The following is an 88197-nucleotide window of genomic DNA, read 5'->3' on the forward strand; positions in this document are numbered from 1 at the left end:
GTTCTCGGACCGTTACCTCGACCTCGATGTCGCCGAGTTCGTCGGGCTCTCCGACCGAGAAGTTGACGACACCCTCGTAGGCCGCCTGCTTTTTCAACGCGAAGGAGAACCCCTCCTCGTGGACGCCATCGTGGAACACCCGTCGGGCGGTATCGAGGATTTCCTGTTCGTGGAGGACGTCCGAGAAGGGATCGAGCGTATGGGTCTCGGCGACGAGCGTTCCGTCGACGAACTCGAAATCCGCCTCCGGAAAGACGTTTTCGACCGCGTCGGTGACCCGATCGGTCACCTCGGTGTCGCGGACGGGCGCTTCGATCCGGACGTCGATGCTATAGATCATTGTCATATCCTCCCGGAGGGGTCCTCCGTCTCCTCGCGTTCCTCGTTCGTGGCCGTCTCCTCGACGCCGAGCAAGTCCCTGATACGATCGCGAAATGCCTCAAGCGAGCCGGTGTTTTCGATCTCGACGTCGGCAGCCTCGATCAGTTCGCCCATGCCGAGATCCAGTTCTCGCTCGTCGCGTTCGCGAAGCGCCTCGATCGACTCGTCGGTGGCGTCGCGACCCCGCCCGGCCAGCCGCTCGGCGCGAACGTCGAAGGGGGCGCGGATCGCCACGAGGGTGAAGTCATTGCCGAACGCTTCGCGAAACCGGTCGAGTTCGACTCGCGATCGGAGCCCGTCGATCACCACCGTGTCGACGTCGGTATCTGACTCGGATACGGCCTCCGTAACGCGAGGAATGGTCCGTTCTGCGATCGCGTCTGCCCCCTCCTCCTCGCGAAGAGCCTCCGCGATTCGGCCGTGGTCCTTGGCCGGATCGAGCCCCCGTTTTCGACACTCCTCACGGATCACGTCGCCCATCACTACGACGGGGATCCCTTCCTCTCTTGCGACCGTCGCCGCCTCCCCTTTTCCGCTGCCGGGAAGCCCGACGGTGCCGATAACGCGCATCGTAGATCCGTCCGCCGCGCCGGACATTAAGGCCTGCGGAGCGACCCCGACCGGATGTTCCATTATCGTCCCCACGTCTCGTGTTCCGGGAGTAGTCCCAGTATCACCACGAGTAGCGCCGATCCCATCACCATCATCACGGCGGAGTAATACAGAAGTGATCCGGCCGTCGCCGGAGCGTGACCGGCGAGTTCACGGAATACGTCCACCTCGAGCGTGACGACGAGCAGCGCACCAACCAAATCGAATACCAGATCGAGGATGGCGTCTCTGGGCCCATACTGAACCAGAACCGGTTCGATACCGTATCGTTTGCCCACGATCCGTGCGAGCAGTTCGATTAACTCCCAGAACACGCCCGCGAGCATGACGTAGCCGATCGTGAGAGGGATGGCCGCAATACGAACGTCTCCAAACGCCGCGAGGAACCCGGCATACGCCAGTGCTGCGACGAGCGCCGCCGAAACCGTATGCGTGAGGTGATCCCACCACCACACCGAATCGTAGGGACCGAGCATCCCGATCGAGTGGAGGAGACCGGCCACGGTGACCCAGATCGTGAGTTCGGGGGCGATCACGGTCCCGATCCAGGGTAACGGTGTCCCGACGGCGAACGGAAGCGTGACGCCGGCAAGGAGCAAGGAGAACAGCGTGTTCACGACCGCCGCAACGTTTCGACGAGACACGGCACCGATGAGGGTACAACCGACCGCGCCGAAAAGCATGACGAGCAAGGCGGACAGAAACGTGAGAGGGACCACGTCGTTCTCGATGTGTGGGCTATCAGTGATAGCTCTTTCGTGCGGTCGATCCGACCCGGGAGGGCGACGCCGCAGTGTCTCCGGGAGGGTCCAACCGGAACGGCTCGACGATTGAGAACCTCACCGCTTTTAACCGATCGGGCACTCATGTGAGTGAGGGCACGTAGCTCAGCCAGGATAGAGCGTCGGACTTCTAATCCGATGGTCGTGGGTTCGAATCCCACCGTGCCCGTACGAAAACCTTCGGTTTAGTGGTTCTCGGTGAAACAACCGTTAGTGGCTTCTTTGAGGCCTATACAGGCGGTTTAGATTTCAATTCTCATTCTGAAAATCTGAGGTTCGTTAAGGAACTTTGTGCCCCCCTCCTCCTTCTCTTGTTTTTCATTGTCGTCACAAGTCCGTTTATAAGAGGTGATCGCCGGTGAGTTTCGTTCCGGCGTCGGTGCTGTATCATCCGGATTTCGGATCGACCGTCTTCGCGGAGATGGCTGTTCACGAATGGCGTCGACAAGCGGAAGATCTCGATGTAACTGAGGTGACCGTCGATGACCCGCGGTGAGGTTAATCGCTGGTACATCGAGTTTCATTGTCACAGTTGCCAGCAGCTGACGCTTCTCGATCACCGTGAATCGGCCGCGAAATACCGTGAGTGTCTCGACTGTCACCGTATTCCTGAACTCGACCAGGAGCAGGTCGACAATCGGCTCACGTCATTACTGTGGGCGCATCAATTCGTAAGCCCAACAACCGACGCAAGGACCGGAACAGCGAAGCGATGCACACCTGCGAGCGGAGCGGCCGGAAGCGGGGGCTCGTCCCCCGACCCGGAAGGCGGTCCGCAGGTCGACCACCGGGAGACCAACGAGAGGCGGAGTGGTGCCGTTGCTGATGGTGGAGCGGAGGTCGACTGGTGAGCAGTTCGTCCGAGTCGGGAGACGATCATCTCGCGCCATTCCTTGAGGGCTTGGAAGGCTCATCTCCGTGTGAACTTACCGGGGTCGACAACCCCCCGGACCCGTTCGAACCGTTCGATGGGACTCACCGTGCACAAGAGAAGACTCGACTTATAAAGTGGCTCACGTACCACCCGAAGGGCGTCTCTATCGTCCGTACAACCCAGGCGATTCTCCCCAGTTCTGACACGCTGACGATCTCCGATCGCGAGTACACTCATACTGATTATCAATTCGTTCGGCGCTTTTTTGATCGGAGCGAATACGTAGAGTTAGACCGTGACGCCGACGTTTTACGCGCCTGCCCGACTCCTGCGGCGTTTCACTTGACACGAGAAAGTAAAATTCCAAGTGAGCATCGACAGTCCTACGCAAACGACCGCGCTGAGTCCTTAGTCAACGGAATTTGGTCGCTCAACGATGTGAATGACGCCCGCTTACTCACCAAAGATTTCGCGACGTACCTCGAAAGCATCGACGATCGCCGGTTGATGCTACAAGAACGCGATCGCGACGATCTCAAACTCACCATGCCGTATCACACGCGGTTCAACAACGAACGACGAAAACGCGAGCAATGGGCTCGGTATAATACTGCGTGGGAACTCGCGGATGAACGATACCAGCGTGGCGTGATGATCACTCTGACCACCGATCCAAAACGATACGGCTCGATCGGCGCGATGCTCGACGGGCTGATGGATGCGTGGCAAGACCTTCACGAAACCCTCAATCAGCGATATCTCGACGATCAGCGACTCGACTTCATCCGCGCGTTGGAATTCGGCGGGAGTGCAAAATCCGATCACATCGGTCTCCCCCATCTACACGTCTGCGTATTCGGCGTTCCCTATGTCGATCACGGCTGGCTCAAGAACTACTGGACGGATCGCCACGGCGAGATCGTCCACATTCACGGCATGAACAAACGCGGTGCTGATTCCTGGGTGATGAACAGCGGTCAACACCGTGGTAAATCCGCAGCGGGCTACCTCGGGAAATACCTGAGTAAGACGTTCGAATCGATCGGTGACGATCCTGATGAGTTGTTCGCTCGGATCGAGTCGTGGGAGGAAGGCGGTGACTGGCCGAGTTCGGAGTTATGGAAGCTTGCGCTCTACTGGGCGACTGGTCGCCAGTTTTGGGATTGCTCCCACGATCTCAAGGATAACACGAACGTCGATCGCCTCGAAGACGTCCCCGGTCTTGGTGAGACGAAGCTTGCTCGTCTCAACGATCAGGGCATCCGCACGATCTCCGACGTGCGGCTCACCGACACCGACGAGATCGCGGCGATAGATGGCATCTCACCCGGATTTGCTGAAAAACTGAAAGAGATCGTCGGTGAACCATCCGAATTCGATGTATTCTCGTTCGAATTCGTTGGTGCTGCTCGATGGAGTGAGATGCCTGCTGCGTGGTCTGCCAGTGCCCGCCACTATGGTGTACGGTCGGCGATCTCTTGACTGAAGGTGATCGTCAGCATCACACTACTCATAACTGATAGTGGTTCGACTGCCCACGGCTTACAGCTCTGTCTCGATCCGGCCGACACCGAGTGCTCGGGACGCGGCCGCAGAAAGGGTAAGTCCGCTGTCGTCGACAGTCACTTGCTCATCAGTCACGTCAGCGAGCAGATCGCGGAGGTCGTGTCGGAACGCGGCGGGACGATCCTCCGTGATGCGAGTGGTGTCCTTCTGCTCGTAGCTAACTGCGCGATGCCGCGCGTAGATCCGCGCGAACGACGCGCGGACGTCGACGGGGACTTCATCGACGACGTTCGGGACGGTCTCTAGGTCAGTTTTCGATCCGTGGGCTGCTCCCATTGCGACGAGACACCGACCGAGGACGGAGCCGTCATCAGCCGCGACTACTTCGGTAGCTCGTTCCTCGATATCTGCGTGTTGGATGGTCGTATCGACGCCGACGGACGTGAACGCCTGCTGTAGTTCTTTCAGATCGATGCGGGAGTCGGACGAGAGTCGGGGAGAGTAGTTGGCGTTGATACTACCTCCCGCAAGGACATGCGCGAGTAGTTCAACGAGCGCGCGGGCTATGTCGCTAGTGGGGTCGGGATCGATCCAGCCGTAGTCGAGCACAGTCTGGACGCCGCGGACGGGATCGGGCATTCCGTCGTTGATCCATGCTCGAACTCGGCCCGGTGGCAATTCGAATGCGTTGCCGATCTCGGCGCGACCGGCATTCGGGTGCTTGGCCGTATATTGTTGGACCCGCCGGTAGTCAAGGACTTTTTCCCACGGATCGGTGTACACGCGGTCGGAGTATGTACGCGCTACTGACTGGGCCGTTGGTTCCACGGTCTGCCAAAAAATGGTGGTGCGTATTGGTTAGGATTACGGTGCGGTCGAGCTGGCGAGTGTAGCGGAAGAATCACCGTTTGGCGATTCCCACGTTACACGGACATCGTCACCACTGCTAACAGGGCTTGCCGATTTTGACTCCCCGGCACTAATAGGTAGGCCCCAAGTCGCGTCAATACCTCCGTCGGAGACGATTTTTACTTCATTCGAATTGTCCGAATTTAGAGTGTCTCCTCCTTCATGGGTGACTGTGACTGTGTCGGAGTTTGCGTAGGTGAAATCGAACGATGCCTGCGGCGTGGTCTGCTGGACCGAGTCGCCGAGTCCCAGCACGAACGTGCCGATCACGGCAGCCAAAATCACGGTTATGGCGACCATGAGTATGACCCCTATAACGGGGCTCACAGCCCTCTCCTCCGTGATCAGCTGTTTAACGTTCATCGTTATGGTGCAGTTGAACTTCCGATAGTCGCAGAGCTTGAACCGTCTGGTGAGGTCCAAATAACTCGGACAGTATCTCCGCTACTGTAACCGCTGTATGTCGTACTGTCACCAGCTGAAATGTCTAGTGTCCACCCAGAGGAAGACCCGCTATCTGAATTGATGTCAATTGATCCTGAATTTTCACTATTTAAAGTATCTCCACCTTCATGAGTAATTGTCACCTCATCGGTGGTAGGAGTGTCCCACTCGAAATCAAACGATGCCTGCGGCGTGGTCTGCTGGACCGAGTCGCCAAGACCGAGCACGAACGTGCCAATCACGGCCGCTAAAATCACTGTGATAGCGACCATGAGTATAACCCCGATAACGGGACTCACGGCTCTGTCGTCGTTGAATAGCTTTTTGAGTTGCATGGTTGGTTACCAACACACACCTCCGGCGAAAGAGTTGGGACATGCCATGCATACCAGTAGGAAGACCAACAGGTTCTGGTCTCCCGATCACATGGGTTCCCCCCCCACACCCTTCGCGGTGAATCGTGTGTGTATGTGTTTATAGAATTGGTGCCAAGATACTTATATTTGGGGGAAGTATTTCTCAGAAATGAGAATCAACCGATCTAACACGATCCGTCCCTCTCATTGAGAGAGGACCGATCTGTGTGTTGGTAAGGTCGGAACCACCCGACCGATAACGGATATGCGCTTGCTGAGCAAAAGGCTGCGGATTTTCTATATCGTCGGTGGTCGGGTCGGTGATGGATATGCGGTCTTCAGCGATTGGCTGTCTCGTGCTGAACGGTACGATGACGAGGATTTTAACAGAATCAACATTGATACATATCTTTCCCACCTGAATATAATATTCGATCAAAAATTATGGATAATTTTTCAACTATCTAGTTTCACAGAGCCATATTGAGTTTAACTACTGTTTCGGGTGTTGGCTCACTTGCAGATGTCGACGAAGAAAACCCCGGCTTTCGACGATCTCGATCCCGTCGAGGCCAACGACGACGAACAGGACGAATATGATACCGAATGGCTTGACCTCGATCCCGGCGAGAACGTCGTGGGCGAGATTCGAGCTGTAACTCCCGATTGTGGGGACTACAACACGACCGTCCTCGAAATCGCTCGCGGTCTCGGCGACGTCGTGTGTATGTGGTCGAACAACCAGATCGATCGCGCCCTCGAAGACAACGATCTCGGTGAAGGTGATGTGGTCGGTATCATGTGTACTGAAGAAACCCGAACGTACACGCCGGAAGGCTCGGACGAAGAGCAGACATTCAACATTTGGGAAGTGCGGGCACTCGGAGGTGACGACTGATGGCGACCCGCAGCTCTATGTCCGGGCTCGTCTCGGACTATTCCCATCTGCGGACGCTTCCGGCGCTGCTGTCGGTCGTGTTCGCGCTTGCCTCGCTCTACCAGTTCGGTGGCATCTCCGACGTCCACCTAACGTGGTTCAACTACACGCTGACCACTCAACACGCGATGTTGACGTCTGTCGGTGTGTACGCGCTTGCGTTCGCTTCCTCGGAAACGAAAGCGTTCGATCGCTATGACGACTGGGAGAAGGTACTGATAGCTGCCGGGCCGACGTTGATCATCGGATACGAGTACGTTGGTTTCATCGCTAACCTGGTAAACACGACGTCCAACACCGGGCCGATCGCGGCGTTCCTCGTCGCTGTCGTTGCCTGGTCTGTGGCTGTGAGGTAATTCATGAGGTCTCTGTTTCGCACGATCTCGGCGGCGTTCCTGCTCGCGGCTGTTGTCGGTGCGTTAGTCGCTGGTGGCGCTGTCGCGATTGATGGGCCGACGTTCGCGAATGAATCCGTAACTGTCGATAACGATACGTATTCGGTCGCTGTGACTGCAACTAATGTCACAAACGGCCCGGTCGATGTTGAGGTGTATGGTATCTCGAATGGTAATGAGACGCTTGAGACCACTACCACGATCGACGCAGTAAACACGTCTACAACCAAGGAGTTCTCCGTAAATTCGACCGCCTATGACTCATACCGCGTTGTCGTCTCTGAGTCGGACTCCGTTTCACAGACACAGACTGTCGAAAGCCTCACGATCGATACGCTTGTGTCTGGTACTGGCGGCGGCGGCTTCCTGCCTGGCACTAGCAGCGATCAGATGTCGATAGCGGTACTGGTCCTGGCTGCTGGCGCACTCTTGGTAATGAAGGAGGAATAATGACGACCAAAACTCCCAATCCGTCGCTGACTCGCCGGGGCTTGCTCCGCAAGGGTACGGCGGCGACGGTCGCCACGCTCGGCGTTGGCGCATCGGCTTCGAGGCTCGATCGCTCGCCGGTAGGTGATGCGAAGGCACTTGCTCCACTTGGTGTGATGGCTGCTGTCGGCCTGACGTACCTCGCGTACAAGGGCGCGACGAAGATCCTCGGCGATAATCGCGATTACAGCACTTATACTGGTGCTGATGCGTTGCATCAAGAGATCCATGTCGGTGCTGCTGAGATGGATTCTGCTGACGAGCGCGTGATGACTTCGATTCAGAACAATATCACGAACTCGCAGAATGTCGCGCTTGCCAAGGGGAAAGCGGCGATCATCAAGGAGATGAATGCCGGTAGCTCTGAGTCTGCCGCACAGACGGCTATGGCGAACGCGATCGATTCGTATTATTCGACGATCGAGGAGAATGTCCTGATTCATTACCAGTCGCAATATTCCCAGGCCCAGCACCACGCTGATCAGGTCTTCACTCACAGTTCGATCGCGCTTGAAAATGCGTTCCAGTATTACAACTTCGGAAACACCACTTTCGAAAGTTACTCTGGAAATCACATTGCGTTCTTGCTCGGCCACCGCTTGGATCACTCTAATTCGTTGGGTTCTCAAGTCGTTACAACTGCTGATTACCAGTTGCTCGATGGGTCTACTGTCACTGTCGATATTGCCCATTGGGATGATTCGACTGGCAACACCGCTGCCGTGGCTCCTCATCCGTCTCTGATTTCTGTTCCGGCTGACCTCACGAGATTCCTGGTCCAGCCGGTCACTACTGGTGACCCCACGACACAGTATTTCGATGCATCTCGGTTCCCTTCGGTACTGGATGCTATCGTTACTGAACGCGACGACGTGAACGCACAACTCTCTGGATTCGTTACGGATGTGTATTCCCAGTACGCTCCGGGCGATATTCCGACTGAGGATATCGTCGATCCGATCACCGCTTCGACGGAACTCTCCCAGAATTACGACGGGTATCAGACCCGGGCTGCTCACGCGGCTATGATGGGGATCCCGACGAACGCGGCGAACTCGCTGGTCATCGAAGTGGAAGATACTTCTGACGGTTCGACTGCGCTTCTTGAGGCGGATCTATATACGAACCATGTCCCGACTGATGGGAGTGGGAACGAGGTTGGCTTTCAGGTTGATCAGGCCTATGATCCGTCTACCTGGGCCGAGCCGCTGTACATCGCGTACCGGTACACTGAGACTGATAGTAGTGGACAGGTTATCTCTGAAACCCAGGAGTTCGAGCAGCTTGAGATGCCCTTTACCGTCTTAGAGGCGACCGACAAGGACGGTAATTCGGTTACTTCGTTCCAAACGCAATCGAGGAATAACCAAACGGCTGATGTGACCACGATCCAGGAGGAACTTGATCAAATACGACAGACACAGATCGAGATGCAAGAAGAGGCACAGGACGATACTCAATCCGGCGGCGGTACTAGTACCGATAGCGGCTTTAACTGGGATCAGTTTTCCATAGCTGGCATCCCTGGCGTTGCTGTTGTCGCTATCGGCGGTCTGGCTGCCTACGCCGGTTTCCAAAGCGGCAACTACGGTAACTAACCCACCATGCGCCCATTTTTTGTACTCATGCTGTTGCTTCTAGCAACGGCCACGATAACCGGAGGTGTAGCTGCACAATCAACTAGTGCGACTGCTGGAAACAATGCTGGCGTATCTATAAACGCATCTGATGACCGCCCACGTTGTACGGAAACTGTCTCCGAGGAGTTGTCGATCTGCTCGGCTGAGGTTGACGATGGTTCAGCTGTCTTGCAGCTGCAATCTGATGGCGTCCAACGCATCACGTTGACTGAGGCTATGCAGCAGACTGGCGAACTCTCCCGGCAGCAGTTCCTCCTAACTGACGGTCGGAACACCGTCCGCCTCCGTCTCTCTCAAGAGGCGGATGGCGACATCGGAGTGACGATCGATACTGGCGACGTGCTATACGGAAAGGTCATCGAACATGATTCCGCGCTTATTGGCGGTCCCTGGTCATCTTCTGACGCCCAGGCTGCTGGCATCGGCGGCGCGTTGTCCGTCTCGATAACGACGATCTGGCTTGTGATCCGCCGTTTGCGTGGTCGCGATATGTCCCCGGAGCGGGTAGCATGAACGACCACATCCACCACCCGGAGAACCCGACGAAAGGCGAACTCCTGATCGATTTCGTCAAAACTCGTCTGCTCACGATCCTGGCGATCGCCTGTCTCGCTGGTGCTGTTGCGATATACACCGGATTCGATATAGAATTGCCGCGCTTCTGGAAGATCGTTGGTGCTGCAACGTTGTTCCTACTGCCGTATTCCTACATCGTTGGTGCTAAAGTCGTCTCGCTGTTGCATAATCCGAATTATATCTTCGTTGTTGACCTCGACGCTCGCCACCTGGAGGGCGCGTTGTATCAGTTCCCATATACTGATTTCCGCGAACTTGAGGCTCGCGAGGGGTCGTTTACCCAACTAACACCGAATCTGTACACGGCGAAAGATGTTGATCTCGAAGCGATGGAAGCCACGGGAACGTGGCGCGGAACCCTCGACGATCGCGAACTCTGTCGGGCGCTGCAAGCGGTCCACGAGTGTCGCGGTCAACTTGAGGATGACGCGAAACGCGGCTTCGCGATCGAAACCTCTGCGTTCACGATCATCCGCAACGCGGTCCGCCGGACGACCTTGCACGTTGTCGAGACCTTTGAATCCGGATCGCTTCCGGATGAAGGCTCGGCGCTTCACGAGGCAGTCGAGGACCAACTGGAACAGTTCGATCTGGAGGATAACCTCGAAACACTCGCGGAGGATGTCGACGTCTCGCCAGCTGAAGCTGAAGGAGAGATCGACGATCTCGAGACATCTAGTGAGACGGAGCCGACTCCGGAACCGACTGAGGTAGCAGCCGATGACTGACCCAGCCATGCTCCACACGTTCCAGGCGCTTGCTCTGTTGATGGTGTGGTGCTCCGGCGTTTTCTACGGAATGTACCGCTACGAGAGACGGACACAGAACCGAACACTTCGGGAGATATTCTGATGACTGATAGTGATGAGCGACTCCTGACGGCGGCAAAGCTTCGCGAACAGATAGACGGGCGTCTCGAATCGAACGCGGACTTCTATCCGCACACGGGCATCGTCGCTGATGATGCTCACCGATCGAACCTCTCGTTCGTGGAATCCGTCCTTCGCGATTCCGAGGAACATTCCTCGTTCGCTGAAACCGATCTCGGTGCTGACGTGCTCGCGAAGTTCCGCAGCGATCGAGCCACCGGCGCCGTCTCGGAAGGGAACGGCTCTGTGCTATCCCACCTGGTCGGTGTCACCGAGCAAGACCTCGACGCGAGTGCGATCACCCTGTCGGCTCGTATCCTCGACGAGTTGGATCGAAATGGTGCACTGTCCACGATTCTCGCAGCCGGCGATCCGAATACTGGAAAGACGAATACGGCATGGCTGTTGATCGAACTCGGCCGCACGTTGTGGGACGATCTTCTCGTGATAAGCAACGCTCGCGCCGGGATCGTTGACGAACGAGTAACCACCTGCCACGATCTCGCGGTCTCGCTGCTGGAACATCGAGCCCGGCCGAAAGCGGTCGTGATCGACGAAGCCTCCACACATTTCGACGCGCGAACGAACTCCCGTGATGTGGCGACACAATGGTCTCCGCTGCTCAAGCGAATGAGTAAGCTCGGTGTGGAGATGGTGATCGTGATCGGTCACACGGGCAAGGACGTTGATCCCGAAATAAAGCGCCTCACGTCGCTGGCGTTCTACAAGACGGAACCGAAGATCGTCGACTTCTACGAACGATGGCCGTCGAACTCCGATCAGCCGACCGATCAGCTATTCGGTGGCTCGGTCTCTGCCCTTGAGGCGACACGTGTCGACTACGATCCGGACGAACCCGCTCCCTGGGAATGGAACCTCCGCTCTGGTCTGTTCGATCTCGATCTCGACTGGGAAACGCTTCTGGACGAACTCCGTTCCCGTGGTCCTGCCGAGTAACCGTCAATCCACCCACCGACCCACCCACCGTTATCAGGTGGTCGGTGTTCGTATGTTACCGCGCGGCCCCTCCTCGTGGGGGGTCGCGCGGGGTGTGTGTAGATTGCTTCGACCCCAGATAGTAACCCGAATATCCCTTCGTCCTCCGGCGGTCCAACGAGTGTTGCGGTTCACCAGTAGGAAGCCGGACGCACACCGTAGCGCGCCTACTGGCGCGCGAGGAAGCCCGCCCGGCGCGGCGCGACCATCGGGAGCAGCCGTGCCCGGCAGGACCGACGGAAGTCCATTCTAATTCTGGTGTAGAACGCTTTCTTATTACAGAGCTACCCCCAAAATACACCTGCACCAGTATCTTTCGGATCTCCGAAGTTTCTGAGGGTTTCAGTCACGTATGAAACGCTTGTATCACAATGCTCTGCGATTTCTTCTTTGGTGGCATTCGGCCACTTTTGAGCGGCATCAAGAATACACTCTTGTTTGGGAGTTAAACTTGACATAGATGAACATACCTTATTCGAGTTATATAATTTCACTCCCCGATTTTCCTCATATGTAGGGTTCTAGGTGAATCTCCTCTAACTAACCGACCACCGGGGAAGGTGCTTCGCATCGAGATCTCCACGAAGGTATGCTAACCCCCACGACGTGATCTCGTACATATCATCATGGACTGGAACTATCAGCTCTCTTTGTGAGAGTTCATTACATCGCTCTTGGATGTGATCTTTCGACACTTTGAGTTCCTGAAATCGGGAATCTGATGCGATCGTTGCGGGTGTTGCCCAACTGTCTTCAGCAAGATGCTCAAGAATACGCTCATCCACCTGTTGCATCCAATTCGCTGGTTTTCGGATTGACATTTATGCCATCGAAGAACTCTCTTCTCCGTTCGCCTCCGGTAATTCTCCAGCATCCAACTCACCTTCAAGATACTCTCGCCCACTCTCAGTGAGAACATACACGCCATTTCCGAGTGGTTGGAGTAGCCCGTGGTCCGCAAGTTTTCGTAATCGCCGCGAGATCTGTGATCGGGAAACGCGAATGTAGTCGTGTTCCGCAAGCTCAGTCGCCGTCCCTGAGTCTTCTTCCCGAATAATCTCTAGAATTCGGTCATCCCAGAGAGTCATCCAAGCCGCGGATTTTCTCATCTAGCGTGTGTTTCCTTCCCCATTCGCTTAATTGTAACACTATGTGTGTTTAGTACCTTCTCAACTATTTGAACACAATCCGTGCATTTATGCACAATAAGTGTGAACGTGATTTTGCGAAGCCACCGACTAGGTCTGTGATGACTCTCGTTGGTGACTGAAGACCGGGACCGTGGTTCCAGCACGGCCCCGAAAAGGTGGTTTCGCGGCCTCACAGCCATGTCCGAAACCATCCCTGCGGGCGAAGCCCGCACGAACGAGGAAGCGTTCCGATTTGAAAACGGCTCCGCTTGTGCTGTTTGCGGTCGTCGACGCGCAGACGGATTCGACGCCCAACTGCGCGCGAGTATCTGCGCGAAGTGTGCTCACGAAGCGGAGGCGTAACTGATGGGCGACGATCTCGAACCGATTTCTCCGAACGATGCGGTGGAGATGTACCAGGAGGCGATGCGCGACGAACACGCGGAGTCGACGAGGAAAAGCGCGAAGCATCGCCTCGGTGCCTTCGTCCAGTTTTGCGATGAGGAAGGTATCGAGGACCTAACCGAACTCACCGGTCGCGATCTGTTTCAGTATCGGATCTGGCGTCGGGAGGGCCAGGGCGATGGCCGCGAACCGATCAAGTTGGTTACGCTGAAGGGGCAGCTTGCGACCCTTCGTCGATTCCTCCGGTTCGCGGCGAACATCAACGCGGTTCCTCCCGAGCTGTACGAGCAGATCGTCCTCCCGACGATGAAGAACGGTGAGGACGTTTCGGAATCGACGTTGGATCCGAGCCGCATCATCGATATTTTGCGATATCTGGAGGGAGCACAACCAGCATCTCGCGATCACATCATACTGTTGCTCCTGTGGGAAACCGGCGCGCGCACGGGTGCAGTACGAGGACTCGATCTCGGAGATGTGGATTTGGATGGGTCACACCCTCGGTTCACGGGTCCGGCCGTGAGTTTCAATCATCGACCGGATACCGGTACACCCCTCAAGAATCAGGAAGCTGGTACTCGGTGGAACCGGATTAGTGGGTCGACCGCGGCCTACATCGAGGACTACATCGAGTATCATCGGGATGATGTCACCGACGATCACGGTCGGCACCCGCTGATCACGACCGAGTACGGTCGTCCGACCGGTAACACGCTTCGAGTTTCATTGTATCGGGTGACTCGTCCGTGCTGGCGCGGGGAACCGTGTCCTCACGATCGGAACGTCGACGAGTGTGATGCGACCCATCTCGATCACGCGAGTAAGTGCCCTTCGTCGCGATCTCCTCACGACGTCCGGAGTGGGCGAGTGACGTACTACCGGCGAGAGGACGTCCCCCGGCGGATCGTGAAGGATCGTCTGAACGCGAGCGAGGACATTCTCGATCGCCATTACGATCGGCGTTCGGATCGCGAGCAGGCTGAACAGCGCAGCGATCACCTCCCCGATATTTAGGTCAATGAACGCGACAATCACAGTAGCTAAACGCTTAAAAGGCAAGACCCACCGTGCCCGTACAGCCGTCGAGTGAACACGAGGTGTGCTGAATCGCAGCACGTAGGGGTACTCACCGTGCCCGTTATCTAGCGCCTCTCACGTCCGTCGGGTCACCGTGTCCCTCTCTACAGTCTGGCTGTTCGGGCATCGGATCCCACAGTGGCCGGACGCTCATCTGACAGGACCCTTTTTCTCATTCGACCCCGTCTCTCCGATCATGCCCGATCCTGAACTCCTGCAAGAGGCACGCGACTCGATCGAGACGGCCCGTGAACGAATGGACGGCGACATTGCCGACCGACTCGCGTCGATCGGCGATCGACTCGAGAGCGCCATCGAGGCCGATCGAACCCTCGATCATGGGACGCTCGCCCGACTCCAGAATTCGCTTTCGGAGATCGCGGAGACGGTTGAGGACGCCGAGCCGATCGACGTCGCACGGGAGCGACTCTCGCGATACCGCGAGGACGTCGAGGGCGTCTGAACGAACGGACTGCTCACGTCTGCACGAACTGGACGAACGCGATAGAGGAACGGACCGAGTCGACGGCTCGTGAGACGGCGTTCCCGCTACAGGACGTTCTCGATGTGGTCGGCGACTTCCTCGGGGGTGTCACCGACCGGAACTCCGGCAGCGTTGAGCGCGTCGATCTTCGATTCGGCGGTTCCAGTGCCCGAACCGGAGACGATCGCGCCGGCATGGCCCATCCGTTTGCCCGGCGGGGCCGTTCGTCCGGCGATGAAGCCGGCGACCGGCGTGTCCATGTGCTCGCCGATGAACTGCGCGGCCTGCTCTTCGTCCTCGCCGCCGATCTCGCCGCACATCACGATGGCCTCGGTCTCCTCGTCGGCCTCGAAGGCCTCGAGCGCGTCGATGAACGAGGTCCCGATGATGGGGTCCCCGCCGATCCCGACCGCGGTCGTCTGGCCGATACCGCGTTTGGTGAGGTTATCGACGACCTGGTAGGTGAGCGTTCCCGATCGTGAAACGAGTCCGACGTTGCCGTCGACGAAGATGTTCCCCGGGAGGATGCCGAGTTTCGCCTCGCCCGGCGTAATGATGCCCGGACAGTTCGGTCCGAGCAGTTTCGTGTCGACCTCCGAGAGGCGCTTTTTCACCTTCGCCATGTCCTGAGTGGGGATTCCCTCGGTGATCGCGACGACCAGATCGAGATCCGTATCGAGCGCCTCGAAGATCGCGTCGGCGGCGAACGCCGGCGGCACGAACACGACGGAGGCGTCCGCGTCCTCGACCTCGACGGCCTCGTCGACGGTGTCGTAGACCGGGACGCCGGCGACCTCCTGGCCGCCCTTGCCGGGTACTGCACCGGCAACGACGTTCGTGCCGTATTCGATCATCTGTCCGGTGTGGAACTTGCCTTCCCCACCGGTGATTCCCTGTACCACGACGCGCGTGTCGTCGTCCACCAAAATGCTCATTGGGCCACCTCCTGGGCGTTCTCGACTGCACGCTGGACGGCCGCCTCCAGCGTCTCCTCGACCTCGATGAGGTCCGTGTTCAGTATCTCCATGCCTTCCTCGGCGTTCGTCCCCGCGAGACGGACGACCACCGGCTTGGGAATCTCATCGAACTGGCTCAATGCCTCGTTGATTCCCTGCGCGACCTCGTCGCCCCGGGTGATTCCCCCGAAGATATTGAAGACGACGGAGTCAACGTTGGGGTCCGAAAAGACCATATCGAGCGCGTTCGTGACTCGCTCCGCCTTCGCGCCGCCGCCGATGTCGAGGAAGTTCGCCGGCGATCCGCCGTAATGGTCGACGAGATCGAGCGTGGTCATCACGAGCCCCGCCCCGTTGCCGATGATCCCGACGTTACCCGACAGGCGGACGTAATCGAATCCGTACTCGCCGGCCTTCCGTTCGAGGTCGTCCTCGTAGGACTCCTCGGCCATCTCCGTGAGATCGGGCTGGCGAAACAGCGCGTCCTCATCGATATTCATCACGGCGTCGGCGGCGACCACGTCGCGATCACCCGTGATCATCACCGGGTTCACCTCGATCTCGGAGGCGTCGTTGGACTCGTAGAGATCGTACAGCGTCGAGAGAAGGGACGCGACGTCGCCGGCGACGTCTCGGTCGACACCCGCATCGTAGACTACCTTGCGGGCCTGATAGGGGTGGAGACCGAAGGCCGGATCGACGTGTTCGCGAGCGATGGCGTCAGGGGTCTCCGCTGCGACCTCCTCGATGTCGACGCCGCCCTCGGTGGAGACCATGAGAACGGGTCGACCCGCACTGCGGTCCATCGTCACGCCGACGTACAGTTCGTCCACGAAGTCGACGCCGGCCTCGACGAGGACGCGGTCGACGGTGTAGCCCTTGAGGTCCATCCCGAGGATGTCCTCGGCGTACTGTTCGGCCTCCTCGCGGTCGCTGGCGATCTTGATGCCACCGGCCTTGCCGCGGCCGCCGACGTGTACCTGTGCCTTGATGGCCGCCGGGAACCCGATTTCCTCGACGGCGTCGAGAACCTCCTCGACGTTCTCGGCCAATCTCGAGTCCGGAACGGGGATTCCGGCGTCGGCAAAGAGGTCCTTTGCCTGATACTCGTGCAGCTTCATTTCCATTCGAAGAGGGGTTCGTCGGGCGCTTAAATCCCGCTCATTCGTCTCGATGATAGAGATCGTCCCCGTCTCGAACGAGGGACGCTCCGTCGGGATCGAGCGTCGATCGACTTCTCCGCCGCAAGTATATCATGAACATTTATTATGAATCTTTCCCTCGCTATCGGTGATGACATCCGTAGTACACGGCTGATGCCGACCACGATGCCGAGGGAACGACCTCGACGTCCGCCGACGTGTCGACGTTTGATCGGACGGATCCGATCGATGAATCGGCGACCGAGACGTCGGACGATATCGACGACGGCCGCAGTGTACCTGCGCCGGCGCAGTTCGGGACCGGCAACGGTCGTCGATTACCGAACACGATCGACGGTGAGAACGCCTTCGCGGGACGGCTGCGGGGGTCGAACTCGACGTGGGGGGACGATCGACGATAGGAACGGTCCACTGGCCGACGGGAGGTTTAACCGATGGACGAACGTATGTTGGTCCGGCCGATGACGATCGACCGCTCCGAGCCGGCTCGGCACCGGCCGTGACGAGCCCTATGAGTGCCGAGGCCAGCTTTCTATCCATACATTTCGGGAAAGAAGTGAACGAACGTCAGAGAATCGCGTCTGCTACCCTCTGAGAGAGGACAGTCGTAATCACAAGGCGAATAGAGTACACTCTGAGGCGTCACATAGGCCCAATCACGCTCTTCGGAGTGAATGGCCGAGTTGATCGAGAAACACGACGTCAAAGACGCCGTGTTTCTCATCGACAACGCAGACGATCGTATCGGTGGCCTTCGACGAGAAAACCTCAGCTACCGCGTCCAACAACACGGCTTCAGAAATTCCGTCGAACGTATCTTTCGTGAGGTAGAACGTAGAACGTCTTCGTTCTCAAACCGTTTCAGTCACGTCGATCCGCCGACCGCGGAAACGTGGTTGCAAGCCCACGCCGTCTGGTGGAATCATGCTTAAGTTAACACGACCGCTTTGTGACTTGACTCAGGCTCCACAGATCTCATGGAGGTCGTCAAGGGAGTCGATATCCCAAGTTGGCCATACATTAAGATCCCAGTCGCTTCGGTGGGGGCGACGGATAAAGGCCGAGTCAATATCAGCATTCTCGGCAGCCTTGATATCAGACTCATTATCGCCGACGTACAGGGCAGACTCCGCGTTGAGATCTGCCAGCGCACGCTCGAGATAGTGTGGATTCGGCTTTCGAAGTGTGAGGCTCTCGGTCGTTGCCTCACGGCCATAAGCGGTGTCGAACAGATCCGAAATTTCGAAGTGATCTAAGAGAAAATCGACCGTCTCTTGCTGGTTTGAGCTGACGATCCCCTTCGCGGTATCAAGACCAGACAGCGCGTCGATATCCTCGTAGGGGGTTTTCCGTCCCGCGCGGGCTTCTTCCTGTTGGGCCCGAGATACTGTGCTATCGCGAGTGCGCCAGAATTGCTCTGATTCGATGTTGTATACATCACTAACGGTGGCGACGTCACTGGGAGTCGCTCCAATAGTCATATCATCGACGTGATCTGGATTGGGATCGGTTACCCCAAACTGCGCAAACGTCTCTTCGGTAGCTTCTCGGAGGACATCAAAACGGGTTCGACCGACGAGGACGCCGTCGTTATCGAAGACGACGGTATCATACGACATATTTTTTGTTAGGTATCCAACGTAATAAGGGTTTCAGTCGAGAATAAGTAAGTCGCTCATCTCGATACATTGTAACACAGCAGTTTCTCGAACCAGTTCTCGGATGAATGGAGACGCACCGATCGTGAGCCCGATAGCGACGATGAGGGTGGCGATAATCACGAACGAATGGTCTCCAAGCGGCCACAGCGGACTCCAACTGCGACCCGAGCGGCGGCGACGGTGTTGCTGAGCGAGGGATTGAACTGACCCCAAACCGTATCCCATATAATGGGTACATCACCGCCCGGTCCGAGGGGTGAACCGTTGTTCGGCAGTAGCCGCCGGTACGCGAACGACCCGTTCCGGTTCCTCTCGGCCTGCGAGCGGGCCTACGGCGGTGTCGTCCAGTTCGATCTCGGGCCGATGGACACGTACCTGCTGACAGAACCCGAGCACGTCGAGCGCGTCCTCGTCACGGAAGCGGACCGCTTCGCGAAACCGGAGTTCCAGGGCGACGCGCTCGGCGACCTGCTGGGCAAGGGGCTGTTGCTCAGCGAGGGCCAGACGTGGCGTGAACAACGCCGGCTTTCGACGCCGGCGTTCCAGGTGGACCGTTTAACCGACTTCGCCAACGACATCGTCGCCCACAACGAGAGCCTGCTGGCCGACTGGAGCGACGGTGCGGTCGTGGACGTGGAACAGGCGATGACTCAGGTGACACTCGCGGTCATCACTGACCTGATGCTTGGCACCGACCTCTCGGACGAGCGGATCCGGACCATCCGGGAGGCCCTCGAACCCCTTGGCGCGCGGTTCGAACCGGACCCGATACGCTTTGCTGCGCCGACGTGGCTCCCCATGCCGGGCGACAGTGAGTACGACACCGCCGTGGAGACCATGGAGTCGGTAATCGCGGACATCGTCGCCGAGCGTCGCGGCAGCGAGGGCGACCCCGAGACCGACGAGGGTCCCGACGACCTCCTTTCGATCCTCCTGCGGGCCCAGGAACGCGGCGAGCAGACCGACACGCAGATTCGAGACGAGATGATGACGATGCTGCTGGCGGGCCACGACACGACCGCCCTAACGCTGACTTACAGCTGGTACCTCCTCTCACAACACCCCACAGTCGAAAAGCGGCTCCACGAGGAACTGGACGAGCAACTCGGCGGCGAGCCGCCGACTATGGCCGACGTACCGTCGCTAGACCTGGTTGAGCGGGTCGTCGACGAGGCCATGCGGCTGTACCCGCCGGTGTACGCGATGTTCCGCGACCCAGTCGAGTCGGTCACGTTCGACGAGTACACCGTCCCGGAGGACGCGACGATCATGCTTTCCCAGTGGGCGATGCATCGCTCGGAGCGATTCTGGGACGACCCCGAGCAGTTCGACCCGGACCGGTGGCCCGGCGACGACGACCGCCCTCGCTTCGCGTACTTTCCCTTCGGGGGCGGTCCCCGCCATTGCATCGGCAAGCACCTGGCGAAACTGGAGGCAAAGCTCATCGTCGCACGGACCGCTCAAGAGTACCGGCTCGAGTACACCCGCGAGGGCGAGCCCGACCTGTGGCCGACGCTGACGATGCACCCGCGCAACGGGATGCCGATGCGGGCCCACGAGCGGTAGTCGAGGCTGTGCCGTCGCTAGACGTGTACGCGACGGCATCCTGCCCGCGAGCGTTTTTCGCACTGCCCCCGTCCGGCTCCGGAACGGCGTCACGGAGCATGTCGTCGGTGTTGCCGGTGAAGACGGCCGCAAGTCGGTCGAGATGTAGCCTACTGCTACGTCGAATCTTCGGCCTATGCGAGTTCGGTGTCGATCGCCGTTTGGGCTCGTTTGATCGCCCGATGAATGCCCGGTTCGAGTGCGGCTACGGCGGCATCGTCGTATCCTTGCTGCCGCTCGCTCGACAGGAGTTCGAGGGCCTCCTCCAGAAACGAGACGGCGTTTGAAAGCCCCTCGTTCGCACTGCGGGCGTCGCCGCGGTCTGCGGAGTTGGTTGCGGCGGCGGCTTCCTCCTGGGCACTTGACAGTCGGTCGAGCACCTCACTCCCGTCTTCGTCCTGCTCGGTAAGGGTGCGCGCCAGGGTCCGCAGATCGGCGATTTCGTCTCGAAGAGTACTCGCGAGCGCAGCTTTGCCCGTTTCCACGGCCTCGCGGATCGCCTCGAAATCGTCATCGAACGTCTCGGGATCGACCCTGTATGCGCCGGGACGTCCGTTATTATCGGTGATCTCGACGGTATAGCGGCCGTCACGGTGGACTGCCACGGCAAAGCGATCGTCTTCGACCGGCCGGCCGTCATAGACGACGCCGGCATAGTCCTCGATCACGCGGACGTGAGCGATGCCGTTCGTTTCCCGGCCGTCACCCCGGATCCACCCCACGTCCTCGGTCGCGACGAGCGTCAGTTCGCCGTCTGCGCCGGCCCGAACGAGTCCTCCCTCGTGGACGAACCGTTCAGCAAGCGGAGCGAGACCAGGGCCGTTGACGATGAGGAGGTGATCCCCCGGATCGACGTGCAGATACCCGAACACGCCATCGCGGGTGACCGTGGCTATCGGATCCTCGCTTGCGAGACGCACGGCGACTTCCACCGGCGGTTCGTACAGCGAGACGCTGACAGCATCCTCCAGGGCGTCCCGTGCCTCGTCCGTCACCCTTCCGAGGGCTCCACTGGAGCCGGACCCGAGGTATCGGACCTGGCCGACGACACGGTCCGACAGTCCCGGTGGTGCCTCTCCGCCGATCCGTTGTCGGTGGCCGGGGTCCGTGACGTCGTCGAGCGGGTCCGTGAATCGATCCTGTTCCCAGGGAATCCCGACGGAAGTGATGTGATCGGCGAACTGGTTCTCGAGGAACCCCGGGATCACGAACTCGAAACTCAACTGGGGGCCGACGAACCCCTCGACTGCGTCGCGAACGTCCCCGATCGACTCGAGCGTATAGGTCGCATCCGCCTCGGTCGGACTGTCGGCATGAGCCATCACGAGCCCCGGTTCGCGAAGCGGGAGGTCAGCCGGCGGTCGCGGTAATCCCTGCCAGGATTCGACGGTCACGCTCTCGTCGATGAAGTCCTCGCGGTTGACCGACAACGACGGATGGTGGTCGAGACGCTCGCCGTCGAGTTCCGGCATCACGAAGGGAAGCCTGGCGCCCTCATCGCGGGGAAGTCCGTAAGCGAACGGCGCCGCCACGTTCAGCGTGACGTCCAAGAGGTCGTTGGTCACGTCCGAGTCCCAGTTGTCGGTCGAGAGCCGCTCGAAACTCGGAACGACGTCGTTGATCTCGCTCGCGCTCGAGTGGGACCCGACCTCGGAGAGGATTCCCGGTCGACGGGATTCGGGAACCTCGGGCTCGAGGAACTCGTTGTTGGGGATCGCCCTGGAGTGGGCACTCGCGGACAACAACAGGGGCGAGCCGGTTTCCCGGTCGATGAACACCTGGAGGAGTTCCCAGTCGTGCCAATGGAAGTTGACCGTAAACTGATCGAACACCGAGTAGAACCAGTATTGGATCGCGTCGACTCCGTCCGCCGCTTCAACGATGTTGTAAAATACTCTCGGGTCGGGTGGCGTTTCCGTTTCGTCGAACGCCGCCGAGTACTTCTCAAGCGCGGTAACTCCATCCACGACTGGCCCGTCTGCGCTCTCCGTGACGTAGTTCCGAGGATCGGTGGGATACCATTTCTCACGGGCACCGAAGTACAGGTCGGGCGCGTATCGCTTGACGACGGGTGGCACCGCACCAGTTGACTCGTCGGGGTCGGTGGCGGATGGCGACTCCGTTGGCGTCGACGTGGAGACCGGCGGCTCCGACGGCTCCGGCGGTGAATCGGGTCGAGAGACGGCCCATGCCCCGGCGACACCACCACCTCCGATCACCGCAAGGGCTGCATACAGGAGGAAACGGCGACGTCGATCGTCGGGCGGACGGTCGTCCCTCTCCCCGTTTCTCGCCGTCATGTCTGATACAAGGGTAGGCGACCGTCGTATAATTACCTTCCCCAGGGATGACTGTTCTTGGCTTCCCCAAGGATGAATGCCCTTGGCTTCCCTCGTGACCGCTCTTGGCCTCACCGTGGCTAGATCGCGAATCGTGAGTGTTGGACCCATCGTTGGCGGCCGACGTCGGACCGAAGAAACGCCGACCGTGGTCACCATCTCGGAGGAACGGTCAGTTCGTTAACCGGATCGAACTCGGAGACCATCTCCTGCTCGAAGAGCCGTGGAGTATGAACGGAGGGCTCTGTGTTTTCCTCGTAGTGACCGCATTCGAATCGGCAGTATGGTCGACCTCTATTGCTAATCCGTGACAAATATACGATATGATAGAAAAATTTATTATGAACCGCGAACAACTATCTACTGGAATCAGGGTGATCAGCTATGGCACTGCCCACGAGTCCGACAAGCTCCTGGATGCAGAGCCCCGATTTCCCGAGCCGATTGTTCGAAACCGGTGGTAACGACTATGAACTGTACGAAGAGGACGACGAGTTCGTCCTGAGCGTCGAGATGCCGGGATTCGATCCCGACGAAATCTCCGTCTCGTGGGACAGCGGCATCCTCAACGTCGCCGCCGAACACGAGGACGAGCAGCGCGGTCAGCGTAGGACCTACCATCGTCGGTTCCGCTTCCCCAAGGACGTCGACGACGAGGCGATCACGGCCGAGTACAACAACGGCATCCTCGAAGTTCGGTTGCCCGTCCAGGCGGGAGCAGTCGTCACGGGCACCGAGATCGAGGTCCAGTCCTGACGACGCGAGGTTCAGACCTGGCGACGGCCGGATCGCTGTCGTCACGATAGTTCGACTCGTTTTTTATGCAGGTGGAGCGAGGCGGTTCACCTGTGGCGGACGTTACCAAACGCTATTGACAGTGCCGGGCGTATACGGTAACAATGCGTATTCTCGTTGTCGGGGCCACCGGATTCGTTGGATCACGGTTAGTCAGCCGACTCGTTGAGCAGGGGCACGATGTCGTCGCGTTTTCTCGGAGCGCGAGCGAACGGTCGTTTCCAAAGTCGGTCGAACCGTTCGATGGCGATCTCGGCGACCCCGACTCGCTCGACGGCTTGTGTCAGGACGTAGATGTGGCATACTACCTGATCCACTCGCTCACGGCGGAGAACTTTGCCGAACGCGATCGTGAGTACGCCACGAGATTCCGCGACATCGCGTCGGACGCAGGAGTCGATCGGGTGGTGTACCTCAGCGGTATCAGCGGCGATGGCGTGGATCTGTCCCCACATCTCGAATCCCGCCGTGAGGTGGAATCGGTTCTGGGGGAGGGGACGTACGACCTGACGGTGCTCCGGGCGGCGGTCATCATCGGCTCCGAAAGTGCGAGTTTCAGAATCCTGAACGACCTGACCGATAGGCTACCGGTGATGCTGGTTCCCGAGTGGGTCCGGACGCCGTGTCAGCCGATCGGGATCCGGGATACGATCGCCTATCTCGTCGAGCTACTCGACGTCGAAGCGACACGAGGAGAGACGTACGATATCGGTGGTCCCTCCGTGTGGACGTACGAATCGCTGCTCCGATTGACGGCCAGTGAAAAGGGAAAACGGGTGTATATCATTCCGGTCCCGGTAATGACTCCCGAACTCTCCTCACATTGGCTCCGATTGACCACCGACGTGCAATACGAGATCGCGCGATCACTGGCCGAAAGCATGCGGAATCCGGTGATCGTGCACGAATCGAAGGACTTGCAGGCGGTCGTTCCGATCGAACGAACGTCGATCGAAACTGCGGTCCGGGATGCCCTCGCTGGGACCTGAGTCGTCGGCTATTCACTCACAAGAGTCGATTCCCGCTTGCGTGTCCGGACGTCGAATCGCGTCGATATACCTCCGAGCATCGGGATCGAGATCGAACGTGCCGTGAATATCCGCGGGAGCTTCCCCGTGGACGATCCGACCGAATGGATCGGCGATCGTGGAATAGAGACGCTCGAATCCGGGGATGAGTGATGGGGGAATTCCCCGGGCCGTTAGTACTCGCTTGACGGCTGTTTCGCCGGCGTGGACTGAGTCCCCCTCGATGAAGAGGAACACGAACGGCTGACAGCCGAATTGCGCCTCCAGAAACCGCTGGATCGGGTCGGACTCCCAGGGGACGGAAACGACGTCCTCCATCCCGTAGGTGAGAACGCTCACTGCGGTTCGAAACACCTTCTTACGTCCGTCGTAGATGAGAACCGACGGGAGACTACTCACGATATCGGAGTATACGCCTCCGAACGGCGTGATTCTTTCGAAAGCGATCGTCGTGACGGGATCGCGGTTCGCTCGAACGCCCACCCGGAACGGAGCGTCCGGGGCGTTCAGAGTTCCAGCGTCTTCAAGCTCGATTTGACCTCGTCGAGATCGATCGACGCCGCTTTTTCGACGGTTTCTTCGTCGGCTGTGTCCGCGGTTTTTGCTGCCTCCGTCGCTGCCTCGATGATCTCGGTGTCGGTGTTGTGTACGTTCCGGATCGAGTCGACGTTGGCCACGTCGGCAAGGGCCTCCGCCTCGTCGGTGCCGACGCCGGGAGCCTTGGTGAGTTCGTAGGCACCGGTGTACCGTCGGGCCCTCGATTGCCACTCCGAGGCGCGCGTCTCGCTGGCACCGGTCGCGTCGCTGATCGTCGCGACGTCGGCCCGTGCCAGTTCGCCGACCGTCTCGATGCCGGCCGTGGCGAGCTTTTCGGCCGTCGCATCGCCGATCCCCTCGATGCGCGTGACCGGCGGCGGCTCGTTCACCGTGATCGTCACCGTCGTGTCCGGCGGAACCGACGTGTCGTGACTCGGGTCCTGGTCGACGACCTCGTTGACGCCGATCGCCTGGAGTTCCGTGGGATCCGCCACCGTTCGAATCTCGACCTCGGGAGTCAAGCCGGCGCTCGAAAGCGCGTCTTCGGCAGTCTCTTTCGACTGCCCCGTGAGGTCGGGAACGCTGATCGATGTCTTCGTCGCGCCACCTTCCGGTTTCTCCGTGACGGTCGTCGACGGTTCATCCGTCGTCCCTGCCGTCGACTGGAGACGCAACGCCGTCGCATTCTCGGTGGCCGTCTCCAGGTCCATGCCCGCGACCGTCTCGGCAGCGTCGCCCGATGCCGCACCGGATTCGGCCGCGGTCGTGGCGCTTTCCTCGATCTGCTCGTTGGGCGTGCTCTCGAGTCCTTCGATGGTCGTGACGTTGGCCGTGTCGGCGAGCGCTTCGGCCTCGTCCGTGCTGACGCCTTCGATCTTGGTTAGTTGGTGGGCTTCGGCGTATGTTTTCGCCTTCGACTGAATGCGCTCGGCCGTCGACTCATCGAGGCTTGCGTCGGTGAGCGTCCGGGTGTCGGAAGCGGCCAACTGCCCGACCGTCTCGACCCCGGCATCTTCGAGCGTGGTCTTCGCCGCGTCGTCGACGCCATCGATCCGGTCGACCGTCGGTGGCTCGTTGACCGTTACGGTTACCGAGTCACCCGGTTGCACCGTCTCACCCGGTGTCACCTCCTGTTCGGTCACCTCGTTGACGCCGACGCCCTCGAGGGCTGTCGAGTTCTCGACGGGCTGTGTCTCGACGGTGGCGTCCAGGCCCGCATTCGAGAGCGTTTCCTCGGCGATCTCGGTGGTCTGGCCGGTGAGATCCGGCATTTCGATGGTCGGTGTCGAGTCGATCGGCGTCGTCGTACCGGAATGGGTCGGGTCGAATGGCTGGGGCTGGATCGGTTCGATGCCGCCATCATCTCCTCCGTCATCGCCGCCCCATCCGGGAAGCGACGGATCGATCGGTCGGAGCGGATCCTTCGGCAGGAGCGATCCACCTGGTAGCGTCCCGCCGGGGATCTCGATCGGTGGCATGTCCGGCTGTTCGAACCAGTCGGCCCCTTCACAGACCTCGTCCTGTGCAACGGCGAGGGCGAGTACGCCCTTCTCCGCTACGTTCTCCAGGACGGTCTCAAGCCGGTCGACGGCCTCCTCGTAGCGGGACATGGTTCCCTCCGTGACATCGCCGCGTAACTCGTCGACGAGTTGGACCTCGAGGTCGTGGATCTCCTCGATGAATTCCCGGTAAGAGGACTTGCTCGCGTACGCTCGATCGTCCGCGGCCTCTTTCGTCCTCTGTGCGATCTCGCCCGCCGTCTCGGTGTCGAACGCACTCGCGACGCCGCTAAAGATCCGATACGTGTACTTCAACGATTTGTCCATGATGTACTGCTCCATCGGGGCGATTCGCCTCTCTATCACCTTTTCCAGGGCTTCTCCGGTGGTGAGGTTGATCTCCTGGGAATCCTCGTCGACGCTGATCGTGAGCACGCTGTCGGAGGAGGTCACGGTGACATCGGCGTCTTCGCTCCGATCGTCATCGATGTGGAGTCTGGCGCCCGCAGTTGCGTCCTCGGTTGCGAGCGAGGATTGGTGGGGATTCTCGAAGTCGGCCGTGTGACGGGCCGTCGCGGCATAGAGCATGTCGTTGGTGTACACGCGCTCGCGTGCCGGAGCACCGGGAACGCGTGACCACGTGTCGCCATCGGTCGGTTCGTAGATGCCCAAAAATACCCTGCCATCACCCGTGGCACAGTCCCCTTCGTCGCCGTTACCGGCGGTGTAGGAGCGTGCGATTGTCGCGAGTCCGGGATCGGTCGGTGGCACGTCCCCTTTGGCGGGACCGGATAGGTCCCCCTTCGTGGGAAAGCTGACCGAGGGCACGCCCTTGGCGTAGTCCGTGTCGTCGTCGTATTCCTCGCAGATGATTTCGGCGAATTCGAGGACGCGGTTGTACTCACACTCGTCGTTACAGGCGTCCTCCGCTCCCGGGACCGGGACGGTCTCCCGAAAGCACTCACGATAGGCGATGGAGACGGCAACGCGATCCTCCGTATCCACCTCGCTTGGACCGAAGGTCTCTCGCGTTTCGTTATCGACGACGATCGGGTTTCCGTTGCCATCGAGCCCGTATCCCCGGTCGACGATGACGGTGACACCGCCGTCGTCGGCGTCGGTCACGGTCACGTTCAGACCACAGGCGACGCCGCGGCCGCCTACGAGGCGTGCCTGGGTCCGCAGGCGATCCCGGTGATAGGCCTGATCGGCCGCCATATCCCGGGCCGTCATCAGCTTACCGTGGAAATACCGATTGCGCTCGAACCGATCGAGCCCGCTGTCCTCAGCCGATTCGCCGTCCGTCGTGAAGTCCCTGTTCCGTGTCATTGTTGTCGTCCCCCGTTAGGGGATCCGCGTGTCCTGTCCCAGCCGACCGCGGACGTCGAGCTGGCCGAATGGTTCCCGTTCGGTGAGGACCGTCTCCTGGCCGAGCCCGGCCGCGTCCACCTCGAACGATCGCGCCGGGAGCGCCGTATTGATCCCCAGGTAGGTGTTACCTGCACGCTCGTCGTCCTCGTCCGCCCCGGCCAGTATCGTTCGCCGTTTTAAGCCCGCGGTCCGGCCAGTGGCGTGGGCCGGCTCCTGTCCCTCGACGATTCGTCGGATTGTGTCGACGTGTTCGTCGTCGAGCCACGGGTGCACCAGGACGAGAAAGCCCGTCGAACAACTCAGGAGGTTGTCGTAAGGAACCCGAACCGCCCCGTCGGATAGACAGTCGAGTTCGGCGTGCTCGATGACGCGCACCAGCGGCTCGTCCGTCGCCGTCGCTATTTCGTCGTACTCCGTCCAGAGCGCGTCGGCCGTTTCCGGGGTCAACACACCTTCGTCGACGAGTTCGTCGAGGCGTGCCCGTTCGCGCGATCTGGCACGGTCCCAGTCCGGCCGGTCGACCGTAACGTACTCCAGATACAACTCGATCGCGGCCAGCAGACCGGCCCTGGTCCCTCGTGAGCGATACAGCATCGACGCCTGGTCGATAAACGCCCGGCGGGCACCCTCGGGCCATTGCTCGTCGGTCTCGGTTGCGAGCCAGCTTCCCAGCCAGGCCAGATGGTCCGGGCCGGCGGGGATGCCCTGGGGATCGAGATAACCCGTCAGATCCTCGATCCCGGTCTCGACGTCCGTGAAGACGCTCTCGAACAGCGCGAGGAACTGCTCCAGAAACGCCGCGCTCGCTTCGTCCTCGCGGTAGATCGCCGGCAGTTCCTCGAGGTATGACTGCCGGGGCGCTTCGACCTCGACCGACCGGACCACCGGCGAGTCGTACTCGGTGCCCACCAGTTCGACAGCAACCCAGAGATATCGACCGACGGCGTCGGATAGCAACACCTCGGTTGGGTTGGCAGGCGACGCCGACTTCCAGTCCCGTTCGTGGAGCGCGGGCCGGTCCTGGACCATGGTGTTCGCTCGGTCCAGCCAGGTCTCGATCCGCTCCGAGGAGACGTCGAGTAACTCGCCGGTAGCGAGGTCGGCGATCACGGTCGCATCGAGCGCGACGAGATCGGCGAGATCGTCCACTCCAGCGTCGCGGAGTCGCATCGCGTACGTTGGTCCGATTCCGTCGACGGCTTCGAGATCCGGCGGCTCGCCGTCTGCCTCGGAGAGGAGCGTTTCGGCCGCCGAGTGCCACTCGGCGGCTCGATCGGTCGAGACGTTGACCTCCTCGACGCCGAGGATCGCCGCGACGGTGGTCACGTCGCGGGCAGCGAGGTCCCTGACCGTCTCGATGCCTGCCTCGCGGAGTCGCCGGGCGTACTCCGGACCGATCCCGCCGATGGCTGCTACGTCGGGAGGCTCCATCGCGTCCGCGTCCGGGGGTGCTGGCCGATCGTCGTCGGTCGCACAGTAGTGGAGTCGGATCTGCGTTCCGGCCCCGTCGACATCGGCGTCCAGGCTGATGCGGTGCCACTGTGTGCCGGCGTCACCGGCGTCCAGACGAGTACTCAGGTGACCGACGGGGCCAGCATCACCGTCACTGACGGTGGTGTGGACCGGTTCCAGGGCCGTGACCCTGCCGTCCCCGTCGATGGCGATCAACTCGTCGATACCGTGGGGCGCACGGAGTCGGATACAGCCCCGACGGAACGCCGCTTGCCGCTGGAATGCCGCCTCGCTGGATCGGTAGCGCATGAGGGTTCGCTGTCCGTCCCAGTCCGGTGACACGCCGGCGACGAGATCGCCAGTTCCGGCGACAGCGATGGTCGACGGGACGAACGGGTCGTCGGTATCCTGCACCCGGAAGCCACGGGGGCGTACTCGGACCGCGTCCACGGCGCTGGCGGGCGGCGACGCCAGGACGTCCCGTTCGAAGACGCGGACCACGTATCGATCCGAGGCCGCGGGCTCATCGCGGACCGTTCGATCGAGGACGGACAGCGTTCCCGCGTCGTCGGCTGCAAGATCGATCGGATCGTAGAGTCCCGTGACCAGTTCCTCGTCCTCGCCGTCGGCCCGTAGCGAGCGGACGGTCCCGCTGCCGGGTCGCTCGCCCCGGTCGAGGAGGTGGACTTCGTCTCTCATCCGGACGAAATCGACCGGATCGTCGACCGAACGGAATCGACGCGTCGAGCCGAGCGACCGTGAGTACGACTGCACACGCGCCGGATCGCCCCAGGCGATGTAGATCGTCTCCCGAGTGACGGCGATAGCCCGCGGATCGGCATCGGGTCGCCAGAGACAGCCCAACTCATCCACGGAGTCCTCACCAACCGTGTGACGGTACACTTCGCCCGCGGCCGTCAGCAGGTAGCGATTCCCGCAGGCGTCGACGGCCACGTCGATCGGGTCCCCCTCGATCGGTGGTACCGCCTCGTCCGTGCCGAACAGGGGCCGTGGAGAGACCCACGTCGGTGTGTCCTCGCGAGCGAGCGAGACTCCGGATGCGGTGCGGTCTACGTTCCGGCAATACCACTCCGCCCAGTCGTCGCCGGCTTCGGTCCGGAACGTTGCGAACTCCATCAGACGTCCCTCCCACACTGATCGCGTGGTCCCGAGCGGACGACGACGGAGATGTCGTCCGGATACGGCAACAGTGCGGCGTTCTCCTCGATGTCGGTATCGCCACCCGCAACGACCCGCACGTCACGGACGCCGTCGATGCCGGTCCGCGCCTCGAGTATCTCGTAGATCTCGGATTCGTAGATCGGCCGATCGAAGGGCCAGCCGTCCCCCTCGAAGCCATGGAGTGGGTGGAGGAAGGCGGTCAGATCCTCCTCGGCCCTCCGTCGTTCCTCCGCGGTTCCGACCCCACGAGTCAGGGTGACTTCCGCAGTCACGTCTACGGGAACGTACTGTGGCGGGATCACTTCGACACGTTCGGTCAAGAGCGTGTGTCGACGGAGGTGGGTCTCGACCGCGTCGAGAAAGCCACGAGTGGGGATCGGACGCTCGATAGTCGGTGGCGCATACGGCAGGACGACCACCCGGACCGAGCCACCCTCCTCGTCCACGATGGCACCCGCCCGCCCGAATCGCAGTCCGGGGGTCCGGGTGGCGATCGTCCGGTAGTCATCGACGGTGACGGCTCGTGCGGGCTCCCGACGTTCCTCGATCGTTCGCGCGAGGGCGTCATCCACGGATTCGGCATCACGACCCCCCGCGATCCGTGAGAGAGGGGAGACGTCGAGCGTCCGAAACCGATCGGCGGTGACCTGCCAGGTCACGTCCCTGCCGACGTTTCCGTCCGTTCCTCCGCCGTATGCGACCGAGTGTGCCACGACTTCCTGACCCGGTTCCGGGATGGCGCCACGACGACCGTCGCCGAAGCAAACCTCGCCAGCGGCGGGATCGTGAACGTAGTGTCGGTCGGACGGTCCCGAGGCGTCGAAGTCGTCCACCTCGGTCCAGGGCTCGCCGCCGACGTGGACCGACGCCGCGAACGCGGGGGCCTGCTCGAAGGCGAAGCGCTGGTTCGGCGTCCCGGTCGTCCGCTTGCCCTCCGGCGCCGCCGTCGTCACGTCCCCGTCCGGCGGTATCAACGTCACTTCCCCGACCGATTCGCGATGGCAGACGGGGACGACGTTGGGACGGACCGCGTCAAGTTGTGGCGGAACCTCGTAGCGCTCGTCGTCATCCGCCCGTGCGCAGGCGAGACCGCGGATCCAGTACAGCGGCTGGTCCCGTTCGAGGATAGTCACCGGTTCGGGGTCGTCGGGCCAGTCCTCGGGTCGCGCCAGCCGAACCCGGCCACCCCGGTAGAGGTGATTGGTCCCGTCCACCTGGACATCGATGTCACTCCAGGCCGTATCGCGGTACCATCGATCGGGGGTGGTACAGTACTGCCACGCCACCTCGATCGACGGATCGAACGGCGATTCCTTGTCGTAGTGGGTGGCTTCATCGGGGAGGTCGTCGTCGTAGTAATCGACGTCCAGGTCCAGTCGATCGCCGACGAATGGGTCGGCGTCGAAGCCGAGATACAGCGCACAGCCCGGTCCGGCCTCGCGGCCGAAGGCGTGGTACTGGCGTCCCGCTCCGGCATTCTCCCGTGTGTGGTCGGTCCGGCCGTGAGGGTGTTCGGAGACCACCGCGGCGACCGATGCTGCGGTCATCGTGACGGCGTCGCTCGTCTCGAAGGGTTCGATGTCGCCACCCGTCGTCTCGGCGGCGATCGGTGTTCCGGCCGGCAGCGTCTCCCCGTCGTGCTCCGCGACGTCGGCGATCGTCAACTGCCCGGTTGCACGTATCGGTTCACGCGGCGCGGCGTCGAGCAGCTTCAGGTATTTCTCGCGGTGGGTGTCGGTGACCTGATCGAGTTCGTAGCCATAGGACTCGGCGAGCCAGGCGAGCAGCTCCAGGATGGTGATCCCCGGGTCGTGGGCGTTGTGGTCGGTCCACGCCTCGCTGTGGACGGGGAGGCGCTTTCGTGCGTCCTCCATGATCTCCTCGAAGCGGCGTTCGTCGAGATCGGGAACGTCGAGACTCATTCAGGATCCCTCCGATCCGGTGGGACGGTCGGCCATCCTGACGGTCAGTTCGTGGCTGTCGTTGTAGACGAGCGTATCGGCCGCCACGCTCGGGGTCGCCTCCCCCTCGGTGACGGTAACCACGTTCTCCCCGCCGTCGAAGGTGACTGAAAGCGATGACACGTGATCGACCCCCTCGATGCCCTCGATGAGGGCGAACAGCGTCGAGATGTCCGGCAGATCTCCGAAGGCCCAGCCGTCGCCGTCCGGGCCGCCCGTAAGCGGGTGACAGAACTCCCGCAGGTGGTCGTCGATCCGCTCTTCGAGGGCCGAAACGCTCCGGACGTCGGCGCCGACCACGGTCGCCTCGATCCCGACGGCCACGTAGCTCGGCCCTCGGACCACGATCCGGTCCCGGGCGACGAGTGAGGCCGGTGCTCGGTCGCTCAAGGCGTCCTCGACGTCCCGCTTCAGGCCGATCGACGGGACTGGCTTCATCCGCTGATCGTCGGGGACGATGAGCAGCGTCACCCACCCCGGCTCGCGCTCGCCCGCGCGGTTCATGCCTTCGATGCAGCGCACGTTGGCCAGCCGACGGGAGGCGTCAGCGGCGATCCGTTCGAAATCCGCCGGCGTCACCGCACGCCCACGATCGCGAATGGTTTGTGGAGCGCGACCCAACACGTCGTCCATCGACTCCGACGCCGCGCCGCCTGTGCCCGGTGCCGGATTCGTGACTTCCTCGACGTAGGGTAGCGAGCTCTTCGCCCCGGTCACGGCCCCGATCCCGACGTTCCCCTCGACTCCACCGCCCGTGCGGTAGGACACGCGCACGTTGTCGCGCCCCCGTGGCGGGATCCTCCCCGAGACACCGTCACCGAAGGTGATCTCGCCGGCCGTTCGGTCGAGCACGTAGTGACGGTGGTCTTCCGTCGAGTCGAGGAAGTCATCGATCTCGTGCCAGCGAACCCAGAACGCCCGAATCGAACCGTTTTCGGCCGTGTCGGAGAGGACGTCGTCGGGTCGTTCTGCCGCCAGCCGTTCGCGCTGGTTCGCGGATAGCGCGGTCTGCTCGTTTACCCAGACCTCACCGTCGATGACGGGCGGTCGGGTCACCGAAAACGACTGGTCCGGCGCTCCGTCACTCGATCCGAGGATCTCCTCGTCCACGACGGTGACGTTCCTCGCGTGGCCCGTGTTGGGATGGATTCCGTGCAACCGTGGCCGAGCATTCGTCGGCTCGCCCGCCGGCGGGTTCGTGACGACGACCTCGCCACACGCCTTGCGATCACCGTCCATTGCCCGTCGTCGGGGTATCCGGACGTCACCGCTCAGATCCAGACCCGACTGCCCAAAGGACTCGCCCCGGACGCGCGCTCTGATCCAGTGATGGTGCTCCCCGAAGCGTTCGAACGCGGTCGTTTTCTCCGGGACGACGAGTCCGATGAGTCCCCGTTCGGTGAAGCCGCCGGTTTCGTCGGTCGTGTCCAGGGGAGTCCATTCGTCGGCGTCGGGATCGACACAGTACTCCCAGCGGACCCGCGAGGCAAAGCCGTCGGGGTATTCGTGTTCCTCCAGGTCGACGAACAGTTGGAGGGGACCGCCGTCCAACGGACGATCGAAGCCGAGATAGAGCGTCTGATCCTCGTCGGCGAGTTCCCTGAACGGTTCGAACCGGCCTTCGTGATCGACGCGGTCGGGACCGAAGGTCCGCGCGTTGTACGAAAACAGGTGTTCGGGATTCCGGTCCTCCGGATACTCGTAAGTGATCGAGACATCGCCGTATTCCGGTGGGTCGGTCCGGAACTCGGGAACCCACTTCTCGCCGTTCTCTCCTTCGTCGACGTAGACGCGGTCCCCGTAGTCGCCTCCCACGAGACGAGCGCGCACCCACACGCCGTCGTGCCCGGCGACGCTCGTCGCGGCGACGTCCGCGGGGACGCTGAAGGTCACGGAGACCGGCTCATCGTCGATCGTAAAGCCCTCGGTTTCGTCGCTCACCGAGAGCGTTGCCCAGCCATCACCGTTCCAGTACTCCCAGGAGACGTTGACGTTCGTGGTTCCGCCATCGGTCGATCTCTCGACGGTGAAATCAGCCTCAAGCCGGGTCGCATCGTCCTCATAGACCGGTGTGAGCGTCGGGAGTGATTTCTCGTGACCGGTTTCCTCGGTGTCCACCTCCGGGATCACCCATGTCGGATCGTCCGGCTGCATCGTCACGGTTAGCAGCTCGGGCTGGAAGGTGATCGTCACATCGGCGTCGGCCTTCGTGAATGCCTCCTCGCAACCGACGTACAATGCATCGCGGTGGGACGGTCGATCACCGAATGGGGTGATCGATCCCTCCTCCGGGTCCTGAGGGACGTCGTTCGCGAGCAGCATGTCGGGATCCAGTTCCGTGGGCGCGGCGGCCAGGGAGACGTCGGCCAGTTCCACGTCGAGCGGCCCCGTCGGCGTCCTCTCGTCGGGAACGCGACACCGGATCCATCTGCTTTCCCGTCCGTTAACCTCGGTTTCCAGGAGGGGACCATCCGGCTCGAGTTCGACCGTGACCACGTTCATCCGATTCGTCGCGGATTCCGGGTCAGGAAGGGATATCTCCGGGAACGACGGCAGCCGCTCGATCGGGACGTCGAACTCCGGGCTCAGGATCGATTCGCTCTGGACGTTCGGGTTGAAGAGCTGTCGGAGGGACGCTCCCTCATCTCGTGTTTTCGAGGTCCCCGTTTTCGTCACGCTCCTGAACAACCGTTTCGTCGCCGTCCGTGAGCGTTGGGCGAGCGGTACGAAACGCTCTCCATCGACGATCGGGACGAGATCGTCCGGAATAACGTCGACCGGCGTCCCGGTGACGCCGGGCCCCGATATCACGTGCCACCCCTCTTCGCTTTCCCCGTCGCCCGTCGACTTCTCGCCGTAATACTCCCATTGCAACCGCTCTGTGATCACCTCCGGGGCCGCGGTCGTCTCGACGACGGCCCGGATCGTCGACCCGTTCGAGACGGTCAACAGTCCGGCGTGTCCGATGTAGAGGAGGTTCTCCTGTCGATCTTCGCCGGCAAAGAGTGCGGCCGTCCCGGTGTCATCGAGCACCGCTGCGTGATCGAATAGCCCGTCGCTTGCTGGATCGACACTGTAGGCCGACTGCAGGCGCGCGGGCGTGGCCTCGAATGCCTCCTCAGCTTCGAACCGGAAGGTCCGTGCTGGTCGATCGTCGGTCTCCTCGGCGACGACCTCCGTCCCGGCATCGATCCGGACGGTATCCCCGGCCTCGGGAGCGATCGTGAACTGAACGGGGACCGTCGCGGCTCGGGGCGGTCGGCGGTCGAACCCCAGTTCGTCGAAAAACGCCACGCGGTGTTTCGCCGGCGTACTGTCGAGGCGCTCGATCACGTCCTCGGCCATCTCGGCGAAGTGGGCAACGAGTGCCGATCCGGGATCCTCAGCGTCCGCGTCCCAGTCCTCGACGTAGTGCGGAGCGATCGTCTCGATGTGTTCGCGGATCGCATCACGGCGGCGGCCGTCGAGTTCTGGATCCGCGACCATGGCTCAGCGACCTCCCACGTAGAACGGGTAGACCATGTTGAACTCGCCGTTGGTCCGGCGGATGCGGTACTCGATCACGACGTCGAGACGACCCTCCCGTCGGTCGCCCATCTCCGCGGCAACCGATAGCACTTCGATCCGGGGCTCCCACCGAGTCAGCGCGTCTTCGATTTCGCTTTCGATCAACGTCCGTGTCGTCGCATCCACCGTCTCGAAGACGTAGTCGTGGATCCCACAGCCGAAGTCGGGACGCATCACTCGCTCACCAGGTGCGGTTTCGAGGATGATCCTGATCGACTGCTCGATGTCCGTTTCGCCCTCGACGAGTTCGATCGCTCCCGACGAGTCGGTTGCGACCGGGAACGACCATCCACGTCCCAGAAACTCATTCATCGTTCCTTCCTCACCCGATGAGTACCGTCGGACAGCCCATCACGATCGAGTTGGGAGGGCCGTTCTCGACGATCGTATCCCCTTGTCTGGCGGCCGGCATGCCGTTGATCAGAACGGTCGAACTCCCCGGTTGCGTGATCCCGCCGACGTGAGGGACCGGCCCCGTCGAAAGGGGACAGCTGTGCACGTCCGCAACGGCTCGCCAGGCCGGCATTCCACCGATCAACACGTCTGGGCTACCGCTCCCCGACAGCGGCGTCCCATGAGCAGTCTGGTCGAGTGTGCGTGCGGCTGGTGGCATTGTACAATGTCAATTCAATTGGATTACTGCCCCCTTAAGCGTTAGCATACCGGATGCGTCGATCGTCAGGTTCCCGTCGGCCGAGACCTCGATTTGGGGGGCTTCGATCGTGAGTTTCGCACCGGCCTCGATCGATACTGAACTCGAGACGGCGTCGAACTCGATCCGGTTTTGTCCGCTTTCGTCCTCGATGGTGATCTTCTCACCCCCGCTCGCGTCGTCGAGGACGATCGTGTGGCCGGCGTTCGTCTCGATCTCGACTTTTCCCGCCGTGTCGTTGTCGTCGAAGGTCAACTCGTGCCCGCTTCGGGATTTGATCTGACGGACGTCGTTTTTGCCGTCGGCGTTATCCTCGGGTGGCCCCTCCTGGCCGTTCCACAGCGCACCGAGCACGTAGGGATGGCTCACGTCGCCGTTCTCGAAGGCGACGAGAACCTCGTTGCCGACCTCCGGCAGGAAGAACGTGCCCATGTCGTCCCCGGCCATCGGCGTGGTGACTCGTGCCCAGTAGCTCTCGTCGCTCGCGTCCCGCCAGGGGAACTCGAGTTTTACCCGTCCCATCCCCTCGGGATCCTCGTTATCGGTCACGATACCGACGGCGACGCCGTCGAGGCTCGGCCCTCCACGCCCGCCGGCAAAGCTCATGCGAGCGCCTCCCCGTCGGGCAGACGCACTTCGAACTGGGTGGTGTAGCCGTCGGTCCCGACGCGATGGGTGGTGTCGGTCACGTAGTACGTCGCGGAGTAACGATCGCCGAGCCCGCCGAGTTCGATCGGCTCGCCGATCCGTAGCTCCGGCAGGCCGATCGTTTCGCCCCGCCCGGTCAGGCGACCGCGAGCGGCCTTCGTGAGCTTTGCACTCGCCACGGCGTCGGCCTCGGCACGTGACCGGACCGGCTGGCGCTCGACCCGTTTGCCCTCGCCGCCCTCGTTCGTCGCCGTGCCGACGATCGACTCCTTCCGTTTCGGATCCCAGTGACGGACTTCGAGCGTTTCGACCTTCGGCACGTCCTTTGATTTCGGTTCGAAAGAGAGGAGTGAGTCGCCGTAGGCAAGGGTGACGACCGGATCGCCGGTGTCGTCCGAGGCCGCAAAGTGAAAGTCACCGCGGCTGCTGTACACCTCGAAGGGGCCGTTTCCGGCGTCGTTGCGCTCCGCGAGCCGCTGGAGGAAGGCGAAGTCGCTCTCGTCATCTTGGACGACCTTCGGTCGACTCACACCGGTGTCGTCGACGACGATCGATCCGAACTCGTACTCGTCGGCGACCTCCTGGACGACCTCGGCGTCGGTCGTCTCGTCCCACGAGTCGGAGTCGGTCCCCTCGGCCATGTCGTGGAGGGGTCCGTAGCCGCTGACCTCGACCGTTGGCGTCCCGCTTTCGGGGAATCTGGGCATCACCTCGTCGATACTCCCCCGGAGAAGCTCCTCGAGGCGATCCCCATAGCCGAGTTCGATGGTGATTGATGCGCCCGTCCGGAACTGCTCCCAGTCCAGGTCGGTAAACCGCTGGGTCTCGTGGTCGAACAGGGTGTTCACCGAGAGCGAAAAGCGATCCGCGCCACCGAGGGTGGCGTCGACTGAGACGTCGGTGATGACGCCGTGGGATTCGCTGTACGTTTCGCCGTCTATCGTCACGGCGAATCGTGGCGTGTAGAAATCGTCGTACTTGCGTTGGAGGCTTGTCAGGTCCATTTATCGTTCCAGTGGCGGGATCGCCAGTTCAGTACCCGGCTCGATACTCCGTGGGTTCACGATGTCGTTTTCGGACGCGATCGCTCGCCACTCGCCGGGGTCACCGTACTCGTCGGCTGCAATAGCCCAGAGGGTATCACCTTCCGTCACGCGGTGAGCGGTCGACCTGTCCGCAGAGTGGCGTGGCTGCTCGGCGCGTTGTCGTTCGGGCGTCGTATATTCCTCGAAGGTGACGGTGAGACGGGCTCGCACGGGCGTCCCGTCGTCCAGGAACATCGTGAACCGTTTTTCGACGCTCGTGACGACGGATTTGAACTGGAAGCTCCCCCAGACGAAGCGGACGACCGGCGGTGCGTGGAGATCGCCGTCGACGCGGACCAGGGCGTCGATCTCGTCCGTGTAGCTCCTGACGTCCTCGCCGTCCTCGTAGGTGTCGAAAAACAGCTCCATCGACAACGACTCCCGTTCGCCGTGAATGAACTGGGTGACCGGCGACGTGAATCCGGGCATCGCCACCGTCCCGTAGTTGACCGACTTCTCGAGACTGTACTCGGTCGGATTGAAAAGCGCCGTCAGTTCACGGTCGACTCCGCCCGATCCATCGAGCACCTGGATCTTTGCCTTCTTCAGATCGCCGGCGGTGGCGCGCCCGCTCATAGCCCCCGGCGCTCCCGTTCGATCCGCCGTTTCTCCTCGATCACCCGATAGAGGCGGTCGGCAAGCCGTTCGATGTCGACGGCCTCGGTGATCGCCTGCTCGTCGATCTCGGGGGCCGATCCGCGCTGTCCCGACTCACCCCACACGGATCGCTGATCATCGGCGCTGTACGAGGCGGGCGGAGCGCTCGAACTCCCCACAGATGAACCATCCACAGTGTCGTCGGCGGGACGGTCGTGACGGACCGTCATCCGGAGCCCAAATCGCTCGGCGTCAACTGCAGACGCTGGTTGAATCCTTCCGACGTCCTCAGTCACGTTCCTCGATCCTTCGAACCCGGTCTCGCCTGCGTCAAGAGGCGACATGGCGACCGGATCGACGGAGGATTCGGTTACAGCTCCGGACCAGGTCTCGAATCCGGCTCCGAATTCGAACCCGTCGCTTCCGCTATTGGTAGGCGGCCCGACTGCGGTGCCGAGTGGTGTCGGGGCGTCGTCTGAGTCGGGCGATCCGAGTCCTCCCGGCAAGCTGTCGTCTCCCGTCGAGTTGTCACTGTCCGATCCCCAGCCTTGGCCCTGGACGGTCATCGATGGCGTCATCGATGGTGTCATCGATGGCGGCGTTGATCGGTCGACTGACCTGACGGTGCGGCTGGGGCGGCCCGAAACCCGGATTCGGTCGGCGTCGTCGGCGTGTTCGTCGGGGGTGCCTGGAGCTGATTCACCCACCGCTGCTTCGACGTCACTCGACGTCTCCGCTCCCGGAGCGTCGTTCCCTCCCCCGCGCTCGGACTGTGTCTCCTGATTAGACTGTCTCCCCCGATCGGAACGCGTCCTGCGATCGATCGGTGACCGTCCACGATCGTCTCTGTTCACCCTCCCGTCTCGATCCGGCAACGAGTGGACGTCCATTCGCAGGTGATCGATACCCCGTGACGGGCCCTCTATGGCGTCGCTGTCCCGGTCGCCACCGGTTGAAGAACCGTCCGATCCGTTGCGTTCGATCGACGAATCCGTTCGCCTCCGCTCGGAGCCAGCGTCGGCGGGCGTTGCCCGGTCGATCGTGGCCGCCTCTCGAATCACCTCCCGAACGCGGGGTTCGTCGCTACTCCGATCGGCGTCTGCTGAGTCGTCCTCGTCGAACCGAGCGTCGTGTTCCCGCGACAGGATATCGGTGCCGGAGAATGGATCTGGATCGCCCGTGCGGTCGGACGTCATGCTACCGCCCTGGCCCCCTCCAAGCGCCCGTGCGGCGATCGGTGCGAGCGTCAGGTGAGCCAGCGCGGGGGGCGGCCAGTCGCCGGCGGTCATGCCAAATCCGAGGACGCCGTCGAAGGACGTGAGCACCTGGGGCCCCGATGTCTGGTCGACACCGTGTGACTCCTGCGTTCGAAGCACACCCATCGCTCTGACGAACCGCGGAAGTTCGATCGCCCCGTCGTCATCCGTCACTGCTGGGGCTCCCCTTGGCATGTTTGATCAAACCAATATTGACCGCCTGTTATTTAGTGGTTCCCCCGCTCGAAAATGCCGGATACGGCTCTCACCGCTCCCTGCTGGACGGTTCAGTTTCGGCCGTACTGCTTGAGCCAGTTCCGAGCGCTCTTTGGAATGCCGTAGTCCTCCATCAGTTCCGTGATTCGGGCTTGCACCTGTGCCTTCGTGAACTGGGGATTCCGTTTGAACCACCGGGCCCAGTCGGCGGCGTACCCGGCCTTGTCGAGTCGGATGTGTCGTTGTTTCGTGATGCGCGCGAGTTGCTGGTGGACGAAGTCCTCCGGCGTCGATCTGCGTGAGCTGATGATCTGTGAGAGACGCTCTCTGACCTGGGGGACTTTCAGGAACTCCTGGGGAAGGAGGTGGTGGTTTTCCATTGCTCCCGGACCATACCGCTCACGCCACGACTTGCTCACCCGGGGAGTCCCCGATTTCGTCGTCCCCGTCTGTGTCATGAAGTCGTCTGCCTCCCGCGCGCTCATCGTGGACGTCGAGCCGGACTGTTCGTCCCGCTCGATGATATCGTCGAGTGACTTGTTGCTTCGTCCGCCCCCACCAGTGCCCGACCCTCGTCTCCGAAACGACGATCCGAAGTGTTGCTCCAGGATGTCGTTTGCCGGACCGGTCCGCTGATTACTCGCCCACTTCAGCCGATCCGAGGAGCCGCCGTATCGTCCATACGCAGTCTCCAGATTTGGTACGTCGAACGTCCCGTCCGGTCCGAGCATGTCATCGAGGCTCTCGTAGCGCTTTCCGGCTCTGAGCGGTCCTGGCTGGTTCATCGCTCGCTGAGTGGTCATGACTTCATCGGCGGTCGACGTGAGTCGACCCGTGACGAGATCGGGTGACCGACCGCTCCCGAGCGTTGGTGCGCTGACGGTTGCTCGATTGACGCCGCCAGCCACGTCGTCGACAGTTCCGGCCGTTCGCGCCGCACTGCTTCCACGCCTGATTTTTGAGCTGACGTTTGCCGCTGCCCGACCGCCGGTGCCGCCGGCCTTCGCCGCTGCCCCGCCGCCACCGAGAAACATGCTTCCGACGTCGAAGACGCCTCGACCGACGGCCTGAACGTAGTCGCCGTCTTCTCCGATCGAGCGTTCGTAGTCACCGACAATCCCGCTGCCGACTTCCGTCCAGAATCCGAGGTCCTCCTCTATCGTCGCCATCGGATTGACCAGCTCGTTCGCTGCAGTACCGACGCTCTTGTCCCCGGCGATGACGTCGGAGACGGTACTCGTTGCCTGCATCGGGTTCATAATGGCCGGTCCTGGGATATGCTGAACCATCCGACCGAGACCTTTCGCAGTGCCGACCGGGTTCGCGGCCATTCCGAGCAGCCCGCTCCCGAACGTCGTCCCTCCCTGGAGGATGCCCGCCTGGAGTTGGCTGGATTTGTCGAACATCCAGGCTCCCGCGGTGGCCGCCTGCTCCAGCCCGGGGATCCCTTCGGTCATCCCGGCGGCGTCCGTTACCTTCCCGGACGCCCAGTCCTGTCCGGCGTCGATCTTGCCTTCGAGCCACCTGCCACCCTGTTGGACGTACTGGGCATTCTGTTGCATCCCAGCATGGATCGCACCCAGCGGCCCGCCGTGTTCGACCATCCGGTCGGCAGCCGCGTCGACGGTTCCCCAGTAGGCGTCTTTCGTAGTCGACCATGCTGATGACGCCCCGCTCGCGACGGTCGCTCCGGCACTCGTTGCGGCCGATCCCACGCTCGATGCCACACTCGAAGCGGTGCTGCCGACGTCACGAGCCCGCTCTTCGAGCCACTCCCATGCGCCAGTCGCGACCGGTGCGTTCGGCGGTTCACTCACACGAGTTGACTTTCCGGCAACGACCCGTGCTCCCGCACGTGTCGCTTCCCGCTCTGCTGCGTCTCGTCGGTGTGTCACCTTGCCAGTGGATCGGTCGGTGTCGGCCAGTTGGAACTGCGCGACGTGTGCGAGTTCGTGAGCGAGGAGCAACCGACCCGGTTCGGTCGACGTCACGCTCCAGTCCGGTCGCAGGACCACGTCGGTGGCGGTGGCATAGGCGTCGGCATCCATGGCTCTGTTGGCCCTCGTCGCGCCAATGCCGTCGTGCACTCGGACGTCGGCGAAGGGGTGCCCGAACGATCGCTGCATCTCCCGGCGCGTTTCCCCGGTGAGGCGTCGTCCAACGCTTCCATCCGGCGATTCGCTCACGGGAAGATCCGTGCTGGCCGCGCTCTCGCGCAGTGAGGACTCGCTCTCGATCACACTCTCACTCTCGGCCATCGTCCCGCTTTCGGCCATCGTCCCGCTTTCGGCCGCAGTCTCGCTCTCGGCCATCGTCTCGCCCTCGGTCACGGTTTCGCTCTCACCCTCCGCTTTCCGGGCGGTCGCAAGTCGCTGGAGCGCTTGGTTTCCGGCGCGTCGCTGGAGACGACCGACCGGATCGGCGGTGTCGGCCCTCCGGCCGTGCTTCGTCCGGTCTTCCTCCGGCTTGCGATTCGCTCGGTCGTGGCTCGCGTCGGTGGTCCGTTCTCGCACGACGATCACCTCCCACCGCGACGGTCGATCCCGGACCGTCGCTGCGGCTGTCGAGTGGTAACGGTTCGATCTGGTGTGTTGGTGCTGTGTCGGTTACTCATACTCGGGCAGGTGCCTCCGGTAGTCGCCGAAATCCTCGCGATCGTAGAGTCGGCCGGTCTTCTGGAACTCGCGTCGCAGCGCGGGCACCACGTGGGCCATTGCCACGTCCTCGTCCGCCTCGGCGGCCATGAACGCGGCCGTCGTCGCGACGTTTTTGATGTTGCCGCCAGCGAGTTCGAAGCCGGCGAGGAAGTCGATGTCGAGGTCGGTAACGGGAGTCTCCTTGGGGAATACGCCCTCCCAAATATCCGCGCGGGCGTCCCGATCCGGCAACGGAAAGTCCACGGTCAGGTTGATCCGCCGGACGAACGCGTCGTCGATGTTCTCCTCCAGGTTGCTCGCGAGGATCACGCTTCCGTCGTGGTCCTCCATTCGCTGGAGGAGGTAGTCGACCTCGACGTTGGCATAGCGATCGTGGGAGTCCGAGATCTCCGAGCGCTCGCCGAAGAGGGCGTCGGCCTCGTCGAAAAAGAGGATCGCGTTGGCTCGCTCGGCCGCGTCGAACACTCTTCGGAGGTTCGTTTCGGTCTCCCCGATGTACTTGCTCATCACCGCGGAGAGATCGAGCTTGTAGAGCGGGAGCCCGACATCGTCGGCGATGATCTCGGCGGCCATCGTCTTGCCCGTCCCCGACGGCCCGGTGAACAGGACGTTGACGCCGTTGCCGAGGCTGTATTTGTCCTCGAAGCCCCACTCCTCGAAGACGGTCCCACGATGGCGAACGTGTGCGGCGACCTCCTGTAGGTGGGCTGTGGTGTCCGCCGGAAGGATGATGTCCCCCCAGGTGTAGGACGGGTCGATCTTCCGTGCCAACTCGTCGAGCCCGTGCGTTGAGTGCTGTCGACAGGCCTCTCGGATTGCCTTGACGGTGAGATCGCCCCCCGAGAGCGCACGGGCCGTCTCCAGAGCATCCTCGATCTGGCCCCGAGTCAGGCGATAGGTACTCGCCAGTGCTGTGGGGTCGGCATTCTCGGGGAGGTCCTCGACGGCCGCCCACAGACGCCGCCGGCGAGCCACGGGCGGTCTCGGGAAGTCCACCCCCCGCATCGCGTGCTCGTCCAGACGAGGCTGCAGGCGAGGTGTCACCGTGGCGTCGCCGGTCACGAAGACGTCGCCCGGGATGGCGTCGAGTTCGGTGACGAGTTCGTCGATGGGATCCGTCGTCTCGATCGAAGCCGCGTCTCCCGCGTCCCGATCAGGTGATCCACCCTCGCGGGCCGCGGTGATCGCACCGAGGTCGCTGACGTGAACCGCCACGTCCCGAAGACGCACCTCCCGGCGGAGATCGGCCAGCGCCGTCTCGCCGTCGGGACCGACCAGAACTGATGCGTCCACCTCGAGACGATCGCTGTCGATCTCGGCACAGACCGCCGCGACAGCCGCACTGGCCGTGGCTTCGTCCGCTCCGGTGAACGACAGCAGTGCCGGCTTGCGCCCGGGTTCGCGCAGGTGGTCCACGACGGCTTCCAGAGTGGCCGTGCGCTGCTCACCGACTGCCGGATCGTCGAGGCTCTCGTCGGTGTCGGTGACTGTCGCATCGTCGACGATCGACGCGGGAAGCGCGTCGTCCTCGCGGAGGTACCGGCCGACACGTTCCGGCACGCGGACCGAGCGTGCCAGTGCCGTTTCGCTCTCGGTCAGCACGATGAGTCTCTCGTCGACGAGCGTCGACCCCCGCTCGAAACGGTCACGTGCCGCCAGTCGGTCCACTTCTCCTGTCGCGAGCACGCGAGCGAGTAATCCGACGCTGGGACGCGTCCGCGTCACGTCGTCCTGGAGATAGCCATAGACCTTCTCGTACTTGCGATCGAGGTCCGGCGCGAGAGCACACAAGAGGGCGTCCAATTCCGTGCGATCCAGTTCGAACCGCTCCCTGAGAATCGCGAGCCTGAGCGTGGTCCCCCGGCTCCGAGAGCGCTCGACACGCTGCTCGATCCGTTTTGTGAGTTGGTCGATCCGTTTTGTGAGTTGGTCGATCCGTTTTGTGAGTTGGTCGATCCGCTTTGGGGGCCCGTCGATCCGGTTGGGAGGCGCGGCGGCCACCGTCTCCGGAGTGGCGAGTAGGCGGTCGACCTCTTCGTCGGAGACGTACAGTCCGCGTAACTCGTCGATCTGCGCTTCACGATCCGCCCACCAGCCCTCAAGGTGACGGCGCAAGAGGAGGTCGATCCGCTCCAACTCCTCGCGCAGGTGCTCGGTGGAATCGTCGTAGACGTCGTGGTGAGTGCCTTCGCTCACGCTCAGTCTCCGTGTCTGCGCAATCCTTCGTGGGCGAGTTCGATCGATTCAACGGCGACTTGTCCTCGGTCCGCAATGAGGTCGGGACCCTCCCAGCCGACCGGATAGGACTCGATGACCTCCCAGCCTCGGACTTCCGCGCCCGTCGAATCGAGCAGTAGAATCCGGACGTTCTTCCGGTCCGCCTCGCCGTGTTTGGCCCGTTCGATCCACTCCCAGAGCCCATCGGCATCGGTTACGCCGCGCTCCAAGGAGAGATTCGGGTAGCGAAAGCGCTTTGGCATCACGCGGGTCGTCGCGTTGGCTCCCCCTTCTTCGTACTCCTCGGTCTCGATCTCCACGGCGAGGCCTTCGACGCGCGAGAATCCGCCGACGATCAGTGAGTCCATCTCGACGGTGAACCGAAATCCCAGGTACGGGTCGGTCCGGTCTCCGGTGGACATTACTCGCCTGCGTCGTTCATGCGCTCGTTGATCTTGCTGATCTCCTCACACCACCGTTGCCGCTCCCAGTGGGGCATGTTCAATACCGTCTCGTGATCCCAGTTGAAGTGATAGGCGACGAAGGCCACCTCCTCGAAGAGCTGTTCGCGCGGATAGCCCGTCATGATTCCTCCGTGTTTCCCATGGGGATGACCGGTTCGCCGCCCGGCTCGACCTCGACGACGAACTCCTCGCCGCATTCAGGACAGGTCGTGTCGACGACATCGGCACCACGGGTGTTGACCCGTTCGTAGAGGTCCTGGAGGTACTCGAGATCGGAGACGAACAACCCCTCGATCACGTTCGGGGTCACCTCCTCGATGTCCCCGAGCTTCGTGATCACCCGTGAAAGGAGGATCACGGTCATGTACGACGAGTTCGACTTGACGCGTGGATCCTGTAGCGGCTTGATCTCGTCGGCGGCCGTCGCCAGACGCATTACGCCCTCGCGGTGGAGGGCCCCCTCGTCGTCGGCGTAGCCCTGAGGGAGGGTGAACCCGAACTCCGTCTGCAGCGTCTCACCGGTCATGCGGTGCGTTCCATTCCCTCGTGAGCGATCTCCATGCTCTCGATCGCGACGTCACCACCGGTCGCGTCGAGGTCGGGTGCCTCGTAGCTGGTCGGCCAGGCGTTTCTGAACTCCCACCGGGGGCCGGCGTTGCCCTCCTCATCGAGCACGACGACGGCGATCGACCGCCGTGCGTCTTCGACCTGGCCGTTCTCGACGGCCTTGCGCCACTCGAACAGCTCGATGGAGTCGTCGGTCGTCCCGGACTCGAGCGTGAGCGTGCCGTAGTCGTTGAGACTCCAGAGCTTACGCACCGTCGGGGGGTCGTTGCCCTCGCGGTACTCCGTGACGTCCGTGGAGTTCTCCGGGATCGAGGCGTTGCTGAAGCCGGCCCGGGCGATGCCGTCGATCTCAAGCAGGAATCGTACGTCCCTGTATGGTCCGTGTCTGTCAGGCATTGGTGATCACTCCGCGCTCCCGGTCCACTGGGAGATCCGGAAGACGACGAACTCGGCCGGTTTCACCGGCGCGACGCCGATTTCACAGATCAACCGGCCGTTGTCGATGTCGTTTTGGGTCATGGTGCTGCGATCGCATTTGACGAAGAACGCCTCCTCGGGCGTCGACCCCATCAGGGCGCCGTCCTCCCAGACGCTGGTGAGGAAATTCCTGATGGTTTGTCGGACTCGGGCCCAGAGCTGTTCGTCGTTGGGTTCGAAGACGACCCACTGGGTGCCCTCGTCGATCGATTCCTCCAAAAAGAGGAAGAGCCGACGAACGTTGACGTACTTCCAGGCCGGGTCGCTGGAGGTCGTGCGGGCGCCCCAGACGCGGATACCGCGTCCGCGGAAGCTCCGAATACAGTTGACGCCGCGTGGATTGAGTACGTCCTGATCGCCTTTGGTGATCGTCGACGAAAGCCCCTGAATGCCCCGGACAGTCTCGTTGGCGGGGGCCTTGTGGACGCCTCGCTCGGTGTCGCTTCGGGCGTAAATGCCCGCGACGTGTCCGCCAGGTGGAACGTCCTCTTTCAACCCCGACTCCGGGTCGAGGACGGTCAGCCAGGGATAATAATACGCCGCGTACGTCGAGTCCACTGGCGGCCGAACATCGCCCGGCGGGCCCGGATTCTCGGGAGCCTGGAGGATCGCAAAGCGGTCCCCCATGTTCGAACAGTGGGTAACGATCTCGTCCGTCAGCCCCCCGACCGAATGTTCGTCCGGAACACACACCATCGAGATGCCATCGACCTTCTGGAACCCGGCGAAGCCAGTCCGTTCCTCGGGCGGTACCTGATCGTCGCCCTTGTAGTCCGCGAGCGATGGCTCCCCATCACCGACGGATCCGTCCAGCCACACCGGCGCTGGCGATGCGTTCGCAGGGCGTCCGGCTCCGACCTTCTCGAGTTCGACGAGCGTGGATGACGGATTGACCTCGCTGGCGAAGAAGTTGTCCGCCGACCGCTCGGGCGAGAGGTTGTCGTAGACCTCCTCAACGTCGGGATCGGGGACGGGATCCCTGTCAGTTCGGGCGTGGTGTTGCTTGGCCGTGGCGAGATCGTCCTCGTCGGTCCAATAACGGACGATCAGCTTGAACAGCTGGTTTTCGCCCGGTTTGTACATCGTTGCATCGTCGACCAGAACCGCGACGTGGTCGCCCCAGGATCCGGGCCCGACGGCGGTCACGTCGATGACGCCCTGTCCGCCGCGAAGTTCCACAGTGACCGGCGAGTTATCGCCGGTGTGGACGATCGTCAAGGAGGCTTCCTTGGCATCGTCGTCGTCCGGGTCGAACTCGATCGTGAGTGTCTCGGATCGCTCGCCCTCCTCGGGTTTGAGATCGATATCACCGCTCGTCTCCCTGCTGACCGAGAACGCACTGGCGTCGTCACCCGTGATCTCGATGTCGGACTGGGCGACGGTGATGTCGGCATCGCCGCTTGCACCCCGGTTCGTGATCGTGAGGGTGCGCTCGGCCACGCCATCCGTTGGTCCGAAATCAAGCACCGTCGTCGAAGCCGAAAGCGTGTTCGCCTGGACGCCCTCGTCGGTGATCACCTCTGGCCCCGCGACGAGCGTTCCCTCCGCGTGCTCGCTCGCGCTCGTCACCCGTCCCACGTAGGCCCGGCTGCCTCCGTTTTGGAAGTACCCCTCGATCGACGTCGGAAGGTGTCCCTCGTCGATGTAGCTCCCGTAGAGGCGCTTGAACTCCGCGAAACTCGTCACTAAGCGCGGATCGGTCGGTCCTCGCTCGGTCCGACCGAGAAATCCCGCGGTGCTCGTACTGACCCCCTCAATGGGTTTTGTGCCCTCCTCGACCTCCGTTACGTAAACGCCTGGGGAGAGGTACTCAGGCATGCTCTGATCCCGCGTTTGCCGCGATATGTGAACGCATCGGTACCCTTTACCATGGGTCCGACTCCCAATTAAAATTTTCCCCTCCCGATCGCTGAATATCGCTCCGCTACCGGTGCGAAATGCCGTTTATCGTCAGAATTCCACGTCCTGTCTGGCGGTTTTGCCGACGTCGATCACCGTCTCGGCGGCGGTGGTTGCTCCCGTTTCCGGATGGGTCGCTTCGAGGACGGGCGTTTCTCCGTCGACCTCAAGCGCGTTGTCGTCGCTCACGTCGTCACTCCCGATCGATCGGATCCCAACTGCGTACTCGCCCGCCGTGTTCGTCCGGGTTCTTTCGTCGCGATCCTGAATCGTCACGGTCGCGCCGGCGATCGGTGCCCCGCTTTCGTCGGACACGAACCCTCGGACTACCGTCGCTCCGCTGCCGAACGGGTACGCCGGCGACGGCAACAACTCGACGGTCTCGGGCGTCGACCGATCACCGTCGAGATCGACCGTCCGTCGTTCGGTCAGATGGGCGTCGCAGTCGTCGACGACGACCGTCACCTCGCCGACGTCGGCTGGGAGATCCGACAGGACGTGGTAGCCACTCGGCGTCCGGGTGAACGTCTCGGGGCGATCCGCAAGCGAAACCGACGGCGAACCCGTTGGCCGACCGCCCGCGACGCCATCACGCAGGTCGACCGCTACCGCAAGCGACGTTTCGACGGTTCCCATCCACGTTCGGTCATCCGTCCCCGTCACGGCTCGTCGTCACCTCCCGTCGTCCGAAAAGTGAACGCACTGAACTCGGCGTCGAGGACCCGATCCACGGGGACGGTTCGCTCGGATTCGATGATCACCGGGGAAACCACGTAGGGAATGGATGGTTCGTACGGATCGTCGCTGAACGTCGTCCAGATGTTCACCACGTCCTCTCGTGAGACTGGCTCTACGGAAACGGTCACCTCGTCTCCAGCAGTTAGATCGCCGGACAGCTCTGGCGTCCGGACGATAGCGTTGTCCTGAAAGACCTGCATCGCACGTCCGAGCACCGTGTGTTGCTCCGTGGTCTTTGTCGTCGGCGGATCGCTGCTGCCGTCCTTCGCATGTGCGGTAAGAAGATAATGAAGATCGAGCGCCAGCGAGTTGCCGGGCCGCTCAGTCGGATCGTCCGGCGGCCGGTGTTCGTTCGAGAGATGTTCGTTGCGGCTGACGTCGTAGAGATAGAGCGTTAGCCGGAAGTCGTCACCGGCCCCCTCGGCGCCGGGGGAGGCAAGCACGATCTCCTCGTCGGTGATTGACGAGCCCATTCGGTCGCGCAATAGCTCGACCAACGTCAGCCCCACGTCCGCGATCGCCGCGTGGCCCGCCACGCTAGGGACCCCCGGAACTCGGTCGGATACTGTCCATGGTATACGATCTCATGCAGTGGGTAAACTGGTTCGTCAGACCCCAAAAACCTTTCTCGGATGACAACAGTCCGCGTGGTGCCACCTTCGAGTGGCCGATCTCGGCCACTCGTCAGGCGGAACCCTCCGATTCGGAGGACTCCGATTCGGCCATGCCTGCCAACGACTCCACCGTGGAGTGGACGAGCCGCTGGGAGTATCCGGCGGCGAACGCGACCGCGATGAGGAACGGTCCCTGGGCCGTGTTGGATCCCGATCCGATGAGGAACAGCTCGGAGCGCACGAAGAAGAAGACGGCTAGCGCGGAGCCTGCGCCGACCGCGATCCGAGCCAGGGTGGCCTGGAATCCGGTGAGATATTGCGGCGTACTCGTCGATCCCGGCTGCCGCCGGAGTGACCGCAGTCCAAAGAGCGTGGCACCGAGCATCCCGGCCAGTACCACGTAGACGAGGAATCCGACGAAATCGGCGCTGCTCCCGGATGTGGATTCGGACGAACCGTCGGTCGGGAACTCGAGAAACGGCGAGGGAAGGAGTTCGGTGGCCGTCCCTCCAATGGCGACAACCAGAAAGGCGACGACCGTCACTATGGCCCCGATCTGGAGGTGGTGAAACTGGGACTGGAAATGCTGCCGTTTCCGGTGGACGTTCTCGTAGCCCTCGTGGAGTAACTCCTGGGCGGCGTAGAGGTCGTTCGCCGTGAGGTCTTCCCGGAGGGTTCCATCAGCGTTCGCAAGTCGCTCCGTGACGGCCTCGGAGCGCCAGGACAGCGGAGCGTTCGCGGCCTCCACCAACAGGACGCGTGCTTCCCCTCGAAGCGTCTCCTTCCCGCCGGCGGCTTCGAGTCCATAAATCGAGAGCCGTTTTGCCGCATGGAGGTACGACCAGCCCTGTTCGATCTTTCCCCCCTCGAGTGCCTCGTCGGCTTTATCCAGCATCTCGCGGCCGCGTTGGATCCAGCCGTCTTCCTCTCGTTCCCCCTCCGTCTCCGTCACGAGGGTTTCAAACTCGGAGCGAACCGTATTGAGTTCTCCCTCCAACCGACGGTATCCCGTTCCGCTTTCCCCACCGTCGTTCTCGGCAGCCGCGTCCGAATCCCCGTTTCGGGGCATGATCGCGTTTGAATTCGGAGTTCTCCATAATAAATGGGTGGGACTACTCGGGGGACGGTTGCGACGGCTCGTCGACAGGACGTCCGTTCACGGGAAGAGGCGTCGACGAAGAAACGTGCCGACGAATCGACGAAACGACTAATCGGGACCGGCGCCTCGGATCGGATATGCCGTCGACTCTCGTCCACGTGGCGTTTACGGGAGCGATCGCGACTGCCCTGTTGGGGCGGCATTTCGACGTAAAAGCCATCGCGATCGTTCTGGTCGTCGCTGCCCTGATCGACCTCGATACGCTAGTGGACGTGTGGTGGACCGGGCTCCACCGTGCACTGTTTCATAACCTCGTTTGGCCGGCGATCGCGCTTTTGATCCTCGCGTGGGACTTGTGGTGGCGTGAGGACTCCGTCGTCCAGTCTCGATGGGGAACGTACGGCGTCCGTGTCTGGTGGGTTGCCGTCGTCGCGGCCGCGCTCGGCCACACGCTCCATGACGCATTCGTCAACGGCGTCAACCTCCTGTGGCCGCTCCACGATCGGTTTTACCAGTTCGAGGGCAAGCTGTTCCTCTCGAACCACCGCGGATTCGTTCAGACGTTTTTCGAACTCGAAACCGGCGACACCACCGGGGGAACGACCGCAAATACCCACTACTACACCGGGGTCAATCCCAACTCCGGAGAGTCACCCGAGGACGTCGAACGCATCTTCCCGATCGCGTACTCGGGCGAGCGATTCCTGTTGGCCGTCGTTGGGTACGTCATCGTGGCGGTTCGGATCTGGGAGACGCGAGGTGACACGGACTTATTCGACGGAGACCGCTTTTCTCACTTACTCGACCGGAACGCTCGTCGGGTATCCCGTCCGCCCGATCGAACTTCGATCTCCGTCAGTCCTAACTCCGTGAACACGCGATTCCAGTCGCGGTAGTAGAGGGGAAAGTCGTCGTTGACGTAGTTCACTTCGGGCTCGCTTGAGGACCGGGATTCGTGTCCGTCTCCGTCCTGACCTTCACTCTCGTCATCGTTCCCGTCACCGCCCTCGTTTTCAACCGTAATGAGGAGGTCGTCCATGATCCGGCAGATCTCCTCGAGGACCCACTCGGAATCGGGATGGAGGTGCTGGAGCGTCTCCACGGAGTAGACGGCGTCGAAGCGATCGTCCTCGAAGTCGCCGATGACGTCCTCGATCGAACCGCGGTGGAACGTTCCCGCGTCGGCGAGTTCGGGGTAGACTTCCGCCATCACGTCGAACGCCTCGTCGTTGATGTCGATCCCCGACAGATTCTCGAAGCCGTGCTCGTACAGGTACGCGAGATGACGCCCGGAGCTACAGCCGAGTTCGAGGATGGACGCGTCCCGATCGAGGTGTCGATCGAGCACGTCGTGGACCCACTCGCTTCGCTGGTCGGAGCCGTAGTATGCGTAGTACTCGGGCGAATACTCCCCGGATCGGCTTGCCCACTGGCGGTGGACCTCGGTGGGGTTCACGCGCTATCTTGCGGGTACAGCCGTAAAGTCTGCTCGGGCCCCTCACCGTTCCGATCGAGGGCTCCCACGTGAGCGGGCGTTCTCACGACGAGTCGTCGTCGTCCGAGTCGTCGTCTTTCATCTCCGACAGTCGACCGACCAGATCGTCCGTCGACGCCTCGCTTTCGAAGGAGACGGATCCGTCGTGTTCGTTCTGGTGGACGTTGACGGCCTCGGAATCGTCGTCATCGTTCTGGTTCTGCGTCTCCTGCTCGGATTCATCGTAGCTTCCAAAGCCCATACCACCACTTGCGGCGGGAGGGTGAAAACCCATCCGACCCGACGATCCGATGTGGATCGATACCGTGGGTTGGTCGTATCGTGTCACAGCTCCGGTTCCATCTGCCCCCTCGCTGGTTCGGCTCCATCCTGTCGACGGTTTCGTCTCGCCTCCTCGCCGGTTTCGATCCGTCGTCCTTTTGCCCGCAGACGCGCTATCGCGGATAACCGATGGCGACGTACCACATCGAGACGTACGGCTGCACGTCCAACCGGGGTGAGAGCCGGCAGATCGAACGCGCCTTGCGCGACGGCGGGCATCATCCGGCCGAGGCCCCAGCCGATGCTGACGTCGCCATTCTCAACACCTGTACCGTCGTCGAGAAGACCGAACGGAACATGCTCCGGCGCGCCGAGGAACTCGCGGACGAGACGGCCGACCTGATCGTTACCGGTTGTATGGCGCTCGCACAGGGCGAGCAGTTCCGTGAGGCCGACATCGACGTCGAGGTCCTCCATTGGGATGAGGTTCCGACCCACGTCCGAAACGGCGAATGTCCGACTCACACGCCCGACTCCGAGCCGGTGATCGACGGCGTCGTCGGGATCCTCCCGATCGCCCGCGGATGCATGTCGAACTGCTCGTACTGCATCACGAAGTTCGCGACCGGTCGCGTCGACTCCCCACCGATCGAGCGGAATCTCGAAAAGGCGCGCGCGCTCGTTCACGCCGGCGCCAAGGAGATCCGAGTCACCGGTCAGGACACAGGCGTCTACGGATGGGACGACGGCGAACGGAAACTCCCGGAGCTGCTCGATCGGATCTGTGCGATCGACGGCGAGTTCCGCGTGCGACTCGGGATGGCCAATCCCGGCGGCATCCACGGCATCCACGAGGAGCTTGCGGACGTCTTTGCGAGCAACGAGAAGCTCTACGACTTCATCCACGCGCCGGTGCAATCCGGAAGCGATGAAGTTCTCGAATCGATGCGTCGGCAACACCGCGTCGGAAAGTTCCGTGAGGTCGTCGAGACCTTCGATGACGCCCTCGACCACTGGACGCTCTCTACGGACTTCATCGTCGGCTACCCGACCGAGACGGCCGCCAACCATGAGCGATCGATGGACCTCCTTCGGGAGGTTCGTCCCGAGAAGATCAACGTGACCCGGTTCTCGAAGCGGCCAGGAACCGACGCCGCCGAGATGAAGGGCCTCGGTGGAACGCTGAAAAAAAAGCGATCAAAGGCGATGTCCGAGCTCAAAATGGAGGTCGTCGGCGAGGCCTACGAGTCGATGGTCGGAACCGTCCGTGACGTGCTCGTCGTCCGGGAGGGGACCGGCGATTCGGTGAAGTGTCGCGACTCGGCGTACAGACAGATCATCGTTCAAAACGCCGACGAGTACGGACTCGAACCCGGCGCGTTCGCCACGGTCGAGGTGACAGGTCACAACACCGTCTACGCCTTCGGCGAGCCGGTCTCGTCGTCGTAGCGATCTCGTCGCTTCTCGCTTCTCGATCCTCGTTCTCCCGTCCGATCAGACGTGTCAGACGTCGCCGTCCAGCGTGAGGGAGTCGGTCGCCGCGTTCCGGAGGGCATCCGATCGCCCGAACTCGCCGGGGGCGATCGCGACCGTTCGGACGCCATAGCCATTAGCGGTCTCCAGAACTGGCTTGAAGTCGGTGTCCCGCGAGGCGATCGCCAGGGTCGTCATCCGTCCCTCGGCCGCGAACCGCGTCGCGTCGACGGCGAGTTTTACGTCGACGTCTCCGGAGGTGATCACGACTTCGTAGCCGCGGGCCTCCGCGGCCTGGATGAGCCCCGGGGTCGCGTGCTCGTCGAGGTAGAGCCGCGTCGTGACGAGCGGTCCCTCCTCGCTGGCCACCTCACGAACGTCATCGAGGTCGACGTCGAACTCCTCGCGCAACACGTTCGGCCCGTCGACGAATAGTGCGACGCCGACGGTCCGGTCGACGTGGAACCCGCCGATACCTTTCGGATCCGGAGCCGCCTCCGCGCCGGGGTCGACACTTGCGCTCGGGCCCGCGTCCGTCCCGTCTCCTTCCGCGTCCATATCTTCCGTATCGGTCCCGTCGTCATATGCGTGCTGATCGGGCCATCGGCGCCATCCTGGGCCTTCCTGCCGGGATCGGTGGTTTGCGGCTTTGAGCTCCACGGGTGTTCGGGTTCAAGGGGGATAGCGTTCCAGTCCCACGGCGGCAGTCCGCCATGGCAAAACATTTGCCGCGAGCGAGCGAGGGGTCCGTATGGCCCGACGCAAACCGCCGCTTCACGCGGTCCACGAGGCGGCCGGCGCCTCGTTCGTGGATTTCGGCGGGTGGGACATGCCGGTCGAGTTCGATTCGATCCGCACAGAGCATACGGCCGTCCGAGAATCGGCGGGGATCTTTGACGTCTCCCACATGGGCGAGATCGAGGTCGCCGGACCGGACGCGACGGCGTTGATGCAACGGCTCACGACCAACGACGTCGCCGCCCTCGATCCGGGCGAGGCACAGTACACGGCCGTCACCGACGAGGACGGAGTCATGCTCGACGACGTCGTCGTCTATCGGCGTTTCGAGGACTCGCCCGCCTACCTGTTCGTCCCGAACGCGGGCCACGACGTGGACGCCCACGACCGGTGGATCGACTACCGGGACGCGACGGACCTCGATGCAACCGTGGGCAACGTCACCGACGAGTGGGCCATGTTTGCCATCCAGGGACCGGAGGCTCCCGATCTGGTCGCTGAGTCCACGGCTCCCGCTTCCGGAACGCCTGGCGTGGACGACGTCCGGTCGCTCTCGCGATTCGAGTTCGCACACGCCCGGATCGACGGCGTCGAGTGTCTCGTCGCGCGGACCGGATACACCGGCGAGGACGGCTTCGAGGTCCTCTGTCCGGTCGACGACGCGGAGACGGTCTGGAACGCCCTCGACTGTCGACCGTGCGGTCTCGGCGCTCGGGACACGCTCCGCATCGAGATGGGTTTTCTCCTGTCGGGACAGGACTTCGACCCGGACGAGGAGCCGAGAACTCCCTTCGAGGCCGGGATCGGCTTCGCCGTCGATCTGGACGTCGACTTTCGCGGCCGGGACGCGCTCGCGGCCCAACTGGATGCCGGCATCGACGAGCGGTTCACCGGAGTCGTCATGTCCGAACGTGGCGTCCCGCGGGAGGGCTATCCCGTGACCGACACCGCGGGCGCGACGATCGGACATCTCACCTCCGGAACGATGAGCCCGACTCTCGGGGAACCGATCGGGTTGGGCTATCTCGACGCGGATGCTGCCGAGGACGGCACCGAAGTCGGCGTCGTCGTCCGCGGTGAGACGAAACGTGCACGCGTACAGTCCCCGCCCTTCCTTGACCGTTGATCCTTCAGTACACCATCACACCATGAGCTTCGATGTACCCGACGACCGTCGTTACCTGGAATCACACGAGTGGACGACCACCGAGGACCCCGTTCGGATCGGCATCTCCGAGTTCGCACAGGACGAACTCGGCGACGTCGTCTTCGTCGAACTACCCGAGACCGGCGAGACCATCACCGCCGGTGAGACGTTCGGGGTCGTCGAGTCGATCAAGGCCGTTTCGGACCTGTATGCCCCGGTCTCAGGCGAGGTCACGGACGTGAACGAGGAACTCTTCGACGCGCCCGAACTCGTCAACGAGGACCCCTACGGCGACGGCTGGATGCTCGAAATCGATCCCGCGGATGACGAGGAGTTCGACGAGCTCCTTACCGCAGCCGAGTATCGAGACCGGATCGAATGACTGGGTCTCGATCCGGTTCCGGAACACCGTACGCCCCCCACACGGACGCCGAGGTCGCGGCGATGCTCGAAACGATCGGCCTCGATGAGGAGACCGATCTCTTCGATATCCCCGACCCCGTCGCCTTCGACGGGACGCTCGACATTCCGTCGCGATCCGAGCGGGCCGTCCGACGGGAACTCTCCCGGGCGTTCGAGCGGAATGACGACCTCACCGAGTTCCTCGGACGGGGTCATTATTCCCATTACGTCCCGAGCGCAGTCGACCACCTGTCCGACCGCTCGGAATTTCTCACGAGCTACACCCAGTATCAACCCGAGATCACACAGGGGTTCCTCCAGGCCCTCTTCGAGTACCAGTCGATCCTCGTCGAACTCACCGGACTCCCAGTGGCGAACTGCTCGATGTACGATGCCGCGAGCGCGCTCGCGGAGGCCGCGACCCTCGCCGACCGGGTCCGATCGACATCCGGCGACGTCGTGCTCGTTCCCGAGCACCTCCGTGCGGGAAAGCGGGCGGTACTCGAAGGGTACTGTGACGGCGCGGGACTGACGGTCGAATCCTATCCGATGGATGATGGGATCGCCGACGTCGACGCCCTCGCCGATCGCCTCGACGAGACGGTCGTCATGGTCTACGCGGAGAATCCCACCGTCCGCGGCTGTATCGAGGAGCGGCTCGCCGCGATCGGTGATCTCGCTTCGGACGATGATGCGCTCTTCGTGCTCGGTTCGGACGTTCTCGCACTCTCGGTGCTTCGCGAGCCCGCGAGCGTCGGTGCCGATGTCGTCGTCGGGGACGCCGGCGCCCTCGGTCTGCCGACCAGCTACGGTATGGGACTCGGGCTCTTTGCCTGCCGCGAGACGTTCCTCAGACAGGTCCCCGGCCGACTCGTCGGAACGAGCGAGGACGCCGCCGGCGACCGCGCCTACACGCTCACGCTCCAGACGCGCGAACAACACATCCGCAAACAGCGGGCGACCTCCAACATTTGTACCAACCAGGCGTGGGTCGCCCTCCGCGCCGCGATGCACGTGGTCCACCTCGGTCCCGACGGGCTCGTCGATCTGGCGAACGAGTGCGTTCGTGGCGCCGGGAGGCTCGCCGAGCAAATCGACGACATCTCGGGGTACAGAGCACCCCTCCACGATAGACATAACTTTCGGGAGTTCGCGATCCGCTGTGACCAGCCCGCACCAGCGGTCGCTAGCGACCTGGAGACGGAGGGATTCGCGGTCCACGCGATCGACGATCACCTACTGCAGGCGTGTGTCACCGACCAAAACACGGATGCGATCACCGACCTCGTCGACGTCTTTGGGGAGGTGGCCTGAATGCGCCACGATCAGGCCCGCTACACTCGAGAGGACGAGGACAAACACGAGCCGCTGCTGGCCGAAAAGCGCGAGGAGACGGTCGACGTCCGCGATGAGAGCCCGCTTCCGGACGATCTGACCCGCGAGGAACTGACGCTGCCGGCGCTTTCGGAACCCGAGTTGACCCGTCATTACACCCGGCTCTCCCAGATGAACTGGGCGATCGACACCGGGCCCTACCCGCTCGGGTCGTGTACGATGAAGTACAACCCGCCGTTCACTGAGGACGTCGCTGCCGACCCGAACGCGGCGGTCCATCCCGATCGCTCGGCGGCGTCGACACAGGGGAATCTGTCGGTCCTCCATGGCCTTCAGGAGTATCTGGCCACGATCGGCGGAATGGATGCGGTGACGCTACAGCCTCCGGCCGGGGCTGCCGGCGAGTTCACCGGGATCCGGATCGCGAAGGCCTATCACGAGTCACGAGGAGACGACCGCTCGGAGGTTATCGTTCCGGCCTCTGCCCACGGAACCAACTTCGCGACTGCCGCGCTTGCGGGGTACGACGTCGTGGAACTCCCCTCCGACGACGACGGTCGCGTCGATCTGGACGCGTTGCGGGCGGCCGTTTCCGAGGACACTGCCGCATTGATGCTCACGAATCCGAATACGGTCGGGCTCTTCGAGCGTGACATCGAGGAGATCGCGACGATCGTTCACGACGCCGGTGGACTGCTGTACTACGACGGCGCCAACCTCAACGCGCTCCTTGGACGGGCCCGCCCCGGCGACATGGGATTCGACGTGATGCATTATAACGTCCACAAGACCTTCGCCACGCCGCACGGCGGCGGCGGTCCCGGCGCGGGTCCCGTCGGCGTGGTCGATGACCTCGTGGAATTCCTCCCCACTCCGCACGTTCGCGAGCGGGAGAGCGGTGCCGGCTACGAACTGGTCGAGCCCGACCAGTCGATCGGGAAGGTCCACGGCTTCTCCGGAAACTGGCTCGTGTTGATAAAGGCGTACGCCTACATCGCTCGTCTCGGCGAGGACGGACTTCTCGATGCCTCCGCGAAGGCGGTTCTCAACGCGAACTACCTGGCAGCACGGATCGATCTCGAGGTCCCGTATGGACCCTTCCATCACGAGTTCGCGGCGACTGCCGGCGATCGCGACGCCGCCGACGTGGCAAAACGAATGCTCGATTACGGAGTTCATCCTCCGACCACGAAGTGGCCGGAGATGGTCCCCGAGGCGATGTTGACCGAGCCGACCGAGATCGAAAGCCGGTCGTCCCTCGACGACCTCGCCGCAGCCTTCGATCGCGCCTACGCCGACGACCTGGCCGAACTCGAGTCGGCTCCGAATCGAACGACGGCGCGGCGGATCGATCAGGTCTCGGCCGCCCGGAATCCGGTGTTGTCCTGGCGAGACCTGGACATCTGAGCGGCGCGTCCCACCTTCGTTGGTCTATTCGTCCGGGATCGCCCCGGCCTCGCGTAGCGTCCGCAGATCCCCTTCGTCGTAGCCGTACTCGGTCAGCACGTCCGCCGTGTGTTCGCCCAAAAGCGGCGGATGGTGTCGATAGGTCGTCGGCGTCCGCGAGAAATGCATCGGCGATCCGGGCATCTCGACGGTGCCGGCCGTCGGGTGATCCATCTCCACGTGCATCCCGCGGGCGTGGATCTGCGGGTCATCGAACAGCTCCGCCATGTCCCGGACGTGGCTCGCGGGGACGTCGTGATCCGCAAGCGCATCGAGCGCCTCCTCGGTCGTCAACGCGGCGAACTCCGCGTTGAGTTCCGCATCGAGAACCGCCCGGTTGCGGACGCGTTTCGTGTTCGTCTCGAAGCGCTCGTCGGCGAGCAGGTCGGGGCGATCGAGCGCCTCACAAAGCGGCGGCCAGAAGGGGTCCGACGAGCAGGCGACGACGACGTAACCGTCGCGCGTCTGGAAGGCCTGGTACGGAGCGATGTTCGGATGCTTGCTCCCCATCCGACCCGGCGGATCACCGGAGGCGAAATAGTTCGTCGCCATGTAACTCATCCAGGCCGCCTGTCCATCGAGGAGGCTCACGTCGACCTTCTGACCGGTCCCGTCGCCGAGTTCCCGCTCCAGTAGCGACGCGAGGATCGCCTGTGTAGCGTACATCCCCGCGCCGACGTCGGCGAGCGCGACGCCCACGCGCACTGGCGGCCCGCCCTCGACGCCGGTGATGCTCATCAGCCCGCCGCGCGCCTGCATCATGATGTCGTAGGCGGGCTTGTCGCGATCGGGGCCCCACTCACCGTATCCGGAGATCGCACAGTAGATCAATCCGGGATTCGATTCGCACAGATCGCCATACCCGAGACCCCACTCGGCCATCTTGCCGACACGGAAGTTCTCGACGAGCACGTCGGCCTCGTTCGCGAGATCTCGAAACACCGTACGGCCCGCCTCGCTCGCGAGATTCAACTCGACGGAGCGCTTGTTGCGGTTGACGCTCACATAGTAGGCGCTCTCGCCCGGTTCCTCCCGCTTGTCGCCCGACTCCGTTCCCTCCTCGTCGCCGAACGATGGTGGATACCAGCCGCGTGTCTGGTCGCCCTCGCCGGGCCGTTCGATCTTGATCACGTCCGCGCCGAGATCGCCGAGTTGCATTGTACAGAACGGTCCCACGAGCACCCGGGAGGCATCGAGTACGGTCACGCCCTCGAGCGGTCCGTTCTCCTCCGTCGGGGTTCGGGCTTCACCGACCATGGATACGCATGGCTCGCCCTTGCGGCGACGACGGCTTAAAAACCTCGGGCGATCGGCCCTTCCTCGGACAGGGGAGATGGGCGTCATCGGGATCGACGGATCTCAGTCCCGGGTTCGAGGCTTAGACTTTTAGGCACCATGCCCCCATAGGAATACTATGCCGACAAAGACCGTTGGATTCGTTGGACTCGGAATCATGGGCCTGCCGATGGCGAAGAACCTGCTGGATGCGGGGTATTCGGTCGTCGGACACAATCGCTCCGCCGAACCGACCGAGGAACTCGTGGAGTATGGCGGCGAAGACGGGGGATCCCCTGCGGGGGTCGCTGAGCGGAGCGACGTCGTCCTGATGTGTTTGCCGGACTCGCCGGACGTCGAGAACGTCGTTCTCGGTGAGGGATCCGAATCGGATCCCCTTATCGAGGGGGTGAGCGAGGGCATGACCGTCGTCGATCACTCGACCATCTCGCCGACGGTCGCGGAGTCGGTGGCCGAGGAACTCGCCGACGACGGCGTGACGATGCTCGACGCTCCGATTTCAGGTGGTGAACAGGGCGCGATCGACGGGACGTTGTCGATCATGGTCGGCGGCGACGAGGACGCACTCGACGATCAGATGGACGTCCTTGAGGTGATGGGCGAGACGATCACACACTGTGGCCCGAGCGGCACCGGACAGACGACGAAGGCGTGCAACCAGATCGTCGTCGCCGCTCAGATGGTCGGGGTCAGCGAGGCGCTCGTGTTCGCGGACAACGCCGGTGCCGACCTTGAGGCCGTCGTGAACGCCATAAGCGGCGGCGCGGCGGGATGTTGGACCCTCGACAACCGCGCTCCCAACATGATCCAGGGTGACTTCGATCCGGGATTCTTCGCGCAGTACCAGTACAAGGACCTTCGGATCGCCACGGACGCCGGCGAGAACTTCGGTTCGCCGATGCCCCAGACCGCGCTCAACCACGAACTCTACAAGACGATGGTGCAAAACGGGATGGAACGGGACGACAACTCGGGCGTGATGCAGGTCCTCGAGATGCTGTCCGGCGGGGAAGCGCGCGTCGACGAGTAGCCACTTTCGGGTCGTCCTAAAGTCCCTCTCGACCGCTCCCGACGAGCAACACCACCATCGAGAGCCCCGAGATGGCCAACAGCAGCAGCGCCGGAACGGCCGCATACTGGAAGTAGGCGGCCTCCTGTGCGCGCCATATCTGAGTGACGATCGTTTCGAATCCCGTCGGTCGAAGGATGAGCGTCACGGGGAGCTCCTTCATCGTCGTCAAGAAGACGAGTGCCGCCCCGGCCGTGACGCTTGGAGCGATGAGCCTGATCGTGACGCGTCGGAACGCCCCGCCGGGGGTCTCCCCGAGCGTTCGTGCGGCCTCGACGAGCGTCGGATCGACGCCAAGAACGCCGGATCTGAGGGTACCAACGGCCTGTGGAGCGAACCGAACGACGTACGCGAAGACCAAAAGCGGGATCGTCTGATATATCTTCGGCGAACGCGGGATGTCGAGGGACTCGTATCCGGCCCCGAAGTAGACGAGCGCGAGCGCGAGAACGATCCCCGGGACCGCGAACCCAACGTAGGTCGCACGCTCGAAAATGGTCGCAAGCACCGATTCGTGGCGCGCGGAGAAGTACGCGATCGGTAGTGCCGCCGCCGAGGCGGCGATGGCGGCGGCAAGCGCGACCGTCGCGGAGTTGAGCGCGAAGCTCCACTCGAAGGCCAACGAGGGACGACGGCCCGCCCCTCCGCTCGTGAGCCACAGGAGGAGGATCCACACCGGGACCACGAGCGCAACGACGGAGACGATCCCCGGAAGCAGCGTGGCGGGCCAGCGCCAGACGCCGAGGTCGACGCGCATCTCGCCGCCCGATCTCCCCGTTCCCCCTTCGACCGTCCGGTCCGTGCGGATCCACTGTTCGAGCGCCAATACCAACAGCACGACTCCGAGCAGTTGGAGGGACAAAAGCGCCGCGTACTCCTGGCCAAAGGAGTTGTACTCGACGTAGATCTGCTGGGTGAACACGGCGACGCGCATGATCGCCGGCGTTCCGAAATCCGAGATCGCATACAGCGCCGACAGCAGTCCTCCCGCGGCCACGGCCGGTCGGATGTGCGGTACCGTCACGCGTTTGAACGTCTCCCACCGTGTGTGGTTGAGCGTCCGTGCGGCCTCGATGAGCGTGATGTCGAGTGATAACAGTGCCGCTCGTGTCGTCAGGTACACGTACGGGTAGGTGTACAGCGAGATCACGATCACTGCGCCGCCCAACCCGTATATCTCCGGAATCCGTTCGATCCCCAGCGGCGACAGGAGGTCGTGAAACTCGCCGCGGGGACCGAACGCCGAGACGAACGAGAACGCGCCGACGTAACTGGGAACCACGAGCGGGAGCGCCGCGACGATCGTCCAGAACCGTCTGAAGGGAAGGTTCGTTCGGGTGGTGAGATACGCCAGTGGAATGCCGATCACCATGGAGGCGACCGTGACACCGACCATTAATCCGACGCTGTTTGCAAGCACCTCGAGGGTCCGCCAGCGAACCACGAGATCACGTGCCCGCGACGGATCCACCGTCGCGGCCTCGATCACGAGCCAACTCAGCGGCAGCACCATCGCGGCGGCGATCCCCGCACACAGAAGCGTCAACCCGAGCGGCGGACGCTCCTCGCGCTCGAGCGCCCTCCGGACGGTTCGAACGACCGATCGGATATCTCCCATCGATGTCCTCCGTGTATAAGCGGAGCCACTCCAACGGCTATAAGGATTAGGTTTGCCTAATCCGGACATGCAGCTTTCGAGACGCGACGCGATCGCCGCTCTCGCGGCGATCGGCGCCGGCGGTGCCGCAGCCGGGGGGGCCGCCCGCCTTCGCAGCGATCGGGATGGAGGCGATGACGGCGACATCCCCAAAAACGCGACGGTCGATTCCGATCCCTCCTTCGACGACGCGGAACTCGCCGACGCGTTCGTCGCCGTCGCCGAAGTCGTCTATCCCTCGGAAGTAACCGGTCTCGAGGAGTTCGTCCGGTCGTTCCTCGGTGGCCGGCTCGATCGCGGATCCCACGCCGAGCCGCTCCGGGCGACCGCGAGCCAACTCGATCGACGCGCCGAGGAGTGGTACGACGATCGGATCGTGGCGCTTCCCGTCGCCGACCGTGACCGGCTCCTTCGTGAAGTTGGTGCCGATACGGCCGATGAGGTCCCCGACGGAACGCTCGCCGAGCGGGTCCGGTATTACGTCGTTAACGAGTTGTTGCTCGCCCTCTATGCCTCCCCGACGGGAGGAGAGCTCGTCGGCATCGAGAACCCGCAGGGCCACCCGGGTGGACGCGACACGTATCAGCGAGGGCCGAATCGATGAGCCGGAGGAGGTCGGATCCATGACCGAGGGGGGATCCAACCCATGAGCCGACGGGAAGGATCCGGGAGCATGAACGTCGACCGCACGCCGGTCGAGAACGCCGACGTCTGCGTCGTCGGTGCCGGCCCTGCCGGCGGCATCGTGGGCGAACGCCTTGCGGCGAGCGGTCACGAGGTCGTGATCCTGGATGCGGGTCCTCGCTTCGATTCGGGCGATCGGCTGGACCGGCAGGAGCGCGCGATCCGCCCGGCCTACGACCGCCCTGACGTGTGGGACGGGGATCCCGAACGCGACGCACACTCCGTCAGTGGCGAGCGGTTCTACCCACTCAATCACGCCCGCGTGAAGGGCGTCGGGGGCTCGACGCTCCACTGGCAGGGAATGGTGATGCGGCTTCACGAGGACGATTTCGCCGCGGCCAGCGAGCGGGGTGTCGGCGTCGATTGGCCGATCGACTACGCCGACCTCCGACCGTTCTACGCCGAGGCGGAACGCGAGATCGGGGTCGCGGGTGCAAGCGACAATCCGTATGCACCGCCCCGGGAGGAGCCGCACCCGATGCCGGCGTTTCCGCCCTCCTACAGCGACAGCCTGTTCGCGGAGGCCTGCGAGGAACTCGAGATCGATATGCATTCGGTTCCTAACGCACGAAATTCCGAGCCCTACGACGGCCGGAGCGGCTGTGTGGGCTACGGGACCTGTCAGCCGGTCTGTCCCTCCGGCGCGAAGTACGACGCGACCGTTCACGTCGAACGTGCGGAAGAACACGGTGCGACGATCATCGATCGGGCGACGGTCCAGCGTCTTGAGCACGGCCCGAACGGGGAAACGGTCGAGACGGCCGAGTACGTAACTCCGGATGGAACGGTCCACCGACAGGGGGCGGACGCCTTCGTCGTGGCCTGCGGCGGCGTGGAGACGCCGCGGTTGCTGTTGCTCTCGGAGTCGAACGCCTACCCTGACGGGCTGGCGAACACGAGCGGGCTCGTCGGGCGATTCTTCATGGATCACCTGTTTGCGGGGACCGGCGGCGTCCTCTCGGAGCCGACCCGCCAGAATCACGTCGGCTTCCTGACGAGCGAGTGTCACGGATTCTACGACGAGGCCGACGCGGAGACCGCGCCGTTCAAACTGGAGTTCTTCAACTACGGCGGTCCTTCGCCGGTTGAGATGGCGCTTTCGGGCGACCGATGGGGGGATGATCTGCTCGCTCACCTCCGTGAGGAGTACGGCAACCACGTCGGGATGGGAGCGCTCGTCGAACAGCTCCCCGACAAGGACAGCTACGTCGGGCTCGATCGCGACCGCACCGACGCCTTCGGTAATCCGGTCCCCGACGTCCACTGGTCGGTCGATGACCGCGCCCTCGAGACGATCGAACGGGTGAACGCGATCCAGGAGTCGATCCTCGAGGAATTAGGGGCGGAGATCACCTGGCAAGTCGATCGGGAGGATGCCGGTCCCGCCTATCACCACATGGGGACGACTCGAATGGGCGAGAACCCGGACGAGAGCGTCGTGAACCCGCGGCTTCGGACCCACGATCTCCGGAACTGCTGGATCGTCGGCAGCAGCGTCTTTCCGACCGCCGGTGCGATGAACCCGACACTCACGATCGCGGCTCTGGCACTCAGGGCGGCCGAACACATTGCCGACGCGCTCTGAATGATGCGGTGGATCGACTCCACCACGTTGTTTTAGGTGAACCTAAAAACATAAGTCGCTCCGGAAACGAGAGGTATCCAATGAGCCAGTCAATCGAGACTGACGTCGAGAACGTCGAGAGCGCTCCCGCTGTCGCCGTCGATTCGGATGTCGCCGCCGACTCAGACGTCGTCGCCGATTCGGACGCTCCGGTCGACACAACGCGATCGGCGGACGTGGACGCCGAAAATGACGCGACTGCGGACGACGAACCCGCCGACGAGGGTGACCGCTACACGTTCGACGACCTCAGCGTCGTCATGGGCACCTACAACGAGGAAGAGGCGATCGAGACGGTCCTCTCGGACATCGAGCGCGTCACGGACGGGCGGGCCGAGGTCGTCTGCGTCGACGGATCCTCGGACCGAACTCCCGAGATCGCCCGGGAACACGGTGCCCGGGTAATCGATCAGGAACCACAGGGGTACGGCGTGGCGGTCCGTGAGGCGATCCTCACGCCCGATCGACCGGTCGTTATCACGACCGACTGTGACGACACCTATCCGATGGATCGGATCCCCGAGTTTCTCGCGACCATCAACGAGGGATACGACGTCGTCAGCGGTGATCGACTCTATCACGGGGCCGCGACGATGCCGACGTTCAATCGATTCGGGAACCACGCCTTCGCCGCGATCGCGAGCCTACTGATGGGAACGCGCGTTCATGACACCACCACCGGCATGCGCGCGTATCGTCGCGAGGTCGTCGAATCGATCGACTGGACCGAGAACACCGGCCTCTCGGCGGAGCTTCTGGTCCGGCCGCTACTGCGCGGATACGATGTCCGCGAGATCCCGATCGCCTACGGCGAGCGCGCCGGCGAGACCAAACTCGATCCGCTCCGGGGCGGCGCCGCGATCGCGAAGTCGATCGTGACCGTCTGTCTCGAGGAGCGACTTCGCTCGCTTTAACCTCGAGCGCTTTGCCCTGCTTTCGAGATCTCTCCTCTGCTTTGCGAGCGCTTTGTCCTGCTTCGATCGTTTTTCCGACGGTTCTCACCACTCGGCGACGCTGCCGTCCGCGTGTCGCCAGACCGGACCATGCCAGTCGACGTCGAGTTCGGCTTGCTCGCGCACGAATGCCTCGTCGATGTCGATCCCGAGCCCGGGTTCCTCCGGGATCGAGACGTAGCCGTCCTCGTAGTCGAAGACGTCCGGGTTTGCGAGGTAATCGAGCACGTCCGAGGTCTCGTTGTAGTGGATGTTCATGCTCTGCTCCTGGATGAGCGCGTTCGGCGAACACGCATCGACCTGGATACAGGAGGCGAGTGCGATCGGCCCGAGCGGACAGTGGGGGGCGATCGCGACGTCGTAGGCCTCGGCCATGCTCGCGATCTTCTTCACCTCCGTGATGCCACCGGCGTGGGACAGATCCGGCTGGATCACGTCCACGGAGCCGTCCTCGAATATCTCCTTGAAGTCCCACCGCGAGAACATCCGCTCGCCGGTCGCGATCGGGATCGTCGTGTGGGCGGCGACGTTCCCGAGCGCGTCGTTGTGTTCGGGGAGGACCGGCTCCTCGATGAACATCGGTTCGTAGGGCTCAAGCGCCTTTGCGAGGCGTTTTGCCATCGGTTTGCTCACTCGACCGTGGAAGTCGACGCCGATATCGACCTCCTCGCCGACCGCCTCACGGACCTCCTTCAGCCGGTCGACCGCCTGCTGTACGGTTGCGGGATCGTCGACGCGCTCCATCTCCTCGGTCGCGTTCATCTTGAGCGCAGTGAATCCCGCATCCACCCGCTTTTTCGCCTCCTCTGCGACCGCCGACGGGCGGTCACCGCCGATCCACTGATAGACCCGGATCCGATCGCGGGCCTTGCCGCCGAGTAACTCGTGGACCGGCGCCCCGAACCGCTTGCCTTTGATGTCCCAAAGCGCCTGGTCGACACCGGCGATCGCGGACATCAGGACCGGTCCCCCTCGATAGAATCCGCCGCGATACATCGTCTGCCAGTGGTCCTCGATCGGGCTTGCGGGCTTGCCGAGGAGGTAGGTGTCCAGTAACTCCTCGACGGCGGCCTTCACCGTGTGGGATCGTCCCTCGACGACCGGTTCACCCCAGCCGACGAGCCCGTCGGCAGTCTCGACGCGCAAGAACAGCCAGCGTGGCGGTACCTCGAAGAGTTCGTAATCGACTATGTCGCTCATCAATGCTCGCTCGCCGGTTCGATAGCCCTGGGGATAGCTCTTTGGACACCCCCCGGATCGACTGACGTCTCCTCTCGATCCAAAGTGATTTCCCCACCCTCCGGAATGATCGCCGCATGAGCCTACCCGACATCGGAATCGGAACCTGGCAAAATGCCGAACCGGATACGTGTGTAGAAAGCGTTCAAACGGCCCTCGAGATGGGATATCGTCACGTCGACACCGCACAGGCGTACGGTAACGAGGCCGCGGTCGGCGAAGGGATCGCCACCGCGGATGTTCCACGCGAGGAGATCGTCCTCGCGACCAAGATCCACCCGGAAGAGACCGGAGTCGCCTACGACGAAGTCCTAGAGGCAACCCAGGACAGCCTTGACCGGCTCGGCGTCGACACCATCGATCTCCTGTACGTCCACTGGCCGACCGGGAACTACGACGCCGAAGAGACCCTTCCGGCCTTCGACGAACTCGTCGATCGAGGAGCGATCGACCACGTCGGCGTCAGTAACTTCGACGTCGATCTCCTCGATGAGGCACGCGAGCACCTCGATGCGGATCTGTTCGCCCACCAAGTCGAGATGCATCCGTTCCTCCAGCAGGCGGATCTCCTCGAGCACGCACAAACACATGAGTACGATCTGGTCGCCTACTCGCCGCTTGCTCGCGGTCGCGTCCTCGAACACCCCGAGATCGAGTCGATCGCCGACAAACACGGCGTCAGCGAGGCGCAGGTCTCACTCGCGTGGCTTCTCTCGAAGGACCGCGTTCGCGTTATCCCGAAGGCCACGAGCGAGGCGCACATCCGTGACAACTTCGAGGCGCTCGATCTCGAACTCGATCCCGAGGACGTGGCGGCGATCGACGCGATCGACCGCTCCGAGCGATTCGTCGAGCGCGCGGGCGCCCCCTGGCTCGCGTAAACCGCCTCGAAAGACTTCGTCTTTCGGTGGCTTTGATGGGGACTCCCGGCAATCAGTCCCCGGCAATAGGCCGGTGACTCTCGCCGTTCACCGTCCCACCAGTTATACGCATGTCTACTTGTGCGTCTCCGCCCCCCGACCTGGGCGAGGAACGGAGTCTGTGACGTCGCTTTCGGGCGTAGCGTAGCCCGATACTCTTCGCCGCGTTGTAGTCCGCGTTCACTTCGTACCCGCATTCACACAACAGAACTGTTCTCCGTGGCGATTGTCGTCGTGCGTGAACCCGCAGTCCGTCCGAGAACAGCGGTGGGACGTGTGGTTCGGCGCGGCGTGCTTCACAGAGACACCGCGTTCTGGGGCTTTGTAGGAGACGCACTCGAACAGGCGTCGGAACGCCCAGACGTGGTGCCACTTCGCGTGTGGAAGTCGCTCATGAATGTCGGTTAAGTCCTCGAACACGATACCGTCGCAGTCGTGTTCGGCGGCTTCCGAGACGATCTCGTTGGCGACGGTGTGGATGTATTGCTTCCGCCACGCTTTGCCGTCCCCGAACGGTGGCCTCACTCGCGAGGAACCAGGGCTTTTGATACCGGGTGAGAGGCAGGATGCGATCCGGACGGGGTGAACGGCGTGCTCCTCGTTCGTCTCTGGAATCATGCGAACGTGGAATGACTTGCGGGACCTCCAAGCGGCGTTCCGGTCGCTTCAAAGCAGCCGATCGGCGATAACGTCCTTCTGGATCTCGCTCGTTCCCTCGTAAATCTTCGTTATGCGGGCGTCACGGTAGTAGCGCTCGACGGGGAAGTCGGAGACGAAGCCAGCACCGCCGTGGACCTGGATGGCGTCGTCAGTCACCTCGACGGCCCGTTCGCTGGCAAACAGTTTGGCGATGCTTGCCAGTTGCGTCGCACGGTCATCGCCGTGCTCGACGGCCGCCGCCGCGCGGTAAAGCATGGCGCGGGCGACTTCGACGTTGGTGGCCATCTCCGCTATCATATGCTGGACGGCCTGGAAATCGGCGATCGGCTGGTCGAACTGTTCGCGTTCTTGAGCGTACTCGATGGCGGCGTCGAGTGCTGCCTGCATCGTCCCGACCGCCTGGGCGGCCACGGTGATGCGCCCGTCCTCGAGTGACTCCATGAAGTAGTAGAACGCCTGGTTCTCCTCTCCGATGAGATGATCCTCGGGGACACGGACGTCGTCGAATATCATCTCCGCGAGATCGGCCGCATGGATGCCCAGTTTGTTATCGATGGGATCGGCCCGAACACCCTCGCGGTCCGTCGGGACGAGGAACGCGCTGATTCCTCGGTGGCCAGCGTCCGGATCGGTCTTTGCGAAGACGACGACCACGTCGGCGACGTTGCCGTTGGAGATCCACATCTTGTTCCCGTTGATAATCCACTCGTCGCCGTCCTTTTCGGCACGCGCCTCGATGCCTGCGACGTCCGACCCGTGAGCGGGTTCGCTCACGGCGATTGCGTCGTGTGCTTCGGCGTCGACGATCTTCGAGAGCCACTCCTCCCGCATCCACTCGTCCCCGTATTCGGTCAGCAGGTAGACGTTCGTGGAGAACCCGTTGTTGCCGATGGCACATCCGATGCCGGGATCCGCACGCCAGAGTTCCTCGGTGACGATGGCTGCCGAGAGCGTGTCCATGCCCGCGCCGCCGTACTCGATGGGGACCGTCGGTGCGACCAGATCGTACTGAGCGGCCTGATCGATTATGTCGAACGGGTACGCGTGGCTCTCGTCGTATTCGTGGGCGACCGGTTCGATCTCGTTTTCACCGAACTCGCGAACCATCTGCCGGATCGCTCGTTGCTCCTCGCTGAGAAGTTCCCCACCGGGTTGTGAGCTCATACCGTACACGAACGTGGGTGAGTACAAAAAACGTTTCTCGGATCCGTTCCGCGACGATATCGTGATCGAGTCTCCATATTATATCTAATCTGGTGGATCAATATAAACATCGATTTACAGTTATATCAATTTCGCGATCCATATCCGAACTCAATGAGGCGATCTCGTGTCCGTGTTTTGCCAACTAATTCCTGGACCGACGGAAGACGCCCGCCGATGGCGGTGCATGACCGGATTTCAATCCTCTGAATCGTCGATCGTACTATTGAAACTATTATATCCGGTGATATAGTCGGAAATGTCTCTATCTCTGGCCATTGGACGGATGAAGATCGACATCCGAAACAATGTATTCCGTTATCTATTATATCCATAGATATTATGCTCAACAGATAGATCGGTGGTGATCCGTTCGAACGGATCCCGACGTGGGCGACCGGTTCTCCTTGTAGCGTGATCCCGATCCGATCTTCGCCCTATTTAATAATTGAGTTTTGCTTTGGAATTACGGGAGTATGTCTGTAATGAACGTAGTCCCGTTTCAACTGCTCCGGATCGCTCGCCTCATCGATGTCTCGTGGCCGGTAACCTCGTTCTTGAGGAACGTTTCGCCTGCTCTCACGGATGACGTCGTTCTCCAAAGGGGACGATGCGACTCGTCGGTGCCCATGTCAGTCGCAGGTCCGTGTGCGGGGACTTCGCCGACCATCCCCCAACGCTCGCGCCGTCGGTTCCGACGGCCTTGGGCTCTCGCTCCGCGAGTCCCTGTGCGGCCTCGCCGGTCAGGTAGGGAAAAACGAACGTCGCAGAAAGGGTCGAAAGCGGCTCAGTCGTCGGCCGCGGCGACCGTCTCCCGTTCCTCTAACGCCTCCGTGATTCCCTCACAGAACGCCGGCAGATCGTCGGGACATCGCCCGGTCAACACGTTTCCGTCCTTCACGTGGGAGACGTCGTGGTAGTCGCCGCCGGCGTTGATCAGTGACGTCTTCACCGACTTCCAGGCCGTCACGTCGCGCCCGTCGACGATATCCGCTTCGATGAGGACTTCAGGACCGTGACAGATCGCCGCAATGAGCGTGTCATCCTCGTGGGCCTCCTTGGTGAACTCGACGACTTCCGGAACTACGCGCAGGTGGTCCGGAGAGAAACCGCCCGGATAGAGGAGACAGTCAAGCGTGTCCACCTCCAGATCCTCGAAGTCGACGACCGTGTAATGTGTGCCCTCCGCCATCACGATCGGCGGGGCTGGCGTTCCGAATCGACCTCGAACCGGCTTCTGGTCCGATCCCTCGTGAGCGTTGAACCCCGCGTTGATCGGGACCAGTTTGACGTCCGCACCCTCGTGGGATAGTTGTAGGATACAGTACTCCATCTCGATGTCCTCGAACTCGTGGCCGACGAGGATCGCGATCGTTTCACCGTTGAGTGCCATGTGTTTTCACACCGTGTCGGAGAACATCATCATTGTTTATTAAGTCTTTTGAGTAGATAATGTGTTTTTTTGATATACAGCGAACGCGCCTCGATGTTCGACGGAGCGGTCCGAAACACAGTCGCTGATCGTCCCCTACTTATTTGCCGACCCCTGTCAAGTGAGAACGTATGTCGTATAACGTCGGATTCATCGGCTATCGATTTATCGCGGAGGCGCACGCGAACGCCCTCGCTCGACTGCCGATGTTCTTCCCGGATGCACCCCCGGTGAATCGTCACGCGATCGTTGGCCGCGAGGAGGAGGCACTCGATGCGGCCGCGGATCGTCTCGGATTCGAGACGGTCACCACCGAGTGGGAGGATGTCCTCGATGCGGTTGACGTCCTCTACAACCTGACGCCGAACGCCGTCCATCCCGAGCCGTCCATCGCGGCGCTTGAACGTGACGTCCCCGTCATGTGTGAAAAGCCGCTGGCTGCGACCCTTCCCGAAGCGGAACGGATGGCCGAGGCGGCCGAGCGAAGCGACGCGGCGGCCGCGACCGCGTTCAACTACCGGTTCATCCCGGCCATTCAGCACGCAAAAGGCCTCATCGAAGAGGGTCACCTCGGGGAGATCAGACAGGTACGCGGACGGTACTACCAGGACTGGCTCGTCGATCCCGAGGCGCCCTGGAGCTGGCGAAACTCCGAGGAGATGGCCGGAAGCGGTGCGCTGGGCGATCTCGGATCACACACCGTGGATCTGCTTCGGTATCTGGTCGGCGACGTCGTCGGGGAATTCGATCGTGTCGGCGGTCGGCTCACGACCTTCGTCGACGAGCGTCCGGTTCCCGGCGAAAGTGGAACTCGCCCCGTCACCGTCGACGACGCATATACTGCCCACGTTGAGTTCGAAAGTGGCGCCGTTGGAACTCTTGAGGCCTCCCGGTGTGCCGACGGTCACAAAAACGACCACCTGATCGCCGTCTACGGTTCCGAGGGCGCGATACGGTTCTCGCTGGATCGGCTCAACGAGTTGGAGGTAAAGACCGACGGCGATCGTGGCTTCGAATCGGTTCTCGTGACCGAGCCGGAGGACCCCTATTACGATCACTGGTGGCCGCCGGGCCACGTCATCGGATGGGAACATGCGTTCGTCCACGAGAACTACGAGTTTCTCACCGCACTCGATGGGGACGTCGAGTACCATCCGAACTTCCAGGATGGGCTCGCAGTCCAACGGGTGCTCGATGCCATCGAGCGAAGCGATCGCGACGAGACGTGGGTGGACGTATAGGCGTCGTCAGCACGCTCACGATCCCAAAAGTCGGTACGTTTTTAGCCTAGCCCGACGCCCGATCCCATATGCTGTCACTTGATCACGTGATGATGCGCGTCGAGGATCTGGAGACCTCCCTGGAGTGGTACAAGACCCACCTCGAGTACGAGGAGAAGGGTCGATGGGAGGCGGACACCTTCACCAACGTGTTCCTCGGTCCCGAGGACATGGCCGAAAGCGGCGCTAAATTGGAGTTGACCTACAACCACGACGGGCGAAGCTACGAGATGGGCGACGCCTGGGGACACATCGCAGTCCGTGTCGAGGACCTCGAAAGCGCCTATGCGGGGCTCATGGACGGCGGCGTCGAGGACTATCGCGATCCCGAATCGTGCGGTGGCGACTACGCCTTCGTGAAGGACCCCGACGGACACGAAGTCGAGATCGTCGAACGCGACCACGGCGCGCCCTGGAGCCTCGATCACACCATGATCCGGATCGAGGATCCCGACGAGGCGCTCGGTTGGTGGACCCGTAAACTCGAGTACGCCTACACCGGCGATCGGTGGGAAGCGGACACCTTCGCGAACTACTTCATGAAGCCCGTCGACGCCGACGAGGAGCAGATGGCCGTCGAACTCACCTACAACTACGACGATCGAAGCTATACCATGGGCGATGCCTGGGGACACCTCGCCGTTCGAACCGACGACCTGCATGACACCTGGGAGAAACTGATGGAACGCGACGCCGAGGATTACCGCGATCCCGAATCCTGCGACGACCGATACGCGTTCACGAAAGACCAGGACGGCCACGAGATCGAGATCGTCACTCGAGACTGATCCCGCCACGCTCCATTATTCCACGATCCCTGTCACGATTCGGCCGTTCCACGATTCCCGCAACGCTTCGTTGTTCCACCATTTCGAACGCCGGATTCCCTCTCGACCGATTCATGATCGGAGCGTCACCGATCGAAGTCGCCACTCGTGCGTATTTATAAGTCCGTCCCGAGCACGCGATTCCCGACGAGTAATACGATACCAACGCCCATCAGGCCGCCAAGAAATAGGAAGGAGGGGCCCCCATCCAAAGCGGTCCGCGAGCACGCCGCTCGGGAACCGGGTCAACGCGTAGGCGAACCACATCCCGGAAAGCGCCGTGCCGATGACCGCATTCGAGACGGCGAACTCCGCCGTCACCGCCGGGACGACTGGACTGATCGCCAGCCGGCCGACCATTGTCACGAGGAACGCGAGCGTACACAGTCCCAGAACGGTCTCCCGGTAGCGCCGGCTTCGGATCACGGCGTTCGTGATCGGCGGGGAGATGGCTGCCGAAATGCGCCGCTGTAGCCCCGCGATGTCCGTTCAAAGGGTGAACGCACGTTCGATCCGCTAGACGATCGTGACGCCGTTTTCGAGTCGGCCGATCCCGTCGATCTCGATCGAGACCGTATCGTCCTCCTGGAGCGTGAAGTCGTCCCCGGGGACGAGTGACGTTCCGGTGAGGAGCACGGCCAGTTCCGGGACTGCGTTGTGACGGTTGAGATACGAGGTCAGCTCCTCACAACTGCGTTTCATCTGCCCGGTGGAAGTCGATCCCTCGAATTGGGTTCCGCCGTCTCGCTCGATCGACATTCGCATCTCGAGGTCGTGGGGATCCTCGATGACGTCGGCGGAGGCGACCGACGGACCGATCGAACAGCATCGGTCGTAAACCTTCGCCTGCGGGAGATAAAGCGGGTTTTCGCCCTCGATCGATCGGCTGCTCATGTCGTTTCCGATCGTGTAGCCGACCGGTTCGCCGCGGTACAAAACGACCCCGAGTTCCGGTTCGGGGACGTCCCACGTGGAGTCCTCTCTGATCCCGACGGCCTCGTCCGGGCCCACGGTCCGGCTCGGAGTGGCCTTGAAGAAGATTTCCGGACGATCCGCATCGTAAACGTGGTCGTAGATGTCCGGTTCCGAACTCTCCTCCTCGCGTGCCTGTTCGCTGATCTCGTAGGTCACACCCGCCGCCCACACCTCGTCGGCGTGGAGGGGAAGCGTCGCGTTCGAGAGCGCGGATTCCGATATCTCGTCCGCGGTCTCCATCGCCGTCTCCGCGATCTCGTCGACCGACGCGTTGCTTCGTGCGGCCGTTGCCGCGAGCGCACGAAACGACTCTATTGGCGTCTCGGCCGTCCCGAGATCGAAGACGCCATCGTCGGTGTTTGCTACCAGTCCGTCGGCCGTCTCGTCGAGTCGATAATACTGCATGGTGAGTCCTCCGATCGGCGTCGCGATCGGTATTCGTATCGAACCGTTGCGGGTAATCCGTATAAAAACTGCGGTCGGTCGATCGACGGTCCGTGATCGCGGTCTCTCCCGTGGGAAATCGGACGATCACCCTCACGGGATCGGGTCGCTCACCAGGAGGTGATCGTCACGTCACGGAGCGGCCGGTCGAGCGGTACCGAGACCTGTCCGCCGGTGTAGTGGGAGACGTAGAACCCGACGATGATCTCGAGGGATCGCGTCGCCTCCTCGCCGGTCGACTGGTTGGTCGCGTTTCCATCGAGCAGATCCCGAACGTGTCCGGCCGCGTTCGCGAACGACCGCTGATAATCGTCCTCCCATGTCCAGGAGCCATCGATCTCGGGGATCGGACGTTCGACGTGTTCGCCGTCCTCTAACGACCAGTAACGCCACTCGCCGTCGTCGTTGTTCATGTAGAGTTTCCCCTCACTGCCGATGACGTTCAGCGTCATCGACGACTCCTCGCGGGGGATCGTACAGTCGATCGTGGTGAAAGTCCCGTCGTCCATCACGACGAACCCGCCACCGCCGGCGTCGTCGACGTCGCGATCGGCCGACAGTGTGTCCAGCGCCTCGTTCTCGCCGGTGATGTATCCACTGACCTGTTCGGCCCGGGCATCGAGCAGGTAGACGAGCGTGTCGAGCAGGTGCGTCGAGTTCCGCAACAGCTCCATCCGGAATTGGGTGCTGACCGATCTGACCTCTCCGAGCAGGTCGCCCTTCTGAACGTGGTCGTGAAGCGTTCGAAGCTTGTCCGTAAACCGGAACGAGTGGTTGATCACGAGTTCCGTGTCGGTTTCCGCACAGACATCGACCATCCGCTCTGCATCCGTCACCGAGGAGGCGATCGGCTTTTCACACCATATCACCTCGGGATCGGCGGCGGAGCGTGCGGTGTCGACGACGTGGTCGTGATGAAGGAACGACGGGGTACACACGGAGACGGCATCCAAATCCTCCTCGGCAAGCATCGACTCGTGACCGACGTATCGGCCCTCCTCGGGGATGTCCCAGGCCTCGCCGAACGTCTCGAGCTTTTCCTCGTCGATGTCCGCGACTGCGACGAGCTCGATGTCGTCGGTGTGTTCGTAGCCGCCAGCGTGGCTTGCGTCGATCTTCTCGGTGCCGATCGCCTCCTCCTCGTGCATTCCGAGGATGCCCATTCCTGCGATTCCACCCGTACCGATGATGCCGGCGCGATAGGAATCGCTCATTCGTAGACGTGCACGCTCCCGGTGGCGTTGTCCTCGATGAACTCCCAATCGTACTCGACGCCGAGGCCGGGGCCGTCCGGAACCGGAACCGTCCCGTCCTCGTCGATCGTGTCGATGAGATCGGAGTACTCGCCCTTATAGACCGGCGGGGCCGGATTCTGGGCACCCGGATGAACGAGCGCGAGTTCGTAGTAGTTGGCGTTGCGGGTAGCTGCGAGGCAGTGTCGCTGTGCGGGGCCGGGCGCGTGATACTCGACGTCGAGACCGAAGCCTTCCGCCGCGTTCGCGATCTTCATCGCGCCCGTAATGCCGGCGTCGTATTCCGGGTCCGCCCGCACGAAATCCGTCGCTCCGTTCGCGATGAAGTCCACGTGCGGCTCGAGTCCGCGGATGTGTTCGGTCTGGAGAATCGGCGTATCCAGCTTCTCCATTAGCTTCCCGTGTCCGTGCTGGGAGATGCCGCCGTCGCGGTAGGGGTCCTCATACCAGTAGAAGTCCTGTTCATCACAGGCCTTCCCGACGGTAAGCGCGTCGCCCCATGTCTCGTACTCGCAGGCGGGATCGAGCATGAGGTCCATCTCGTCACCGACGCGTTCGCCCACCGCGTGGACCGTCGCCACCTCGCGATCGATGTCCCGGGAGGCGTCGCTGCCGCCCCAGCCGTGGACCTTGAAGCCGGGATAGCCCATCTCGAGACACTCCTCCGCGAAGTCGGCGAACGCTTCCGGCGAGTCCAGCCCGCCATTCTCGTCGCCGTGATACGTGGAGGCATAGGCGGGGATACGCTCGCGATAGGTGCCGAGCAGTTCGTGGATCGGTGCGTCGTAGTACTTGCCGGCAAAATCCCACAGCGCGATGTCGATCGGACCGATCCCCATCCGGTCGTACTTGCGGAGCGCGCGTTTGATCTCCGACCAGTGTTTCTCACGTTTGAGGGGGTTCTTGCCGATCAGGTAATCGGCGAACATGTTGATCTGGGCAGCACCGGGCGAATTCCCGCCGACGTACTCCCCCGTGACTCCCGTGTCCGTGTGGATCTCGATCGCGAACAGCGTGCGATCGAGCGTCGATCCCGGTTCGTAGACGATATTGAACCCGGATTCGTCCATCCCGACGTTCTCGAGGGGATAGCTGAATTCCGTGCTCTCGATGCGTGTGATCTCTGGACTCACACGCGGGAATTCGCGATCCCGTTTAATAAATGTATCAGACCGTCCGTCACGCTGATTCGTCCGTTTGGATCCGGATCTTCGATCGAATTTCGTCTCCCGTCTCCCGATCGGATTCGTCATCCAGTCTGCCGATCGGTCTCCATTCTTCCGATCAATCGTCGCTTTCTGCGACTCCGCGAGCGTGTTCGAGCGCCTCGGTGGCGCTTTCGGCGAGGTGTACGACGTCGACGCCGGCGATGATGTAGTCGACTCCCCACTGCAGACGCGCTTCCCGTTCTTCGGCCGTGGTCGCGAGGGTGCCGACCGCGACGCCGGCGTCGTGTGCGACGGAGATGACCTCGTCGATCGCCGCCTGGAACGCCTCGTCGTCCCACTCGCCGAAGACGCCCATCGACATCGACAGGTCGACCGGACCGATGAACACGCCGTCGATTCCGTCCACGGCCACGATGTCGGCGGCGTTCTCGACGGCGCGTTCCGACTCCAGTTGGACGTGTCTGACGAGGGAGCGCTCGACCGTCTCGACGTGCTCACCGAGGTCGCGGCCGTAGGACGCGCGGCTGATTCCCAGTCCACGACGGCCCTCCGGTGGGTACCGGCTGGCCTCGACGATCGCCTCCGCCTCCTCGGCCGTCTCGACCATCGGCACCAGCACGGCGTCCGGGCCGAGATCGAGCGTCTTCTTCAGCGTCGTGGAGTCCCCGTCCGGGACCCGAACGAGCGTCTCGGAGTCGCCCGAGGCGCAGTCGATCCCGCGCAGGATGTTCTCCATCGTCTCGTAGGACGTCGGCGAGTGTTCGCCGTCGATGGTAACGAAGTCGTAGCCGACCTCGCCGAGCAGTTCGCCGACGGCCGGCGAGGGAAAGGTCGCCCACGTGCCGACCAGCGGTGTCGATGCCTCGGCCGCGTTCTGGAGCCCCGTATCGGTTTCCATGGCCGGGAATTCGGGGGCCGGGGTACATATTCTTTGGATTCCGGACGGTTCCGCCCCCATTGGGAGGTCGGTCGGTTTTCTTTGAGGGAACCGGATGCTAACCACCCGAAGTCATCCTCAAAAGTGTGCGAACTTGTCCCGACGGTACAGATCGAGTTCGCTGACGGTGTTGGGCGGTCGCTGTTTGGCCGCGAAGACGATCGCCTCCGCGATCTCCTCGGGTTCGGTCACCTCACCCGGTTCAAACTGCTCTTTCAACGGATCGTTGGTCTCCGAGCCGAACTCCGTGCGCACTTCCGTGGGGTTGATCACGGTGACACCGATGTCGTCGTCGCCGACGGCCCCTTCCAGGCTCAACGCGAAGCCGCGGGTCCACCACTTCGTGGCCGCGTAGACGGGGTTGAACGGTCGCGGATACTGTCCGGCGAAACTCCCGAGGAACACGATGTTCCCCGACGACTCGCGAAGGTGGGGCAGGGACCGCTGTGCCGTATAGAACATCCCGTTGACGTTCACCTGGGTCATGAGCAGGTACTCCTCGTCCGTCAGCGATTCGACGTCCTTGCTGACCCCGACCCCGGCGTTTGCGACGACGACGTCCAGCGCGCCGAACCGCTCGACCGTTTCCTCGATCGACGCCTCCACTTGGTCCGGCTCCCGGACGTCCGTGGGCACCACAAGCACCTCGCTTCCGTGCTCGTCCTCGATCTCGGCTGCGATTTCCTCCAATCGCTCCTCCCGGCGGGCCGCGAGCGCGACGTTCGCGCCCTCCGCCGCGAGCGCGAGGGCAGTCGCTCGGCCGATCCCGGAGCTGGCACCCGTGACGAACGCCGCCGCGTCTTCAAGCGTATCTGCGTCCATTGTGCGTCGATAACCCTCTGGAGCCCGGATAAACGTACTGACGGAAGTGGACTGACGCACTCTCGCACCCCGGTTCACCTTCCGGGAGAAGCGACCATCTGCGGCTCCCACGATCGACCCAACGAAAGGGTTATGAGCGTTGTTTGCCAGATACTCCCACATGGTAGGAACCTTCACCGGCTACCGACGACCCGATGGACGGATCGGGGTGCGAAATCACGTCGCCGTGATCCCCACGTCCGTCGCGGCCTCCGCCGTGGCTTCCGCGGTCGCGGAGGAGGCTGGAGCGTGGGCTCGAGCGACGCCCCACCAGCTCGGCACGAGCCAGCCGAAACCGGCGCGCGAACAGACCGAACGCGTCCTCGCCGGCATCGGACAGAACCCAAACGCCGGCGGTGCACTCGTCGTCGAGTTGGGGACCGAGGATATCGACGCGGAGTCTCTTGCCGACGACATCGCCTCGAACGGGACACCGACCGAGACCCTCTCGATCCGGGAGGCCGGCGGCACCGCCGGTGCGGTCTCCACTGGTGTCGAAGCCCTCCATCGCCTCGACGAGGAGGCCGACAAAGACAGGCGCGAGGAGGCCGACGCCTCCGAACTCGTCTTCGGTGTCGAGTGTGGCGGCAGCGACGCGACGAGCGGGATCGCGGCCAATCCCGGCGTCGGGGCCGGCTGCGACCGACTCGTGGAGGCGGGCGGCACGGCCTCCTTTAGCGAAACGCCGGAGTTCATTGGCGCGGAACACATCCTCGCCGACCGGTGCGTCGACGAGGAGACGCGCGAGCGACTCCTCGACCGCGTGGATGCCCGCGAGAGCATGGCAGAACTCATGGGCGTCGACCTCCGTGGTGCCCAGCCCAGCCCCGGAAACCAGGAGGGCGGGTTGACCACCATCGAGGAGAAGAGCCTCGGCGCGATCTCGAAGGGTGGAACGACGCCCGTTCGTGGAATCGTCGACTACGGCGAGGACCTCCCGGTCGGCGGCGGCCTCGTCCTCATGGATACTCCCGGCTACGACGTCGAGAGCGTCGTCGGCAAGGTCGCTGGCGGCGCACAAGTCATCGCGTTCACCACCGGTCGCGGCAGCACGACCGGTAACCCGATCGCACCCGTGATCAAAGTCACCGGGAATCCGAAGACCTGGGAGAAGATGTCGAACAACCTCGACGTGAACGCCGGAACCGTCTTCGACGGGGAATCTATCGACTCGGTCGGCGAGCGCGTCTACGAGACGCTCCTTGAGGTCGCGGACGGCCGCCGGACCGAGGCCGAAAACCGGCGTCTCGAGGAGTTCGCCATCAACGAGATCCAGCCCAATGAACTCGGCGCGGAGGTGAGCGTATGAAGGGTCGTGTCCTCGACGATCTGCTGTTGTTGCTGAGCGAGGCGGACACCGTCGCCACCGCGGTCGAGGACCTCGATGCGGGAACCGAGGTCGAGTACGACGACCGACGCATCGTGCTCTCTGAGGACGTTCCCTTCGGACACAAGGTCGCACTTGATCCCCACGCATCCGGCGAGAAGGTCCACAAGTACGGCGAGGTCATCGGCACGGCCACCACCTCGATCGAGGCCGGCGAGTGGGTCCACATCCACAACTGCGAGAGTACTCGCGGTCGCGGTGATCAGGTTGCAGACCAGGAGGGATCCGCATGAGCGGTGCTGACGCTCCCGCACACACGTTCGAGGGCGTCCAGCGTGCGGACGGGGCGGTCGGCGTCCGCGATACGGTTCTCGTGTTGCCGTCCGTCATCTGCTCGCACTTCGTGGCCGAACGGATCGCGGATCGCGTTCCGACCGCGATCGCGGCCCCACACGACCACGGCTGTGCACAACTGGGTGCCGACAGCGAACAGACGCGGCGAACGTTCCTCACGCTCGCGCAGAACCCGAACGTCGCCGGCACGGTCGTCGTCGGCCTCGGGTGTGAGGAGGTTCAAAGCGACGAGGTCGCAACGGCCCTCGAGGAGATGGACGTCCCCGTTCGTGAGCTGTCCATCCAGGGCGTCGGCGGAGTCGACGAGTGCATCGAGCGCGGCGCCGAGGCTGCCACGGACCTCGTCGAGGGACACACAGCGACCCGCTCGCGCTCCGGCATCGCCGATCTCACGGTGGGGATCGTCTCCAGCGACCTCGACGAGTCGACGGTAGCCGAGGCCGACCCGCTCGTCGGCGAGGTCGTCGATCGCGTCGTCGACGCTGGCGGTCGCGTGGTCGTGGCCGGCAACGAACGGATCGCCGCCCACCCCGAAGCGGCACGTGCGGCGGCCGACGACGAGACGGTCGAGGAGGCGATGTCCGCGCTGATCGAACGGCACGCACAGAACCCGGATCGAGCGACTCGCGTCGGCCGCGCCGCACGCGATCGTACCTTCGAGGAGGCCACGGGCTCGTGGGGCGATCGGTCCATCTCCGAAGTCCTCGAGTACGGTGATCAGATCGGTATCGACGAGGGACTCGCCGTCGTCGATGCACCCTCCCGGTTCGCCGAGGCAACAACCGCGCTCGCGGCCGCGGGAGCGAACGTCGTGATTCACCTCACCGGCGACGGCGTCGTGGCGGGCCACCCCATCCTGCCGGTCCTCAAGGTCACCGGCGACCCCGAGACGGGCGAGGCGCTCTCCGAGGACATCGACGTGCTCGCGACGGAGACAGACGCCGATACGTTCCTCGACCGTATCCTTAAGGTCGCAAACGGCGCGGAGTGTCGCGCCGAATCACACGGTATCACGCAGTTCGCCATTACCCGCGTCGGTCCCTCGATGTAGCGGTTTCGGGAGGTTACTCCCACGTCGCCATGCGTTTTTGGTCGATCCGTCCGCCTCTCAAAACGAACTCGTAGAGAATCCACCGTCAACGACAACGATCTCTCCGGTCACGTAGGCGGCCGCATCGCTTGCGAGATAGACTGCCGCGCCCGCGATGTCCTCCGGGCGACCCATCCGTTCCGCGGATGCGCGCTCCATGATCCGTTCGTACCGATAGGAGCCCTCCGCGTAGGTGTCGGCCGTCTGCTCGGTCGTGATGAACCCCGGTCTGATCGCGTTGACGCGGATCTCCGGTCCCAGGTCCTTTGCTGCGGCCCGCGTGTATCCATCGATACCGCCCTTTGCCGAGGCGTAGGCGGCCAGATCGGTCATTCCCTGCTGTGAGGAGAGCGACGCGATCGAAACCACCGACTCGGGATCGGCGGCCGTCACGAACGCCTGAACGGTCCGGTGGACTCCCGTCAGTTGGACGTCGAGGACGTGTTCGAACTCCTCGTCGGTCACATCCCGAACGGAGGATCTGGCGATCGCGCTCGGCGAGTTGACGAGGACGTCGACGCCGCCGAAGCGATCCACGGTTCGTTCGACCAGCTCGTCGAGTGATGCCCGATCGGTCACGTCACAGGTCACTTCCAGCGCTTCTGCCCCACGTTCGCGGATCTCCTCGGCCGTGGCTGCGACCCGGGAGTCGGTCCGGCTCGTAGCCACCACGTTGGCTCCCTCCTCGGCGAACGCGAGCGCGATCCCCCGCCCGATCCCGCTCGTTCCCCCCACGACCACGGCCGTCTTTCCCGCGACAGTCACCGGCGTGTACTCGAATTCGGATCGCTCGTCGGTCGTCTCGGACATGCCGCATCGATCGGACCGGGATCGCATATACGTTCTCGTCTTCGAGTGGTCCGTTCCGAGGGATATCGTAACGCTTTAGCTCGTCTGATCGACCCTATCCGTATGCATCGCGCACGATTTCGAGACGAGGCTGGCAGCGTTCGAACTGGCGAGTGGACGGACGACGGGATCCACTTTGGTGGCGAGACCTACGACCCCGAGTCGGTGGATATCCTGCCGCCGTGTGAGCCGACCAAGATCGTCTGTGTCGGATTGAACTACGAGAAACACGCCGAGGAGACCGACTCACAGATCCCCGATCGGCCGCTTTTGTTCTTGAAGCCGCCGAACGCCCTGTCGGCTCACGGCGACACCGTCCCGCTGCCGGCCGGCAAAGAACGGGTCGATTACGAGGCCGAACTCGGCGTCGTGATCGGCGAGCAGTGTCGCAACGTCTCCGAGGAGGAAGCCATGGAGTACGTCGCCGGATACACCTGCGTCGACGACGTCTCCAACCGTGACGACCAGCGCGTCGAGCAAAACTGGATCCGCGGAAAGGCGTTCGATAACTCCGCACCGATCGGACCCGTCCTCGCGACGCCCGATGAGGTATCCGAGGACGCCGATATCCGGCTTCGAGTGAACGGCGAGACCAGACAGGACTCCTCACGGTCCGATTTCATCTTCTCCATCCCCGAGCTGATCGCGGAGATCACGACCTACATGACCCTCGAACCCGGCGACGTCATCTCGACGGGGACGCCCGAGGGCGTCGGCCCGCTCTCCGACGGCGACCGCGTCGAGATCGACATCGAGGGAATCCGCACGCTCGAGCACACGGTTCGACGCGAGTAGAGCCGACGCTCGTTCATCCGCCCCGGCTTTCGAATTCTCCGTTTCACGTTTCAAGTTCCGACTTTGGAGTTTCGAGTTTCGCGTTTCGACTTTCGTTCTCGACGTCCGAACTGCCCGCCGAGGCCCGCTTCGTCCCGATCGCTCGGGATCGAATTCCGTTCCGAGGAGGTGTCTCGGCGGAGTCGTCTCGTTATGTCGAGTCTTGTCGTTTCATTTGGGATGTTTATTCGATTCAATCGGTCGATGGTCGTGAATGATCGATCGATCGTTCCGTCTCTAAACGTCTCTTTGCGGAGCCGTTGGCCGTCTCATCGTGTGGACAGTCGGATCGCCCTGGAATCCCGCCGATCTATCGGTCCGATAATGATAAATGAACTAACTCTCCGCCGTATCCGCTTGATTCCCCCATCTGGACCGCCCCAACCGGGTGATCGTTACACGCATACATCCGTCAGTCATCGATGAATATCCGCGTTCCGTCCGCCCGCCCGTCCGATCCCTGTTGTTCCATTATCTGGGACGAACCGATCTTCACTCCGTCCGAACCGAACGGCATCCCGTGGCGATCGTCCGCCGAGCGCTCGATTCAGGCGGATCGGGCCGCCTCGACGGCCTGGACGAACTCGCGGGCTCGCTCGCGGACCCCGTCCATATCGCCGGCGTCGATGGCCTCGTAATTGACGAGCGCCGAGCCGGCACCGACGGCCACCGCGCCCGCCGCGAAGTAGTCCGCAACGTTGTCGACGGAGACGCCGCCGGTCGGCATGACTGGCACGTCGCCGAGCGGTCCGTGGAGGGCGCCGATGTGGCCGGGGCCGACCGTCGAGGCGGGAAACAGCTTCAACATGTCCGCGCCAGCATTCATCGCGTTCACCGCCTCGGTCGGCGTCATGATGCCGGGGACTGCGACGACCTCCTCGTCGTTGCAGACCTCGATGACGGGCTCCTGGGAATCGGGAGCCAGAACGAACTCCGCGCCGGCCTCGATCGCGTTTCGTGCGGTCGGTACATCGAGCACCGTTCCGGCCCCGACGACTGCGTCGGTGTCCGCGAGCTGATCGTCGACCGCTGCGATCATCTCCGCGTACTGGTCTGCGTCGGCGGTGATCTCGAGGGCGGTCACGCCCCCCTCGTGGATCGCTTCGGCGACCTCGACGATTTGATCCGCCGGAATATCGCGTAGCACCGCGACGACGCCGCTCTCCTCGAGTTTTTCCGCGACCTCCTGTTTCCGAGCCATGGATCCGGATTCGCTCGGTCCGTGCAAAAAGGTGTCCGATCGGGGCATTCATTCGCCGTCGATCGCTGGCGCGCCAAGAAGGAACGAACTAAGCGGCTTGACCGTGAACGAGGTGGCATGTTCGAGCAATCACTGCGGATCCGGAGTATGAATTCCGGCCTCGATCTCCGATTCGGTCCCGTACGCTCGACGTCTCCATTTTCAGGGCCGTCCGGTATTTCTCGTTTTAGGGGGCAATCGACGTGAGCGGCGAAGAGGAACTCGCCAAGGACCTCGGTCTCCTCGCGGCGTTGACGATCGGTATCGGGACGATGATCGGTGCCGGGATCTTCGTGCTTCCGGGGACGGCGGTGGCTCGCACCGGACCGCTCTCGGCGGCTACGTTCGTCATCGGCGGCGTGATCGCGTTGTTCACGGCACTTTCGGCCTCGGAACTCGGGACGGCAATGCCGCGTTCCGGCGGCGCTTACTTTTATATCAACCGCGCGCTCGGTCCCCTTTTCGGCTCGATAAGCGGGTGGGCAAACTGGTTGGGTCTGGCGTTCGCCTCCGCATTCTACATGTACGGGTTTGGCGAGTACGTCAACGCGCTCGTCGGCGCACCCGCGCTCGCGCTCGGCCCGGTCTCGCTTTCAGCCGCCCAGACGATCGGGCTCGTCGGCGCGTTCCTGTTCATCGGCGTCAACTACGTCGGCGCCAAGGAGACCGGCGGCCTCCAGAACGGGATCGTCCTCTCGCTTTTGGCCATCCTCGGACTGTTCACGGTCGTCGGGCTGTTCAACGCCGACCTCGAGACGCTCCGGCCGTTTGCTCCACCGGGAACCGCTGGCGAGGTGTTGCCGGTCACCGCGATCATCTTCGTTTCCTATCTCGGGTTCGTTCAGATCACCTCGGTCGCAGAGGAGATCAAAAACCCGGGTCAAAACCTTCCCAGGGCCGTCATCGGATCCGTCCTGATCGTGACCACGATCTACGCGCTGTTCCTGCTCGTGTTGCTTGCAGCCGTCCCCAACGAGATGGTTGCGAACAACGATACCGCCGTCGTCGAGGCCGCACAGTTGCTCTTTGGCCGATACGACATCTTCGGTGCCGGGCTCGGACTCCTCGGATGGGGCCTGTTGCTCTTCGGCGGTCTGCTCGCGACGGCTTCCTCGGCAAACGCGTCGATCCTGTCTTCCTCGCGGATCAACTTCGCGATGGGCCGTGAGAAGATCATCACCCCGCAACTCAACGCGATCCACGGCCGGTTTGGAACGCCCTACCGGTCGATCGCGGTCACGGGTGCGCTTATCGTGGTGTTTTTGATCCTCGGAAACCTCGAGATCCTCGCCACCGCCGGATCGGTGTTGCACCTCATCGTCTACGGGCTGTTGAATCTCTCACTGATCGTGATGCGAGAAGCCGATCCCGCCGAGTACGATCCCGACTTCGAGGTCCCCTTCTATCCCATCGTCCCGATCATCGGCGCGGTCACCTCCTTCGCGCTCATCGTCTACATCGAACCGCGAGTGATCGCGCTATCCGTGGGCCTCGTCGCGTTTGCGACCGTCTGGTACTTCGGGTACGCACGCTCGCGCGTCGAGAACACCGGCGTTCTCGGGATGTGGATCCTCGATCGATCCGAGGAGCTTCCGGATCTGGCCGTTTCTGCGGCGACGTCCGTGCAGCCGGATGCAGGGACCTATCGGGTGATGGTTCCACTCGCGAACCCCCGAACCGAGAGCCACCTCATCTCGCTTGCGGCCGCGATCGCCAAACGGCGTGACGGGACCGTCGTCGCGGTCAACATTGCGAACGTTCCCGATCAAACCTCACTCGAGGCGGCTCGCGATCGCGGCGCCCACGATGCAGCTTACGACCTCCTTGAGCGCGCCAAAGAGGACGTCGAGACCTTCGGCGTCGACGTGGAGACACACGTCATCCTCTCACATCGGACCTTCGAGGAGATATTCGACGCCGCAGAGACCTACGGGGCCGACCTCACCGTCATGGGATGGGGTGAGGACGCCCACGGATCGCCGGGGCGAGCCGAGTCCGCGATGGACGAGCTGGCCCACTCCCTGCCCAGCGACTTCCTCGTGTTCAAGGATCGCGGGTTCGATCCCTCCCAGATCCTCGTTCCGACCGCCGGCGGACCCGACTCCCATCTCTCCGCGGCGGTCGCGCGCATGTTGCGTTCGGAGTTCGACTCCGAGATTACGCTGTTACACGTCGCCGACGATCGCGAGGCAGGCACGCAGTTCCTCCAGGAGTGGGCCGACGAACACGACCTGAGCGATGCGACGATCCGCGTCGAAACCGGCGACATCCAGGAACGGATCGCCGAGGCCGCATCCGACGCCACGATGCTTGTGATCGGTGCCACCGAGCGCGGACTCCTCTCGCGGCTCGTACGCGGCTCGCTCGTGTTGGATGTGCTCTATGAGGTCGACTGTTCGGTCCTCTTAGCCGAGAAGAAACACGACCGTGGACTCTTCTCCCGGCTGTTCGGCTCCGGCGCTCGGGAACGCGAGCTTTCGGAGTCGGCAGCAGCACTCGAGAACTCGGCGGACTCGGCCGAGCGGGAATCCGACGAGTCCTGACCATCGACCTCAATTG

At 62.6% G+C, this 88197-nt stretch carries 79 protein-coding genes, 1 tRNA gene and 4 pseudogenes (1 of these 84 only partly in view); 36 read left to right on the forward strand and 48 right to left on the reverse strand.

Annotated features, from left to right (window positions below; all coding sequences use genetic code 11):
* The 3 genes from ACERIT_RS03740 to ACERIT_RS03750 all read right to left on the reverse strand — a co-directional run.
* On the reverse strand, nt 1-340 hold the 5' portion of the coding sequence (locus tag ACERIT_RS03740; RefSeq protein ID WP_373673484.1) for an RNA-binding domain-containing protein. The gene continues 89 nt to the left of window position 1, outside the view; only the first 340 of its 429 coding nucleotides appear in the window; the start codon lies at nt 338-340; the stop codon falls past the left edge of the window.
* A gap of 2 nt (nt 341-342) precedes the next feature.
* Nucleotides 343-951, reverse strand: coding sequence for an AAA family ATPase (locus ACERIT_RS03745; protein WP_373673485.1), 609 nt, complete (start codon nt 949-951; stop codon nt 343-345).
* A gap of 62 nt (nt 952-1013) precedes the next feature.
* Complete coding sequence (locus ACERIT_RS03750; RefSeq protein ID WP_373673487.1) at nt 1014-1712, reverse strand: hypothetical protein; 699 nt, start codon at nt 1710-1712, stop codon at nt 1014-1016.
* 157 nt (nt 1713-1869) lie between these two features.
* Here ACERIT_RS03750 and ACERIT_RS03755 point away from each other — a divergent pair.
* The 3 genes from ACERIT_RS03755 (at nt 1870) to ACERIT_RS03765 (ending at nt 4131) form a co-directional block, all read left to right on the forward strand.
* Nucleotides 1870-1944, forward strand: a tRNA-Arg gene (locus ACERIT_RS03755).
* A gap of 189 nt (nt 1945-2133) precedes the next feature.
* Nucleotides 2134-2271: a hypothetical protein gene (locus ACERIT_RS03760; RefSeq protein WP_373673488.1), complete on the forward strand. Its 138-nt coding sequence runs from the start codon at nt 2134-2136 to the stop codon at nt 2269-2271.
* A gap of 816 nt (nt 2272-3087) precedes the next feature.
* Nucleotides 3088-4131 carry a helix-hairpin-helix domain-containing protein gene (locus ACERIT_RS03765; RefSeq protein ID WP_373673489.1) on the forward strand — a complete coding sequence of 348 codons (1044 nt, stop codon included), beginning with the start codon at nt 3088-3090 and terminating at the stop codon, nt 4129-4131.
* A gap of 60 nt (nt 4132-4191) precedes the next feature.
* Here the strand turns inward: ACERIT_RS03765 and ACERIT_RS03770 are convergent, their stop codons facing one another.
* Genes ACERIT_RS03770 through ACERIT_RS03780 form a run of 3 tightly spaced genes read right to left on the reverse strand, consistent with a single transcriptional unit; the run spans nt 4192 to nt 5843 of the window.
* A complete protein-coding gene (locus ACERIT_RS03770) occupies nt 4192-4983 on the reverse strand; it encodes a hypothetical protein (protein WP_373673490.1) in 792 nt (263 codons plus the stop codon).
* Between the two features lie 36 nt (nt 4984-5019).
* Nucleotides 5020-5427 (reverse strand): type IV pilin, encoded by a 408-nt coding sequence (locus ACERIT_RS03775; RefSeq protein WP_373673491.1) that lies wholly within the window; start codon nt 5425-5427, stop codon nt 5020-5022.
* Between the two features lie 2 nt (nt 5428-5429).
* Nucleotides 5430-5843, reverse strand: coding sequence for a type IV pilin (locus ACERIT_RS03780; RefSeq protein ID WP_373673492.1), 414 nt, complete (start codon nt 5841-5843; stop codon nt 5430-5432).
* A 544-nt stretch (nt 5844-6387) separates the two neighbouring features.
* Between ACERIT_RS03780 and ACERIT_RS03785 the strand changes: the two genes are divergently transcribed.
* The 10 genes from ACERIT_RS03785 (at nt 6388) to ACERIT_RS03830 (ending at nt 14841) form a co-directional block, all read left to right on the forward strand.
* Entirely contained in the window at nt 6388-6762 is a 375-nt protein-coding gene (locus ACERIT_RS03785; RefSeq protein WP_373673493.1) for a hypothetical protein, read from the forward strand.
* A complete protein-coding gene (locus tag ACERIT_RS03790) occupies nt 6762-7157 on the forward strand; it encodes a hypothetical protein (RefSeq protein ID WP_373673494.1) in 396 nt (131 codons plus the stop codon). Before ACERIT_RS03785 ends, ACERIT_RS03790 begins: the two co-directional genes overlap by 1 nt.
* Nucleotides 7158-7160: 3 nt before the next feature.
* Complete coding sequence (locus tag ACERIT_RS03795; RefSeq protein ID WP_373673495.1) at nt 7161-7646, forward strand: hypothetical protein; 486 nt, start codon at nt 7161-7163, stop codon at nt 7644-7646.
* Nucleotides 7646-9283 carry a hypothetical protein gene (locus ACERIT_RS03800; protein WP_373673496.1) on the forward strand — a complete coding sequence of 546 codons (1638 nt, stop codon included), beginning with the start codon at nt 7646-7648 and terminating at the stop codon, nt 9281-9283. The genes ACERIT_RS03795 and ACERIT_RS03800 overlap by 1 nt, the downstream gene beginning before the upstream one ends.
* A 258-nt stretch (nt 9284-9541) precedes the next feature.
* Nucleotides 9542-9838 carry a hypothetical protein gene (locus tag ACERIT_RS03805; protein WP_373673497.1) on the forward strand — a complete coding sequence of 99 codons (297 nt, stop codon included), beginning with the start codon at nt 9542-9544 and terminating at the stop codon, nt 9836-9838.
* Nucleotides 9835-10629: a hypothetical protein gene (locus ACERIT_RS03810; RefSeq protein WP_373673498.1), complete on the forward strand. Its 795-nt coding sequence runs from the start codon at nt 9835-9837 to the stop codon at nt 10627-10629. Before ACERIT_RS03805 ends, ACERIT_RS03810 begins: the two co-directional genes overlap by 4 nt.
* On the forward strand, nt 10622-10753 hold the full coding sequence (locus tag ACERIT_RS03815; RefSeq protein ID WP_373673499.1) for a hypothetical protein: 132 nt from the start codon (nt 10622-10624) through the stop codon (nt 10751-10753). The genes ACERIT_RS03810 and ACERIT_RS03815 overlap by 8 nt, the downstream gene beginning before the upstream one ends.
* The gene (locus ACERIT_RS03820) at nt 10753-11727 is read left to right on the forward strand and encodes a hypothetical protein (RefSeq protein WP_373673500.1); all 975 of its coding nucleotides are present in this window, start codon (nt 10753-10755) and stop codon (nt 11725-11727) included. Before ACERIT_RS03815 ends, ACERIT_RS03820 begins: the two co-directional genes overlap by 1 nt.
* A gap of 1535 nt (nt 11728-13262) precedes the next feature.
* Nucleotides 13263-14315: a tyrosine-type recombinase/integrase gene (locus ACERIT_RS03825; protein WP_373673501.1), complete on the forward strand. Its 1053-nt coding sequence runs from the start codon at nt 13263-13265 to the stop codon at nt 14313-14315.
* A gap of 259 nt (nt 14316-14574) precedes the next feature.
* Nucleotides 14575-14841, forward strand: a complete 267-nt coding sequence (locus ACERIT_RS03830) for a hypothetical protein (protein ID WP_373673502.1) — start codon at nt 14575-14577, stop codon at nt 14839-14841.
* An 86-nt stretch (nt 14842-14927) separates the two neighbouring features.
* On the opposite strand, the gene sucD is transcribed toward ACERIT_RS03830, so the two are convergent.
* Entirely contained in the window at nt 14928-15797 is an 870-nt protein-coding gene (gene sucD / locus ACERIT_RS03835) for a succinate--CoA ligase subunit alpha (RefSeq protein WP_373673503.1), read from the reverse strand.
* Complete coding sequence (gene sucC, locus ACERIT_RS03840) at nt 15794-16939, reverse strand: ADP-forming succinate--CoA ligase subunit beta (protein ID WP_373673564.1); 1146 nt, start codon at nt 16937-16939, stop codon at nt 15794-15796. The genes sucD and sucC overlap by 4 nt, the downstream gene beginning before the upstream one ends.
* Nucleotides 16940-17178: 239 nt before the next feature.
* Here sucC and ACERIT_RS03845 point away from each other — a divergent pair, with 239 nt between their 5' ends.
* Entirely contained in the window at nt 17179-17382 is a 204-nt protein-coding gene (locus tag ACERIT_RS03845; RefSeq protein WP_373673504.1) for a hypothetical protein, read from the forward strand.
* Between the two features lie 276 nt (nt 17383-17658).
* Nucleotides 17659-17913: pseudogene (locus ACERIT_RS03850) on the forward strand (IS6 family transposase); the annotation flags it as partial.
* Between the two features lie 27 nt (nt 17914-17940).
* Here ACERIT_RS03850 and ACERIT_RS03855 read toward each other — a convergent pair.
* Nucleotides 17941-18600: an HAD family hydrolase gene (locus ACERIT_RS03855; protein WP_373673505.1), complete on the reverse strand. Its 660-nt coding sequence runs from the start codon at nt 18598-18600 to the stop codon at nt 17941-17943.
* A gap of 270 nt (nt 18601-18870) precedes the next feature.
* On the opposite strand from ACERIT_RS03855, the gene ACERIT_RS03860 reads away from it, so the two are divergent.
* Nucleotides 18871-20208 carry a cytochrome P450 gene (locus tag ACERIT_RS03860; RefSeq protein WP_373673506.1) on the forward strand — a complete coding sequence of 446 codons (1338 nt, stop codon included), beginning with the start codon at nt 18871-18873 and terminating at the stop codon, nt 20206-20208.
* A 173-nt stretch (nt 20209-20381) separates the two neighbouring features.
* Here ACERIT_RS03860 and ACERIT_RS03865 read toward each other — a convergent pair whose 3' ends face one another.
* Nucleotides 20382-22547 carry a hypothetical protein gene (locus ACERIT_RS03865; protein WP_373673507.1) on the reverse strand — a complete coding sequence of 722 codons (2166 nt, stop codon included), beginning with the start codon at nt 22545-22547 and terminating at the stop codon, nt 20382-20384.
* Nucleotides 22548-22970: 423 nt separating this feature from the next.
* Here ACERIT_RS03865 and ACERIT_RS03870 point away from each other — a divergent pair, with 423 nt between their 5' ends.
* Nucleotides 22971-23342, forward strand: coding sequence for an Hsp20/alpha crystallin family protein (locus ACERIT_RS03870; protein ID WP_373673508.1), 372 nt, complete (start codon nt 22971-22973; stop codon nt 23340-23342).
* Nucleotides 23343-23485: 143 nt separating this feature from the next.
* A complete protein-coding gene (locus ACERIT_RS03875) occupies nt 23486-24370 on the forward strand; it encodes an NAD(P)H-binding protein (RefSeq protein WP_373673509.1) in 885 nt (294 codons plus the stop codon).
* Between the two features lie 12 nt (nt 24371-24382).
* On the opposite strand, the gene ACERIT_RS03880 is transcribed toward ACERIT_RS03875, so the two are convergent.
* The 21 genes and pseudogenes from ACERIT_RS03880 to ACERIT_RS03980 all read right to left on the reverse strand — a co-directional run bounded on the left by ACERIT_RS03880 (nt 24383) and on the right by ACERIT_RS03980 (nt 51134).
* Entirely contained in the window at nt 24383-24808 is a 426-nt protein-coding gene (locus ACERIT_RS03880) for a hypothetical protein (protein WP_373673510.1), read from the reverse strand.
* 107 nt (nt 24809-24915) lie between these two features.
* Nucleotides 24916-27774, reverse strand: coding sequence for a PASTA domain-containing protein (locus tag ACERIT_RS03885; RefSeq protein WP_373673511.1), 2859 nt, complete (start codon nt 27772-27774; stop codon nt 24916-24918).
* A gap of 15 nt (nt 27775-27789) precedes the next feature.
* A complete protein-coding gene (locus tag ACERIT_RS03890) occupies nt 27790-30405 on the reverse strand; it encodes a helix-hairpin-helix domain-containing protein (protein WP_373673512.1) in 2616 nt (871 codons plus the stop codon).
* Entirely contained in the window at nt 30405-32372 is a 1968-nt protein-coding gene (locus ACERIT_RS03895) for a putative baseplate assembly protein (protein ID WP_373673513.1), read from the reverse strand. Before ACERIT_RS03895 ends, ACERIT_RS03890 begins: the two co-directional genes overlap by 1 nt.
* On the reverse strand, nt 32373-35897 hold the full coding sequence (locus ACERIT_RS03900) for a putative baseplate assembly protein (protein WP_373673514.1): 3525 nt from the start codon (nt 35895-35897) through the stop codon (nt 32373-32375).
* A gap of 3 nt (nt 35898-35900) precedes the next feature.
* Nucleotides 35901-36290, reverse strand: a complete 390-nt coding sequence (locus ACERIT_RS03905) for a GPW/gp25 family protein (protein ID WP_373673515.1) — start codon at nt 36288-36290, stop codon at nt 35901-35903.
* 10 nt (nt 36291-36300) lie between these two features.
* A complete protein-coding gene (locus tag ACERIT_RS03910) occupies nt 36301-36591 on the reverse strand; it encodes a PAAR domain-containing protein (protein ID WP_373673516.1) in 291 nt (96 codons plus the stop codon).
* 9 nt (nt 36592-36600) lie between these two features.
* On the reverse strand, nt 36601-37236 hold the full coding sequence (locus ACERIT_RS03915; protein ID WP_373673517.1) for a phage baseplate assembly protein V: 636 nt from the start codon (nt 37234-37236) through the stop codon (nt 36601-36603).
* Nucleotides 37233-38282: a phage late control D family protein gene (locus ACERIT_RS03920; RefSeq protein ID WP_373673518.1), complete on the reverse strand. Its 1050-nt coding sequence runs from the start codon at nt 38280-38282 to the stop codon at nt 37233-37235. The genes ACERIT_RS03915 and ACERIT_RS03920 overlap by 4 nt, the downstream gene beginning before the upstream one ends.
* Nucleotides 38283-38939, reverse strand: a complete 657-nt coding sequence (locus ACERIT_RS03925; RefSeq protein ID WP_373673519.1) for a LysM peptidoglycan-binding domain-containing protein — start codon at nt 38937-38939, stop codon at nt 38283-38285.
* Nucleotides 38936-40390 carry a hypothetical protein gene (locus ACERIT_RS03930; RefSeq protein ID WP_373673520.1) on the reverse strand — a complete coding sequence of 485 codons (1455 nt, stop codon included), beginning with the start codon at nt 40388-40390 and terminating at the stop codon, nt 38936-38938. The genes ACERIT_RS03925 and ACERIT_RS03930 overlap by 4 nt, the downstream gene beginning before the upstream one ends.
* 113 nt (nt 40391-40503) lie before the next feature.
* The gene (locus ACERIT_RS03935; protein ID WP_373673521.1) at nt 40504-42945 is read right to left on the reverse strand and encodes a DUF4157 domain-containing protein; all 2442 of its coding nucleotides are present in this window, start codon (nt 42943-42945) and stop codon (nt 40504-40506) included.
* 93 nt (nt 42946-43038) lie between these two features.
* Nucleotides 43039-45285: an ATP-binding protein gene (locus ACERIT_RS03940; protein ID WP_373673522.1), complete on the reverse strand. Its 2247-nt coding sequence runs from the start codon at nt 45283-45285 to the stop codon at nt 43039-43041.
* 2 nt (nt 45286-45287) lie between these two features.
* Nucleotides 45288-45728 carry a phage tail protein gene (locus ACERIT_RS03945; protein WP_373673523.1) on the reverse strand — a complete coding sequence of 147 codons (441 nt, stop codon included), beginning with the start codon at nt 45726-45728 and terminating at the stop codon, nt 45288-45290.
* 11 nt (nt 45729-45739) lie between these two features.
* Nucleotides 45740-45892, reverse strand: a pseudogene (locus tag ACERIT_RS03950) (DUF6760 family protein); the annotation flags it as partial.
* The gene (locus tag ACERIT_RS03955; protein ID WP_373673524.1) at nt 45889-46296 is read right to left on the reverse strand and encodes a hypothetical protein; all 408 of its coding nucleotides are present in this window, start codon (nt 46294-46296) and stop codon (nt 45889-45891) included. The gene ACERIT_RS03955 and the pseudogene ACERIT_RS03950, both read right to left, overlap by 4 nt.
* On the reverse strand, nt 46293-46733 hold the full coding sequence (locus ACERIT_RS03960; RefSeq protein ID WP_373673525.1) for a phage tail protein: 441 nt from the start codon (nt 46731-46733) through the stop codon (nt 46293-46295). Before ACERIT_RS03960 ends, ACERIT_RS03955 begins: the two co-directional genes overlap by 4 nt.
* Nucleotides 46734-46739: 6 nt before the next feature.
* The gene (locus ACERIT_RS03965; protein WP_373673526.1) at nt 46740-48632 is read right to left on the reverse strand and encodes a phage tail sheath subtilisin-like domain-containing protein; all 1893 of its coding nucleotides are present in this window, start codon (nt 48630-48632) and stop codon (nt 46740-46742) included.
* Between the two features lie 132 nt (nt 48633-48764).
* Complete coding sequence (locus ACERIT_RS03970) at nt 48765-49376, reverse strand: carboxypeptidase regulatory-like domain-containing protein (protein ID WP_373673527.1); 612 nt, start codon at nt 49374-49376, stop codon at nt 48765-48767.
* Nucleotides 49373-49987: a DUF4255 domain-containing protein gene (locus ACERIT_RS03975; RefSeq protein WP_373673528.1), complete on the reverse strand. Its 615-nt coding sequence runs from the start codon at nt 49985-49987 to the stop codon at nt 49373-49375. Before ACERIT_RS03975 ends, ACERIT_RS03970 begins: the two co-directional genes overlap by 4 nt.
* A gap of 148 nt (nt 49988-50135) precedes the next feature.
* Complete coding sequence (locus ACERIT_RS03980) at nt 50136-51134, reverse strand: hypothetical protein (protein ID WP_373673529.1); 999 nt, start codon at nt 51132-51134, stop codon at nt 50136-50138.
* A gap of 167 nt (nt 51135-51301) precedes the next feature.
* Between ACERIT_RS03980 and ACERIT_RS03985 the strand changes: the two genes are divergently transcribed.
* The gene (locus ACERIT_RS03985) at nt 51302-52060 is read left to right on the forward strand and encodes a metal-dependent hydrolase (protein WP_373673530.1); all 759 of its coding nucleotides are present in this window, start codon (nt 51302-51304) and stop codon (nt 52058-52060) included.
* Here the strand turns inward: ACERIT_RS03985 and ACERIT_RS03990 are convergent.
* Together ACERIT_RS03990 and ACERIT_RS03995 are read right to left on the reverse strand one after the other, a co-directional pair.
* Complete coding sequence (locus ACERIT_RS03990) at nt 51958-52620, reverse strand: class I SAM-dependent methyltransferase (protein ID WP_373673531.1); 663 nt, start codon at nt 52618-52620, stop codon at nt 51958-51960. The two genes, ACERIT_RS03985 and ACERIT_RS03990, sit on opposite strands and share 103 nt — an antisense overlap.
* 82 nt (nt 52621-52702) lie before the next feature.
* A complete protein-coding gene (locus ACERIT_RS03995) occupies nt 52703-52900 on the reverse strand; it encodes a DUF5786 family protein (protein WP_373673532.1) in 198 nt (65 codons plus the stop codon).
* 209 nt (nt 52901-53109) lie between these two features.
* On the opposite strand from ACERIT_RS03995, the gene ACERIT_RS04000 reads away from it, so the two are divergent.
* Nucleotides 53110-54369 carry a tRNA (N(6)-L-threonylcarbamoyladenosine(37)-C(2))-methylthiotransferase gene (locus ACERIT_RS04000; RefSeq protein WP_373673533.1) on the forward strand — a complete coding sequence of 420 codons (1260 nt, stop codon included), beginning with the start codon at nt 53110-53112 and terminating at the stop codon, nt 54367-54369.
* A 54-nt stretch (nt 54370-54423) separates the two neighbouring features.
* On the opposite strand, the gene ACERIT_RS04005 is transcribed toward ACERIT_RS04000, so the two are convergent.
* Nucleotides 54424-54951: an NYN domain-containing protein gene (locus tag ACERIT_RS04005; protein ID WP_373673534.1), complete on the reverse strand. Its 528-nt coding sequence runs from the start codon at nt 54949-54951 to the stop codon at nt 54424-54426.
* A 193-nt stretch (nt 54952-55144) separates the two neighbouring features.
* On the opposite strand from ACERIT_RS04005, the gene gcvT reads away from it, so the two are divergent.
* From gcvT to gcvPB, 4 genes are read left to right on the forward strand one after another with little or no spacing between them, the layout of a single operon-like run.
* Nucleotides 55145-56257, forward strand: a complete 1113-nt coding sequence (gcvT, locus tag ACERIT_RS04010; RefSeq protein ID WP_373673535.1) for a glycine cleavage system aminomethyltransferase GcvT — start codon at nt 55145-55147, stop codon at nt 56255-56257.
* 22 nt (nt 56258-56279) lie between these two features.
* Nucleotides 56280-56660, forward strand: a complete 381-nt coding sequence (gene gcvH, locus ACERIT_RS04015; RefSeq protein WP_373673536.1) for a glycine cleavage system protein GcvH — start codon at nt 56280-56282, stop codon at nt 56658-56660.
* Nucleotides 56657-57994, forward strand: a complete 1338-nt coding sequence (gene gcvPA, locus ACERIT_RS04020) for an aminomethyl-transferring glycine dehydrogenase subunit GcvPA (protein WP_373673537.1) — start codon at nt 56657-56659, stop codon at nt 57992-57994. The genes gcvH and gcvPA overlap by 4 nt, the downstream gene beginning before the upstream one ends.
* Nucleotides 57995-59422, forward strand: a complete 1428-nt coding sequence (gene gcvPB / locus ACERIT_RS04025) for an aminomethyl-transferring glycine dehydrogenase subunit GcvPB (protein WP_373673538.1) — start codon at nt 57995-57997, stop codon at nt 59420-59422.
* 24 nt (nt 59423-59446) lie between these two features.
* On the opposite strand, the gene ACERIT_RS04030 is transcribed toward gcvPB, so the two are convergent.
* Nucleotides 59447-60718: a CaiB/BaiF CoA transferase family protein gene (locus ACERIT_RS04030; RefSeq protein WP_373673539.1), complete on the reverse strand. Its 1272-nt coding sequence runs from the start codon at nt 60716-60718 to the stop codon at nt 59447-59449.
* 157 nt (nt 60719-60875) lie between these two features.
* Here ACERIT_RS04030 and ACERIT_RS04035 point away from each other — a divergent pair, with 157 nt between their 5' ends.
* Nucleotides 60876-61787: an NAD(P)-dependent oxidoreductase gene (locus ACERIT_RS04035; RefSeq protein WP_373673540.1), complete on the forward strand. Its 912-nt coding sequence runs from the start codon at nt 60876-60878 to the stop codon at nt 61785-61787.
* A 16-nt stretch (nt 61788-61803) separates the two neighbouring features.
* On the opposite strand, the gene ACERIT_RS04040 is transcribed toward ACERIT_RS04035, so the two are convergent.
* Nucleotides 61804-63444, reverse strand: a complete 1641-nt coding sequence (locus ACERIT_RS04040) for an ABC transporter permease (protein ID WP_373673541.1) — start codon at nt 63442-63444, stop codon at nt 61804-61806.
* A 67-nt stretch (nt 63445-63511) separates the two neighbouring features.
* On the opposite strand from ACERIT_RS04040, the gene ACERIT_RS04045 reads away from it, so the two are divergent.
* The 3 genes from ACERIT_RS04045 to ACERIT_RS04055 all read left to right on the forward strand — a co-directional run bounded on the left by ACERIT_RS04045 (nt 63512) and on the right by ACERIT_RS04055 (nt 66705).
* On the forward strand, nt 63512-64087 hold the full coding sequence (locus ACERIT_RS04045) for a gluconate 2-dehydrogenase subunit 3 family protein (protein WP_373673542.1): 576 nt from the start codon (nt 63512-63514) through the stop codon (nt 64085-64087).
* A gap of 42 nt (nt 64088-64129) precedes the next feature.
* Nucleotides 64130-65752 (forward strand): GMC family oxidoreductase, encoded by a 1623-nt coding sequence (locus ACERIT_RS04050; RefSeq protein WP_373673543.1) that lies wholly within the window; start codon nt 64130-64132, stop codon nt 65750-65752.
* 299 nt (nt 65753-66051) lie between these two features.
* Nucleotides 66052-66705, forward strand: coding sequence for a dolichyl-phosphate hexose transferase (locus ACERIT_RS04055; protein WP_373673565.1), 654 nt, complete (start codon nt 66052-66054; stop codon nt 66703-66705).
* Nucleotides 66706-66789: 84 nt separating this feature from the next.
* Here ACERIT_RS04055 and dgoD read toward each other — a convergent pair whose 3' ends face one another.
* Complete coding sequence (gene dgoD / locus ACERIT_RS04060) at nt 66790-67944, reverse strand: galactonate dehydratase (protein WP_373673544.1); 1155 nt, start codon at nt 67942-67944, stop codon at nt 66790-66792.
* Between the two features lie 116 nt (nt 67945-68060).
* Between dgoD and ACERIT_RS04065 the strand changes: the two genes are divergently transcribed.
* Entirely contained in the window at nt 68061-68864 is an 804-nt protein-coding gene (locus ACERIT_RS04065) for an aldo/keto reductase (RefSeq protein WP_373673545.1), read from the forward strand.
* Between the two features lie 52 nt (nt 68865-68916).
* Here ACERIT_RS04065 and ACERIT_RS04070 read toward each other — a convergent pair.
* The 3 genes and pseudogenes from ACERIT_RS04070 to ACERIT_RS04080 all read right to left on the reverse strand — a co-directional run.
* Nucleotides 68917-69404: pseudogene (locus ACERIT_RS04070) on the reverse strand (zinc ribbon domain-containing protein); the annotation flags it as partial.
* A 165-nt stretch (nt 69405-69569) separates the two neighbouring features.
* On the reverse strand, nt 69570-70727 hold the full coding sequence (locus ACERIT_RS04075) for an acyl-CoA dehydrogenase family protein (protein WP_373673546.1): 1158 nt from the start codon (nt 70725-70727) through the stop codon (nt 69570-69572).
* Between the two features lie 826 nt (nt 70728-71553).
* A complete protein-coding gene (locus ACERIT_RS04080) occupies nt 71554-72159 on the reverse strand; it encodes a DJ-1/PfpI family protein (RefSeq protein WP_373673547.1) in 606 nt (201 codons plus the stop codon).
* Nucleotides 72160-72329: 170 nt separating this feature from the next.
* On the opposite strand from ACERIT_RS04080, the gene ACERIT_RS04085 reads away from it, so the two are divergent.
* The gene (locus ACERIT_RS04085; protein ID WP_373673548.1) at nt 72330-73439 is read left to right on the forward strand and encodes a Gfo/Idh/MocA family protein; all 1110 of its coding nucleotides are present in this window, start codon (nt 72330-72332) and stop codon (nt 73437-73439) included.
* A 68-nt stretch (nt 73440-73507) separates the two neighbouring features.
* Nucleotides 73508-74266, forward strand: coding sequence for a VOC family protein (locus ACERIT_RS04090; protein WP_373673549.1), 759 nt, complete (start codon nt 73508-73510; stop codon nt 74264-74266).
* A gap of 246 nt (nt 74267-74512) precedes the next feature.
* Here the strand turns inward: ACERIT_RS04090 and ACERIT_RS04095 are convergent.
* The 6 genes and pseudogenes from ACERIT_RS04095 to ACERIT_RS04120 all read right to left on the reverse strand — a co-directional run.
* Nucleotides 74513-74665 (reverse strand): annotated as a pseudogene (locus ACERIT_RS04095) (MFS transporter); the annotation flags it as partial.
* A 156-nt stretch (nt 74666-74821) separates the two neighbouring features.
* Nucleotides 74822-75685, reverse strand: coding sequence for a fumarylacetoacetate hydrolase family protein (locus tag ACERIT_RS04100; protein WP_373673550.1), 864 nt, complete (start codon nt 75683-75685; stop codon nt 74822-74824).
* A gap of 149 nt (nt 75686-75834) precedes the next feature.
* Nucleotides 75835-76938: a Gfo/Idh/MocA family protein gene (locus ACERIT_RS04105; RefSeq protein ID WP_373673551.1), complete on the reverse strand. Its 1104-nt coding sequence runs from the start codon at nt 76936-76938 to the stop codon at nt 75835-75837.
* Nucleotides 76935-78110: an enolase C-terminal domain-like protein gene (locus tag ACERIT_RS04110; protein ID WP_373673552.1), complete on the reverse strand. Its 1176-nt coding sequence runs from the start codon at nt 78108-78110 to the stop codon at nt 76935-76937. Before ACERIT_RS04110 ends, ACERIT_RS04105 begins: the two co-directional genes overlap by 4 nt.
* Before the next feature lie 151 nt (nt 78111-78261).
* On the reverse strand, nt 78262-79044 hold the full coding sequence (locus tag ACERIT_RS04115; protein ID WP_373673553.1) for an HpcH/HpaI aldolase/citrate lyase family protein: 783 nt from the start codon (nt 79042-79044) through the stop codon (nt 78262-78264).
* Nucleotides 79045-79161: 117 nt separating this feature from the next.
* Complete coding sequence (locus ACERIT_RS04120; protein ID WP_373673555.1) at nt 79162-79905, reverse strand: SDR family oxidoreductase; 744 nt, start codon at nt 79903-79905, stop codon at nt 79162-79164.
* 160 nt (nt 79906-80065) lie between these two features.
* Between ACERIT_RS04120 and ACERIT_RS04125 the strand changes: the two genes are divergently transcribed.
* Genes ACERIT_RS04125 through ACERIT_RS04135 form a run of 3 tightly spaced genes read left to right on the forward strand, consistent with a single transcriptional unit; the run spans nt 80066 to nt 82676 of the window.
* Complete coding sequence (locus tag ACERIT_RS04125) at nt 80066-81253, forward strand: UxaA family hydrolase (protein ID WP_373673556.1); 1188 nt, start codon at nt 80066-80068, stop codon at nt 81251-81253.
* Nucleotides 81250-81564, forward strand: coding sequence for a UxaA family hydrolase (locus tag ACERIT_RS04130; protein WP_373673557.1), 315 nt, complete (start codon nt 81250-81252; stop codon nt 81562-81564). Before ACERIT_RS04125 ends, ACERIT_RS04130 begins: the two co-directional genes overlap by 4 nt.
* Nucleotides 81561-82676: a UxaA family hydrolase gene (locus ACERIT_RS04135; RefSeq protein ID WP_373673558.1), complete on the forward strand. Its 1116-nt coding sequence runs from the start codon at nt 81561-81563 to the stop codon at nt 82674-82676. The genes ACERIT_RS04130 and ACERIT_RS04135 overlap by 4 nt, the downstream gene beginning before the upstream one ends.
* A gap of 57 nt (nt 82677-82733) precedes the next feature.
* On the opposite strand, the gene ACERIT_RS04140 is transcribed toward ACERIT_RS04135, so the two are convergent.
* A complete protein-coding gene (locus ACERIT_RS04140; protein WP_373673559.1) occupies nt 82734-83525 on the reverse strand; it encodes an SDR family NAD(P)-dependent oxidoreductase in 792 nt (263 codons plus the stop codon).
* 102 nt (nt 83526-83627) lie between these two features.
* Here ACERIT_RS04140 and ACERIT_RS04145 point away from each other — a divergent pair, with 102 nt between their 5' ends.
* Complete coding sequence (locus tag ACERIT_RS04145; RefSeq protein ID WP_373673560.1) at nt 83628-84359, forward strand: fumarylacetoacetate hydrolase family protein; 732 nt, start codon at nt 83628-83630, stop codon at nt 84357-84359.
* Between the two features lie 586 nt (nt 84360-84945).
* Here ACERIT_RS04145 and ACERIT_RS04150 read toward each other — a convergent pair.
* Nucleotides 84946-85599 carry a bifunctional 4-hydroxy-2-oxoglutarate aldolase/2-dehydro-3-deoxy-phosphogluconate aldolase gene (locus ACERIT_RS04150; RefSeq protein WP_373673561.1) on the reverse strand — a complete coding sequence of 218 codons (654 nt, stop codon included), beginning with the start codon at nt 85597-85599 and terminating at the stop codon, nt 84946-84948.
* 242 nt (nt 85600-85841) lie between these two features.
* Between ACERIT_RS04150 and ACERIT_RS04155 the strand changes: the two genes are divergently transcribed.
* The gene (locus ACERIT_RS04155; RefSeq protein WP_373673562.1) at nt 85842-88181 is read left to right on the forward strand and encodes an amino acid permease; all 2340 of its coding nucleotides are present in this window, start codon (nt 85842-85844) and stop codon (nt 88179-88181) included.
* Nucleotides 88182-88197: the final 16 nt, after the last annotated feature.

The sequence above is a fragment of the Halopenitus sp. H-Gu1 genome (assembly GCF_041821145.1).
GTDB lineage: Archaea > Halobacteriota > Halobacteria > Halobacteriales > Haloferacaceae > Halopenitus.

Bases quoted from the DNA above. Each gene is read 5' to 3' on its own strand.
- sucD (WP_373673503.1), bottom strand. From the start codon at position 15,797: ATGAGCATTTTGGTGGACGACGACACGCGCGTCGTGGTACAGGGAATC.
- gcvT (WP_373673535.1), top strand. From the start codon at position 55,145: ATGGCCCGACGCAAACCGCCGCTTCACGCGGTCCACGAGGCGGCCGGC.
- ACERIT_RS03825 (WP_373673501.1), top strand. From the start codon at position 13,263: ATGGGCGACGATCTCGAACCGATTTCTCCGAACGATGCGGTGGAGATG.
- ACERIT_RS03830 (WP_373673502.1), top strand. From the start codon at position 14,575: ATGCCCGATCCTGAACTCCTGCAAGAGGCACGCGACTCGATCGAGACG.
- ACERIT_RS03910 (WP_373673516.1), bottom strand. From the start codon at position 36,591: ATGCCACCAGCCGCACGCACACTCGACCAGACTGCTCATGGGACGCCG.
- ACERIT_RS03895 (WP_373673513.1), bottom strand. From the start codon at position 32,372: ATGAGTCTCGACGTTCCCGATCTCGACGAACGCCGCTTCGAGGAGATC.
- ACERIT_RS03955 (WP_373673524.1), bottom strand. From the start codon at position 46,296: ATGACCGGTGAGACGCTGCAGACGGAGTTCGGGTTCACCCTCCCTCAG.
- ACERIT_RS04145 (WP_373673560.1), top strand. From the start codon at position 83,628: ATGCATCGCGCACGATTTCGAGACGAGGCTGGCAGCGTTCGAACTGGC.
- ACERIT_RS03805 (WP_373673497.1), top strand. From the start codon at position 9,542: ATGCAGCAGACTGGCGAACTCTCCCGGCAGCAGTTCCTCCTAACTGAC.
- ACERIT_RS03925 (WP_373673519.1), bottom strand. From the start codon at position 38,939: ATGAGCGGGCGCGCCACCGCCGGCGATCTGAAGAAGGCAAAGATCCAG.
- ACERIT_RS03815 (WP_373673499.1), top strand. From the start codon at position 10,622: ATGACTGACCCAGCCATGCTCCACACGTTCCAGGCGCTTGCTCTGTTG.
- ACERIT_RS03790 (WP_373673494.1), top strand. From the start codon at position 6,762: ATGGCGACCCGCAGCTCTATGTCCGGGCTCGTCTCGGACTATTCCCAT.
- ACERIT_RS03775 (WP_373673491.1), bottom strand. From the start codon at position 5,427: ATGAACGTTAAACAGCTGATCACGGAGGAGAGGGCTGTGAGCCCCGTT.
- gcvH (WP_373673536.1), top strand. From the start codon at position 56,280: ATGAGCTTCGATGTACCCGACGACCGTCGTTACCTGGAATCACACGAG.
- ACERIT_RS04075 (WP_373673546.1), bottom strand. From the start codon at position 70,727: ATGAGCTCACAACCCGGTGGGGAACTTCTCAGCGAGGAGCAACGAGCG.
- ACERIT_RS03865 (WP_373673507.1), bottom strand. From the start codon at position 22,547: ATGACGGCGAGAAACGGGGAGAGGGACGACCGTCCGCCCGACGATCGA.
- ACERIT_RS04065 (WP_373673545.1), top strand. From the start codon at position 68,061: ATGAGCCTACCCGACATCGGAATCGGAACCTGGCAAAATGCCGAACCG.
- ACERIT_RS04120 (WP_373673555.1), bottom strand. From the start codon at position 79,905: ATGGACGCAGATACGCTTGAAGACGCGGCGGCGTTCGTCACGGGTGCC.
- ACERIT_RS04080 (WP_373673547.1), bottom strand. From the start codon at position 72,159: ATGGCACTCAACGGTGAAACGATCGCGATCCTCGTCGGCCACGAGTTC.
- gcvPB (WP_373673538.1), top strand. From the start codon at position 57,995: ATGCGCCACGATCAGGCCCGCTACACTCGAGAGGACGAGGACAAACAC.
- ACERIT_RS04040 (WP_373673541.1), bottom strand. From the start codon at position 63,444: ATGGGAGATATCCGATCGGTCGTTCGAACCGTCCGGAGGGCGCTCGAG.
- ACERIT_RS03855 (WP_373673505.1), bottom strand. From the start codon at position 18,600: ATGTCGTATGATACCGTCGTCTTCGATAACGACGGCGTCCTCGTCGGT.
- ACERIT_RS03780 (WP_373673492.1), bottom strand. From the start codon at position 5,843: ATGCAACTCAAAAAGCTATTCAACGACGACAGAGCCGTGAGTCCCGTT.
- ACERIT_RS04130 (WP_373673557.1), top strand. From the start codon at position 81,250: ATGAAGGGTCGTGTCCTCGACGATCTGCTGTTGTTGCTGAGCGAGGCG.
- ACERIT_RS03965 (WP_373673526.1), bottom strand. From the start codon at position 48,632: ATGCCTGAGTACCTCTCCCCAGGCGTTTACGTAACGGAGGTCGAGGAG.
- ACERIT_RS04105 (WP_373673551.1), bottom strand. From the start codon at position 76,938: ATGAGCGATTCCTATCGCGCCGGCATCATCGGTACGGGTGGAATCGCA.
- ACERIT_RS03890 (WP_373673512.1), bottom strand. From the start codon at position 30,405: ATGGAGTTCGCAACGTTCCGGACCGAAGCCGGCGACGACTGGGCGGAG.
- sucC (WP_373673564.1), bottom strand. From the start codon at position 16,939: ATGAAGCTGCACGAGTATCAGGCAAAGGACCTCTTTGCCGACGCCGGA.
- ACERIT_RS03745 (WP_373673485.1), bottom strand. From the start codon at position 951: ATGCGCGTTATCGGCACCGTCGGGCTTCCCGGCAGCGGAAAAGGGGAG.
- ACERIT_RS04150 (WP_373673561.1), bottom strand. From the start codon at position 85,599: ATGGCTCGGAAACAGGAGGTCGCGGAAAAACTCGAGGAGAGCGGCGTC.
- ACERIT_RS03945 (WP_373673523.1), bottom strand. From the start codon at position 45,728: ATGTCCACCGGAGACCGGACCGACCCGTACCTGGGATTTCGGTTCACC.
- ACERIT_RS04135 (WP_373673558.1), top strand. From the start codon at position 81,561: ATGAGCGGTGCTGACGCTCCCGCACACACGTTCGAGGGCGTCCAGCGT.
- ACERIT_RS03820 (WP_373673500.1), top strand. From the start codon at position 10,753: ATGACTGATAGTGATGAGCGACTCCTGACGGCGGCAAAGCTTCGCGAA.
- ACERIT_RS03870 (WP_373673508.1), top strand. From the start codon at position 22,971: ATGGCACTGCCCACGAGTCCGACAAGCTCCTGGATGCAGAGCCCCGAT.
- ACERIT_RS03800 (WP_373673496.1), top strand. From the start codon at position 7,646: ATGACGACCAAAACTCCCAATCCGTCGCTGACTCGCCGGGGCTTGCTC.
- ACERIT_RS03795 (WP_373673495.1), top strand. From the start codon at position 7,161: ATGAGGTCTCTGTTTCGCACGATCTCGGCGGCGTTCCTGCTCGCGGCT.
- ACERIT_RS03995 (WP_373673532.1), bottom strand. From the start codon at position 52,900: ATGGGCTTTGGAAGCTACGATGAATCCGAGCAGGAGACGCAGAACCAG.
- ACERIT_RS04000 (WP_373673533.1), top strand. From the start codon at position 53,110: ATGGCGACGTACCACATCGAGACGTACGGCTGCACGTCCAACCGGGGT.
- ACERIT_RS04005 (WP_373673534.1), bottom strand. From the start codon at position 54,951: ATGGACGCGGAAGGAGACGGGACGGACGCGGGCCCGAGCGCAAGTGTC.
- ACERIT_RS03915 (WP_373673517.1), bottom strand. From the start codon at position 37,236: ATGAGCTTTGCCGGCGGGCGTGGAGGGCCGAGCCTCGACGGCGTCGCC.
- ACERIT_RS03980 (WP_373673529.1), bottom strand. From the start codon at position 51,134: ATGCCCCGAAACGGGGATTCGGACGCGGCTGCCGAGAACGACGGTGGG.
- ACERIT_RS03875 (WP_373673509.1), top strand. From the start codon at position 23,486: ATGCGTATTCTCGTTGTCGGGGCCACCGGATTCGTTGGATCACGGTTA.
- ACERIT_RS03985 (WP_373673530.1), top strand. From the start codon at position 51,302: ATGCCGTCGACTCTCGTCCACGTGGCGTTTACGGGAGCGATCGCGACT.
- ACERIT_RS04035 (WP_373673540.1), top strand. From the start codon at position 60,876: ATGCCGACAAAGACCGTTGGATTCGTTGGACTCGGAATCATGGGCCTG.
- ACERIT_RS04050 (WP_373673543.1), top strand. From the start codon at position 64,130: ATGAGCCGACGGGAAGGATCCGGGAGCATGAACGTCGACCGCACGCCG.
- ACERIT_RS03885 (WP_373673511.1), bottom strand. From the start codon at position 27,774: ATGACACGGAACAGGGACTTCACGACGGACGGCGAATCGGCTGAGGAC.
- ACERIT_RS03960 (WP_373673525.1), bottom strand. From the start codon at position 46,733: ATGCCTGACAGACACGGACCATACAGGGACGTACGATTCCTGCTTGAG.
- dgoD (WP_373673544.1), bottom strand. From the start codon at position 67,944: ATGAGCGACATAGTCGATTACGAACTCTTCGAGGTACCGCCACGCTGG.
- ACERIT_RS03810 (WP_373673498.1), top strand. From the start codon at position 9,835: ATGAACGACCACATCCACCACCCGGAGAACCCGACGAAAGGCGAACTC.
- ACERIT_RS03860 (WP_373673506.1), top strand. From the start codon at position 18,871: ATGGGTACATCACCGCCCGGTCCGAGGGGTGAACCGTTGTTCGGCAGT.
- ACERIT_RS04115 (WP_373673553.1), bottom strand. From the start codon at position 79,044: ATGGAAACCGATACGGGGCTCCAGAACGCGGCCGAGGCATCGACACCG.
- ACERIT_RS04100 (WP_373673550.1), bottom strand. From the start codon at position 75,685: ATGCAGTATTATCGACTCGACGAGACGGCCGACGGACTGGTAGCAAAC.
- ACERIT_RS04085 (WP_373673548.1), top strand. From the start codon at position 72,330: ATGTCGTATAACGTCGGATTCATCGGCTATCGATTTATCGCGGAGGCG.
- ACERIT_RS03785 (WP_373673493.1), top strand. From the start codon at position 6,388: ATGTCGACGAAGAAAACCCCGGCTTTCGACGATCTCGATCCCGTCGAG.
- ACERIT_RS04140 (WP_373673559.1), bottom strand. From the start codon at position 83,525: ATGTCCGAGACGACCGACGAGCGATCCGAATTCGAGTACACGCCGGTG.
- ACERIT_RS04055 (WP_373673565.1), top strand. From the start codon at position 66,052: ATGGGCACCTACAACGAGGAAGAGGCGATCGAGACGGTCCTCTCGGAC.
- ACERIT_RS03920 (WP_373673518.1), bottom strand. From the start codon at position 38,282: ATGGACCTGACAAGCCTCCAACGCAAGTACGACGATTTCTACACGCCA.
- gcvPA (WP_373673537.1), top strand. From the start codon at position 56,657: ATGACTGGGTCTCGATCCGGTTCCGGAACACCGTACGCCCCCCACACG.
- ACERIT_RS03905 (WP_373673515.1), bottom strand. From the start codon at position 36,290: ATGAATGAGTTTCTGGGACGTGGATGGTCGTTCCCGGTCGCAACCGAC.
- ACERIT_RS04125 (WP_373673556.1), top strand. From the start codon at position 80,066: ATGGTAGGAACCTTCACCGGCTACCGACGACCCGATGGACGGATCGGG.
- ACERIT_RS03900 (WP_373673514.1), bottom strand. From the start codon at position 35,897: ATGGTCGCGGATCCAGAACTCGACGGCCGCCGCCGTGATGCGATCCGC.
- ACERIT_RS04090 (WP_373673549.1), top strand. From the start codon at position 73,508: ATGCTGTCACTTGATCACGTGATGATGCGCGTCGAGGATCTGGAGACC.
- ACERIT_RS04045 (WP_373673542.1), top strand. From the start codon at position 63,512: ATGCAGCTTTCGAGACGCGACGCGATCGCCGCTCTCGCGGCGATCGGC.
- ACERIT_RS04030 (WP_373673539.1), bottom strand. From the start codon at position 60,718: ATGGTCGGTGAAGCCCGAACCCCGACGGAGGAGAACGGACCGCTCGAG.